Raw genomic sequence first — 92,004 nt, 5'->3', positions numbered from 1 at the left:
GACGACTCGTGCCCTCCTCACTCGGGACTCGTACCTCGCCCACTCGCTCGTCGGTTACTTCCCCGCCGCGCCCCTCACTGTGTCCATTGGCGCTCGCTGCGCTCACGCGGGCTCGCGGCGCCCTTGAGACGACTCGTGCCCTCCTCACTCGGGACTCGTACCTCGCCCACTCGCTCGTCGGTTACTTCCCCGCCGCGCCCCTCACTGTGTCCATTGGCGCTCGCTCCGCTCACGCGGGCTCGCGGCCGTCCACGTTGTGGGACATACCACCTCATTGCTTGCATATTGTCTGTTACTGGCGGGTAGCATTCCTCTAGAGTTACTGACCGGTACGTAACCCCGACGGCCTTGGTTTCTAGGAGCGCACGAGATGGGCCACTACAAGAGCAACATCCGCGATCTCGAGTTCAACCTGTTCGAGGTGTTCGGACGCGGGGAGATCCTCGGCGGCGGCCCGTTCCAGGACATCGACCAGGACACCGCACGCAGCATCCTCGACGAGGTGAACCGCCTGGCCACCGGCCCGCTGGCGGAGTCCTTCGAGGACGCCGACCGGCACCCGCCGGTGTTCGACCCGGCCACGCACACCGTCACGATGCCGGAGAGCTTCAAGAAGTCCTACCAGGCCTGGGTGGACGCCGAGTGGTGGCGGATGGAGCTGCAGCCGGAACTCGGCGGCACCCCCGCCCCGCGCAGCCTCGTGTGGTCGGTGGCCGAGCTCGTGCTGGGCGCCAACCCCGCCGTCTGGATGTTCGGCAGCGGCCCGGCGTTCGCCCGGCTCCTGTTCGAGCTCGGCACCGACGACCAGAAGCGGTTCGCCGAGCTCGCCGTCGAGCGCAACTGGGGCTCGACGATGGTGCTGACCGAGCCGGACGCCGGTTCCGACGTGGGCGCGGGCCGGGCCAAGGCCGTACGGCAGGAGGACGGCACCTGGCACATCGAGGGCGTCAAGCGCTTCATCACCAGCGCCGAGCACGACATGGTGGAGAACATCTTCCACCTCGTGCTGGCCCGTCCCGAGGGTCACGGCCCCGGTACCAAGGGCCTGTCGATGTTCCTCGTGCCCAAGTTCCTGGTCGATCTCCCGACAGGCGAGCTGCGCGAGCGCAACGGCGTCTACGTCACCAACGTCGAGAAGAAGATGGGCCTCAAGGTGTCCACCACCTGCGAGCTCACCTTCGGCGAGAAGCACCCGGCCATCGGCTACCTCGTCGGCGACGTGCACGACGGCATCCGCCAGATGTTCATGGTCATCGAGCACGCCCGCATGATGGTCGGCACCAAGGCCATCGCGACGCTGTCCACGGGCTACCTCAACGCGCTGGACTACGCAAAGAACCGCGTCCAGGGCGCCGACCTGACCAGGTCGGGCGACAAGAGCGCCCCGCGCGTGACCATCACCCACCACCCCGACGTGCGCCGCGAGCTGATGCTCCAGAAGTCGTACGCGGAGGCCATGCGCGCGCTGGTGATCTACACGGCCACCTTCCAGGACGCCGTCCAGATCGCCGAGGCCGAGGGCCGCAGGGACCACGCCTCCGAGGCGATGAACGACCTGCTGCTCCCCCTGGTCAAGGGCGTCGGCTCCGAGCGGTCGTACGAGCTGCTGGCCCGGTCGCTCCAGACGCTGGGCGGCTCCGGGTTCCTGCAGGACTACCCGATCGAGCAGTACATCCGGGACTCCAAGATCGACTCCCTGTACGAGGGCACGACGGCGATCCAGGGCCAGGACCTGTTCTTCCGCAAGGTCCTCAAGAACCAGGGCGCCGCGCTGGGGTCGCTGCTCGGCGACATCGTCACGTTCGCCGGCTCCGAGGCGGGCAACGGCCGGCTCAAGACCGAGCGCACGCTGCTCGGCGAGGCGGCGGCCGACGTCAAGGCCATGGCCGACACGATGGCGGGCTGGGCCATCGCGTCGCTGGAGTCGCCGCAGGAGGTCTACAAGGTCGGCCTCAACACGACCCGCTTCCTGATGGCGCTGGGCGACCTGGTCCTGTCCTGGCTCCTGCTGCGCCAGGCGGAGGTGGCCCTTGCGGCCCTCGGCACTCCGGAGGCCCCCGACCAGGCCGACACCGCCTTCTACACCGGCAAGGTGGCCGCCGCGTCGTTCTTCGCGCAGACCGTCCTGCCCCGGCTGGCCGCCGAGCGCCGCGTGCTCGACGCCACCGCCCAGGACCTCATGGACCTGCCAGAACAGGCCTTCTGAGCCCGTACGGCCGCGCACCCGCGGCCGGTGAGACAGCCGATCGCGCGTCACCTCTCCGAGAGGAGGCGCGCGATCGTCGTGTATCCGCCGACGGGCGTGGTGAGATCACCCGGAGCCGGGTATGACGGATGGCATACGCGTTGTTTACCGTCCGGAGGTCTGCGATGGGCATCGGGGTCAGCCTCTTCTTCCTCACCCTCGGGGCGATCCTGAAGTTCGCCATCGACCCCGATGTGCTCGGGCGATCCGTGCACATCGACGTGATCGGCGTGATCTTCATGGTTGTCGGAGGCGTGGGCCTGCTCCTCAGCATCGTCCTCGGCTCCCGCAGGGGCGCCACGTCCGAGAACCACCTGATGGAGCACGAGAACCACCCGCCGAACCCCTGAGGCCGGCCCGCGGTCAGACCTCGTACTGCACGGCGGCGCGGGAGGCGAGGATCGGCTTGATGTGCTCGGCGATGATCGCCAGATGCGCCGGGTGGTCGCGGTAGGCCAGATAGTCGTCGACGGAGTCGAAGTCCGCGACCACGGCGAACTCGTGGTTGCCCGCGTTGATGCCCGCGTCCGGGCCGACAGCGTAGCTTCGGATCTGGGAGATGATCCCGGGCAGGGTGTTCAGCCGCGCGGCGACCTCCGCCTTCTGCTCGCCGGTGGCGTTCTCGGTCCAGGTGAACAGCACGACGTGCCGAATCATGATCTCCCCTTCGCGGTGTGACTGCCCGTCAGCCTAGACCGCCACGCCACGACCGGTTCATCCGGTCACAACCAGTGCCACTCGATCGACGCCGCCCGCCGGCGCGCGGCCAGCCAGTCGGCGAACGCCGCCGCGCCGGCCTCGGCCATGGTCGCCGCGTCGTCCCCGGCCGGCCGGCGTTCCACGACCATGCCGGTGAGATAGCCGTCTCCGTGGCGTACCGGCCCGATCATCGTCTCCTCCGGCGCGTCACGCAGCGGGCCGGGCAGGTCCCTGGCCCGGCGCTCGCCCAGCGTCACCTGGGCCTCGCCGTACCCGAGCAGGCCGCCGAGGCCGCGCAGCAACTCGCCGTTCACCGGCTGGGCGCCGGTCGCCCAGAACGCGCGCACCAGGTCGAAGTCGGGCCGGTGCGTGTCGAGGTAGGCGGGGGCCAGCTCGGCCTCCTTGCGGCGCCGGAACCGCCGCCGCCGGGCGGCCCCGGCGATGAACGCCTCGAACTGGGGTCCCGACATGCCCATCTCGGCGAGCCAGGCGAGCGTGGCCGCGCGGTCGTGGAGCCGCCACGCCCGCCTGATCTCCTCGGCGGCCTCCGCGAGCTCCTCGTCGCCCACCGGTTCGTGGTCGGTGAGCACCTCGTTGTGGACGAGGCACTGGTCGATGATCTCGTCGTGCACCGTCTGGTCGCGCCGCGCGAGCGTACGCGTCATGGCCAGCGCCTCGGCCACGGGGACGTGCACCCGGTCGACGCTGAGCAGGTAACCGGCGGCCCAGTGGGTGGAGTGGTCGATCAACCAGGGGACGCCGTCGTCCACGGGGACGCTGACCGCGACAGTGCCGCCGCGCGGATGGTTCACCAGGAGGTCGTAGTCCACGACCGGGCTCCCGGGACGTACGTCGACGACGAGCTGCGCCTGCGCGGCGGGGTACCGGGCCGACCATTCGGCCACGGCGTTCCGGGCCTCCTGTACGGCGGTGCGGCGCCGGTGCAACCCGCGCAGCAGTTCCACGCCTTCGGAGAGGACCTGAGCGAAGTCGTCGACACCTGCTCCCAGCATCAGGGGTAGGGGGATGCTCACGTCTCTCCTCGGATGAGCCGGTGCCGCGCGGCGAGGCCGTCCAAAGGGGGCTGGGTGAAGCCCCGCCGCGCGAGTCCGCGTGGCACTCAGGTGGGCGGGCTCTGATCCGCACCGATCCCGTCCACCTGAGCACCTGGCAGAACGCTAGGCCGTCGTGCTTGAGACTCACTGGTTGCGATCTTGGAGGCGACTTGGGGTGCTGGGCGCCCGCTGGACGTCGCCTCCTCACGCACCCGGCGTCAGGCCCAGGCGAGCATGCGCAGCGGGTCCTCCAGCATGGCGCCCACATCGCGCAGCACGTACGACCCCTGCTCACCGTCGATCACGCGATGGTCGAAGGACAACGCCAGCGTCGTGACCTTACGTACGGCGAGCTGCCCGTCGACCACCCACGGCATGTCCCTGATCTGGCCGATCGCCAGGATCGCGGCCTCGCCGGGGTTGAGGATCGGCGTGCCCGCGTCCACCCCGAACACGCCGATGTTGGTGATCGTGATCGTGCCGCCGGTCAGCTCGGCGGGCGGGCACTTCCCCGCGCGCGCCCGCTCGGTCAGCTCTGTCAGAGCCCGGGCCAGCTCGGGCAGCGACATGGCGTGCGCGTCCTTGACGTTGGGCACGATCAGCCCGCGCTCGGTCGCGGCGGCGATGCCCAGGTTCACGTACCGCTTGACGATGATCGCGTCGTCGGTCCAGGTGGCGTTGGCCATCGGGTGCCGCTTCACAGCGGTGAGGAGGGCCTTCGCGACCAGCAGCAGGGGCGAGACCTTCACCCCGGCGAAGTCCGGCAACTCGCGCAGCCGGCGGACCGTCGCCATCGTCTCGGTCACGTCCACCTGGAGCCACTCGGTGACGTGGGGGGCGGTGAACGCGCTGGCGACCATGGCCTGCGCGGTCGCCTTCCGCACCCCCTTGACCGGGATGCGCTCCTCCCCGCCGGCCGGTACGGCCGCCGCCTGGTACGGCACCGCCGCCGGGGCGGCGACGGCGGCCTGGACGTCCTCACGGGTGATCGATCCCTGGGGGCCGGTGCCCGCCACGGTCGACAGGTCCACGCCGAGGTCCTTGGCCAGCTTGCGTACCGGCGGCTTGGCCAGCACCGACACCCGGCCGACCTGCGGAGGAACCGCGACGGGGGCGGGGGCGGCCACGGGCGCCGGGGTCGGAGCCGGTAGGGACGCCGGTACGGACGCGGGGACAGGCGCCGGAGGCTGCTTTCGGGGGCGGCGCGTGGTCGTGCCGGGCTTCACGCCGTATCCGACCAGCACCGGTTTGCGCTCCTCCTTGGGAGCAGGCCCGCCGTGCATGCCCGGCTCCACCGCGCCCTCGGGGGGCGGGATGGGCGCCTGGTCCTCGGCCGATCCCTCCTCCGCGGGAACGTCCACGGAGATGATGGGAGTGCCGACGTCGACGGTCTCTCCCTCGGCCACCATCAGCGCGGAGACGGTGCCCTCGTAGGGAGAGGGCAGCTCCACCACGGCCTTGGCCGTCTCGATCTCGACGATCGTCTGGTTGATCGTGACGGTGTCACCGGCCGCGACGTGCCACTTGACGACCTCGGCCTCGGTCAGTCCCTCGCCCACGTCGGGAAGCCTGAACTCACGCAGCATGAGAATCCTCCCTCTCTAGTAGGCGAAGACGCGGTCGATCGCGTCGAGGACACGATCGAGGTCGGGCAGGTAGTGCTCCTCCAGCCGGGAGGGCGGGTAGGGCGTGGAGAATCCGCCGACGCGCAGCACCGGCGCCTCCAGGTTGTAGAAGCAGTGCTCGCTGACGCGGGCCGCCAACTCGGCGCCGAAGCCGCTGAACACCGGGGCCTCGTGGACGACCACGCAGCGGCCGGTACGCCGGACCGACTCGGTGATCACGCCCATGTCGAGCGGGTTGAGCGAGCGCAGGTCGATGACCTCGGCGTTCCGCCCGTCCTCCTCGGCCGCGGTCGCGGCGGCGAGGCAGGTCTTCACCATCGGACCGTAGGCGAGCAGGGTCACGTCGGCGCCCTGCCTGACCGTCCTGGCCTTGTCGAGGGGCAGACCGGGAGCGGCGAGATCCACCTCGGCCTTGTCCCAGTACCGGCGCTTGGGCTCGAAGAAGATGATCGGGTCGTCGCAGCGGACCGCGTCCTGGATCATCGTGTACGCGTCGGCGGGGTTGGAGCAGGCCATCACGCGCAGCCCCGCGGTGTGCGTGAAGTACGCCTCGGGCGACTCGGAGTGGTGCTCCACCGCGCCGATACCGCCGCCGCAGGGGATGCGCACGACGACGGGCAGCTTGATCGCGCCGAGCGAGCGGAGCGGCATCTTGGCGAGCTGCGTGATGATCTGGTCGGCGGCCGGGAACACGAACCCGTCGAACTGGATCTCGCACACCGGGCGGTAGCCGCGCAGCGCCAGCCCGATGGCGGTGCCGATGATGCCGGACTCGGCCAGTGGGGTGTCGATCACCCGGTCCTCGCCGAAGTCCTTCTGCAGGCCGTCGGTCACACGGAAGACGCCGCCGAGCTTGCCGACGTCCTCTCCCATCACGATGACCTTGGCGTCCGCCTCCATCGCACGGCGCAGGCCCTCGTTGATCGCCTTGCCCAGGGTCAGTGTGGTCATCGCTCGGCTCCCGTCTCGAAGCCCGCGAGGTAGGCGAGGTACTGCTCGCGCTCCTCGTCCACGAGCGCGTGCGGCGCACCGTACACGTGATCGAACAACGCCTCCGGGCCGGGATCGGGCAGTTCGAGGCAGCGTCTGCGCACGTCCTTGCCGAGGGCGTCGGCCTCGGCGTCGACCTTGTCGAAGAACTCCTGGTCGGCGAGCTGGTTCTTGAAGAGGTACGCCTTGACCCGCTCGATCGGGTCCTTCAGCTTCCACGCCTCCAGCTCGCCCGCGACGCGGTAGCGGGTGGGGTCGTCGGAGGTGGTGTGCGCGCCCATGCGGTAGGTGAACGCCTCGATCAAGGTGGGCCCCTGGCCGCTGCGCGCGTCCGCCAGCGCCTTGCGGGTCACCGCCAGGCAGGCGAACACGTCGTTGCCATCCACCCGGATGCCGGGGAAACCGAACCCGGAGGCGCGCTTGTACAGCGGGATGCGCGTCTGCTTCTCCAGCGGCTCGGAGATCGCCCACTGGTTGTTCTGGCAGAAGAACACCACCGGCGCGTTGAACACCGACGCCCAGATGAACGACTCGTTCACGTCGCCCTGGGAGGTGGCGCCGTCACCGAAGTAGACGATCGCGGCGGCCTCCGCCCCGTCCCGCTGGATGCCCATGGCATAGCCGACCGCGTGCAGCGTCTGGGAGCCGATGACGATCGTGTACAGGTGGAAGTTGTGCTCGTACGGATCCCATCCACCGTGGTTGACCCCGCGGAACATGCCGAGCAGCTTCACCGGGTCGACGTCGCGGCACCAGGCCACGCCGTGCTCGCGGTAGGTGGGGAACGCCATGTCGGCGTCGGTAAGCGCGCGGCCGGAGCCGACCTGCGCGGCCTCCTGCCCGAGCAGGGAGGCCCATAGTCCGAGCTCGCCCTGCCTCTGGAGGGCGACCGCCTCCAGGTCGACGCGCCGCACCAGGACGAGGTCCCGGTAGAGCGAGCGCACCTCCTCGGCGGTCAGGTCGATGTCGTAGTCGGGGTGCTCGACCCGCTCGCCCTCGGGGGTGAGCAGTTGGATGAGCTCCGGGGGTGCGTCGGCACCGCGAGGGGCTTCGGCTGTCACGTGCCACTCCTGTGCGTCTAGGGCCATACGCGTGTGGGGTCACCACCCGTCCACGGCCGGGTCCTCACGCGGTCGGCGTCCATGGTGTGGATACCGCTCGCGTATGCGGACATCGTGGCAGAGGCCACTCCCCGCCGCGCAAGCCCCTTCTCGACGCCCACCCTTCCACGTTCCCCGAACCCCTGGGGCGAACCATGGTCATCAGGTGGGCGCGAGAGGACTCCCGGCAGGTCTCAGCCGGCGCGGTACACCACCCGGCCGTCGATCATAGTCAGCCACGCGTCCACACCTGCCAGGTCGTCCGCACCGAGTGAGTCGACGACCCGGCCGAGGACGACCACGTCAGCCAGCCTTCCAGGCGTGAGGGAGCCGATCCGCCGTCCAGGTCGTCCAGCATGTGCGAGGGGGGCATGCAGATCGTGCGGACCGGCAGGGTGCCCGCCGCGCGGTAGGTCTTCAGCTCGCGCCGGGAGACCTGGGGATCGCGCACGGTGGTCACCCCTGCGGACAGGTAGGTCTCCCCCGCCGAGGTGAGCCACGAGAGGAGCCGCTCGGTCGGCAGGTCCGTGTGGAAGTTGGGCCCGTGGCAGCCGATGTCCACCGCGAGCGGCAGCAGCAGTTCCATGGCGGAGCCGAGGACCACGCCGGTGAGCTGCCCGCCCTCGTCGCGGAGGAAGGTGCCGCCCGCCGGGGCGCCGGGGGTGAGACCACGCGCCTGCGGATACGCTTGACCGCGACACCGGACACCAGGCCAGGAGGACATCAGTGGCGCGCGTCATCGTCGACGTCATGCTCAAGCCGGAGATTCTCGACCCGCAGGGCCAGGCCATCGCCGGCGCACTGCCCCGGCTGGGCTTCTCCGGGGTCCGGGACGTACGTCAAGGCAAGCGGTTCGAGGTGGAGATCGAGGGCGAGGCCGACGAGGCCGCCCTCTCCGAGGTCCGAAAGATGGCCGAAACCCTTTTGGCCAACACCGTGATCGAGGATTTCACCGTTCGCGTGGAGCGGTAAAACAGCACATTTCACACATCAAAAGACCGACAAAGCACCTAAGACGTAACATTGGCGCGACCACTGAATAACAGGCGCGTCATTTTGCGGTTAGCCCGGATTCCTCGGGGAAGCCTTTCACGGTGACCTTCAACACCGGGAGGGGTCCGGTGGACATCGAGTTCTCGCTGGCTTTACCCAGGGATGCGATCGGCATACCCCTGGTCCGCCGCGTGCTCGGCGAGGCGCTGCGGTCGCTGGGCGTGACCGAGAGCTGTGTGTCCGATGTCCTCCTGGCGACCTCGGAGGCGTGCGCAAACGCCGTACGGCACGGGGGGCCCGCGGAGCGTTACCGCGTGACGGTCGCCATCGGCGAGGGCCGTTGCGAGGTGCGGATCATCGACTGCGGCCACGGGCTCAACACCATTCCCCGGCAGTACCCTCCCGGAGACGCGGAGCACGGCCGGGGCATCCTCATCATGCAGTCGGTCGTGGACGAGATCTCCTTCGACATCACGCCGGGCCGCGGCACCACCGTCAGGCTCAGCAAGGAGCTCTCCTGGGATGAGGACGCCGTCGCGCGCTTCCTGACCCTGGACCGCCAGCTCGCCGCCGTCTGACCCTGGACCGCTGACCCTGGACCGCCGGTTCGCCGCCGTCCGATCGGGCCGTCCGCCCCCGGCAGGGGCCACTCGCGCGGAGATCGCCCGCCTCAGCTAGGGCGGTTTTGGCTTCACCCGATAACCTGAGGCGTACCGCCACAGACCGCCGCCCGTGAAGAGGCGGTGGCGTGCGCGCGCCCATGCCTTGGAGGGGAACCGTGGGGGACCTGTCATGAACGCTGCCCGAGTGGGCGTCGTCACCTTTCCCGGAACACTCGACGACCAGGACGCGGCCCGTGCCGTACGGCTCGCGGGAGCCGAGGCGGTGCCGCTCTGGCACGCCGACCACGACCTCAAGGGGGTGGACGCGGTCTTCCTTCCCGGCGGGTTCTCCTATGGCGACTACCTCCGCTGCGGGGCGATCTCCCGCTTCGCCCCGCTGATGGACGAGCTGATCCCGGCCGCCCGCGCGGGCCTGCCGGTCCTCGGCACCTGCAACGGCTTCCAGATCCTCTGCGAGGCGCACCTGCTGCCCGGCGCGCTCACCCGCAACGAGGGCCTGCACTACATCTGCCGTGACCAGGGCATCCGCGTGGAGAACACCTCCACCGCCTGGACGTCCGACTTCGAGGCCGGCCAGGAGATCGTGCTGCCGGTCAAGCACGGCGAGGGACGTTACGTCGCCGACGCGGACACCGTCTCGGCCCTGGAGAGCTCCGGGCGGGTCGTGTTCCGGTACGTCGGCGGCAATCCCAACGGTTCCCTCAACGACATCGCGGGGATCGCCAACGAGGCGGGGAACGTCGTGGGCCTCATGCCCCACCCCGAGCACGCGGTCGAGGACCTGACCGGCGCGCCGAGCGTGGACGGCCGGGGCTTCTTCACCTCCATCCTCAAGAAGCTGGTGAACGCGTGACTTCACTCCCCACAGCTGAAGCCCGGGGTCTCCACGCTGGAGGTATTCGATGACAGACTCCGTGAAGCGGGCCGCCGAGACGCCCGACGAGCCCATGCCGTACGCCGAGCTGGGTATGAAGCAGGACGAGTACCAGCGGGTGTGCGAGATCCTCGGCCGCCGGCCGACCGGCTCGGAGCTCGCGATCTACTCCGTCATGTGGAGCGAGCACTGCTCGTACAAGTCGTCCAAGGTGCACCTGCGCCAATTCGGCACCAAGGCCCCGAAGTCGGACGCCCTGCTGGTCGGCATGGGCGAGAACGCGGGCGTCGTCGACGTCGGCGACGGCTGGGCCGCCACCTTCAAGATCGAGTCGCACAACCACCCGTCGTACGTCGAGCCGCACCAGGGCGCGGCCACCGGCGTCGGCGGCATCGTCCGCGACATCATGTCGATGGGCGCCCGGCCGATCGCGGTCATGGACGCGCTGCGTTTCGGCGGCGCGGACCAGCAGGACACACGGCGGGTGCTGCCGGGCGTCGTCGAGGGCATCAGCCACTACGGCAACTGCCTCGGCCTGCCCAACATCGGCGGCGAGGTCGTCTTCGACCCCTGCTACATCGGCAATCCCCTCGTGAACGCGCTCTGCGTGGGCCTGCTGCGCAAGGACCAGATCAAGCTCGCCACCGCTCCCGGCCCCGGGAACAAGGTCGTGCTGTTCGGCGCGCGTACCGGCGCCGACGGCATCGGCGGCGCGTCCGTGCTGGCGTCCGCGACCTTCGAGGACGAGTCGCAGGCCAAGCGGCCCGCCGTCCAGGTCGGCGACCCGTTCATGGAGAAGCTGCTCATCGAGTGCTGCCTCGAGCTCTACCAGGCCGACGTGGTCGTCGGCATCCAGGACCTCGGCGCGGCCGGCGTGTCCTGCGCGACGACCGAGCTGGCCGCCAAGGGCACCGGCGGCATGACCGTCGACCTCAACCTCGTCCCGCTGCGCGACCCGACGCTGCGGCCCGAGGAGATCCTGATGAGCGAGTCGCAGGAACGCATGATGGCCGTCGTCACGCCCGAGGACATCCCGGCGTTCATGGCGATCTGCCAGAAGTGGGACGTGCCCGCGACGGTCATCGGCGAGGTCACCGACACCGGCAGGCTCGTGATGACGTGGGACGGCGAGACGATCGTCGACATTCCCCCGGGCACCGCCGCCGACGAGGGCCCGGTCTACGAGCGCCCCTTCCACGAGCCCGAGGGCCAGGCCGCGCTCAACGCCGACGGCCCGGAGCGGCTCCCGCGTCCCGAGGACCTGCGCGAGACCCTGCTCCGGCTGCTCGGCTCGCCGAACCTCGGGTCCAAGGAGTGGGTGACCTCCCAGTACGACCGGTACGTCCGGGGCAACACCGTCCTCGCCCAGCCCGCCGACGCCGGCATGCTGCGGATCTCCGAGGTCATGCCCGGCGCCGAGGAGACGACCCGGGGCATCGCGCTGGCGACGGACGGGAACGGCCGCTACGCCAGGCTCGACCCCTACGCCGGGGCCCAGCTCGCCCTCGCCGAGGCGTACCGGAACGTGGCCGTCACCGGTGCGGCGCCGCTCGCGGTCACGAACTGCCTCAACTTCGGCTCGCCCGAGGACCCCGAGGTGATGTGGCAGTTCGCGGAGGCCGTGCGCGGCCTCGCGGACGCGTGCAAGACCCTCGGCGTGCCGGTGACCGGTGGGAACGTCTCGTTCTACAACCAGACGGGTTCCACCGCGATCCACCCCACGCCCGTGGTGGGCGTGCTCGGCGTGATCGACGACGTCGCCAAGCGGGTCAGGTCCGGATTCCCGGCCGGGGACCTGCGCGTGGTTCTGCTCGGAGACACGCGCGACGAGTTCGGCGGCTCCGAGTGGGCCCACGTGACACACGGCCACCTGGGCGGGCTTCCGCCCGCCGTGGACCTGGAGGCCGAACGCGGGCTCGCGTCGGTCCTGGTCGCGGCGGCCGAGCAGGGGCTGCTCGAAGGCTCCCATGACCTGTCCGACGGCGGTCTCGCCATCGCCCTCGCCGAGGCGTGCCTCGCGCGGGGCGTCGGCGCCACGGTCTCGCTGCCCGGCGACGACGCGTTCGTCGACCTGTTCAGCGAGTCCGCGTCCCGTGCGCTCGTCTGCGTACGGCCGGAGGCGTTCGAGGCGCTGGCCGAGCTGTGCGGCCGGCACGAGGTCCCCTGCTACGGCCTCGGCACGACCGGCGGCACCTCGCTGGTCGTCGAGGGCACTCTGGAGATCCCGGTCGCGGAGCTGCGCGAGACCCACGCCGGAGCGCTGCCCGCGATCTTCGGCTGATCTCGGCCACAACGGCGAAAGGCCCTTCCGGACACGAGATCCGGAAGGGCCTTCTTCTCAGAGGGTCGTGATTTCCGCTACTGGCCGTTGGCGTGGCAGATGGCGGTCATCGTCTTGGTCGGGTCGCTCTCGGAGGTGGCGGTGAGCTTGACGGTGGCGTGCTTGCTGCCCCCGTCGGCCCGCTGGGCGAACACGGTGACGGTCTTGTGCTCTCCGGAGTCGATGGTCGCGAGCGCGTTGGGCGTGATGGTGGTCCAGCCCGCCCCCTCGACCTCGGCCTTGAGCCGGTAGACGTCGCTGTTCAGGTACGCGCTGACGTCCTCGGGGTGCTGCCCCTGGGCGGGCGCCGCCTTACCGGTGTTGAACAGCGGGAACCGGCACATCGACGTGCCCTTCTCGGCGGCGGGGACGCCGGCGCCCGGAAGAAGCTTGACGCCGCGCTGCTGCGGGCCCGCGCCGTCCAGCGAGCGGATGGCGACCGTGTAGGACAGGATCCCCTTGGCGTCGCGCCGCACGTCGATCACGTAGAAGTGCAGGCGGTTGGCCTGGTCCACATACTCGTACTGGCTGCCCGAGTCGGTGCCCGCGTGGAAGAGCGCGTCGGAGAGCTGGCGGTAGTCGCCGATGGTGATCGGGACCTTGGTGCCGTCCGGCAGCACGTAGTCCGTCATCCCGATGTCCTGCGGGTTGGCGTCGATCACCCACTCGAACGGGGCGCTGTCCTGGTTCTTCGTCTTGGTCAGGAGCACGCCGGAGTCGGGGGTGAAGGAGTCGGTCCCCATGCGGTCGACGACTTCGACCGTGTAGTTGTTGTAGTTGCCGCCGTCGCAGAGCGGGTCGGTCCGCGTGTCGCACGAGCCGGTGGACTTGTCGCCGGTGTCGAAGGAGATGTTGACGCCCATCAGGCCGTTCTTGCCCGGTTCGGCGGCACGGGCCGTCACCGTGGCGACGACGAGACCGGAGTCGTCGAGCGCGTCGCGAGACAGGCGCAGCACGTTCCGCTCGTCCACCATCTGCAGCTTGATCTTGTTGCGCAGCATGTGCTGGGCGCCCATCGACGCGCCTGCCGTGGGCGGGATCAGCCAGCGGCTGTGCGGGCCACCGGGCCCGTTGAAGCTACCGCGGCTGAGCATCTCCCAGATGCCGGTGTACGCCCGGCGCATCGGGGTGCCATAGGGGTTGTTGTAGTTGTCGGCGATGCCCATGATGTGGCTCAGCTCGTGGGCGTAGACCCCCATGCCGGAGCTCTCGGTCTGGACCGAGTCGACGCCGAAGCGGGCGTTGGGCCAGAACGTGGAGCCCGAGGCCCAGGAGGTCCAGTCCACGTAGCGGGTCTTCGACCAGTTGGGCAGGTTCGGATCCGGCGGGCCGAACTCGTCGGTGACGTCCTCCTTGGTGGGGAACTTCATCATGCCGAACTCCTGCCAGGTGGACGACTCGTCCTGCCCGGCGCTGACGTAGAAGACGAAGTCGAAGCCGTCGGCCACCTCCTGGCCGACGTCGGCGAGCCAGGCGGCGTTGCCGTCCGTGCGCAGGTTCTTGGTGCAGGTGTCCCCCGCCGGGCAGGCGTCGCGCTGGTACTCCATGGCGTACTCGTGCGACTTGCCCGGCATGGTGTACGGCCCGAATCCGGTCAGCTCGACGCCGTAACGGCCGCCGGAGTCCTCCATCCAGTATTCGTGGATGGTGTGTCCCTTGTTGAGCTGGTTGGGAGTGTTCAGGAAGTCCTGGTAGAACCGGGCCACCTGGTCACGGGGGATGTTGTTGGCCTCGGCACTGGGGTTGCCGAAGACCGTCGAGCCCTGGGGCCGGGTGACGACGAACGACTGGTTGGGGTAGTCGAGCAGCACCAGCGCGCCCTTGAAGGTGCGCGCGGACCCCTTGACGGCCGGGTCGGCCCAGTTCGTGCCGGGAATCTTCGTGTAATCCGCCCACGTCATGTGGTCGGGGTTCTTCCAGTTCTGCGGGTCGATGGGCGCGACGACCCGCGAGGGGCGGCCGCGTAGCGCCTGCGACTCGTCGGGCTGGTCCCGCTGCCAGGGCTGGGTCTGGGGCCAGTGGTCACGCCGCCACGGATGCTCGGGATCTTGGGAGGGATCTGCGGACGCGGGCGTCGCCGCCAGGGCCGCCGGGGCCAGCACGATGGCCGCCAGCAGGCACTGGAGCAGCTTCTTGGGGGCTTTCACGATTCAAGACGCTATATACCGCCTTGACGCAGATCATCGGTCACATGTAGGGAAGACCGACGGACATTCCTCCTACAGATGTTGAAATGTCCAGATGGAGGCCAGGTGGCGGATCTGCAGCGCATCGTGGACGAGCTCGCCCTGCGCCTCGGCCGGCCGCTGCTGCTCGAGGACGGCCACCAGCGCGTGATCGCCTACAGCGTGCAGGACGGGCCGATGGACGACGTCCGCCGCGACTCGATCCTGCGCCGCCACACCACCCCGGAGGTGCGCGCCTTCCTGCGGGCGGCAGGCATCCACGAGGCGACCGGCCCACTGCGCACACCCGGCGCCGCCGAGCTGGGGCTGCTGCCGCGGATCTGCGTCCCCGTACGGCACGACGGCCGGCCGCTGGGCTTCCTCTGGTTCGTCGACGTCGGCCCCGCCATGACGGAGGCGGAGATCGCCGTCACCACGGCGGCCGTGCCCGCGCTGGCCCTCGCCCTCTTCCACGAGAGCCTGGCCTCCGGTCTGGCCTCGCGCCGGGAACTCGAAGCCGTCACGGGCCTGCTGCGCGGGGAGGCCGAGGCCGCCCGGACCCTCGTCGAGGCGGGCGCCTTCCCTCCCGCCGCCCCGGTCACGGTGGCGGTCGCCAGGCCCCTGTCCGCCGAAGCCGACGAGGCGCTGCGGCTGACGCTGGAGCGCGGGCTGCTTGCCGTACGGCGGCGCCTGTCCGGGCACCATCCCCTGCACCTGGTGCGCTACGACCACGGTGTCCTGCTCACCGCGGGCACCACCGCCTTCCCCGAGGAGATGCGCGCGGCTCTGGGGGCGCCGATCCTGATCGGGATCGGCGGGCCGCGCCCCTCGCTCTCGCGTGCGTCCGAGTCGTACGAGGAGGCGTTGCACGCCGCCGAGGTCGCGGCGAAGGTGCCGGAACTCGGGCGCTCGGCGGAGTGGACCCGGCTCGGTGTCTACCGCATGCTCACCGGGATTCCCGGTGGCAACCTTCACCCGGGCCTGGAGAAGCTGCTGGACGACGCCCAGCACCGGCCGCTGCTGGAGACGCTGGAGATCTACCTCGATCTCGCCGGCAACGCGCAGGCCACCTCGCGCCGCCTGCGCCTGCACCGTACGTCGCTCTACTACCGGCTCCAGCGGGTCGAGGAGCTGGCGGAGACCGATTTGAGGGACGGCGTGGAGCGGCTGAGCCTGCATCTCAGCCTCAAGCTGGCCCGGCTGTCCGGCCGTTACCACCCCTCGTCCGTGCTCTCACCGGAAGGGACCGGGTGATCCGGCCGGCGGCAGCGCCCTCCACGCGCGAGAACCCGATCCGGGCCCGCGGCCCGAAACCGTCGCCCATGAATGAAGGCCCTCCCGGCACCCGATGTCCGGAAGGGCCTTCACTCGTTTCTTCGCTGTGGCGGCGGGCCGCCACCCGCGCACGTCCGCGGGCATGAGCGGCGGCGGGCCTCGTGGTGTCCGCCGCGCTCACTCGCTCCGACGCGGCTCAGGCTAGACGCAGATGGCGTACGCGGTGCCCTCGGCGTTCTTACCGGAGACCTTCCAGCCGCCCGGCGAGCTGCCGAAGGGAGCGCTCTCGTAGATCTGTCCGGAGGCGCTGCCTTCCTTGATCGTGAAGCCGCCACCCGTGGCGACCTTCCCCGTGGGGCAGTAAACGATCTTGGATTCGCGCTGTCCGCCGAAGTTAAAGTGATCGGTCACGACCGTCGGCTTGACCGATCCGCCCGTGCCGGGGTCGCCCTTCTCGCCCTTGGGGCCCTGCGGGCCGGCGGGGCCGGTGTCGCCCTTGGGGCCCTGCGGGCCCTGCTTGCCGGGCTCGCCCTGCTTGCCGGGCTCGCCCTGCTTGCCGGGCGCACCGTCCTTGCCGTCCTGCCCCTTCGGACCGGTGGCGCCGGTGTCACCCTTCGGACCCTGGGCGCCGTTCTGGCCGTCCTTGCCGTCCTGGCCCTTCAGGCCCTGGGGACCCTGCGGGCCGGTCGCGCCGGTGTCGCCCTTCGGCCCCTGGAGGCCGCGCGGACCCTGCGGGCCGGTCGCGCCGGTGCCGCCGACGCCGACCGGACCCTCCGGACCCGTCTGGTTCCACCAGGTCTTGTACTCGGTCGGCTTGCAGGTGGTCGTCGCGTTGACGATCCGCACGTAGCCCGTCTTCTTGTTCACACAGCCGTAGATGACCTTGGAGGCCGAGGACGCGGAGGAGGCGCTGGCCATGCCGCCCACCACGAACAACGATCCGGCGAGTGCGCCGACCGTCAGAACACCGATCGTGCGTCCACCCGGCAACTTGATAGCCACGGAGGCATCCCTTCTGAAAGCAAGAGTGAGTGCTCGAAAACTCTTGGTGCTAAAGGGACGTTTCGACCGTTCCACAGGATGACCGGCCAAACATCACAAGTTTATTTCAGTCTCTGCCGTACCGATGGATCCCGCGTCCGGGTCCCGCCATACGGGATCGCCCTGTCATCACACGTACGCCGTACATGAGAATCGCGGGCATGGTGAGCGTCCCGCTAGAGCCCGATATGCCGGATTACGCCCCTGCTCTTCGGTACGCCTGGCGCGTCTGCTCCGTCACCTCCCTCGGGATGCTGCTCATCGGCATGAGCGGCAGCACCCTGAACGTGGCCCTGCCCGCGGTCGTACGGCACTTCGACGCCGGTCCGCTGGCGTCGAACTGGATCCTGCTGGCGTACATGCTGACCAACACCGCGACGCTGGTGTTCTTCGGCCGGGTTTCCGACCTGCTCGGCAAGCGAGAGGTCTACCTCGTGGGGTTCGCCCTGTTCACGGCCGGCTCGCTGCTGTCCGGTCTCGCGCCCGACGTGGGTCTGCTGATCGCGTTGCGCGCGGTGCAGGGCCTCGGAGCGGCGATGATCATCGCCAACGGGACCCTCATCCTGACCGACGCCTTCCCTCCGGACCGGCTGAGTCAGGGCATGGGCTTCTACTTCGGCGTCCTTTCGGTGGCCCAGCTCGCGGGGCCGACACTCGGCGGGCTCATCGCCGACACCCTCGGCTGGCGATGGATCTTCTGGATCAACGTGCCCGCCGGGCTGTTCGCCCTGCTCTGGGGGATGTTCACCCTGCGCAGGCTGCCCGTGTCCGGCCCCCGCCAGTCGCTCGACGGCGCGGGCAACCTGATCGTGTTCGCCGCGCTGTCGGCGACGCTGTTCGCGGTCAGCGAGGGCAGCCTGATAGCCGGGCTGATCGCGCTGGCACTGGTGCCGGTGCTCGTGGCGGCCGAGCGCCGGGCCGTCAACCCGGTGTTGAACTTCCGCCTGCTCAGCGAGCGGGTGCTCCTCATGGCCAACCTCGCGACACTCTGCAACGCCGTGGCGCGGGCGTCGCTCATCCTGCTCGCCGGACTGTATTTCCAGACCGCGCGGGGAGCCGACGCGCTGGCCGCCGGTCTCGGCGTGCTCCCCGTGGCGCTCGGGATGGGCCTCGGCTCGCCGGTGTCGGGCACGCTCGGCCGCCGGGTCGGCCCGTACGCCCTGGCCCTCGGCGGCAGCGTGCTCTGCGTCGCCGGGCTGCTGATCCTGCTTCTCGGGTCCGGCCCCGCCACGCCGTACTGGATCCTGGCGGCGGGGCTGTTCATGACCGGCTGCGGCAGCGGAACGTTCCTCACCGGCAACACCACCCAGGTCATGAGCGGGCTGCCGGCGGAGAACATGGGCGTGGTCAACGCCTTCCGCCTGATGGCCATGAACACGGGGGTCGCGGTCAGCGTCGCGCTCACGCTCGGGATCCTGACCAGCGCGGTCAGCCCGGAGCTCCGCTCCCAGGTGTACGCGGGGACGCTCTCACGGCTGAGTCCCGTGGCGCTGGACCAGCTCATGACGGGCTTCTGGCGCACCTACGCCGTGCTGTTCGGGCTGGCGGTGCTCGGCACGGTGTTCTCCGCGCTCGCCCGCGCACCCCGCCGCGGCGGGACAGTCGTGCCGGACGTCTCCTGACCCTCCCGCCCGGCCCGATGGCTCAACGCCGCGCGGCGGCCAGCGCCTCGACGCCGCCCAGCAGCAGATCGAGGCCGAACGTGTAGTAACGCTCGACGTCGATCTCCTCCTCGACGGTCTTGGCGTACTCGACGATTCGCGGGTACCGGTCGGCGGGCATGGACTCCAGGGCCAGCCGCTTCTGCCGCCGCCACTCGGCCGCCTGCTCCTGCGGCACGCTGGGTGGGCAACCGGGCTCGTGGTCGACGAGCATCATCGCCCCGTGCAGCAGGTACGTGGCGACCAGGTACCCCTCCTGGAGGGTGAACCCCGCCTGGCGGAGCAGGTCGAGCGCCGTGTCAGTGGCCCGGGAGAAGCTGGCCAGCTCGTCCTTCACGACCATCCCGAGCAGGCCGGGCATGAAGCGGTGCCGCCGCATCACCGCGACCAGCGCCTCGACCATCGCCCGTACGCGCACGTTCCACGGCGCCGCCGGGTCGAACTCCGGCGTGACCTCCGCGAGCAGGTGGTCGGCCAGGCAGTTGAGGAGCTGGTCCTTGTTCTTGACGTGCCAGTACAGCGCCATCGGTGTGACGCCGAGCTCCTGGGCCAGGCGCCTGACGGTGACGGCTTCGAGCCCCTCGGCGTCGGCGAGCAGGACGGCCCGCTCGACGAGGGTCTCCCTGGACAGCTTCTCGGATCCCACTTGACAACTATACGACGTACAAGTTCTCCTATGCAATGTACATGTACGCCGTACAGGTACGCCGTATAGGAGAGACAGCATGCAGAGAAGATGGTGGGCATTGGTCACGGTCGCGCTCGCGACCTTCATGACCTACCTCGACAACAACGTGGTCAACGTGGCGCTACCGACGATCCAGCGCGACCTGGGGCTCACGATCTCCGGACTGGAATGGATCGTCAGCGCGTACATTCTGGTGTTCGCGGGGCTGCTGCTGGTCGGAGGCCGGCTCGCCGACGTCCTGGGCGTGCGGACCACCTTCTTCGCCGGTCTCGGCGTGTTCACCGTGGCGTCCGTGACGGCCGGTCTGGCGGGCAGCCAGGAAACGCTGATCGCGGCCCGCGCGTTCCAGGGGGTGGGCGCGGCCATGCTCGCCCCGACCGCGCTCGCCATCCTCCGTGCGATCTTCCCCGATCCGCGCGAGCGCGCCACGGCCGTCGGCATCTGGAGCGCGGTGGGCGCCCTCGCGCTGGCCGTCGGCCCGCTCACCGGCGGCCTGCTCAGCGAGAACGCCCAGTGGGGCTGGATCTTCCTGATCAACGCGCCGATCGGCGCCCTAACCGCGATCCTCGGCTTCCTGACGATCCGCGTGCCGCGGGCGGAGCGTCGCCGTACCGGCCTGGACCTGCCCGGCCTCGTGTCCTCGGCGGTCGCCCTCTTCGCGCTGACCTACGCGCTCATCGAGGGCGAGTCGCGCGGATGGGGTTCGGCGCCGATTCTCGGGGCGTTCGGCCTCGCGGCGGCCGGTGCGGTCGCCTTCGTGGTCGCGGAGTCCCGTACCGGCCAGCCCATGATCGACCTTTCGCTGTTCCGCGTACGTGTCTTCGTCGGAGGCATGCTGTCCCAGGGACTGTGGTCGTTCGGGGTGTTCGGCATCTACTTCTTCACCGCGCTCTACCTGCAGAGCGCCCTCGGATTCAGCCCCATCGAGGCGGGCGCGGCGTTCGTGCCGATGGCCCTGCTCACGGCGGCCGTCGCGGCCACCTCGCCCCGGATCGCCGGGCGGTTCGGCACCGCGCCCACCGTGGCCACCGGGCTCGGCGTGATGGCCGTCGCGATCGCTTGGTTGTCCAGCGCGGGCGAGAACAGCGGCTACCTCGACCTGCTGCCCTGGTTCCTGCTGTACGGCGCGGGCGCGGGGCTGCTCGTGCCGCTGACCAACGTCGTCCTGAACGTCATGCCCGCCGACCGGGCCGGAGTGGCCTCAGGCGTGCTGAACGTCTCCCGCGAGGTGTTCGGGCTGCTCGGCATCACAATCCTCGGGGCGATCATGAGCAACCGGCAGAGCTCCCTGACCGGGGCGCCCATGCACACCTTCCTGGAGGCGTACCGTTTCACCCTGCTCATCGCCGCGGCGATCATCCTGGTCGGCGTGCCGGTCAGCCTCTACTCCCTGCGCACCCGCCGTACCGCGCCGGCGTCGGCGGCGGCGGCGGTCGAGGCTCCCGTCGCCGAGCCCGTCGGCTGACCCCGTACGAGCGAGCCCGGAAGCCCGTACGGCCGGCGCCGCGCCGCGCCGGCCGTACGGAGGACCGCCGTCAGGAACCGATCTTCTTGCCCTGCTTGTGCCAGCTCACCACGACGGACGGACGCGGCTGCGTCCCGTCGGGCCACCTGCTGGACGGGTTGTCCGGAGTCGCGCCGTTGATCTCACCGGGGTGCTGCACGGCGACGAAGACGCTGCGCTGGTCGGGGCTGATCAGCGGGCCGCAGGTCTCCGCGCCGAACGGAACCGTGAGGAACTGCCGCACGTGGCCGCGGTCCGACCCGCGCAGCGGCATCGCGAACAGACCGTCGTTCGCGGCCAGCGCGTTGCCGTCGGTGGAGATCCAGAGGTTGCCCTCCGCATCGAAGGTGATGTTGTCCGGGCACGAGATCGGCGAGACCTGCGTCTTGTCGAACCCGGCGAAGTACGTCCCCGGGTCCTTGGGGTCGCCGCAGACCAGGGGGATCGACCAGGCGAACGTGGTACGCCCCGCGTCGTCACCCGCCTCCACGATCTCGATGATGTGCCCGTGCTTGTTGCCGATCCGGGGGTTGGCCTCGTCGACGTTGGCCGCCGCGCGGTTGCTGTTGTTGGTCAGCACGACGTAGACCGCCCCGGTCACCGGGCTGCGCTCGACGTCCTCCGGCCGGTCCATCTTGGTCGCGCCGACCTTGTCGGCCGCGAGCCTCGTGTGGACGAGCACCTCCTCGGCCGTCATGCCCGGCACGTGCGACTTCGAGCCGGTCACCAGCGGGATCCACGTGCCCGAGCCGTCGAAGGCGCCGTCGGACGGCAGCTTGCCGGAGCCGTCGATCTCGGCCGCGGGGCTGTCCCCGGTGAACTTCGCGACGTAGAGTGTCCCCTCGTCGAGCAGACTCCGGTTGTGCCGGTCGAAGCCGTGGATGTACCGCTTCGTGGACACGAACTTGTAGAGGTACTCGAAGCGGCCGTCGTCGCCCATGTAGACGACCAGCCGGCCGTCCTTGGCCAGGGTCGTGGTCGCGGCCTCGTGCGCGAAACGTCCGAGGGCGGTCCGCTTCACCGGGGTCGAGGTCGGGTCGAACGGGTCGATCTCCACGACCCAGCCGAACCTGTTGACCTCGTGCGGGTGCTTGGCCAGGTCGAAGCGCTCCTCGACGCGGTCGAACCGCCGGCTGCCGCTGGGGATCGCGCTGGTGGTGCTCAGCCCGTACCTCGTCAGGTATGGCTTCTGCTCCTCGGGCACGCCGTTGGCACCGACGAAGTACTGGTTCCAGTTCTCCTCGCAGGTGAGAACGGTGCCCCACGGCGTCGTGCCGCCCGAGCAGTTGTTGAGCATGCCGTACACGGTCCGGCCGGACGGGTCGGCCGCGGTCTTCAGCAGGTCGCCTCCGGCGGCGGGGCCGCTGATGGTGAAGCGCGTCTGGGCGGTGATCCGCCGGTTGTAGCGACGGCGGCCCTTGGTGACCAGTTCCCAGCGTCCGGAGGAGCCGTTCTTGCGGATCTCCACGACCGATCCGCCGTGGGCGGCCAGCGCGATCTTGATCTGCTCGACCGGCGCGGCGCCACCGTCGGTGTAGCCGCGGAACATCAACGCCTCGTTGGTGTACTCGTGGTTCACCCACAGCAGGCCCCGGTTCGGGCCGAGCGGGAAGAACGTCACGTAGTCACAGTTGTAACCGAACTGCCTGGCCTGCGCCTCGGCGGTCTGGTTGTCGAAGTCGAACGCGGGCGCGTCCTCCGTCACCGGGTCTCCCCAGCGCACGACCACGGAGGACTCGTAACCGTCGGCCACGACAAGGGCGTCCTGGGTGTTCGGGGCGACGGGCGTGAACGCCAGCCCGCCCTTCCCCGGCTTGCCGTGCTTCCCGGAGGCCGCCGCCGAGGCGTCGGGCTCCGCCGCGGCCGGTACGGCCGCCGCCATGCCGGCCGCGCCCGCCGTGACGACCAGGGCGCCGAGCGCGCCCGCCCTCAGCGCGCCACGGCGCGAGACGGCGGCCGCGGCGAGGTCGCCGAAATATTCGTTGTCGGTGGTGTTCGGCACGCCGTGATCACAGGCGTTGCCACAACGGAAACGGCAGGTCATCGCACTGCGGCCACCCTTGTGCGGGGCGTCGAGCAGCGGAAGGACCCGGCGCGGCGACGGATTCGCCACAGCTCCTCCATGGGGGTTTCGAGCGGTAGTCGAGCACTCGGGATGGCTCTCCGTCGGAAGGTACGGCTGCCGCTCGAACCCGAGGTGAACCCCAGTTACCCAGCTGATGAACCCCTACGCGCGCCCCCATCCGACGACCGACCCAGGGAGGCGGTCACGACCGGTACGGGAGGACCGGTCGTTGCCAGCGTGGGAAGAGCGGTCACGACCGGCGCAAGGAGGCCGGTCACAGCCGGTGCGGGGAGAATGGGTGCAGCCGGTGCGAGGAGAACGGGTGCAGCCGGTGCGGGGAGAATGGGTGCAACTGGTGCGGGGAGAATGGGCGGATGCCGCCGCGCAAACTCGACCCAGCGAAGGTCCGTGCCGCCCTCGACGCCCAGCTCACGGCCCTGGGGGAACCGCCGTTCGCCGGACCCGACTCGGCCGCTCCCGGAGCCTGCGTGGCGAGCGTGCTCGGGGCGTACGCGGGCGGCCTCACCCCTCTTCGGGACGCCGCGCGCTTCGCCGTACGGCACCTGCTCGACGAGTTGGCCGCGCTCGCTCCGGGCCGGACGGTGGAGGTGCGGGTTCCGCCGTACGCGGCGGTGCAGTGCGTCGAGGGGCCGCGCCACACGCGGGGCACCCCTCCGAACGTCATCGAGACCGATCCGCGCACCTGGCTGGAGCTCGCCACCGGTCGCGTCTCCTGGGACACCGCGCTGGCCTCGGGCCGGATCGCCGCCAGCGGGTCGCGCGCCGACCTGTCGGCCTACCTCCCGCTTCCCTGATCCGGGGGCTCCCCCAGCCCGTGATCGCCCCGGCCCCGCCCGCGATCGACGCCAGGCGGGGTCTTCCATGTGTCAGGGCGCGTCAGCCGGTGAGGCCGGAGAGGGCGGACCCGCTCAGCTTCTCCTCGATGCAGCGCTGGGTCGACGCCTGGGTGGGATGCGTCCTGATGTCGAAACACTCGCCGAGCCCCTTGGCCTGGAACCAGTTGTAGAACACGACCCCGATCACGGCGGCGAGGACGAGCGTCACGACGCTGAGAACGATGCCCGTGACGGCGCGGCTCTTGCTGGAGCCGGTCGCGAGCGCGACGATGCCGAGGATCACGCCCACGACCGCGGTGACCGTACCGATGCCGCAGACGAACAGCAGGACGATGCTGACGATGCCGAGCACCATCGCGGCCGTGCCCAGCCCGCCGCCCCGCTTCGGCGGCTGCTGGTAGTACCCGGGGCCGCCGCCGTACCTTCCCGGCTCGCCGGGATAGACCGGCCGGTCGCCCGAGGGCGGCTGCCCGCCCCCGTCGGCCGCGAGGTTCCCGCCGTTGCCGGGAGGGATCCGGTCGCCGAAGCGTTCCGAAGAGGGCCGGCCCTCCTCGGGCCGTCGCGGAGCGCCCGGAACTCCCTCGCCGGGCTCGCCCGGACGGCCCTGCGGCTCTTCCGGGCCCTGAGTGCCCGAGTCCTTTCCGTAGACCCGGACGTAGTCCTCCCCGCCGCCTCCCCAGTTGACCGGCTCGTCCTGGGTGCTCGTCCTGAGCACCTGTACGTGGCCTCCGCCGTTGGAGCCGGCGCCGTTGCCGGTGGCCCGGTCCTCTCCGGCGGACAGCCCCAGTTGGGCGAGGGGCCCGGTCGTCGCGGCGACCCCGGCTGCCCCGGGAGTGACTCCTGGGGACCGCGTGGTCCCTTGCGGCATTCCGCAGTGTTCGCAGATCGCGGAGTCCGCCCCGGTGACGGGGCTCGTCGTCGGCGGCCGCCCCTGGGCGACGCTCTGGAAGGCGTCCGTGTCACGGAGCACCCCGGAGCCGCCCGCGGAGACGATCGGCGACTCCGAGCGCGGCGGAGCCGGTGGTGTCGGCGGCGTCGGCGGCGTGGGAGGCGCCGGGGGCGCTGGGAGCGGCGGGGTGAACGGGCCCGGCGGGACGGGTGGAGCCCATCCGCTCAGAGGCACCGGCGTCGGGATGTCGGACGGATAGGCCACCGTGTAATCGTCGGAGCCGGTGGGGGAAACCCGCGGAGCGTCCATGGGCGGGCTCGCGTACGAACCTGTCTGGGGGCCCGAGTGAGCTCCCGGATAGTGAGTCGTGTGCGCACCGGTCTGGGGTCCCGCGTACGGGTCGCTCCACGATCCCGTGGAGGAGTCGGCCGAGGACTCGGGGTACGCCCCCGGTCCCTGCGGGCCGGCCTGCGACGGAATGTGCGAAGGCGCCTGCGGCAACCCCGGAGACGCCGCCGGGGACGGGGACGGCGGAGCCTGCGGCGGCGGAACGTGCGAGGGCGGGACCTGGGACGGCGGAATGTGCGAGGGCGGGATCTGGGACGGGATGGCCGTCGGTGGCACGCTTGCCGCCCCTCCCTCCCCGCCGGGGTCCGTCACCGGACGCTCAGAAGACGGGGTCGTGCGGGCGACAGGAGGGTAATCGCTCGCCAGTGGATCCTGTGCCGCCCACGCCTTGAGGCTCTCCCAGGTGGTCTCCGGCTCCGCCCACGACCGGTAGCCGGGGTCCGTCGCCGCGAGATCGTCGGAGAATCCGCAGTCGGTCCACTCGCCGAGGTCCGGCTCGCCCGGCTCGGCGCGGCGCCGGTCACTCCGGTCTCCCCAGCCAGAGGTGCCACTCAGATCACCCGCGCCCGGGGTGGAGACCGGCCGGTCGTCCGTACGCGACGCTTCGCCGGCGATTTCGCCGAAGGCTGACGGCCGGTTTTCGCCGGGCTGGGCCGGGGTGGGCTCCCGGTATCCGGAGGGCTCCCACCAGGAGCCTTCAAGATCGGGTTCGTCCCATGAGTTCACCGGAAGGACCAGTCTCTGCTCGTCCGGGCGGGTCTCGTTTTCGGGCCGCTGGTCGCGCGCGGGCTCCCACGCGGGGTTCTCAGGTGTCGTCACGGTCGCTCTCTCCCGGACCAGAGTTGGGCATGCCGGAGACCCAAGGCTCTCCCGGAGGGCGGCGGCGCAACCCGGGCGACACGGCAAAGCCCAGTCGATCGTTTCCCCGAGACTTTCCGTACCCGGGTGCGCGAGCAGGGAGAAGGCCGAAATAGACTCAAGCATGTGCTGAAAGGCGACGGCCGACTGAGCCATGACCTCGATTCCCTGGATCGCGCACCCAAGGACGCCTGTGGCGTGTTCGGCGTGTGGGCCCCCGGGGAAGATGTCTCCAAACTCACCTATTACGGGCTGTACGCGCTGCAGCACCGCGGGCAGGAGTCCGCGGGCATCGCGGTCAGCGAGGGCAGCCGCATCCTCGTCTACAAGGACATGGGCCTGGTGTCCCAGGTCTTCGACGAGTCCATCCTCGGAACCCTCCGCGGTCACGTGGCGATCGGGCACTGCCGTTACTCCACGACCGGATCGAGCGTCTGGGAGAACGCCCAGCCCACGCTGAGCTCGACCGAGCAGGGCGGCCTCGCGCTCGCCCACAACGGCAACCTGATCAACACCGGGGAGCTCTCGCTGCGGCTCCCGCCGGACGTCATCAGAGCGACGACCGACACCGAGGTGCTGACGGCGCTGCTGGCGCAGGACCGCGCGCAGTCGATCGAGGAGGCGGCCGCCGAGCTGCTTCCCCAGGTCAAGGGCGCCTACTCCCTGGTCTGGATGAACGAGACGACCCTGTTCGCCGCCCGCGATCCGCAGGGCATCAGGCCGCTGGTCCTCGGCCGGCTTGAGCGCGGATGGGTGGTCGCGTCCGAGACCGCCGCGCTGGACATCGTCGGCGCCACGTTCGTCCGCGAGATCGAGCCCGGTGAGCTGCTGACGATCGACGAGCGGGGGGTCCGTTCCCGCCGCTTCGCCGCCGCCGCGCCGAAGGGCTGCCTGTTCGAGTACGTCTACCTCGCCCGGCCGGACACCACGATCGCCGGCCGTGGCGTACAGGCGACCCGGGTCGAGGTGGGCCGCCAGCTGGCCCGCGAGCACCCGGTCGACGCCGACCTCGTCATTCCCACACCGGAGTCCGGCACCCCCGCGGCCATCGGTTACGCCGAGCAGAGCGGCATCCCGTACGGCCAGGGCCTGGTGAAGAACTCCTACGTCGGCCGGACCTTCATCCAGCCGTCGCAGACCATCCGCCAGCTCGGCATCCGCCTCAAGCTGAACCCGCTGCGCGAGGTCATCCAGGGCAAGCGGCTGATCGTGGTCGACGACTCGATCGTGCGCGGCAACACCCAGCGGGCCATCGTCAAGATGCTGCGCGAGGCGGGCGCCACGGAGGTCCACGTGCGGATCTCCTCGCCGCCGGTCGCATGGCCGTGCTTCTACGGCATCGACTTCGCCACCCGGGCGGAGCTGATCGCCGGGTCGCTGTCCGTGGAGGAGATCCGCGCCTCCCTGGGCGCCGACTCTCTCGGCTACATCTCCCTTGAGGGGCTGACCCAGGCGACCACGATCCCGGCTGAGCGGCTCTGCCGTGCCTGCTTCACCGGCGAGTACCCCATCGCGATCGACCAGGACCAGGTCGGCAAGTACGTCCTGGAAGGGCAGCTGTGACCGGTCGCCGGAAGAACGGCCGGGCACGATTGACGAAGGGGAACACATGACCAGCTACGCCGCCGCGGGTGTGGACATCGAGGCGGGTGACCGGGCCGTCGAGCTGATGAAGTCCCGGGTCGCCCGGTCCCGGCGTCCCGAGGTGGTGGACGACGCCAGCGGGTTCGCCGGGTTGTTCGACGCCTCGGCCTTCCTGCGCTACCGCCGTCCGCTCCTGGCGACGTCCACGGACGGCGTCGGCACCAAGGTCATGCTGGCGCAGCGCCTCGGCAAGCACGACACGATCGGCATCGACCTCGTCGGCATGGTCGTCGACGACCTGGTCGTGTGCGGCGCCGAGCCGCTGTTCATGACCGACTACATCGCCTGCGGCAAGGTGGTGCCCGAGCGCATCGCCGACATCGTGGGCGGCGTGGCGGAGGGGTGCCGGCTCGCCGGCTGCGCGCTCGTCGGCGGCGAGACGGCCGAGCACCCGGGAGCCATGGGCCCCGACGAGTACGACCTGGCCGGTGCGGGCACAGGCGTCGTCGAGGCGGACGAGCTGCTCGGCCCGGACCGTGTACGGCCCGGCGACGTGGTGCTCGCCCTGGCGTCGAGCGGAGTGCACTCCAACGGATACTCCCTGGTCAGGCATGTCATCAAGACCGCCGGCCTGGACCTTGAGCGGCAGCTTCCCGAGCTGTCCCGCACGCTCGGCGAGGAGCTGCTCGAACCCACCCGCATCTACTCCCTGGACTGCCTCGCGCTGATCCGGGAGGTCGAGGTGCACGCCTTCGCGCACATCACCGGCGGCGGCCTGGAGGCCAATCTCGCCCGGTCCCTGCCCGGTACGGCCGACGCCGTGCTGGACCGGGGTTCGTGGACCCCGCCCGCGATCTTCGAGGTACTCGCCGGACACGGCGGCGTGGCTCAGGCCGAGATGGACCGGACGTTCAACCTCGGCGTGGGGATGTGCGCCGTCGTTCCCGCCGATCAGGCCGACCGGGCGGTGGCCGTGCTCACCGAGCGGGGCGTGCCCGCCTGGGTGCTCGGAGAGGTCGTCCCCGGCACCGGCGCCGCGCGGTACCGCTGAAGCCGCCGAGCCCTGAAACAGCCGAACCCGGTGAAGCCCGTTCCTGGTCAGGCGTCGCGCCTGGCCAGGCGGTCCTTCGCGCACCGGCGACGTGCCGTACACGCCAAAAGGCGCCCCGGCATCACCGGGGCGCTCGATCGGACCCTTGACAACGTGAAGTCACCCGGCGTGGTCTGGCCATCGCCGGGTGGTGTCACCTCGCCCGCTGTCAGGAACGGCTAACGGCGTCGGGACGAGTCTTTGCCGTCGCCCTCGTCATCGTCGACGGCGTAATCGGCGTACCGATCAGCCAGCTCGTCGTAAGGGTCTTGCTCGTCACTGTGGCCGGAATCGCCCTCGTCCACGACTCCGAGCTCCGCGCGCAGACGCTCAAGATCAGTGCCGCCGCTGTTGTACTTCAGCTGGCGGGCGACCTTGACCTGCTTGGCCTTGGCTCGGCCGCGCCCCATTGGCTCGACCCCCTCATGCGGGGTCGCACCGGACCCCTCGTCGCTAACGCACCGCGCACTGGCGCCACCTGACTTTAGGCGCCAGTCTCTCGTTCGCCTATAACCGTACCTGTTTTGCGCGCCGCTCGGTACGTCGTATGGGCGTCGATGGTCAGCGGCGGAGCCAGATGCCCCTAAGCCGCCCGACTTCCGACATTCTGCGCTCGGCCAGCCTATCGGCTGCCGCCGCCGGCGGAACGCCTTCGTCGGCGGCCAGGGCGAAGATTTTCGCGGTCGTGTCGAAGATCTGAGCCGCCCTTGCCCTGGCCCGCTCCATGTTGAAACCCTCGATTTCGTCGGCTACCTGGATGACTCCGCCGGAGTTCACCACATAGTCCGGGGCGTAGAGGACGCCGCGTTCCACCAGCTGCTTCCCGACCCCGGCGTGGGCGAGCTGGTTGTTGGCACCGCCGCAGACGATCCCCGCGCGCAGGAGCGGGACCGTCGCGTCGTTCAGCGCGCCACCGAGCGCGCACGGCGCGTAGACGTCGATGTCGGACGCGATCAGCGTCGCGGCGTCCGCGACCACGTCGGCGGAGGGATGGCGCCGCCGTACGAGGTCGACGGCCTCCTCGTTGACGTCGCAGATCACCACCTCGGCGCCGTCCTCGATCAGGTGGTCGACGAGCCGGCGGCCCACCTTGCCGACTCCCTCGACGCCGACCCGCCGGCCGCGCAGCGTGGGCGTGCCGTAGGTGTGCTCGGCGGCGGCGCGCATGCCCTGGAAGACACCGAACGCGGTGAGGATCGAGGAGTCGCCCGCCCCGCCGTGCGCCGGGGTCCGGCCGGTCACGTACGACGACTCGCGTGCGACGACGTCCATGTCCTCGCTGTAGGTGCCCACGTCACAGGCGGTGTAGTAGCGGCCGCCGAGCGACTCGACGAACCGCCCGTACGCCCGAAGGAGCGCCTCGGTCTTGTCCGTGGACGGGTCACCGATGATCACGGCCTTGCCGCCGCCGTGGTCGAGCCCGGCGAGGGCGTTCTTGTATGCCATGGCGCGGGAGAGGTTGAGCACGTCGACGAGCGCCGCCTGCTCGCTCTCGTAGGGGTAGAACCGGGTGCCGCCCAGCCCGGGCCCGAGGGCGGTGCTGTAGATGGCGATGATCGCGTAGAGGCCGCTGCGCTCGTCCGAGCAGAACACGACCTGCTCGTGTCGCGGGCCTCGCCTGGTGGGGGATTCCGTCGTGGACTCGTTCCGGTCCGCGCCGGTCGTGACGTTGATGGGCCTGCTGTCCTTGTGGGAGAGCCCGAAGACGTCGATCACGGTGGTGACTCCTGACCGCCTCTGTCCGCCGCCTCGTCGCGGCGGATCCGCAGGCCCGCTCAGGGGGCTCGGCGTCGCGCCGGGTAAGGCGGCGCCGGAGTTCGCGAGCGGGCCGCTCTCAGCCTAACCACGCCGAGCTGTACGATCATGAAAAGCCGAGACGGCTCTCCCATGTTCCCCGGCCTCATGGCACGATTCAGGTGTGCTGCCCTATGCCGCCTACCTCCGCGTCTATGAGCCGCTGGCCGCTTTCTCCCCCCGGGATCAGAGAATCTGGGCCGCATACGCCGAGTCCCGGGACCGGCCGCGCCGGGCGGGGGCCTTGCGCGTCGAGCACGGCGAGGCCGTACACAGGCTCCTCCGGGTTCCCCCGTCGCCCGCTCCGGAGCAGGAGAGCCCCAACGCCTACCTGCGCAGAGTGGAGGACGTCCTCTACGTCTGCCCCTGGCAGACCAGGCTGCGGTCCTGGCTGGCGTTCGCCTCGTTCCGCGGCGGCACGCCGGTGAAACTGGCCGACCGGTTCGTGCCGCGGGCGATCGCCGAGCGGACCGCCGACGACTTCGACCGTTTCAAGCGGGACGGCACGTCGTTGCGCACGTACATCCAGACCAGCACCTGGCACGTGCCGACGGCGTGGTTCGTCCCCTTCGACTCGACGGAGCGGTGGCTCGTGCTCGGCGGAGAGACGCCCGAGAGCGGCGACCCGGGCGCGCAGGCCGTGGCCGCCCCCGCGCGCAACATGCTGTACGTCACGTCGATGGCGCAGGCCCGCCGGCGGGTGGCCAGGGCTCTCGGGGTGATCAAACGGCACGCCCCGGACACGGCCGCCCTCGGCGAGTTCGAAGAGGTCGGCAGGTGGCTGGAGGAGTTCCACCCCCACTCGCTGGTGGAGTTGGACTACGGCGGGCTGGTCCACCTCATGGACGACGAGACGCTGGAGGCCGACCAGTCGGTCGCCGAGTTGGCCGCCGCGCTCACCGGTTTGGACAACGGTCAGGAAGAACTTGCTTTCGCGATGTACCAGCGTGTCGTCCTCCGCTGGAGGTCGATCCAGGCTCTCCAGTCTGCCAACTAAAGCCCATATCGCCACCCCCGACCTGCACTATTAGGTCATGGGATGTTCGATCTCACATCTGCGAACTGAGTAGTTTGCCGTTTTCACTGCGATACCACGAAGCGTGTCGCTAGAATCACCGAGCGTGACATCACCACGTGGTCGGGGCGTTGCTCCCTAAGGGCTCGCCAATCGCATTACGTGGCTGTATGGTCACATCGGGTGATACCGAAAATGATCCACGAAACCGCACTTATGGATCATTGGGGGACATCCGTGACAAGCGCCAGGATTAGTCGCAGGATCGCTGTCGCCGGTCCACACGGAGGAGAGGCCGCACACATGTCAGCTCGTACACCCGAGGCCGAGCCACTGCTCACCCCGGCGGAGGTCGCCACCATGTTCCGCGTCGACCCTAAGACCGTCACTCGGTGGGCGAAGGCGGGCAAGTTGACGTCCATCCGCACCCTCGGGGGGCACCGCCGCTACCGGGAGACCGAGGTCCGGGCGCTGCTGGCGGGGATTCCGCAGCAGCGCTCCGAGTAGGGGTCGGGCGTCGTCCGCCAGTCGAGGGGGGAGACGGCGCGCTCGCGTCAGACACGCCAGCGATGTGAGCGCGTCCATCACGGCACCACTCACCCGTGGCCGATACGGGTCACGGGAGGTGCCGTATCGGCGCCGCCCGCCCGGCGCCACCGTCCCCGGCAGATACTCACCGGCACCACCTAGGACGCCGGCCCCATCTCGATGAGCTCCCGTACGCGGTGGTCGTGCCGCCCGGCGACTTCCAGCAGGGCGACCATGTGGTCCACCAGCATGCGTTCCAGCTCGGCCCGCTCCATGTCGCGGTGCTCCAGCCAGTCGAGTCCCGCGGTCTCCACCGAGGCGATCCACGACCGGAGCGTGATCCGCAGCACCGGGCCCGGGTCGGCGACCCGCATCTCGTCCGTGATCAGTCGGAGCAGGCGCCGCCGTACGCTCTCGACGATCTCACCGACCTCACCCGCTCTGTTGGCGGGACCCCCCTTGAGCAACGCCGCGAAGCCGGCCGCGTGCTCCTCGACGAAGTCGAAGTATCGGCTCAGTCCCCGAGACAGCCGTTCCAGGGGCCGTTCCGCGCCCTCGGGGCGGAGCCGGGCCTCCAGTTCCTCCGCCGCGCTGCGCAGCGACGCGACGTAGAGCTCCTGTTTGCCGCCGAAGTAGTGGTACACCAGCGCTCGCGAGGCCCCCGCGGCGGTGGCCACATCGTCGATCGAGACGTCTTCGGCCTCGTGCCTGCTGAACAACTCCAGCGCGGCGGTGATGAGCTCCTCACGGCGCCGATCGACGCTGAGCCGGCGACGCGCCGGTCGTGTACCCACCCTGTCCGGGACTTTCTGGTTCTTTTCGGCCTGGGAAATCACGCCCACACTCCGCAGACTAGCGGAGCACGGCGGTGACGATCACTCGATTTGATCATGAATGGCAGGCCGTCGTGACAGCGCGCCCGTTCCGCCCGCGGGGCCGGAGCAAAAGGGAAGTACGCGCGTTACAGCGAGAAACCCGTACCCTTCCGGCCTCTCGATCGTTTGGTCTGTCAGGTGCACGTCCGCGCATCGTGGGGAGAACCATGTCAGGACCGTCCATACAGACCACCGCCCGGCACGACATCGAGGTGTCCGAACCCGACCCCGGACTGCCCGATGGCTTCAGCCCGCGGCCACGGCCGACGATCCGAAACGTGGCCGAGCGTGCCGGCGTCTCGAAGTCGCTGGTCTCGCTCGTGCTCCGGGGATCGCCGCACGTCAGCGAACATCGCAGGGAAGCGGTGTTACAGGCCGCCCGGGAGCTCGGCTACCGCCCGAACGCCGTGGCGCGCAGCCTCGTCGAGGGCCGTACCCATCTTGTCGGCGCCCTGGTCGCCGATCTGCACAACCCGTTCTACGCCGAGTTCCTCGACGGCCTGCAGGAGAGCCTGCACGGCGACGGCCTCCGACTGCTGATCGGCAGCGGGCGCTGGGATCCGGCGTTCGAGGACGAGGCCGTGGAGGCCTTCCTGGAGCTGCGCGTGGACGGCCTCGTCCTGCTGGGCGTGGCCCCGTCCAGCAACACCCTCGCCGAGGCCGCCGCCTACACGCCGACCGTGGTGGTGGGCGAGCGCGACGTCGAACTCGACGGCGTGGACATCGTCGTCGACGACGACCAGCTCGGCGCCAGGCTCGCGGTCGACCACCTGGTCGAACTGGGACACCGGCGCATCGCGCACATCGAGGGCACGCCCTCCTCGGCGGCCAGATGCCGCTGCGAGGGCTACCTGGTGGCCATGCGCCGCCACGCGCTCGCGCCGTACATCATGGTGGAGCACGGTGACTTCACCGAGGAGGGCGGACGGCGGGCGGCGAGGGCTCTGCTGGAGCGCGAACCTCGGCCCACCGCCGTCTTCGCCGCCAACGACATCGTCGCCATGGGCGTGCTCACGGCCGCCAGCGAGCTCGGCCTGCGGGTTCCGGAGGACCTGTCCGTCGTCGGATACGACAACACCCATCTGGCCGCGGTGAACCACGTGTCGCTGACCAGCGTCGACCAGCCGCGCCGGGCCATGGGCCGGTCCGCGGCTGCCCTGCTGAGCGAGCGCATCACCGAACCGGGCAAGGTCGGCCGGCTGCGCGAGGTCACGCCGCAGATCGTCGTACGGCACAGCACCGGGCCCGCTCCAAGCGATGTCCAAAGCTAGGTCAACCGGCGTGGCGCCGGCGCGCGGAGGGTGTTGACTCTGCGCATGACGCCGACCCCCGGCGGGTCGCTCGGTGGGCGGCCGGAAAGGCGACAACGGGGGGATTCATGCGTGATCCGGAACTGGTCTCCTGCGCGCAGCGGGCCGCTGCCGAGCTGGAACGGGCCTGGGCGCACTGGCTGGAGACACGAGGGCGGAGCGGCGACGTGGGCGGCGAGTCCGTGGCCAGCTACGTCGCCCACTCGATCGACCATCCGTGGGGGCGTCCCCGGGTGGTCCTCGGGCTGGACGCGGAGGACGCCCGCGAGCTGGCCGCCCTCTTGGAGAAGCAGGAGGTCGCCGAGCCCGCCTGGTGATCCCTTTCACGGCCTATCACCGACATAACGGTCTCGTCACGCCGGCGCTCGCGTAAGTTGGTGAGCTGACTTCTGCGAAGGGATCCGAGCGTGATCAGACGACCACTTACCGCAACGATTCTGGCCTTGTGCGGGCTGGGAGTCGCCGCGTGCGGTGGCACGGCGGGCTCGACCGTCGCCGACCAGGCCGGTGTGGCCCCCGCCGGCGCGCCGCAGAGCCGTACGGCCGGTGCCGCCGTCACCGCCGGGCAGGTCTCCGAGCCGGTTGCCGCGGCGCCCAGCCCGCCGGGAAAACCTCTCGCGGGCAAGGTCATTGTGATCGATCCCGGTCACAACGGCGGCAACTACAAGCATCCTGAGATCATCAACAAGCAGGTGAACGTCCTCACCAAGCGCAAGCCCTGCGACACGACGGGCACCGCGACCAACGACGGGTACAGCGAGGCGGCCTTCACGTGGGACGTCTCGACCCGGCTGGCCAAGGTGCTGCGGGCCGAAGGTGCGACGGTCAAGCTGACCCGTAAGAACAACACCAGCGTCGGCCCGTGCATCACCCAGCGCGCGGCGATCGGCAACCAGGCCAAGGCCGACGCGGCGATCTCGATTCACGGCGACGGGGCGCCCGCGAGCGGCCACGGGTTCCACATCATCATGCCCAAGAAGATCGACGGGCCGGTGGATCCCGTGGTGAACGACTCGCGGAAGCTCGGCATCGCGGTCCGGAACGCGTTCCACGCGGGGACCGGCCAGGCGTACTCGACCTACATCGGGAAGAACGCGCTGGACTTCAGGAACGACCTCGGCGGGCTGAACCTCTCGAGCGTTCCGAAGATCTTCATCGAGGTCGGCAACATGCGCAACGCGGGCGACGCGGCCCGGATGAAGAGCGCCACGTTCCGCCAGCAGGCGGCGGACTCGCTGGCCAAGGGCGTCACGAACTACCTGTCCTGATCCTGTCACTCCCGGCTCATGGGCGCGGGATGGGTGATTTGGCATGATCTAGGCATGGATCAGCTTCTTCCTCGCCCACGGCTGGCCGAGACCGCGCCCGGATCGTTCGCGTTCGCTCCCGGGGCCGCCGTGTCGGGTCCCGCCGACCTGGTCGATCCCGTACGGCTCGCGCTCGCCGTCCTCGATCTCGGGCGTGGGGACGCGTCGGGGGCGGTGCGGGTGACGCGGGACCCGGGCCTGGGCGCCGAGGCGTACGCGCTCGCGATCACGCCCGATGAGGTGCGGATCGTGGCCGCCGACCCGGCGGGGGCGTTCTACGCGGGGCAGACCCTGCGGCAACTGCTGCCCGTGGAGGCGTTCCGGTCGGTCCCGCTTCCGGGAACGGAGTGGCGGGTACCCTGCGGGCGGATCGAGGACTCCCCCGCCTTCTCCTGGCGCGGGGCGCATCTCGACGTGTCCCGAAATTTCCTGCCGAAGCGGGAAGTGCTGCGGATGATCGATCTGCTCGCCCTGCACAAGCTGAATCGACTCCACCTGCACCTGGTGGACGACCAGGGGTGGCGGCTGGAGAGCCGGGCCTTCCCGCTGCTGCACGAAGTGGGCGCGCACCGGTCCCAGACGGTCACCAGCTTCTACGGGGAGGAGCCCACCTACGACGGCGTGCCGCACGGCGGCTACTACACGCTGCGGGACCTGTCCGAGATCGGCGCGTACGCGCGGGCCAGGGCGGTCACCGTGGTCCCCGAGATCGACGTGCCGGGGCACGCGTCGGCCATCCTGGCGGCGTACCCGTCGCTGGGGGCGACGCCGGGCGAGGCGCACCGGGTGCTGGACCGCTGGGGCATCTCCCCCGCGATCCTCTCGCCGCTCCCTGCCACCGTGGACTTCCTGGCCACGGTCTTCGACGAGATCATCGACGCCCTGGGCACCGTGCCGTACCTGCACATCGGCGGGGACGAGTGCGTGCTGGACGCCTGGGCGGCGTCGGCCGAGATCACGGCCTACCAGGCGGAACTGGGCCTCGGCTCGCCCGCCGACCTGCACGCCTGGTTCCTGCGCCGGTTGGCCGACCTGCTGGCCGAGCGCGGCAGTCGGGCCGTCGTCTGGGACGAGGCGTTCGTCAGCGGGATGCTGCGCGAGGACACGCTGGTCATGCCGTGGCGGGGCGCCGGGGTGGGCCGCCGCGCGGCGGCCGCCGGGCACGAGGTGGTCGCGACGCCGGTCTTCCCGATGTACTTCGACTACGCCGAGGCGGCCTCGGCCGAGGAGCCGCTGGCCATCGGCGAGACCATCACGGTCGCGGACGTGGCGGCGTTCGAGCCCGCCCCCGCGACGTGGGACGACGCGGAGCGCGCCCGGGTCGCCGGCTTGCAGTTCCAGCTCTGGAGCGAGCGCATCCCCGACGGCCGGACGCTCGACTATCGCGCCTGGCCGCGGGGCTGCGCCGCCGCCGAGATCGGGTGGACCGGGGGGCCGGCGCCGTCGTCGTTCCCGGACCGCCTGGCCCGCCATCTGGAGCGGCTGGACGCCTTCGGCGTGGAGTACCGCCCGCTGGAGGGGCCCCGGCCGTGGCAGCGCGGCGGCGGGGCGCGGCGCCATCGGCCGGGCGCCATCGAGATCCACGACGTCATGCGGCACCTGGACGAGTTGACGCTCACCGCGGACTCCACCCGGCCGAGCATGTGACAGGTGGCCCCGGGGCCGGCGACGCGGCCGGCCGCCCGGTGGCCTCAGTGGATCGCGGTGGCCTGGCCTCAGGTGACCCGAGGGCCTCAACCGCGCGTGACGCGAGGGCCTCAGGTGACGCGGTCGGCCGCCCCGACGGCCTCGGAGATCGAGCGGTAGCCGTGGCGGCGAAGCCGCCGGGAGAGCCCTCGGTGGATCCGCGACGCCCACAGCGGGCCCTCGTAGATCATGCCGGTGTATCCCTGGACGAGGGTCGCCCCGGCCAGGATGCGCTCCCACACGTCGTCGAGGTCCTCGACGCCGCCGACGGAGACCAGCGTCAGCCGGTCTCCCACCCGGGCGTGCAGCCGGCGCAGCACCTCCAGTGACCGCGCCTTGAGCGGGCGCCCGGACAGACCGCCCGCCTCGTCGCTGACGACGCCGGGCCGCCCGATCGTGGTGTTGGTGGCGATGATGCCGGACAGGCCGAGCTCGACCGCCAGATCGGCCACGGCGTCGACGTCCTCGTCCGCCAGATCGGGAGCGATCTTCACGAGCAGCGGGGTACGGCCCGCCACGCTCTTGACGCTCTCCAGGAGGGGCCGGAGCAGCTCGACGGCCTGGAGGTTGCGCAGGCCGGGAGTGTTGGGCGAGCTGACGTTGACGACGAGGTAGTCGGCGAGGGGGGCGAGTTCCTTGGCGCTGGCCATGTAGTCCTCGGCGGCCCGCTCCTCGGGCACCACCTTGGTCTTGCCGATGTTCACGCCGACGACCGCGGGGAGGCCCCGCGGTCGGCGCAGCCGTGCCGCGGCGGCGCGGGCTCCGGCGTTGTTGAAGCCCATCCTGTTGATGATCGCGCGGTTCCCGACCAGCCGGAACAGGCGCGGGCGAGGGTTCCCCGGCTGGGGCCGCGCGGTGATGGTCCCCACTTCGACGTGGCTGAATCCCAAAGCCGCGAGCGCCTCGAACGCCTCGGCGTTCTTGTCGAATCCGGCGGCCAGGCCGAAGGGGCCGGGGAAGTGCACTCCGAACGCGCGGACGCGGAGTGCCTCGTCACGGGGGGCCAGCCGCCGGTGCAACACCCGCTTGGCGATGGGAAGGACCGCCAGGAGGTGGAGCGCCCTGACGGTCAGATGGTGGATGTCCTCCGCGTCGAAGCGGCTCAGGACCTGCGTGAACACGAATCGATACATCACCGGTCAGGGTAGCGGTTCGACCCTGGTCGCTGGTCCGCGGGCGGGCCCGCGGCGCCGACCCAACACGGCCAGGGCGATTCCGCAGAGCTCGCCGCCCGGGCCGGTGAGCCCGGGGCGACGAGTGATCCGGCCGTACGGCCGATCCGGTGACGCGTGAAGCCGGAACCTCGGAACCGAGGTCACCGGCTCTAGCCCACCTTCTTGCCGTCCGGGCTCACCGCGAACCACTCGGCGCCGAAGTCCTTGAGCTTCTGGCCCTTGGTGTCGCCGGGCTTCTCGTCCTTGACGAAGTAGTACAGCGGGTGGTTGTTGTAGGTCACCTGCATCTTGCCGTCGGCGCGCTTGTGCGTGCCGAGCAGGTTCGCCTTGACGCCCTCGCCGGCCTCGGGCTTGCCCTGCGAGACCACCGGAGGCCAGGCCTCCGCGCAGGCGCCCGTGCAGGACGACTTGCCGTTCTTGTCCTTCTCGAAGAGGTAGACCGTGTGCTCGTTGGTGCCGACGACGATCTTTCCGAGGCCCGAGGTCATGACCGCGAGCTTGGCCGGGCCCGTCTCCGCGGGCATCGGCGTCATCATCTCCGAGGGAGACATTCCGGGCGACGTCTCCTCACCGGCGACCGGGCTGGCTCCGCTGGTGTTGTCCGTGCCGGCACCGCAGCCGGTCGCCAGAACGCCGAGCGCGAGCGCACCCACGTACAGCAGTTTCTTCATGTTCGGCCTCCAAGGCAGTAGGCGAATACGGCTATCTAGGAGACACGCCGCCGGGCCTTTTCACCGGCTAGACACGAAGTACTGAGAGATGCCTTTACAAGTCTTTTGATTTGCGGCTCGTGGCCGTTCCATACGGAGCACCGAAACGTTGCGGCTTGCGCGTACGGGACGGATATGTCGGAAAACTCATGTTCACCGGCGGCGAGAAATCGCGACGCCGACCAGACAGACGAGGCCCCCGGCGAAGGTCAGCGGGCCCGGAACCTCTCCGAGGAACGCCCAAGCCATCAGGACGACCAGGGCGGGCACCACGTAGGTCGTCGCCCCCATGTTCCCCGCCGTCGTACGGGCGAGCGCGTACGCCCACGTGGTGAAGGCGAGCGCGGTCGGGAACACGCCGAGGTACACGACGTTCAGTACGGCGGGCAGTGGGGCGTCTCCCACCTGGGACACGAACTGCCCGGCGAACGGCAGGCAGCCCAGGGCCCCGACGAGGCAGCCGAAGGTCGTCACCTGGAGCGCGGAGGCGTGCCGCAGGGCGGGCTTCTGGGAGACGACTCCCCCGGCGTACGTCACGGCGGCGACCAGGCAGAGCAGGACGCCGAGGACGGAGGAGCGGCCTCCGCCGGACATGGAGACGCCCACCACGACGGCCCCGGCGAACGACACCGCCATGCCGGCCATGAGGCGCGGCGGGAACCCCTCCTTGAGCAGCCAGCCGCCGAGGAGGGCGATCAGGATGGGGCCGACGTTGACCACCATGGCGGCGGTGCCCGCGTCCACCTCCTGCTCGCCCCAGTTCAGTACGACCATGTAGAGCCCGAACCACAGGATCCCGGAGGCCAGGATGCCGGGCCAGGCGGCCCTGGGCGGCCACCCCTCGCGGCGGGCCAGCAGGATGACGAGGAGGGTCACGGAGCCCGCGGCCAGCCGTCCGAGAGCCAGCGCGCCGGGAGCGAAATGCTGCGCCGCGCTCCTGATCGCGACGAAGGCGGACGCCCACAGGAGCACGGTGACGATCACTGCCGCGAGCGTGCGGTGATCGATGTTCCGATCCCTCATGATGTGGTTCATATGCGGACCCTAGGGGACCGACATTTCGGGCTGCACCGATTTATTCGGGCGTCGGTCACCGTCACAGGAGGACGACGCATCCCCGATCGCGCAGATCCCCGAGCCAGGCGGGAATCCGGTCGAGCTTGGTCCAGCGCAGGTCGAGCTTCTCCAGGCACGGCAGGTCGGCCAGGCTCTCGGGCAGCTCTCGCGGCCGGGTGGCGCGCAGGTCGAGATGGGTGAGACGGGTCAGCTTCCCGATCGTGCCGGGCAGCCTCCGGATCGGGTTGTTCCGCAGGTCCAGGTGACGCAGCGCGCTCAGGTCGCCGACGGACTCGGGCAACTCCGTGAGGCGGTTGTTCATGGCGTGCAGCTCGCGCAGGCGGCCCAGCCGCCCGATCGTGTCCGGCAGCCTGGTGATCTGGTTGTTGTAGATCCGCAGCTCGCGCAGCGCCGCCATGTCCCCGATGGCGTCCGGCAGCTCCGTGAGCCGGTTGTCGGTGAGGTTGAGGTAGTCCAACCGGTCCAGCCGTCCGAGCCACCGCGGGGCCGTCGTGAACCCGTTGTCGCTCAGGTAGAGGTAGTCCGTGAGGTTCGGCAGGTCGCCGATGTTGTCGGGCAGGCCGCCGAGCCGGTTGTGACCGAGGTCGAGCATCCGCAGCTCCACGAGGTCACCGACGGCCTCGGGGATCTCGGTGAGCAGGTTCTCCGCGAGGTTGAGGGACCGCAGGCGGGTCAACCCCCAGATCGTGCCGGGCACCGACGTGAGGGCGTTGCCGCCGACGCTGAGATGCTCCAGCGAGCCGAGCCGGCCGAGCTCCTGCGGGATCGCGTCGAGGCGGTTGCCGTAGAGCGTCAGGACCTCCAGGCGGGGCAGCTCCGCGAGGGCGGCGGGCAGGACGGTCAGCGCGTTGCCGTCCAGGTCGATGCGGCGCAGCGAGGTCAGCTCCCCGACGGAGGGCGGCAACGCGGTCAGCCCGCTGCTCGGGGCGTGCAGGGCGACAGGCACGCCGTCCTCGAATCGGAGGGCGCCTTCGGGCAGCGACGCGAGATCCTTCACGCTGTGCGACTCCTCACCGAAATGTAACGATGATCCCTGTTTTATCTGCGTAAATCATGATCTATCGGCTAGCGTGTGGGATCACGACGAGCAGGTGCGGGATGGAACAGATGAGCACGGAACAGGCGCCCCCAGGGATCAACCCGAACATTCCGAGTGTGGCCCGGATCTATGACTATCTCCTCGGCGGCAAGGACAACTTCGCCGCCGACCGGGCGGCCGCCGAGAAGGTCATCGAGCTCACGCCCAACGTCAGGGAGGGCGTCCAGGCCAACCGGCGATTCCTGAGCCGTGCCGTACGCTTCCTGGCCGGGACCGGGATCCGCCAGTTCCTCGACATCGGCGCGGGCCTGCCCACGCAGGAGAACGTGCACCAGGTGGCGCTGCGCGCCGCCCCCGAGTCCCGCGTCGTGTACGTCGACAACGACCCGATCGTGCTCGCTCACGGGCGTGCCCTCCTGGAGGACAACGCGCAGACCATCGTCGTGGACGGCGATCTCCGCGATCCCGGGGCCGTCCTCGACGACCCGCGGGTCGTGGGGCACCTCGACTTCGACCGGCCGGTCGGGTTGCTCATGCTCGCCGTGCTGCACTTCATTCCCGAGGACGAAATCGCCGAGCGGGTGGTCACGACCCTGCGCGACCGGCTCGCTCCCGGGAGCGCCATGGTGATCAGCCACCTCTCCTACGGAGACCTCGACGAGGAGGCGCTGCGCGAGGGCCGCGAGCTGTACGCCACGACCTCGGCCGGCAACGCGACGCCCCGGACCCGCACCCAGATCCTGCGGTTCTTCGACGGATTCGAACTCGTGGAGCCCGGCCTGGTCTCGACCGGCGACTGGCGCCCCGAGGAGGGCGAGCCCGCGCTGCCCAAGCTGCCGGGCGTCGACGGGTTCAGCGGGGTCGGGCTGCTCCGATAGTGCACCCATACTGGGTGGATGCTGAGCAGCCACCGCCTGCGGGTGCTTCTCGAGGTCTACCGGACGGGGAGCATCGCCGGAGCCGCGCGTAATCTGCGGCTCTCCCCTTCCGCCGTGTCCCACCAGCTCTCCCGGCTGGAGGAGGAGGCGGGCGTCGGCCTGGTCGAGCGCGCCGCGCACAGTCTGCGGCTCACCGCGGCCGGGCGGCGGCTCGCCACCCGGGCGCACGAGGTGCTCGACCTCATCGAGGCCGCGGAGAAGGACCTGCTCGCCCAGGCGAGGGCGGACGCGGGACAGCTCCGCATCGGGTTCTTCGCCTCGGCGGGCTACCGGCTGCTGCCGCTCGCGCTGTCCACCTTCACCGCCCGGCATCCCGCCGTCGAGCTGGACCTCGTGCTCGGTCAGCCGCACGACCTGCTGCCCGACGTGGAGCGGGGCGCGCTGGACGTGCTGGTCGTCTTCGAGCACGCGCTCGACCCGTGGAAGCCGCCCAAGGGCGTGGAGGTCACCCACCTGTTCGACGAGCCCCAGTTGCTCGTGCTGCCGCTCGGCCACCCGGCGGGACAGCGGCCCCGGGTGCGCCTCGCCGACCTGGCCGACGAGCCGTGGATCACCACGTACGGCACGGACACTCCCGTCTCGGTGCTGGAACGTGCCAGCGCGCTTGAGGGGTTCAGCCCGACGATCCGGTGCCGCAGCGACCACTACGAGGTGACGCTCGGCCTGGTGCGCGCGGGGCTGGGGGTGGCGCTGGTGCCGAGCCTCGGCGCGCACGGCGCCAGCGGCATCCAGGTCTGCCAGGTGGACGCGCCCAAGCTCTACCGGAGGATCGGCGCGGCGGCGCGGCCGACGAATCCCAACCCCGCGCTCCGGTCCTTCCTGGACTATCTCCGCGACGCCTCGTCCCGGTTGCGCATCGCGCTCCGCTGACGGCCGCCGCCGGTGGTCGGCGCCGACAGCACCGACAGCACCGACAGCACCGACGGTCAGTGCGCGAATCCGGCGATGACGCGGCCGGCCTCACGGACGGCAAGGACCAGGTCGTGCTCGCGCCCCGCGGGACCGTGGGCGAGCACGGCGTAGCCGACCCGCCGGGTCCCGACGAGAAGGCCGACGTCGGCTCGGGTCCCGGCGTCGGTGCCCGTCTTGTTGGCCACCCACACCCCGGGGTACGGCACGGCCTCCGGGATCTCGCGGTCCTCGGGCTCATGCGGGAGCAGCGCGGGCACCAGGCTCCGGTCGGTGTTGTGCGCCATCCAGCCCAGCATCAGCCGCTTCCACGGATCGTCGCCGTCCAGGCCGACGGCGAGCGCGGCCAGATCACGGGCGGTGCCGAGGGCGAAGGCCGGCGGGTGGACGGGCAGCCGGGGCTCCCGGATCCGGTCCAGGATCCGGGTCCTGCCCAGTCCGAGCCCGGCCGCGACCGCGTCCACCCGGTCCAGGCCGAGCCTGCGCAGCAGCGCGTTGGTCGCGGTGTTGTCGCTGACCGACGCGGTGAGCAGGGCCAGGTCCGCGATCGTCCACCGCCGTGCGGACAGCCCGATCAGCAGCCCGGATCCCCGGGCGTAGTCGTCCTCGGTCAGCTCGACCGGCTCGTGCGGGTCGAGCTGACCGGCGGTCAGCCCCTGGGCGACCGCCGCGAGCAGCAGCAGCTTGCCGGTGCTGGCGAGCGGGAGCTCGACGTCCTCGTTCACACCGAGCAGGCCGGGCACGCATACGGCGAGCGTCCCCGGGCAGGACGCGGCGATCTCCTCGATCATCACAGTTCCTTCCAGGCCGTCACAGGGCCAGCACCCTTCCCGGCCGCGCGCCGGTCTCCACGCCCGCACGGACGACGATCTCCCCGCCGACGACGACCGCGTCCACACCGGCCGGAGGCAGCAGCGGGTCGGCGAACGTGGCACCGTCCGCCACGGTGTCCGGGTCGAAGACCACGAGGTCGGCGTGCGCGCCGTCGCGGATCACGCCGCGCCCGGTCAGGCCGAACCTGGCCGCCGCCATCCCGGTCATCTTGTGCACCGCGCTCTCCAGCGTGAGCAGGCCCAGCTCCCGGACGTAGTGCCCGAGCACGCGGGGGAACGTCCCCGCCCAGCGCGGGTGCGGCCGGCCGCCCGGCTTGGGCACGCCGTCCGAACCGATCATCGCGTACGGCGCGGCCAGCACCCGCCGGACGTCATCCTCGATCATGGAGTGGCTGATGATCGTCACCTCGCCGCCCTCCGCGAGGAGAAGCTCCGCGACCATGTCGAGGGGCTCGGCCGACGCGGTCGCGGCCAGGTCGGCGATGGTCCTGCCCTCGGTCTCCGGGTGGCGGGGCGCGCAGGCGACCGAGATCCGGTCCCAGCCGCCGTTGCCGACGGTGTTCTCCCAGCCGGGCACGCCCTCGGCGATGGCGCGGCGCATCCGGTCGCGCTCCTCCGGGCTGCCCAGCCTGCGGGTGAGCCCGGCCATGCCGCCGTCGTTCGCCCACGGAGGGAGCATCGCGGCCAGCGCCGTGCTCCCCGCCGTGTACGGGTAGACGTCGCAGGTCACGTCCATTCCGGCGGCCCGCAGTTCGGCGATCCTCGGCAGGGTCCGTTCCGTGCGGCCCCAGGCGTACCGGCCGGCGGTCTTGTGGTGCGAGACGTGCAGCGCGGCGCCGCTGCGGCGGCCGATCTCGACCGCCTCCTCCAGCGCCTCCTCCACCCGGGCCATCTCGTCGCGCAGGTGGGTGACGTACGGCTTGCCGTGCCGGGCGGCGACGGCGGCCAGCGCCACCACCTCGTCGGTGCTCGCGTACGTCCCGGGGGTGTAGATCAGGCCGGTGGAGAGCCCGGCGGCGCCCTGGGACAGGGCACGGTCGAGGAGGTCGCACATCGCGGCCAGCTCGGCGGGCGTGGCGGGCCGGTCCACGGGGCCGAGCACTCCGGCGCGCAGCGTGCCGTGGCCGACGAGTGAGGAGAGGTGGTTGGCCCTGGGAACCCGGGCATGCGCCTCGGCGAATCCCTCGAAGTCCTCATATATGCCGACGTCGCCGCCGAAGGACACGCGGGCGTCCGCCCGCATGGCGGCCAGCCGCTCCGGCAGCGCCGGGAACAGGCTCGATCCGCAGTTGCCGCAGATCTCCGTGGTCACGCCCTGGAGCACCGAGGCGCGTACCAGCTCCCGGTCGCCCTGGCCGAGCAGGCTGACGCCGTCGGAGTGCGTGTGCACGTCGATGAATCCGGGGGCGACGGCCCGCCCGCGAGCGTCGATCACCTCCGCGGCGTCGACCGCGGCGCCCGGAGGGAGCACGGTCAGCCGGCCGCCGTCCGCGGCGACGTCCGCCTCCCTGCCCGGCCGGGCCGTACCGTCGAACAGGACGCCTCCGCGGACCAGCAGGTCGAAGCGGCTCACAACACCTGCCCGAGGAAGGCGCGGAAACGGTCGTTCCGGGGATTGGCCAGGACCTCGCGGGGGTTGCCCCGCTCCACGATCACACCGCCGTCGACGAAGACGAGCTGGTCGCCGACCTCCCGGGCGAAGCCCATCTCGTGCGTCACCACCATCATCGTCATGCCGGTCGCGGCGAGGTCGCGCATGACCGCGAGCACTTCCTGGACCAACTCGGGGTCGAGCGCGCTGGTCGGCTCGTCGAACAGCATCAGCTTGGGCCGCATGGCCAGGCTGCGGGCGATCGCGACGCGTTGCTGCTGGCCGCCCGAGAGCTGGGCGGGATAGTGGTCGGCGCGGTCGGCCAGGCCGACCCGCTCCAGCAGCTCCTCGGCCTGCCGCCGGGCCTCGGCCCGCGACGTGCGCAGCACGGTGATCGGCCCCTCCATCACGTTCTCGATCGCGGTGCGGTGCGGGAACAGGTGGAACCGCTGGAAGACCATGCCGATGGGACGGCGCTGCCGGCACAGGTCCGCCGGAGGCAGCAGGTGCAACCGGTCACCGCGCTCGGCGTACCCCATCAGGTCGCCGTCCACCCAGATCCGGCCGGAGTCGATGGTCTCCATCCGGTTGACGCAGCGCAGCAGCGTCGACTTGCCCGAGCCGGACGGGCCGACCACGCACACCACCTGGCCGTGCGGGACGTCGAGGTCGATGCCCTTGAGCACCTCGACCGCGCCGAACCGCTTGCGCAGGGAGCGGATCTTGACCATCGGCTCGGCCTGCCCCGCCGTCATGCCGGCTCCTTCGCGAACGGCCGCAGGTTGCGGCGGACCCGCGCCCCCAGCGCGGCGTGACCGCGCTCGAACCGCTTCTCGATGAAGTGCTGGCCGACGCTGGCGATCGTGGTGAGCACGATGTACCAGATCGACGCCACGATGAGCATCGCGATGACCTCGAAGTTGCCCAGGTAGATGCGCTGGGCGACGGTGAGCAGCTCGGCCCCGGCGATGACCGAGACCATCGACGTGGTCTTCAGCATGGAGATGAACTGGTTGCCGGTCGGCGGGATGATCACACGCATGGCCTGCGGCAGCACCACCCGGCGCAGCACCTGCCGATGCGACATGCCGAGCGCCTCGGCGGCCTCGCGCTGGCCCGGATCGACCGAGCGGATGCCGGCTCGCACGATCTCGGCCATGTACGCGCCCTCGTTGATCGCGAGGCCGAGCAGCGCCGCGGTGAACGGCGTGATCAGCTCGTTCGCCTGCCACTCGACCAGCTTCGGTCCGCCGAACGGCACACCGATCCCGAAGGACGGGAAGACCAGGCCGATGTTGAACCAGAAGATCAGCTGCACCAGCAGGGGCGTGCCGCGGAAGAACCACGTGTAGAGGGCCGAGGTACCGCGGAACACGGGGCTGTCGGACAGCTGCATGACCGCGGCCAGCACACCGAGGACCAGGCCGATCGCCATGGAGAGCACGGTGAGCTGGATCGTCACCCACAGGCCGCCGAGGATCCTGCCGTCACCGAGGAACGAGACGATCACGTCCCAGTGGAGATTCTCGTTGACGATGACCGTGTACGCGAGCCAGGCCAGGAAGAGGAGGGCGACCGCCGCCCCGATCAGCCGACCGGGGCGCGGGGGCCGCACCGCGTCGATCGGCAGTTCGACCGGCGGCTCGACCGCCGGCCCCTCCTGCGATCCGGGAGCGCCCCCGGCCGGTGTCACTTCCATGGCGTCGTGTTGACCAGGACCTCGGACACCGCGTTGGCGCCGACGCCGTACTCGTCCAGCACGGACTTGTAGCCACCGTCGGCCTGGAGCTCGGCCATGGCCTTGGCCACGGCGTCACGCAGCCCGGTGTTGCGCTTGTCGATCGCGATGCCCCACGGGCCGGCGTCGTACTGCTCGGAGAGCACGTCGTACTTGCCGGTGTCCTTGGCGTACATGTGGGCGACGGGAGAGTCCACGATGGTGGCGACCGCGCGGCCGGAGTCGAGCGAGAGCAGGCCGGTGGGGGCGTCCTCGCTCTGCATGATCTTCATCTTGGTGGTGCACTTCTCGTTCTGCTTCTCGCCGATGGCGAGGTTGGAGCTGCCCTTGGCGAGCACCACCGTCTTGCCGCAGAGGTCGTCGAGCGTCTTGATGCCCTCGGGGTTGCCCTTCTTGACCATGATGGCGCCGCCGGCGTTGAAGTAGTCGACGAAGTCGACCGCGCCGCGCCGCGCCTCGGTGTCGCTCATCGAGGACATCACGATGTCCCAGCGGCCGCCCTGCAGGCCGGGGATGAGGCCGTCGAAGGCGGCGTTGGTGATCGTGAACTTGAGCCCCAGCTTCTCCGCGATGGCGGCGCCGAGGTCGGGGTCCACACCGGTGAGCTCCTGGGTGCCCTTCTTGTACATCTCCATCGGCGGGTAACCCTCGGACGTGGCCACCCGCAGCTCGCCGGTCTTGCGCACGGCCTCGGGCACCAGATCCTTGGCGGACTTGTCCGCCGTCGCCGCCGCGCCCTCGCCCGCGGTGTCTCCCGACGACGAACGCCCGCAGCCGCCCGCGAGCGCGGACACCACCAGCGCGCCAGCAATGGCAACAAATAGGCGATTTGCCATGGATCCTCCTGATTTGCGAACGATTGAGCATATGCTGGCGATACCATGTCACAGGCCCAAGAGTCCTGAACGCTTGCGGGTCTGAGCGCCGAATTCTTCGTTGCTTCCTCCCCGCACCGGAACGGCTCCGGGTGCGTCCTCCGGGCCCCGACGCGTGATCAGACGGGACGGCCCTTGTAACGTCCTCCTGCGCGCGGCGAAGGAGGGATCGATGGCGGAGGCGACGTCGGTCGTTCTGCTTCTCCTGGCGCTCGGCTTCGCCATCGTCCGGCCGAAGGGGCTCCCGGAGATCGTGGTCGCGGCCCCGGCCGCCGGCCTCGCGATCGCGCTCGGCCTGGTATCCCCGCAGACCGCCTGGGCGGAGGCGCTGCGCCTGCTTCCGGTGGTCGGCTTCCTGGCCGCCGTGCTCGCGCTGGCTTACCTGTGCGACCGGGAAGGGTTGTTCGAGGCCGCCGGCGCGCTGATGGCCCGCGGGCGAGGCGGCCTGCTGCTCCGGGTGTTCGTGGTGGCCTCCCTGGTCACGGCGGTGCTCAGCCTGGACGCCACCGTCGTGCTCCTGACCCCCGTGGTCCTCGCCACCACGTCCCGCCTGCGGGTACGGCCCGCTCCGCACCTCTACGCGTGCGGTCACCTGGCCAACACGGCGTCGCTGCTGCTCCCGGTCTCCAACCTGACGAACCTGCTGGCGTTCACGGCCAGCGGGTTGTCGTTCGCCCGCTTCGCCGCGCTCATGGCGTTGCCGTGGCTGGGCGCGATCGCGGTGGAGTACGCCGTCTTCCGCCGTTTCTTCGCCGCCGAACTGCGGCCGCCGGAACACCGGCCGCGAAACGACGGGCCCGGTGTCCCGATCTTCGCCCTCACCACGGTCGCGCTGACGCTCGCGGGCTTCGTCGTAGCGTCCGCCGTGGGCGTCAACCCCGCCTGGGCCGCGCTCGCCGGTGGGCTCGTGCTGGCCGCGCGGGCCCTCGGACAACGCCGGGTGACCGTCCGCTCGGTGCTCCGCTCGGCCGATCTCCCGTTCTGCGGATTCGTTCTCGCGCTCGGAGTCGTCGTACGCGCCGTGGTGGACGGCGGGCTGGGCCGTGCCGTACGCCCTCTGGTGCCCGGGGGCGACTCGCTGCTCGGGCTGCTGGCCGTCGCCGCCATCGCCGCCGTGCTCGCGAATCTGTTCAACAATCTGCCCGCCGTGCTCGTCCTGCTGCCGATCACGGCGGCGAGCGGCGCGGGTCCCGTGCTCGCGACGCTGATCGGGGTGAACATCGGCCCGAACCTCACCTACGTGGGATCGCTCGCGACCCTGCTGTGGCGGCGGGTGCTCCACGCCCATGCCCACGAGCCCGATCTCGGTCGGTTTCTGCGGCTCGGCCTCCTCACTGTTCCCGCGGCGCTGGTGGTGGCGGTGGGCGGGCTGTGGGCGGGACTCCGCCTGATCGGCCCCTGAGCGCGGGCGGCGGGCGGGCGGTCGCTCAGATGCCGCGGAGCGCGGGCAGCAGTTCCCGGTGCGACCAGTCGAAGAACTCGTTCTGGTGCTCGTGGCCGATCTGGACCAGGGCGACGTGGGTGAACCCGGCGTCGGTGTACTGGCGCACCGCCTCCACCACGGCGTCGACGTCCGCGCCGCACGGGACCTTCTCCGCGACGTCCTCGGGCCGTACGGTCGCGGCGCAGGCGTCGAAGTTCACCGGCGCGGGGAGCTCGGCCATGACCTTCCAGCCCGCCATCGCCCAGCGCCAGAGCCGGTGGGCCCGCTCCACCGCCGCTCCCCGGTCCGGGTCGTAGGCGATGGCCAGCTGGCCGTAGACCGGCTTGTCCCTGCCGCCCTCGGCGACGAACTTCGCGACCAGGTCGGCGTCCGGATCCGTCGCGACCAGGCCGTCGCCGTACTCGGCGGCGATCTCGCAGGACTGGTCCCCCGAGGCGGCGACCGCGATGGGCACCGGCTCGTCCGGAAGGTCGAAAAGGCGGGCCGAGTCGACGTCGAAGTGCGCGCCGCGATAGCTCGTGTACCCGCCCTCGAACAACTCCTGGATGATCTCGATGGCCTCGCGGAACATGTCGTGCCGCGTGTTGACCGGCGGCCAGCCGTGGCCGATCACGTGCTCGTTGAGGTTCTCCCCCGCTCCCAGGCCGAGGGTGAACCGTCCCTCGGACAGGGCGCCGACGGTGGCCGCCTTCTGCGCGACCACCGCCGGGTGGTACCGCATGATCGGGCAGGTGACGTACGTCATGAGCGGCAGACGCCGGGTCGAGACGGCCGCCGCGCCCAGCACCGACCACGCGTACGGCGCGTGCCCCATCTCCTCCAGCCAGGGGAAGTAGTGGTCGGAGATCACCGCGTAGTCGAACCCCACGCGCTCGGCGATGACGACGTCGTCGACCAGCTGCCTGGGGGGTGTCTGCTCGGTCATCATGGTGTACCCGATCTGAGCCATACGCCGACGACTACCCACCTCCGGCCGGGGCTCGCCGAGGCGGAAGGTCTCTTTGCCGGGCGTCCTCTCACGGAAGTCGTGAATTTTTCACTGCCGCCGTCTTGTGGCGATCCGAAGAATCGGACCCATGGAAGCGATCCAGGTGGACGGGCTCAGGAAGAGCTACGCGGACTTCGAGGCGGTCAGGGAGATCTCCTTCAGCGTGGCCAAGGGCGAGATCTTCGCCCTGCTCGGCAGGAACGGCGCGGGCAAGAGCACGACGATGGAGATCCTCGCCGGGTTCCAGCGCCCCGACGGCGGCACCGTACGGGTGCTCGGGCTCGACCCGGTCAAGGACCGCGCCAAGGTGCGCAAGAGCATCGGCATCATGCTGCAGGAGGCGGGGTTCTTCCCCGACCTGACCGTGGCGCAGACCGTCGACTCCTGGAGGGAGTTCGTCCCGGTCGCCCGGCCCCGCGCGGAGGCCCTGGAGCTGGTCGGTCTGACCGGCAAGGCGGGGACCAAGGTGCGCCAGCTCTCCGGCGGTGAGAAGCGCCGGTTGGACCTCGCGCTGGCCACGCTCGGCCGTCCCGACCTGCTCTTCCTCGACGAGCCCACGACGGGCATGGACCCCGAGGCGCGCAAGGCCACCTGGGACGTCGTCACCGACCTGGCCGCGCGGGGCACCACGGTCCTGCTCACCACGCACTATCTGGAGGAGGCCCAGCGGCTCGCGACCACCATGGCGATCATGGACAAGGGTGCGATCGTGGCGAGCGGCGGCATGGCGGAGACCCTGGCGGCCCAGACCGGGCGGGTGGCGTTCGAGCTGCCTTCGGGGGTGGAGGCGCGGGACCTGCCCGTGGACGTCACGGCCGTCGAGGGCACCACGGTCGTCTGCCGTGTCCCCGATCCCGACGTGGCCGCGCAGACGCTGCTCGGCTGGGCCGGGGAGCGCGGGCTGCGGCTACGCGGCCTGGAGGTCCGTACGGCGACGCTCGAAGACCTGTTCCTCGACCTGGCGAGCAAGGAGAAGGCGTGAGGACCACAGTGCGCGAGACCCTCGCGAGCAAGGACCGGACGCGATGACGACCGTAGGCGGGACCCTGACAGGCAAGGAGCGGACGCGATGACGACGGTACGCGAGACCCTGGCGGTCGCCCGCCTCGGCGGCCGGATCTACTGGCGGGACAAGCAGGCGCTGACCGCGACGGTGCTGACCTCGGTGGGGCTCGGCATCGGCCTGCCGGTCATGATGGACCGGCTGCGCCCGGGTGAAACCTCGGTGATCGTCGCCCAGTTGCTCGGCATGCTGGCGGTGTCCCTCACGCTCAGCGGGTTCAACCAGAGCGCGGTCTCGCTGACCGCCCGGCGCGACCAGCTCATCCTCAAGCGGCTGCGGGCCTCCGGGCTGGGCGACGGTGCGGTTCTCGGCGGCGAACTGCTCAACATCATGGCCCAGAGCGTGCTGATCGCACTGGTCACCACGGTCGCGGTGGTGAACCTCACCTCGGCCACCGCGCCGCGCGATCCGGTCCTGTTCACGGTCTTCGTGGTGCTCGGCGCGGCCGTGATCACGTCGCTCGGCGCCGCCTGGACCGTGGTGATCCCCCGGGCGGAGGTGGCCGCGCCGCTGAGCATCCCGTTCTTCATGATCGCGGGATTGGGCGCCGGCGCCTTCGGGCCGATGAACCAGCTCCTTCCCGGCTGGCTGTCGACCGTACTCGACCTGCTGCCCACGGCCGCGGTGGTCAAGGTGGGCGGGGCGACGTTCGCCGACGGCACGTTCGCCGGTGACCTGCAGGCCGCGGTGGTACCGCTGCTGAACCTGAGCGTCTGGGCCGCCATCGCGCTGCTGGTCATCAGCCGCCGGTTCCGCTGGGAGCCGCGCCGCTCATAGTCGAGCCGGCCCAAATCGAGCCAGACCAAATCGGGTCGGCCATAGTCGATCCAGCCATAATCGGGACGTCATGCGTATGAGTTCGCAAACCCTGGCCATCGCCGTGGTCGGCACGATCTCGGTGGGATTCACGATCACCATGATCGCCTCGGTCCTGATGTTCGGCTCCTTGCTGTACGACGGGATCATGGTGGCGGCGATGGCCGGGTTCTTCGTCCCCCACTACCTTCAGATACGCGCGGCCCTGCGGGAACGAGCCTTCCGGGGGTTCCCGGTCGCTCTCCTCGTGCAGGCGGTGGCCACCTACGCGCCGATGCTCGCGTTCGGCCACTACTGGATCGCCCCGATGGTTCCGATCCTCATGGGGGCGGTGCTGCTCCGCCTGCGGTTCGCCGTGGCCCTGCCGATCGTGGCCTGCGCCATGGCCGTGCACGCCTGGGTGTTCACCGTCACGCCGGGCGGCACCGTGGGAAGCGGCTTCTACTACGCGATCACGGTTTTCGTGACCGGATTCGTGATCTACGCGGTGACCCGGCTCGTGGTCGTGACCAGGGAACTCGAACGGGCCCGTGCCGATCTCGCCGAGGCCGCGGTGCTGAAGGAACGGCTGCGCATCTCCCGCGATCTCCACGACGGGCTCGGACACAGCCTGTCCGCCATCGCGCTCAAGGGCGACCTGGCCAGAAGGCTCGTCGAACGTGACCCCGTCATGGCCTCCGGCGAGCTCGACGAGCTGGTCCGGGTCGCCAGGGACGCCGCGCAGGACGTACGGCAGGTGGCCCGCGGGTTCAGGGAGATGTCCCTGACGCAGGAGGTGCACCGGGCCACGGCGCTGCTTGAGGCCTCCGGCGTCGACTGCCACGTCAACCTCGCCGAGATCGAGCTTCCGAAAGCCGCCGGCGAGACCCTCGCCTGGGGTGTGCGCGAAGGCGTCACCAACGTCGTACGGCACAGCCGCGCGACCACCTGCTCGATCAGCACCTCCCGCCGGGGCCGTGCCGTACGCCTTGAGGTGGTGAACGACGGCGCTTCGGGAACCGGCGCTTCGGGAACCGGCGCCTCGGGAACCGGCGCCTCGGGAACCGGCGCCTCGGCAGGCGGCGCCAAACAGGACAGTGCCATGCAGGGCAGTGCCAAGCAGGGCAGTGCCAAGCAGACCGGCGTTCCGGGGGAAGGCGGCCCCGCCGGTAGTGGCGGCGGCAACGGGCTGGCGGGGCTGCGTGAGCGGGCCGCCCAGATCGGCGGATCCTTGCTCGCGGAGCGCGTCGGCGACAGCGGGTTCCGCCTGGTCATGGAGGTGCCCCTGGCCGTACCGGCTCCCGGAGCGGCGGGAACGGAGGTGCCGGCGTGATCAAGGTGCTGCTCGCCGAGGACATGCATATGATCAGAGCGGCGCTGACGGCGCTGCTGCGTCTCGAATCCGACATCGACGTGGTCGCCGAGGTGACCAGAGGGGACGAGATCGTCCCCGAGGCCCTCCGCGCGCGACCGGACGTGGCGGTCGTCGACATCGACCTCCCCGTCGTGGACGGCATCACCGCCGCGGCCGAGCTGCGCGACCGCCTGCCCTCCTGCCGGATCCTGGTGCTCACCGCGATGGGCCAGCCCGGACAGGTACGGCGCGCCCTGTCGGTCGGCATCGAGGCGTTCCTCGTCAAGGACGCCCCCGGCGACCGGCTCGCCGACGCCATTCGCCGTACCGCGCAGGGCCTGCGCGTCCTGGATCCCGAACTGGTCGCGTCCGCGATGGAGTACGGCGCGAGCCCGCTGACGCCCCGGGAGACGACCGTGCTCAAGGAGGCCGCCCACGGCTCGGCGGCGGAAGAGATCGCGGGGCGCCTGCACCTCTCCGCCGGCACTGTTCGGAACTACCTGACCAGCGCGATCGCCAAGACCGGCGCACGCAACAAGATCGACGCCATCCGGGTGGCCCAGGACGCGGGCTGGCTCTGACCCGAGTCCGCGTACAGGAGGGGGCACATGCCGATCCGATCGGAGAACTTCGTCGTTGTGGCAGGAGGGCCGTGATCCGCTGACCCCTTCGGATCGATCTCGCCGGCCCTTCGGGTCGCTCAGTCGCGGCGGCCGAGCTCCTCGCAGAGAAGGCTGGCGCCGATGCCCACGAGCCAGGTGTCCTTGGCGATCGCGATCCCCTCCCGCGTGGGCCGCAGGCTGCCCTCCTCCCGCAGACCGGGCGTCTTGAGGTACAGGCCCACCAGTCCACCGGCGAACGCGGTGAGCGCGGCTCCCGCGAGAACCGACGGGACGACCGGGACCAGCAACGCCACCCCGAGCGCGATCTCCGCCTTGGACAGCAGGTTGACGAAGGACATGGGGTCCATGTCCTTGAGGAAGGGATAGGTCCCCGAGGCCATCCCGTGCAGACCGGCGGCGGTCTCCTCGTCCGCGGACGCCTTACTGAGTCCCGAGTTCAGCATGAACAGCCCGGTGGCCAGCCGTACGGGAATCTGGTGTGGCCGGACAAGAAACCTCATGTCGTCCCCCGAAGAGCGATTCATCCGGTCTGTCCGCCCTACCCGGTGGCGTCCCCGGTATCCCCCGCTTGAACTTTTATTGATCGCCGCGAGGGCGGGGCTGTGCCACCGGAACGCGCCTGGAACAGCGGCTCGCGGGAACAGCGAGCCGGGAGACAGCAGGTGGTGGTGACAGGGATCGTGGGACAGCGGTGCCGCCGAGCGCCGACCCGGGGTGACGACGGATCATAATGACCGCTCATGAGGACGCTATATCCACCGATCGAACCCCACGATTCCGGCCTGCTCGACGTCGGCGACGGCAACCAGGTCTATTGGGAAGTGTGCGGCAACCCCCGGGGCAAGCCCGTCGTCATGGTCCACGGAGGTCCCGGAGGCGGCTGCACCGCGGAGCACCGCCGCCAGTTCGATCCGGAGGCGTACCGCATCGTGCTGTTCGACCAGCGCAACTGCGGGCGCAGCCGGCCGCACGCGTCCGATCCCGCGGTGTCCCTTGAGCACAACACGACCTGGCATCTGGTCGCCGACATGGAGCGGCTCCGCGAGCATCTCGGGATCGACCGGTGGCAGGTGTACGGCGGGTCCTGGGGCAGCGCGCTCTCCCTGGCGTACGCGCAGAGCCATCCCGACCGGGTGTCCGAGCTCGTGCTGCGCGGCGTCTTCACGCTGCGGCCGGTCGAGCTGCGCTGGTTCTACCAGGAGGGGGCCTCGATGGTCTATCCCGACCTGTGGGAGAGCTACGTCGCGCCGATCCCGGAGGACGAGCGGCATGACCTCATCGCCGCCTTCCACGCGCGGCTGAACGATCCCGATCCCGCCGTACGGGTTCCCGCGGCGCGGGCCTGGAGCGTGTGGGAGGGCTCGACCATCACGCTGCACCGCGATCCCGGGATCATCGCCAAGCACGCCGACGACGACTACGCGGTCTCGTTCGCCAGGATCGAGAGCCACTATTTCGTGAACGGCGGCTTCTTCTCGGAGGAGCAGTTGCTCCGCGGCATCGACCGGATCAGGCACATTCCCTGCGTCATCGTGCAGGGGCGGTACGACATGTGCACTCCGGCGGCGACCGCGTGGGACCTGCACCGGGCCTGGCCGGAGGCCGAGTTCCACATCGTCGACGACGCGGGACACGCCTACTCGGAACCCGGCATCCTGGACCGCCTCATCGAGGCGACCGATCGATTCGCCCGGCGCCGCTGAACGGAGCACCGGCGTTCGCGGGGACCGTGAGGTCCAGGCTGCGGGGACCTCGCCAAGCGCCTCTCGCAAACAGGGGCTTTACACCGCTACGTCCGATTTACCAGACAGCCCCTAAAATCGAGGCATGTATCGGGGAACCGTCGACGGCCTGTACCGCTGGCCGGTCAAGTCCTTGCGCGGGGAGCGCGTTGCCGCCGCGCTGCTGGATCACCGGGGGCTGGCCGGCGACCGGGCGTACGCGCTCATCGACGAGCGTCCCGCGCACGCGGGCAGGCGGCTCACGGTACGGCAGTCGCCCGGGATGCTGGCCTGGGAGGCCGCGTACCCGGCGACCTGCGACGGCTCTCCCGAGCCGCCGGGGCCTCCGGTGCTCTACTCGCCCGGCGGAGTGCCGTGGGCGTGGGACGATCCCGAGCTGCCCGCCGAGCTGACCGGCTCGTACGGCGTACCGCTCTCGCTCCGGGCGGCGGACGGCCAGCAGGACCGGGGCCCGACGGTGCTGGTGACCTTCGAGGCGTCCCTGCGCGGCCTGGAGGAGGAGATGGGCGCGGAGGTGGAGCTGGACAGGTTCCGCCCCAACGTCCACCTGGTCACCGACGCGCCCGCGTTCGCGGAGGAGTCGTTCACGGAGGGCACCGTGATCTCGGTGGGCGGGGCCGTCCTGGAGGTGACGGGCGACCACACGGGGCCCTGCATCCGCTGTGCCGTACCGAGTTGGGATCCGCAGGGGCGGGAACGCTGGCCGGAGCTGCAGAAGCATCTCATCACGGCCCATGAGAACAAGTTCGGCGTGATCATGCGGGTGACCGATCCGGGAACGGTGCGCGTCGGCGCGGCCGCCGAAGTCCGGCGACAGCCGCACCGATAGCCCACAAGGGATATTCAGTGGCGTTCCGGGCGCAGCATAGGAAAAGGTCTGCGGATGGAACGTGATCTGATCAGCCACATCGCGCACGACGACCACCCCATCGCGTCGCCCATCAGCGAAGCCCATATCGACCGCCTGCTCACCCGTGCCCGGCTGCCCAAGGGGGCGCGGATCCTCGATCTGGGCTGCGGCGGGGCCCAGTGGACGCTACGGGCACTCGCGCTCTATCCGGACGCGACGGCCGACGGTGTGGACATCTCCGCCCACGCCCTCGCCTCCGCCGCCGAGGCCGCCGAGGAGGGGCGGGTGGCCGACCGGATCCGCCTGCACCAGGCGTCCGCCACGGAGTTCACCGGCGACGACGGCCCGTACGACCTCGTGTTCTGCGCGGGAGCGACGCACGCCTTCGGCGGACTCGTCCCGACCATGGAGGCGATCGCCCGCCACCTGCGTCCCGGCGGCCTCGCCCTGGTCGGTGAAGGATTCTGGGAGCGGACGCCCACCCCCGAGGCGCTCGCGCTGGTCGACGATCCGGATGACTACGCCGATCTCGCCGGGACCGTGGCGCGGGCCGAGAGCGCGGGCTACGTCACCGTCTACGCCCACACCAGCGAGCTCGGGGAGTGGGACGACTACGAGTGGTCCTGGACCGGAACCCTGCTCCGCTGGGCCGAGGAGAACCCCGGCCCCGACGGCACGGCGGCGCGCGAGGCCGCGCTCGACCACCGGGACATGTGGCTGAAGGGATACCGGGGCGTCCTCGGCTTCGTCTCGCTCCTGCTGCGCCGTACCCGCTAGCCGGGTCGTCTCCGGCCGGTCACGCCCTGCCGCGCACGGACCCGGTCCGCCACGACTCCCGCGTTTCGTGGATCTTCCTGGCCGGTCGCCGCCTGTCGCCCTGGCGGCCGAGATCCACGAAACCCTCCCCGGAGGGGGATCACATCCGGTCGAACCTGGCACTCCCTCTGCGCGCACATTGCGCATCCTTTAATGTGACATGAGTGCCGATTGACGACCAGCCGCCCATAACCCGATATAGGTGGCTCGATGCGTTGCGCGGGCTGGGCGCGACCGCGGTGCTCCTCGAACACATGACGTACCGTTTCCTGCCCGATGTCCGACCGACCTGGTTCAACCTGGGCAACTACGGCGTACTGGTGTTCTTCCTGGTCAGCGGGTACATCATCCCCGCATCGCTGGAGCGCAGGGGCGACGTGCGGGCGTTCTGGATCGGCCGGGTCTTCCGCCTCTATCCGCTGTACGTCCTGACCATCGTGATCGTCCTCGCGATGGCCTCGATCGCGCCGTTGCGCAAGAACATCGACCTCGTCGGGCACATCACGATGCTGATGGAGGTCACCGGCTCCTGGGCGTTCACCGAGCCGATGTGGACGCTGTCCTACGAGATGGTCTTCTACATCCTCGTCACCGCCCTGTTCGTGGCGGGCGTGCACCGGCGCAGCGGGTTGTTCGCCCTGGCGTTCGGGCTGCTGTCGGTCCTGGTGGCCTTCGCCATGCCGACCCGGGGCCTGCTCGGCGGTCCGGTGGTGCCCGTCGTCGTGCTGGCGGTGCTCCTGGCCGGCCTGGGCGGCGTCCTGTTCGGCTCCGGGAGGGTCCGTACGGCGGGAGCGGTGATCCTGGGCACGCTCGCCATCGCGCTCGTCGTGGTGGGCAGCCGTGTGCCCTGGCAGGGGGCGATGGTCCTGGCGGTCATGTTCACCGGCACGGTGATCCACCGATGGGAGCGCGGTCAGGGATCGGGGATCTGGCCCGTACTGGGGGTGGCGTTCCTGATCTGCCTGACCCCTTTCATGAAGCCGGTGACCGTGAACGGGATGGCCAACCTGATGACGGTCGCCCTGGCCGGGGGCACGTTCTGCCTCTTCTACGCCCTGCGCGGCCGGCACCTCCCGTACGGCCTGGCCTGGCTGGGGTTGATCAGCTATTCGGTCTACATGTTGCACATGCCGTTGCTGCGGCTCTTCTTCTTCGTCGCGGGCGATCCGCTCAGGTTCCCCGTGGTGGTCCAACTCGGGCTCGGCCTCGGCGTCCTCGCCGCCGTGTGCGGTGTGAGCTGGCTGACCTACCGGTTCGTCGAGCTGCCGATGCAGCGGGTCGGCCGCCGCCTGGCGAAGGGACGCCCCGCGGTCCCCTCCCCTCCCCGGGACCGCATTACCATTGGTTAGCGCGAGTGGGTAGCGGAGAATACGTACCCATATGGGGGTTTATCCCCTCACGACGTGGTCGCTCCCTTGGGCATCCTGATGGTGGAAGAAAACCACCACGACCAGCGAGGATCTCCCGAAGGACGACATGATGTGCAAGCACCGGCCTTCCTGCCCTCCCGCCTCCGCCTCCGACCACGAGGCGGCCATCCTGGTGGCCTACCACCCGGAGCAGGGCTGGGGCCTGCTTTGCAACGGCGTGGTGGTCTTCGACGACAGCGGTGAGCTGCTGCCCGACGGGCGCAGTGTCCCGGCCGACCGGAAGCTTTCGGGGTGTGCGGCATGACCATCGACATCGCGGCCGCGGGCGTGCGGAATGCCCCGGCCACTTCGGCGTTCTCGGCACGGCGGACCTGGGCCGTCGACTGGGACCGCGCGTGGGTCAAGGCCGAGACCGAGGCCGTCCGGCCCTCCCGCGAGTCTGAGCGTGCGCCCGAGGAGCTCACCGCCACCTGGGAGCTGCCGCAGCGCCTGGCCTCCACCTGCATGGCGAGGCGCGTGACCCGCGCCCGCCTCAGCACGTGGGGCCTGCCGCAGGACACGATCGACGTCGCCGAACTGCTCGTCAGCGAGCTGGCCGGCAACGCGCTGCGCCACACCCACGGCCCCGTCCAGCTCTCCCTCTTCTTCACGGAGGGCCTGCTGCGCTGCGAGGTCGAGGACGCCGACCGGAACCCGCCGCGCATCCGCGAGGCGGACGACGACGACGAGCGGGGTCGCGGGCTGGGCATGCTCGACCTGCTCTCCTGCTGCTGGGGTAGCGACCCCACGCCCACCGGCAAGATCGTGTGGTTCGAGCTGTCGGCACGCTCAGACGTCGGCCTCCGGTAGGAGGCCGAGCTGGGCCAGCAGCTCAAGCTGGTCGAAATAGAAGCGCATGCTGACCATGAGGCCGTCCTCGACCGTGCACATGGCGCAACAGCGGAGCTGGATGGGCCGTCCCGTTCCGGGGACCGCGCGGCCGCCGGGCATCAGATAGGTGCCCTCGTGGGTGCCGACCATCATCAGCTCCTCGGCCGCGAGGTCGCCGTGGTCGACCGTCTCCCACACGATCGCGCGGACGTCCGGGAACGCGGCGAAGAACTGCCCGATGTACGAGGCGATCTCCTCGTGTCCCTCCGCCGGGCCCTCGGGGCTGATCCACACCGCGGCCGGGCTGACATTGCGCAGCAGCGCGTCGATGTCGTGGTCGTTGAACGCGGCCGTATGCCTGTCCAGAACCTCCCGGGCCTGGGTCATGGCGCCCCCTTCCCGCCGGTGGTCGTCGTACCGTTCCCCCTGCGCGCCCCCCTACGCGAAATGGTACGACGCACCGGCGGGACCCCCCGGCCCCAGCTACGAGACCCAGCGACGGGACAGCTACGGGACGCTGCGTCAGGCCGCTGCGGCGACCCATAGCTGGTGAACTCCTGAAGAGCGCGAAATCACGGAGCGACCTCGACCAGGTCCACGCCGAGAAGGTCGGCCACGGCGCGCAGCTCGGCCGCGCGGTGCCCGACGCCGAGCGCCCAATGGTGGGAGATCCCGGTGGCGCTCCACTGGTCGACCCACTCCCCGGGGTCGCAGCCGAAGTCGACCCGCGAGGTGGTGTTGCCGATCCGCAGCAGCGGGCCGTCCACGACCTCGCCCTCGGACACGACGAAACCGAACCTGCCGTCGGGCTTGTGCAGCAGCCCGAACGCGGTGACCGGACCGTGCGCCACGTCGAACTCGACCGACACGCCCCAACCGCGCTTCCCGTGGTAGACGCCGAGCCCGCGCAGCAGCGGGCGCCGGGCGCTGATGGCCAGGTGGGCCGGCCCGTCGTGGCCCATCTCGACGTGTCCACGGGTGAAGTCGAGCGCCTGCAGTTCGGTGAACGAGCCGCCGCCGCCCAGCCGGTCCATGATCATCATCGCCAGCGAGGTGCGCAGCTCGTACTCGCCGGCCGTGGGCACACCCCGGGCCGTGAGCAGCGAGGCGCCGAGGATCATCCCGGCGCCCAGCCGCTCGTGGATCTCGCCGTCCAGACCGCGGTGGTAGTACGCGAGGCTGTCCAGCGAGAAGTCGTCCACCAGCCGGTCGAGGCCGACGGACACGCGTGCCGCCCAGGAGAAGTCGTCCTCGTTGACCGTGTCGGCCAGCTCGAAGACGTCCCTGGCCAGGTCCATCCGCTGCGTGACCTCGGAGTCGGTGACCTTCTCCACCCGTACGCGGAGGTCGTCGAACTCCAGGACCTCGACGTGACCGCCGAGGTTGGCGGTGACGAGGGTGAGGTCGGTCGCGACGTCGAGCATGCCCGGGTAGAGGTGGCCCATCAGGCCGTGCCGTCCGCGGCGAAGCGCCGCCCGCACCCCCGCCGCCCTGACCCAGCGGCCGATCTTCGACCAGGCCCGCTCGTCCTCCAGGTAGCCGGAGACCGAGCGGAACGGGATGCCGCAGCGGGTGAAGGCGTTCGCCATCTCCGGCAGCGGGCAGGCGCCGCAGTACGCGAGCCACTGCCCGGTGTCGAAGGTGGCGTGCTCCATCGACTCGGTCGGCTGCAGGTTGATCAGCAGCACCGGAGCGCCGCTGCGCTGCGCGACGGGGACGAGCATCGTCGCCGTCATGTACGTGGTGAGGAAGCCGACGATGATGTCGCAGCCCGCCTCGCGCAGCCGCTCCGCCGCCGCCGCGCCCTCCTGGGCGTCGGAGATGAAGCCCACGTCCACGACGTCGCAGCCGAGATCGCGCATCCGTTCCGACACGCGGTCGGCGGAGCGCCGCAGCTGCGGCAGCAGGTCGGGGAACTGCGGCCAGTACGCGCCGAGTCCCCCGGCGACCAGCCCTACCCGCGTGCGCGGAGGGCTGATCCGATCCAGTTCGATGGTCATGGCACGTCCTCTCGGGGGATGGCGTCGGAACGTCGAGGAACGATCGCCGGCACGCCGAGGACCGGCGCGGAGAACGCCCGGTCCTCGGCGCGAAGAACGCCGTTGCTCAACGAAGGAAGGCCGCCGCCACTCCGGCGTCGACCGGGATGTGCAGTCCGGTGGTCAGCGACAGGTCACCGCCGGTGACGGCGAACACCGCCGCCGCGATGTGCTCGGGCAGCACCTCGCGCTTGAGCAGGGTCCGCTGGGCGTAGAACTCGCCGAGCTTCTCCTCCGGCACGCCGTACACGGCGGCGCGGTTGGCACCCCAGCCCGAGGAGAAGATGCCCGAGCCGCGGACCACGCCGTCGGGGTTGATCCCGTTGACGCGGATGCCGTACTCGCCCAGCTCGGCCGCGAGCAGCCGTACCTGGTGCGCCTGGTCGGCCTTCGCCGCGCCGTACGCGACGTTGTTGGGGCCGGCGAAGACCGAGTTCTTGGACGAGATGTAGACGATGTCTCCGCCCATGCCCTGGTCGATCATGATCCGGGCGCCCTCCCTGGAGACCAGGAAGGATCCGCGCGCCATCACGTCGTGCTGCAGGTCCCAGTCCTGGACCGTGGTCTCCAGCAGCGAGCGCGAGAGTGACAGGCCGGCGTTGTTGACGATCAGGTCGACGCCGCCGAAGGCCAGCGCGGCCTGCCCGAACGCGGCGGCGATCTGTTCCTCGCCGCTCACGTCCACGCCCACGGCCACCGCGACGTCCGCGGCCCGGTACGCGCGGGCGCCGAGCTCGGCGGCGACCTTCTCCGCCGCGGCGAGGTCGCGGTCGGCGACGACCACGCAGGCCCCCTCGGCGGCGAGGCGGCGCGCGGTGGCGGCCCCAATGCCGGACCCGCCGCCGGTGACCAGGGCCACCCGCCCGGCCAGCGGCTTGGGCGCGGGCAGGCGGCGCAGCTTGGCCTCCTCCAGCTCCCAGTACTCGATCCGGAACTTCTCCGCCTCGGGGATCGGCGCGTAGGAGGAGACGGCCTCGGCGCCGCGCATCACGTTGACGGCGTTGAGGTAGAACTCGCCGGCCACCCGGGCGGTCTGCTTGTCCTTGCCGAAGGAGAACATGCCGACGCCGGGGACCAGCACGATCGCCGGGTCGGCGCCGCGCATGGCCGGGGAGTCGGGCGACGCGTTCCGGTCGTAGTACGCGCGATACTCCTCGCGGTAGACCGCGTGCAGCTCGCGGAGCCGGGCCGCGGCCTCCTCCGGCGACGCGGTCGCGGGGAGGTCGAGCACGAGCGGGGCGACCTTGGTACGGAGGAAGTGGTCCGGGCAGGACGTGCCGAGCGCGGCCAGGCGGGGGTGCTCGGCCCGGGACAGGAACTCCAGCAGCTCCGGGGTGTCGGTGAAGTGGCCGACCTGCCGCGCGTCGGTGCTCGCCAGGCCGCGGATGAGCGGGAACAGCGCGGCGGCCCGCGCGTGCCTGTCCTCCTCCGCCAGCGGTTCGTAACCGGGCAGGACCGGCCCGAACGGCTCCGGCCTGCCGTGCTCGGCGATGTACGCCTCGGCGGTACGGATGATCTCAAGCGAGTTCGCCTGGCACGCGTCGGAGGTGTCGGCCCACGCGGTGATGCCGTGGCCGCCCAGGATGCACCCGATGGCCTGCGGGTGCTCCCTCCTGATCGCGGCGATGTCCAGGCCGAGCTGGAAACCGGGCCGCCGCCAGGGCACCCAGACCACCCGGTCACCGAAGATCCGCCGGGTCAGCTCCTCGCCGTCGGCGGCGGTCGCGATCGCGATGCCCGCGTCCGGGTGGAGGTGGTCCACGTGCGCGGCCTCCACCAGGCCGTGCATGGCGGTGTCGATGGACGGCGCCGCGCCACGCTGTGTCCGTCCCGGCTCCGCCACCCCGCCCAGGCCGAACGCGCAGAAGTCGAACGCGGCGACCATCTCGTCCTCGCGCTCGACGCCCGGGTAGACGCCGGTCAGCGCGCGCAGCCGGTCGAGCCGGAGTACGGCGAGGCCGGACTCGGCCAGCGTGCCGAGGTCGCCGCCGGACCCCTTGACCCACATCAACTCGACGTCGGAGCCGGTCACCGGGTCCACGGCCACACCCTTGGCCGAGGTGTTACCCCCGGCGAAGTTGGTGTTCCGGGGGTCGGCCCCGAGTGCGTGCGACCGGTTCAGCAGCTCTTCAACCGGCGAAGTCATGAAATATCCCCCAAAGTGTTCTCAGGCGTCACGGTTGCGCGGTGCCTCGGTGTTCTCAGGCACCCCAGCCGGCCTGCCGGCCGCCCACTCGTTCGGTGCGGATCTTCTCGAAGTAACCCGAGCGGGCGTACGCCGCCATCGGGTCGCGGTCCAGGCCCTGCTCCTCGCGGAGCTCGGCGAGCAGCGGGCGGACGTCGGTGTTGTAGGCGTCCATCAGGACCGCGTTCGCGCCGAGCACGTCGCCCGCCGCCTGCGCCGCGGCCAGCGCGTCGCCGTCCACGAGCAGTGCCTTGGCGGTGGCCTCCTGCACGTTCATCACCGACCGGATCTGGCCGGGGATCTTCGGCTCGATGTTGTGGCACTGGTCCAACATGAACGCCACGCCGGAGTCCGGGCCGTACCCGCCGCCGCGCACGACCTCGTACATGATGCGGAAGAGCTGGAACGGGTCGGCCGCGCCCACCATCAGGTCGTCGTCGGCGTAGAAGCGGGAGTTGAAGTCGAACCCGCCGAGTTTCCCCTCGCGCAGCAGGAACGCCACGATGAACTCGATGTTCGTCCCCGGCGCGTGGTGCCCGGTGTCCACCACGACCTGGGCCTTGGGCCCGAGTCGCAGGCAGTGCGCGTACGCCGTGCCCCAGTCGGGCACGTCGGTGACGTAGAACGCGGGCTCGAAGAACTTGTACTCCAGCAGGAAGCGCTGCCCCTCACCCAGCCGGTCGTACACGGCGGAGAGCGCCTCCGCGAGCCGGTCCTGGCGGGCGCGGATGTCGTCCTGGCCGGGATAGTTCGTCCCGTCGGAGAACCACAGCTTCAGCGTGTCGGACCCGGTGAGGTCCATGATGTCCACGCACTCCAGCAGGTGGTCCAGGGCCTTGCGGCGCACCGCCGGGTCCGGGTTGGTGACGCTGCCCAGCCGGTAGTCGTCGTCCTGGAAGACGTTGGAGTTGATCGCGCCGATCCGCACGCCCAGCTCGGACGCGTGCCTGGCCAGATCGCCGTAGTCGTCCACCTTGTCCCACGGGATGTGCAGCGAGACCCGCGGCGCCACTCCCGTGAACGCGTGCACCTGGGCGGCGTCCGCCAGCTTCTCGTACGGGTCGCGCGGCACGCCCTCCTGCGCGAACACCTTGAACCGGGTGCCGCTGTTGCCGTACGCCCACGACGGCGTCTCGATGGACTGCTGCCGCAGCGCCGCCTTGATGTCGCTCATCGAACCCCCGGTTCAGTCGAGATGGAAAACTTCGCGGAGGGCGACCATGCCCTCGTCCGGAGCGCCGTCGAGCTCCTCGAAGAACGGCGCCATCTCGGCCTGCCAGCGGGCGTTGACGTCCCGCTCGGCCATCGCTGCCCGCGCCGCCTCGAAGTCGTCGGTCTCCAGATAGCCCACGAGGAGGCCGTCCTCGCGGAGGAACAGCGAGTAGTTGTGCCAGCCGGTCTCGCTCAGGGCCTCCCGCATCTCCGGCCACACCGCCTGGTGGCGCTCGCGGTACTCCTCCAGCCGGTCCGGCCGGACCCTGAGCAGGAAGCAGACGCGCTGCATGATCACGTTCCTCGCTGTTCCGTACGCGGGATCAGAAGTCGAACTCGTCGATGTTCTCGGCGTTGAAGGTGAAGGGCGGGCCGAGGATGATCTCGCCGTCCTTGCCGATGGTGAACTCGCCGAGCTTGCCGGCCGTGAACTTCTCGCCCTCGGCGCCGGTGATCCGGCCCGAGGCCAGCGCGGCGGCGCTGAAGCTCGCCAGGTACCCCAGGTCCTTCGGGTTCCAGAGTGCGAACTCCTTGACGGTGCCGTTCTTGACGTACTCCCGCATCTGGTTCGGCGTGCCGAGCCCGGTCACCGCGACCTTGCCCTTGTACTTCGAGCCGGAGATGTAGCGGGAGGCGGCCGAGATGCCCACCGTGGTCGGGGAGATGATGCCCTTCAGGTCGGGGTACGCCTGGAGCAGACCCTGGGTCTCCTGGAAGGACTTCTGGTCGTCGTCGTCACCGTAGGCGACCTTGACCAGCTTGAGGTCCTTGTACTCCGGCTTGCCGAGCTCGTCCTTCATGAACTCGATCCAGGCGTTCTGGTTCGTCGCGTTCGCGGTCGCGGACAGGATCGCGATCTCACCCTTGCCGCCGATCTGGTCGGACAGCATCTTCACCTGGGACCGGCCGATCTCCTCGGAGCTGGCCTGGTTGATGAACAGGTTCCGGCAGTCCTTCGCGGCGTCGGAGTCGTACGCGACGACCTTGATGCCCTTGGACATGGCCTGCTTGAGCGGGCCGCAGACGGCGTTGGCGTCGTTGGCCGCGATCAGGATCGCGTCCTGCTTCTGCTGGATCAGCGTGTTGATGTAGGAGACCTGCGAGGAGGCGGAGGCGTCGGACGGGCCGACCTCCTTGGCCTCGCCCTTGTACTCGCCGGCCGCCTCGATGCCCGCCTTGTCGACGATCGTCTCGTACGGGTTGTTGATCTGCTTGGGCAGGAAGGCGATCTTCAGGCCCTCCTTGATGGGGGCGTTCGGATCGGCCGACGCCGGAGCCGAGCCGGTGGTCTGGCCACCCCCGCCCTGCGCGGCGGTGGAGTCCTTGGTGGTTCCGCCTCCGCAGGCGGACAGACCGAGCGAGAGCAGGCCGACCAGGGCGGCGGCCGAGGCGACCCTTCGCGAAGAAGTGAACATGCGTCTATCCCTCAGGAGTTGGCTGGGTTGTGAGCGTCGGAGTGCGCCGTCGTTGCCGCACGGCGGCCACGAGACGAGGGGTGATCACGGAGATCACCAGGAGCAGACCGGTGACGATGGACTGGATCTCGGTCGACACGTCGTTGAGCATCAGCAGGTTGCGGAGCAGCCCGATCAGCAGCACGCCGGCGATGACGCCCCCGAGCGTCCCCTTGCCGCCGTCGAAGTCGACGCCGCCGAGCAGCACGGCCGCGATCACGGCCATCTCCAGGCCGCTGCCGTTGTCGGCACGCGCGCTGCCGTACCGGAAGGTGTAGATGACACCGGCGAACGCGGCGACCACGCTCGCCACCACGAACAGGATGAGCTTGATCCGCTTGACCCGGATGCCGGCGAAGTGCGCGGCCTCCACCTGCGCCCCGATGGCGAACAGCGACCGGCCGAAGCCCGTGGCGTGCAGCACCACCCCCGTCACCGCCGCGAGGACGACGAACAGCATGACGGGGTACGGGATGAACGTTCCGGGCACGTCGTTCACGGCGAGATCGGTGAACTGCTGGGGGAACCCGGCCACCGCGCGGTCGCCGAGCACGACGTAGGCGAGGCCGCGGTAGAGCGCCATCGTGCCGATCGTCACCGCGAGCGACGGCAGCCCGAGGCGGGTCACCAGCAGCCCGTTGACGAGGCCGCACAGCGCGCCCACCACGACGACCAGCGGGATGATCGTCTCGATCGCCCATCCCGCGTCCCAGAGGTTGCCCACCAGCGCGCTGGACAGGCCGAGCACCGAGGCGACCGACAGGTCCACCTCCGCGGCGACCACCAGCAGGGTCATCGCCAGTGCGATCAGCGCGATCTCGCCGAGGTCGCCCAGGGCGAAGGACAGGTTGTCGATGTTGCCGAACTGCGGCGATCCGGTCAGGCCGCCGGCGAACACGAGCACGAGCAGCACGCCGACCAGCACGTCCCAGCGGAGGAAACGCTGGAGCGAGCCTCCGAGTGCGCCTGTCGTCACGTCAGGAGCCATGCCGGGCGTTCCTCCTCCGTAGAATCCGCGCGACGCGCAGGGCGAGCAGCCGGTCCACGCTGATCGCCAGGAGCAGCAGCGCTCCGGTGATGGCCTGCTGCCAGAACGGATCGACCTTGAGCACGACCAGCGCGCTCGTGATGGTGGTGAGCAGCAGCGCTCCGAGCGCCGCGCCGTACACGCTGCCGACGCCTCCGGTGATCGCCACGCCGCCGACCACGACGGCGCTGACCACCTGGAGCTCCCAGCCGCCCGCCGCGTCGGCGACGACCGTGCCGAACCTGGCCAGCCAGAGCACCCCGGCCAGTCCCGCCAGTCCCCCGCTCAGCAGGTAGGCCGTCATCACGCGGCGCCGTACGGGCAGGCCCGCCAGCCGCGCCGCCTCCGGGCTGGAGCCGATGGCGTAGAAGTCCCGGCCCGAGGCGTACGAGCGCAGGTAGTAGCCGGCCGCGACCATCACCAGCACCGCGATCAGCGGGAGGTACGGGATGCCCAGCACGCCGCCGTTGCCCATCGACAGCAGCGCGGGGGGCAGGTCCACGGCGTTGATCTGCCGGCCGTGGGCGATGAAGTGGTCCAGCCCCTGGATGACGTACAGCGTGCCGAGGGTCACCACGAGGGCGGGCACCCGGCCGAAGCTGACCAGCAGCCCGTTGGCCAGGCCGCAGACCGCGCCGATCGCGACGCCGAGGACGACCGCGAACACGATCCCCCGGCCGTGGTCGGCGGCGAGGAAGTCGCCGACGGTGAAGGCGACCAGGCCGACGACCGACCCGACGGACAGGTCGATGTTCTTGGTGATGATCACGAAGGACTGGCCGACGGCCAGTAGCACCAGGATCGACGCGTTGAGGAAGATGTCCTTGACGCCCTGGCCGGAGAGGAAGTTGCCGTTCACTCCGGTGGTCACCGCGACCAGCAGGACCAGTGCCGCCACGATGCTCAGTTCGCGTGCCCGGAACACCAGGTCGACCAGGCTGCGGCCGCCGCGCCCGGCGGTGACGGCGGTCATGCGCGCTCCCCCGTCCCGCCGCTGCAGTGCTCGTTCACGAAGCCCTCCCGGTCGCCGCTGCCATCACGCTCTCCTCTGTCGCCGCGTCCCGCGGGATCTCGGCGACCAGCCGCCCCTCCTGCATGACCAGCACCCGGTCGGCCATGCCGAGCACCTCGGGCAGGTCGGAGGAGATCATCAGTACGGCGAGGCCGTCGGCGGCCAGCTCGGACAGCAGCCGGTGCACCTCGGCCTTGGTGCCGACGTCGATGCCGCGGGTGGGCTCGTCGATGATGAGCACCCCCGGCCGGGTCGACAGCCACTTGCCGAGCACGACCTTCTGCTGATTGCCGCCGGACAGCACGTTGACCGCGTCCGACAGCCGGTTGAACTTGAGCTGGAGCCTGATCGCCCAGTCGCGGGCCCGGTCCCGCTCGGCGGCCCGCGAGATCACCGGACCGCGGCGGAGGTTCTTCAGACCGGTGAGGCCGATGTTGCGCTCGATCGACTGCTCCATCACCAGGCCCTGCTGCCGCCGGTCCTCGGGGACCAGGGCGAGGCCCGCCGACATCGCGGCGGTCGGCGACGCGGCCGGAAGCCCGCGCCCGTTCACCTCGACCGACCCGGCGTCCCAACGGTCGACGCCGAAGATCGCGCGGGCGACCTCGCTGCGTCCCGCGCCGACGAGCCCGGCGAGCGCGACGATCTCGCCGCGCCGTACCTCGAAGGAGACGTCGGTGAAGACGCCCTCCCGGGTGAGCCGGTGAACCTTGAGCGCCACCTCGCCGGGGACGGTGTCCAGCTTGGGATAGAGGGCGTCGAGGTCGCGGCCGACCATGCGCCGGATCAGGTCGTCGTGGGTCATCCCGGCCACCGGCTCGCTGGCGATCCAGGTGCCGTCGCGGAGGGTCGTGACCCGCTGGCAGAGCTCGAAGATCTCGTCCAGGCGGTGCGAGATGAACAGGACCGCGCATCCCTGCTCGCGCAGGGCCTTGACCACGTTGAAGAGACGGGCGACCTCGGCGCCGGACAGCGCCGCGGTGGGCTCGTCCATGATCAGCACCCGGGCGTCCCTGGAGAGTGCCTTGGCGATCTCGACGAGCTGCTGGTCGGCGATGGACAGGCCGCGGGCGGGCTGCTCGGGGTCGAGTGCCACGCCGAGCCGCTTGAACAGCTCGGCGGCGCGGCCGTGCATGGCCCCGCGGTCGATACGGCGGAGCGCGGCGCGCGGCTGGCGGCCGATGAAGATGTTCTCCGCGACCGACAGGTCGGGGAACATCGTCGGCTCCTGGTAGATCACGGCGACGCCCGCGTTCTGGGCGTCGGCCGGGCTGTGGAACTCGACCGGCTCCCCGTCGAGCAGAAGCTGTCCGGTGTCCGGCCGGTACACCCCGGTCAGGGTCTTCACCAGCGTGGACTTCCCGGCGCCGTTCTCACCCGCGAGGGCGTGCGCCTCCCCGGCGAACAGCTCTAGGGAGACGTCGCGGAGCGCCTGCACGGCACCGAACGCCTTGCTCACCCCGCGCAGCGCCAGGACGGGCGGCGCGTCTCCTCCGGGCGGCTCGGTCACCGCGCCCACCCCTTCCCAGAAAAACGTTTTAGCGAACTGCACCCGGACGGTAATCGCCCTGCTAGAAGCTTGTCAATGGGAGATGAAGCGCTCGTTTCCAGAGCGTTACCCAGCTCCCGATGCAGGATACGTGCAACCATGCTGACCTGCATGTTCAGGTAAGGTCTTGCCAAATCCGGCTAACACGTTTTAATAGATCACGATCGGAGGAGGGCAGTTGGGCACCGTGACCATCAAGGAGGTCGCCCAGCGCGCGGGGGTGTCTCCAGGCACGATCTCCAACGTGCTCAACCGGCCGGAGCGGGTGGCCCCGGCCACCCGGAAACGCGTCGAGGAGGCGATCCGCGAGCTGGGGTTCGTCCGGCACGGCTCGGCGTCGACGCTGCGCGCCGGTCACAGCCGGATCATCGGCCTGTCCGTGATGGACATCGGCAACCCGTTCTTCACCGACGTCGCGGCGGGTGTCGAGGAGACCGCGAGCGCGCTCGGCTACGCCGTGATCCTGGGCAACTCGGCCGGCTCGCTGGCCAAGGAGGAGCGCAACCTGCGCGTCCTGGCCGAGCAGCGCGTGCGCGGCGTCCTCATCACGCCGTCGGACGACGATCCGGCCCGGTTCGACCAGCTGCGCGAGCGGGACATCAGCGTCGTCCTCGTCGATCACCCGGCGCACCGCCCGGACCAGTGCTCGGTCACGGTCAACGACGTGGGTGGCGGCCAGATGGCCGTGGCGCACCTGCTCGGCCGGGGTGCCCGGCGGATCTGCCACCTCACCGGCCCGCTGACCATCCGGCAGTGCCGCGAGCGAAAGCTCGGCGCCGAGCAGGCCGTGATCGCCGCCGGCCTCGATCCCGCCACCACGCTCGAACTCGTCGAGGCGCCCGCGATGACGGCCCGCGCCGGACAGCAGGCGGCCGAGCGCATGCTCGACACCGGCCTGCTCCCCGAGGCGGTGTTCTGTGCCAACGACCTGCTCGCCGTCGGCGTACTGCGCGGCCTGCTCCTCGCCGGCGTGAACGTCCCCGACGACGTCGCCCTGATCGGCTACGACGACATCGACTTCGCCGCCGCCTCCACGGTGTCGCTCAGTTCGATCAGACAGCCCACGTACCGGCTCGGCCAGATCGCCACCGAACTGCTGCTCGACGAGTGCGACAACCCCGGCACGCACGCCCACCAGCAGATCATGTTCCAACCCGAGCTCGTCCTGCGCGAGTCCACCGGCTCCCCCCGCTGAGAGGTACGAAATGAGCGTTCACGCGGCTGTCGATCTCGGCGCGTCCAGCGGCCGGGTGATGACCGTACGGATCGACGGCGACCGGCTCGACCTCACCGAGACGCACCGCTTCGCCAACCGGCCGGTCCGCGTCGGCGGGACCCTCCACTGGGACGTCCTGGCGCTGTACCGGGGCGTGCTGGACGGGCTCGGCCGGGCCGGGCGGGTCGACTCGATCGGCATCGACTCCTGGGCGGTCGACTACGGCCTGCTCGACGCCTCAGGACGGCTGATCGGCAACCCGGTGCACTACCGCGACGAGCGGACCGCCGGGATCATGGAACGCGTCTCCGCCGAGCTGGGGGCGGGCACGCTCTACCAGGTCGGCGGCCTCCAGTTCCTGCCGTTCAACACGATCTACCAGCTGCTCGCCGATCCGCTGCTCGACCGGGCGGAGACGCTGCTGCTGATCCCCGACCTGCTGGCGTACTGGCTGACCGGCTCCGTCGGGGCCGAGGTCACCAACGCCTCCACCACCGGCCTGTACGACGTGCGCGCCGGGTCCTGGGCGCACGATCTGGCCGACCGGCTGGGCCTCCCGTCCCGGATCCTGCCCGCGCTGCGGCCGCCCGGCGCCCCCGCGGGGACGCTGCGCGCCGACGTCGCCGCCGAGGCCGGACTGCCCGGCGCCACCCCGGTCACCGCGGTCGCCTCGCACGACACCGCGTCGGCCGTGGCCGCGGTCCCGGCGACCGGCGGGCGGTTCGCCTACATCTCCTCGGGCACCTGGTCGCTGGTCGGCCTCGAACTGCCCCGGCCCGTGCTCACCGAGGAGAGCCGGCTGGCCAACTTCACCAACGAGGGCGGTCTGGACGGGACCATCCGCTACCTCCGCAACGTGATGGGGCTGTGGATCCTCCAGGAATGCCTGCGCGCGTGGGGTGAGAGCGACCTTCCCGCGCTGCTGGCCGCCGCCGGGCGGGCCCGGCCGTTCGAGGCCGTCATCGATCCGGACGACCCGGCCTTCCTGCCGCCGGGTGACATGCCCGCCAGGATCGCGGACTTCTGCGCGCGCACCGGCCAGCGCCCGCCCACCGGCAGGGCGGAAGCCGTACGCACCGTGCTGGAGGGCCTGGCCCTCGCCTACCGCAGGACACTCCGCGACGCCGTACGGCTCAGCGGGCAACAGGTGGACGTCGTCCACGTCGTCGGCGGCGGTGCCCGGAACGCGCCGCTCTGCCAGATGACCGCCGACGCCACCGGCCTTCCCGTGGTCGCCGGTCCGGTGGAGGCCGCCGCGCTCGGCAACGCGCTGGTCCAGGCCCGCGCCCAGGGCGTGGTCTCCGACATCCGCGCCCTCGTCCGCCACAGCGAGCGGCTCGTGACGTACGAGCCGCGGGGAGACCGCGCGGCCTGGGACGCCGCCGAAATGCGCCTCGCCGAGCTCACGGCCGAGCTTCCCCCGGACCTCACCGCCAGGCGCTGACCAGGTCATCCGGCCCGTACGCGGTCACGCCGGAGCAGGACACCCCGCTCCTCGACACCGCGACCAGCGGGAGTTGCCCGCGCGGCGAGCTCCGCGTCCCGCCCGATGAAGTCGGCCATGCTGAATGGCACTTCGAGGGATGCTATCGCCGGCGAAACTATCGTCGATCGAAGTATTCACGCCTGGCCGAGGCGGCGGAGCAGCTGCTCACGTCTGAGTTCGAGGTCCTCGATCAACGCTTCCTGCTGTTCGACCTGGGTGATCACGGCCGACATCTCGGCGGCGTCCGTGGGGCCGGCCCCACGCTCCCCGATCTCCCTGCGCATGTCCACCACCTCCTGGCGCAACCGCACCAGATCGGCGTCCACCCGCTCCAACTGCTCCCTGTACTTCAGTTCGTTCATCGATTCCCGCCCGTCGTCGTAGGCCGTCCTTCAACGACATTCCCCTACACACCGGACTAATCGGGCTCAGGGCGCCAGGTAGACGACGGTTCCGTCCGTACGGGCGGTCTGCGCGGCCCTGAACCGGGCGACGAGGAAGGACGGCATCAGCGCGTCGGCCTCCTCGGCGGTGAAGAACCCGAAGTCGTCGAGCTCCTCGTCCTGCAGGACGATGCCGTCGCCGCCGTCCAGCGTGCCGCAGTCGAAGAGGAAGTGCACCAGCGGGACCGGACGGTCGTCCAACGGCTCCACCCAGTTGACGACGAGCAGCGGCCCGACCGGCAGCGTCAGGCTCAGCTCCTCGCGCACCTCCCTGCCGCAGGCCGCCTCGGGCGACTCGCCCTCGTCGACGTGCCCGCCGGGCCAGCCCCAGTGATCGCGATAGTTCGGCTTGACCAGCAGCACGCGGCCGGCGGGGTCCGTGATGAACCCGCCGGCGGCCACGATCACCTTGTGCAACCCGGCGTAGAACACGTCAGCGGGGATCACGGGCGGGCCCTCCAGTGGAATGGACGCATGCCCCCGAGCATAGATCGTCACCCTCTCGGGGTGGCAGATCACTGGTGAGCTGCGGATTCGGGGCGTCACCCCGGCTCCCGGCAGGTCGTCCCCTACGCGGCCCCCAGGGATGTCCAGTAGCTCTCGAGGCGGACCCGGGTGTCGTCCGCTCCGTCGACGGCAGGAGCACGGGTTGGTCTTCCGGCCGGAGGTTTCCGGCCTTATCGATTCCTACGGTTTCCCTGTGACAGGGAAGACGCCGACGCGCCGCCGTAGAAACCTCGCCGCCTCGATCGGAGGCTGGAGCGCCCGCCACAGATGGTGGGCGTTGCTCATCTGGACCGCCTTCGTGATCGTCTCGGTGTTCGCCGGGAACGCCGTCGGCGTCGCGAAGATGAAGTCGTACGAGAACGCGAACGGCGATTCCCGTGAAGCCGCGCGGATCCTGGACGGAGCCGGGTTCGAGGACGTGGCGAGCGAGGTCGTCCTCCTCCAGAGCGGCACCCTGACCATCAAGGACCGGCGGTTCCGCGACGCCGTCGCCGATGTGAAGAAGGCCGTCGAGGCCACCGGCCAGGTCGAACACGTGCGCACGCCGTACGACAAGGAGCCGTCGCCGGTCACCGAGGACGGGAAGACGGCGCTGGTCCAGTTCGACATGAAGGGCGAGGGCGCGACCGCCAAGGATCGGGTCCGGCCGGTACTCGACGCGGTGGCCGGGGTCGCGGCCGCGCATCCCGGCGTGCGGATCGAGCAGGCGGGAGGAGCAAGCTCGGCCAAGCTGATCGGCGAGGCGATCGACGAGGACTTCGTCCGCGCGGAGCGGCTCTCGCTGCCGATCACCATCGGCATCCTGCTCGCCGCCTTCGGCGCGTTGCTGGCCGCGGTGGTCCCGGTCGCGCTGGCGATGACGGCGATCTTCTCCGCCACCGGCCTGCTGGCCCTGACCAGCCACCTCCTCCACGTGGACGACGCGACGAGCAACGTGATGCTGCTGATCGGCCTCGCGGTCGGCGTGGACTATTCGCTCTTCTACATCATGCGCGAGCGGGAGGAGAGGGCGAAGGGCCGGGGCAAACGGAGGGCCATGGAGATCGCGGCGGCCACGTCGGGCCGGGCCGTCCTGGTCTCCGGCGTCACCGTGATCGTGGCGATGGCGGGGATGTTCCTGACCGGCAACGGCATCTTCATGGGCTTCGCCGAGGGAACGATCCTCGTGGTGCTGACGGCCGTGGTCGGCTCGCTGACCGTGCTCCCCGCGCTGCTCTCACTGATCGGCGACAAGATCGACGCCCGGGTGATCCACGGCACGGTACGCGCCGTCACCCGCGGCCGGGTCACCTGGCGGCGCGTCCTCGGCGTGCGTGGCGGCGAGAGCCGCTTCTGGGGCGCGGTCCTCGGCCCGGTGCTGCGCCGCCCGGCGATCTCCGCCGTCCTCGCCGGCGGACTGCTCGTCGCGCTGGCGATCCCCGCGGTGGGCCTGAAGACCGGCCCGCAGACCATCGACGACCTCCAGGGCGACTACGCGATCGCGGAGACCTTCAAGCGGATCGACAAGGCGTTCCCCGGCGGCAACGAGCCGGCCGTGGTCGTGCTCAAGGCGGCCGACGCGACCTCCCCCGAGGTCACCTCGGCGATCGAGGAGTTCCGGAAGCGGGCGCTGGCCACCGGCGAGGCGAACGAACCATTCAACGTCTCGATAAATCCGGACAAGACGGTGGCGCGGATCGCCATCGGAATCAAGGGAACCGGCACCGACGCCGTGTCCGAGCACGCCATCCACACGCTGCGCGAGAAGGTCATCCCCGCCACCATCCCCGGCGCCCATGTCACCGGCGCCACCGCGGGCTCGATGGACTTCAACGAGCAGCTGGCCCGGAGCCTGCCGCTCGTGTTCGGGTTCGTGCTGCTGTTCGCGTTCCTCCTGCTGCTGGCCTCGTTCCGCTCCCTGGTGGTCGCGGTCAAGGCCATCGTGCTCAACCTGCTGTCCGTCGCGGCGGCGTACGGCGTGCTCGTGCTGGTCTTCCAGAAGGGGTACGGCGAGAGCCTGCTGGGCTTCGAGTCCACCGGGACGATCACCGACTGGTTGCCGCTGTTCCTGTTCGTGATCCTCTTCGGGCTCTCGATGGACTACCACGTCTTCATCCTGAGCCGGGTGCGTGAGGCGTACGACAGGGGCATGCGGACCGAGGACGCGGTCGCGTACGGCATCAGGAGCACGGCGGCCGTGGTGACCAGCGCGGCGCTCATCATGGTGGCGGTGTTCGCGACGTTCGCCACGCTGTCGCTGCTGACCTTCATGCAGCTCGGGGTCGGCCTGGCGGTGGCGGTCCTGATCGACGCCACGATCGTGCGGGCGGTGCTGCTGCCCGCGACCATGAAGCTGCTCGGCGACTGGAACTGGTACCTGCCCCGCTGGCTCCGGTGGCTGCCCCAGCTCTCCCATGGCGAGGAAAGCGAGGAGGAGGAGGAGGAGCGGCCCGCCGATCGGGACCGCGTCCCGGTCCCGGTCGGCTGACGCCTCGGGCGGGCTACGGCATCAGACCGAGGAGGGCGAACTTGCGTGCCTGCGCGGGCTCGGCCATCCGCTGGACCTCCTTCAGGTTCGTCCCGAGTACGACGATCGTGTTGTTGGGCGTGCCCTTCACCCGGACCGCGAGCCTGCCGTCCGTGAGGTAGGTGGCGCCGATCAGGCTGCCCTTGACCGGCAGCTTGATGGTGCTCCCTGTCACGGTGTCGACCAGCGTGGGACGGAACCACAGCGGCCAGGAGCCGTCGCCGCCGGGGGAACTCGCACCGATCTTGTTGACGATCACCCGGCGGCCGTCGGGCGACAGGCTCTGGACGTGGTTCGCGAGCTTGATCCCCGCCGCCCGCCGGGTCTTCCCGGTGGTGGTGTCGAGGAGGAAGACGCCGTCGGTGGTTCCGGCGTAGCCGGCCAGGTAGCGGCCCCCCGCCGACCAGGCGAGGTGGCACACCCCGTACGACTTGCCGATCTTGCGGCGGTTCTTGCCGTCGGCGCCGACGATCCCGATGGGAGCCATGGACTCCGCAGCGGTCATCGCGTACGCGATGCGGGTGGAGTCGGCGGACCAGACAGGGGTGGCGCACGGAACGCCGGAGACCGCGCCCTTGGCGACGACGGTGTCGCTCGTTCCCTGGGTCACGTGCAGGCGCCCGTTGTCGTCGACCCAGGCGACCTTCTTCCCGTCGGGCGCGGCCGAGATCTGGATCATGGTGCCGACCTTGGTCTTCGTGAAGCCCCTGCCCGGCAGGTACGTGTGGACGATGGCCGCGGTCCCCTCGTATCCGAGGAAGGTCGCCCCGCTCACCTGCCGCGCCGCCGCCTGGGCCGGGGCCGGAACGGCGAGGAGGGGGAGGGCGAGCACCGGCAGAGCCGTCATGATTCGCATAGCCGTAACGATTATCGGATCATCGCCACAAACGGCAATCCAACCCCCAATTTGTCCGGAAAAATCATGTTTAGGTAAAGTTTGCGGCATGGGGGCCTTCGGAATCGTTCGACGGCCCCTGACCTTCTGGATCGTGGGCGTGCTCGCCTACATCGTCGCCGTCTTCCACCGCCAGTCGCTCGGCGTGAGCGCGATCGACGCGACGGCCAGGTTCGGCATCGGCGCGACGGGCCTCTCCCTCCTCGCGATGCTCCAACTGCTCGTCTACGCGACCATGCAGATCCCGGTCGGCGTCCTGGTCGACCGGCTGGGATCCAGAAAGATGATCATCATCGGCGCGGCCGTCATGGCCGCGGGGCAGGTCGTCTTCGCGCTCGCGGACGGCCTGCTCGGAGCCGTCGCCGGCCGGGTCCTGATCGGTTCCGGCGACGCGCTGACCTTCATCAGCGTGATCCGCATCGTGAACCTCTGGTTCCCGGCCCGCAGGAACCCCCTGATCGTGCAGATCACCGCCCAACTCGGCCAGGTGGGCGCGATCGTGTCGGCGGTGCCGCTGATCAGCTCACTGCACTCGTACGGCTGGACCCCCACCTTCCTCGGCGCAGCCGCCCTCAGCGTGCTCGTGCTCGTCTCGGCGGTGATCCTCCTGCGCGACCGGAGACCGGACGCGACCACCGCGGGGATGGGAGTGCGCGCCGCGTGGGCTCACCCGGGCACCCGGCTGGGCATGTGGACCCACGCCGCGACCCAGTGCTCCTCGGCCGCGTTCACGATGTTGTGGGGATATCCGTACCTGGTCGAGAGCCAGGGGCTGTCCCCGCACGCCGCCGGCCTGCTGATCACCATGCTGACCGTGCTGTCGATGACGGCCGGGCCGCTGCTCGGCTACCTCGCCGGGCGGTTCCCGTTCCACCGTTCCCGGATGGTGCTGATCGTCATCGGCGCGACGGCGGCGGCGTGGACCGCGGTGCTGCTGTGGCCTGGCCACGCCCCGCAGTGGGTGCTCGTGCTGCTCGTGGTCGTGCTCGCGACGAACGGCCCCGGCTCGGCCATCGGCTTCGACTACGCGCGGACGTTCAATCCCACCGAGCGCATCGGCGTGGCCACCGGCATCGTCAACAGCGGCGGCTTCGCGGCGTCGATGACGGTGATCGCCACGGTCGGCGTCCTCGTCGACCTGGTCGGGGACTACCGCTGGGCGTTCGCCGTGCAGTACCCCATCTGGCTGCTCGGCGCGGTGCAGGTCGTCCGCTACCGCGTGCGCGCCCGGCGCCTCCAGCCGGCCCCGACCCTAAACCCCAACCCCGGCACCGCCTCAGCCTGAGACTGGGGCACCGGTCGGTACGAAGGGGTCGGCGAAGTGCCCGGTGCCCAGGACGGCGACGCGGCCGAGGAGAGCGACCCGGCTGCGCACCGCCAGTTCCGGATCCTCGTCGTAGACATAGGTGATCGTGGGATCACGCAGCTGCTCCGGATGGAGCACCACGTCCCCGCTGAGCGCGAGATCGCCCACCTCGACCGTCTGGTGCCCAGGGGTGTGGCCGGGGCTGTGGACGGCGGTGATCCCGGGCAGCAGCTCGGCCGTGCCGTCCAGGATCTGGATCGAGTCGCCGAGCGGGACGACGACCTGGTCGCGCATCGGACCACGCACCCAGTCGAGCTCGGCCCGCTGTACGGCATAGCGCGCGTTGGGGAACGCGGGACCGTCACCGGTGGCGCTGCCGCTCGCGTGGTCGCTGTGCAGGTGCGTCAGGACGACCAGGTCCACATCCGCCGCGGCGACGCCGTGGGCGGACAGCTCCTCGAACAGGCGTCCCGGCACGGGTGCCCAGCTCGCCGCGGGAGACCCGGCTCCGCCGATCCCCGTGTCGACCAGGACGGTACGGCCGGCCGCCCGCAACAGATAGCAGTGGAAGTGGAGGATCCACTCCTCGCCGTCCGCGAACGATCCTCCGGGGAACATCTCGGGCAGCGGCTTGCGGATGTGCGAGCCCATCGGCCCCACCGCATCACACAACGGGATGACCTCGACACCGGACACGATCCTCGCTTCATGCGCCATGGCCCACACGATAGGAGAATCAGGGCGCTCCCATATCTCGCTCATCTATCTCGCTCCACGCCGACTTCGGCACGAAGGCCCACAGATCGCCCCGGGCGTAGCGTCACCCCGCACCGGGGCACGCCATGATGGAACGCATGCTCGCCGACGTGATCGATCACCTGACCTGCCCGGTCTGCCGGGAACGGCTGGCACTGGCCGGAGGCACCGTCAGGTGCGAGCGCGGGCACAGCTTCGACGTCGCGCGGCAGGGATACGTCAGCATGCTGACGGGATCGGCGGTCCCCGGCACGGCCGACACCCCGGCGATGGTGGCGGCCCGCGCGGACTTCCTCGCCGCCGGCCACTACGCGCCGCTCGCCGGCCGTCTCGCCCGGCTCTGCGCGGACGCGTCCGTGGTCGCGGACGCGGGCGCGGGAACCGGCTACTACCTCGCGCACGCCCTTCCCGGCCGTGCCGTCGGCATCGCGCTCGACGTCTCCAGGCACGCGATCAAGCGGGCGGCGCGGGCGCACCCCCGGATCGGCGCCCTGGTCGCGGACGTGTGGCGGCCGCTCCCCGTCCGGGACGCGAGCGTGGACGTGCTGCTCAACGTGTTCGCGCCGCGCAACCCCTCCGAGTTCGCGCGCGTCCTGCGGCCCGAGGGGACGCTCGTGGTGGTCACGCCGGCCGCCGGCCACCTGCGCCCACTGGTGGAGCGCCTCGGCCTGTTGTCGGTGGACGAGGACAAGGAGCGGCGACTGGAGGCGGCGTTCGGCGACCGGTTCACGAAGGCGGGACGCGAGGACGTGGAGATCACGCTCGACCTCTCCCATCCGGCGGTCGAGGCCGTGGTGGGGATGGGCCCGAGCGCCTGGCACACCGACCCGGGCACGCTGGCCGAGGGCGTCCGCGCACTGCCCGATCCGGTACGCGTGACCGCGTCGTTCCAGATCACCACATGGACGCGAAAGCTCTCCTGATACTCCAGTGACTAAAGGGGCATTTCGCCAGAAATTCCGCTTTAAGATCCTCCGGTTCTCCGGCCATTCCGCAGATTCGCGGGACATACTTGACGCGACCCCGCCGGCACCGATTCCAGGGGAGGCTGCTTGAAAGCCGAGGAGCGCTGGCAGGCCAGGTTCCGCGCGCCACGCATGACCCTGCCGACATGGGCCCGCCAAGCACCACATCACGCCGTGTACCGCGGCGACGCCTCCGGCACCTGGGAGATCCACGCCTGGGACCGCTCGACCGGCCGTACCCGCCAGGTGACCGACCGGCCCGGCGGCACCACGCACGCGGCCATCGACCCCACCGGCCAGTGGATCTGGTGGTTCGCCGACACCGACGGCGACGAGTACGGCGGGTGGATGCGCCAACGGTTCTCCGGCGGCCCCGACATCCCGGTGGACACGCCCCCCGGTCACCCCGGCGGGCTCGGCCTGTCCGTCGCGGGCGGCGCGGCGGTCGGGCGGTCCGGCCGCGACGGCTTCCAGGTCCTGCTCGTCCGCGACCAGGAGGACCCGGTCACGATCTACGAGCACGGCGAGCGCGCCTCCGTGGCCGCGATGTCCCTCGACGGGTCGCTCATCGCGATCGACCACAGCGAGCACGGCGACTCCCGTCATCCCGCCCTGCGGGTCGTCAGGGCGAACGGCCGCACCGTCGGCGAGCTGGACGACGGCACCGGCAAGGGCGTGACCGGCGTCCGGTTCGCCCCCGCGCTCGGCGACCGGCGACTGCTCGTCCTGCACGAACGGCGCGGCCGGCACGAGCCGCTGATCTGGGACCCCGCCACCGGCGAGCAGCGGGAGATCTGGCTCCGGGTGCCCGGGGAGATCGACGCGGACTGGTACCACGACGGCCGCGCCCTGCTCATCGTGCACAACCACCGAGGCCGTACGGAGCTCCTGAAGTACGACCTCACCGGCGGCGGGCTCACCCCGATCGACAGCCCGCGCGGCGTCATCGACGCGGCGGCCCCACGCCCGGACGGCACCGTGGAGTACTCCTGGTCGAGCGCCTCCCAGCCGCCCGTGATCAGGTCGAGCAACGGCCACGTGGTGATGAACCCCGGGCGGGCCGCGCCGGCCTCGGTGCCCGTCGAGGACGTCGACGTCGAGGGCCCCGGCGGCCGGATCCACGCGCTGATCTCCCGGCCGGAGGCCGGTGCCCCGCCGTACCCCACGGTGTTCCTCCTGCACGGCGGGCCGGCCGCGCAGGACGGCGACGCGTTCCTGCCCGGTGTCGCGGCCTGGGTGGCCAGCGGGTTCGCCGTGGTCCGGGTCAACTACCGCGGCTCCATCGGATACGGCTCCGCCTGGCGCGACGCCCTGCACGGGGACGTCGGGCACATCGAGCTCGCCGACGTGACGGCGGTGCGCGAATGGGTGGTCGGCCGGGGCGTCGCCGATCCCGAACGGCTCGTCCTCGCCGGCGGATCGTGGGGCGGCTACCTCACGCTCCTCGGCCTGGGCACCCAGCCGAAGATCTGGGCCGCCGGCATCGCCGCCGCGCCCATCGCCGACCACGCCGCCGCGTACGAGGACGAGGCGGAGCGGCTGCGGGCCTACCATCGGGCGCTGCTCGGGGGGTCACCCGACGAGATGCCCGAGCGGTACGCCGCGTCCTCCCCCATCACCTACGCCGACCTGGTCCAGGCGCCGCTGCTGGTCCTCGTCGGCGAGAACGACCCCCGGTGCCCGATCCGGCAGATGGAGGACTATCTCGAGGCCCTGGCCCGGCGAGGGCACGACGCGCACACCTACCGGTACGACGCGGGGCACGGCACGCTCGTGGTGGAGGAGCGCATCCGGCAGATGTCCCTCCAGATCGACTTCGCGATCAGGGCGCTCGCAGAACGAGAATAGCCAGGTCGTCGGCGCTCGGCTCGGGGGCGAAGTCCTGGCAGGCACGGCGGATCCGCTCGGCCACCGCCCGCGCGGACAGGTCCACGCACTCCGCCAGCAGCTTGGCCAGCCCGCCGTCGTCGTCGAGCAGCCGCGAGCCGCACCGCCTCTCGGTCACCCCGTCGGTGACCCCGAGCAGCACGTCGCCGGACTCCAGCCGGACGCTCTCCTCGTGGAACTCCGCCTCCGGGAAGACGCCGAGCAGGGACTGCGGGGACGCGACGGCCTCCACGACGCCGCTCGGCCGGAGCCGGAGCGCCTCGGGATGCCCGGCGGACACCAGGTTGATGTCGAGGCCGCCCTCCGTACGCGTGATCTCGCCGTGCAGCAGGGTCAGGAACCTGGCCCTGTCGCCCTCCTCAAGGATCGCCTGGTTGAGCCGGGCGACCACGGCGGCGACGCCGTACCCCTCCCGGGCGAGCAGGCGGAGCGCGTGCCGGGCGAGGCCGGTGACCGCCGCCGCGACCGGGCCGGTGCCGCAGACGTCGCCGATGGCGAACCGCCAGACGCCGTCTCCGACGGGGAACAGGTCGTAGAAGTCCCCGCCGACCTCGTTGGTCTCCCCGGCGGGCTCGTAGATGACGTGGGAGTCCAGGCCGGGTGTGTGCGGCTCCTCCGGAGGCAGCAGGCTGCGCTGGAGCGCCAGGTTCGCCGCCGCCTGCTGGGCGTACAGCCGGGCGTTGTCCATCGCCAGGGCGGCCCGCCGGCAGAGGTCCTCGGCGAGTTGCATGACCTCGTCGGGGAAACGGTCGCTGCGGCCGACGCACATGATGCCGAGCCGCCGCCCGCGCGCGGTCAGCGGGAACGCCAGCGCCTGCCACTCACCCACGTGCAGCACGGCGGGTCCGTCGCCCGGCGGCATGGCGATGTCCGCGAGCTCGTCACGAAGCGCGTCCATCTGCGTCTCGTCGGCGTGCCAGAGGTAGGCGGGCACCACGTCGCCGGAGCCGTGTTCCACGGTGTAGACGGCACACCAGGTCGCGAGCCTCGGCACCACGATCTGGGCGATGATCGCCGGGACCATGTCGGGGTCGAGCGTCCCCGCGAGCAGGTCGCTGGCGTCCGCGAGGAAGCCGAGCCAGCCCGGCCCGTGCATCGCCTCGCCCACCCACTCCTCGCTGGTACGGCCGACGCCTCCGGGCAGGTCGATCCGCGCCCAGCGAGTGCGGGCGGATCCGCTGAACGTGACGCCCCAGGAGACGGCGTTCGTGGGCGGATGGACCGCATCCGCCTCACCCTTCTCGCGCACCTCCACCTGGACGGAGTCACCGTGGTGCACCCACATGACCTCGAAAGGACCGTCTCCGGCCTCCTCGACGAGGTCGCCGGCGAGACGCTCGGCGTCGACGCTCACGGACATGGCGGCCCACGCGGTCATCACTTCACGCGTGAACCGCCTCGCGGCTGGTACGGCCTCATCACCCGGCGCGAAGGACGCGGCGAGCACGGCACGTGGGGTAGTTGTCACCGGTTCCGTGTTATCACACTTCGACCTGACCCTCGTCAAACAAGCAGACGACTACATGCCACGGAACGTGACAGACTGGCATGAGGTTCGTGCTCGGCACGGCTGCGGTTCCACCGTGCTCGTTGGACCTGAAAATCCCGCAGGGGAAGGAGGCTCGATGTCGCGTGCCAACGGTGAGGCCGCAGATTCGGAGCGGTGCTACACCGAGTCCGACCTGAAGCCGCTGCTCGACACGCTCGTCACATGGCGGGACGGCGACTTCCGCCGTCGTGTGCCGCACGCGCCTCCCGGCATCCTCAGCGAGATACGTCTCCTTCTCAACGAGGTCGCCGACCGACGCGAGCACCTGGCGAACGAGTTGGTACGCGTCCGGCGTGAGGTCGTACGCGAGGGCCGGTTCGCCGAGCGTCTCATGCCCGGCCCCGGAGTCGGCCTGTGGGCGGAGAACGTCGAGTCCGTCAACGACCTGCTCGACGCGCTGGTCACCCCGGTCAGCAGCGCGGCCGACGTGATCGACGCCGTCGCCAAGGGCGACCTCTCCCGCCGCATCGACATCTCACGGAGTGCCCGCGGCGAGGTGCGGCGGCTCGGTAAGGCCGTCAACGGCATGGTGGACCAGCTCGCCCTCTTCACCTCCGAGGTGACGAGGGTCACCAAGGACGTCGGCACCGAGGGCAAGCTCGGCGGCCGGGCCAACGTGCGCGGCATGTCGGGCAGCTGGCGCGACCTCACCGAGGCCGTCAACACGATGTCCGGCCGCGTCTCGGCGCAGGTCCGCGACATCGCCGTCGTCACGACCGCGGTGGCCCGCGGCGACCTGAGCCGCAAGGTCACGGTCGACGCGGTCGGTGAGATGTTCGAGCTGAAGAACACCGTGAACACGATGGTGGACCAGCTCTCGGCCTTCGCCGAGGAGGTCACCCGCGTGGCCCGCGAGGTCGGCACCGAAGGCCGCCTCGGCGGCCAGGCCCAGGTCCGCGGCGTCTCCGGCGTCTGGAAGGACCTCACCGACAACGTCAACTTCATGGCGAACAACCTCACCTCACAGGTCCGCCAGATCGCCGCCGTCTCCACCGCCGTCGCACAGGGCAACCTCTCCAAGAAGATCACCGTCGACGCCCAGGGCGAGATCCTTGAGCTCAAGGACACCCTCAACACGATGGTGGACCAGCTCTCCGCCTTCGCCGACGAGGTCACCCGCGTCGCCCGCGAGGTCGGCACCGAAGGCCGCCTCGGCGGCCGCGCCGAGGTCAAGGGCGTGTCCGGCGTCTGGAAGGACCTCACCGACAACGTCAACTCGATGGCCAAGAACCTCACCTACCAGGTGCGGAACATCGCCCAGGTGACCACGGCCGTCGCGAACGGCGACCTGACCCGCAAGATCGACGTGGACGCCCAGGGCGAGATCCTTGAGCTGAAGAGCACCATGAACACGATGGTGGACCAGCTCTCCTCGTTCGCCGACGAGGTCACCCGCGTCGCCCGCGAGGTCGGCACCGAAGGCCGCCTCGGCGGCCAGGCCCAGGTCCGCGGCGTCTCCGGCGTCTGGAAGGACCTCACCGACAACGTCAACTTCATGGCGAACAACCTCACCTCACAGGTCCGCCAGATCGCCGCCGTCTCCACCGCCGTCGCACAGGGCAACCTCTCCAAGAAGATCACCGTCGACGCCCAGGGCGAGATCCTTGAGCTCAAGGACACCATGAACACGATGGTGGACCAGCTCTCCGCCTTCGCCGACGAGGTCACCCGCGTCGCCCGCGAGGTCGGCACCGAAGGCCGCCTCGGCGGCCAGGCCCGCGTCCTCGGCGTCTCCGGCGTCTGGAAGGACCTCACCGACAACGTCAACTCGATGGCGAACAACCTGACCTACCAGGTGCGCGACATCGCCGAGGTGACCACCGCCGTCGCGAACGGCGACCTGACCCGCAAGATCGACGTGGACGCCCAGGGCGAGATCCTGGCGCTGAAGACGACGATCAACACGATGGTGGACCAGCTCTCCTCGTTCGCGTCCGAGGTCACCCGCGTCGCCCGGGAGGTCGGCTCCGAGGGCCGCCTCGGCGGCCAGGCGCGCGTCGAGGGCGTCGAGGGCATCTGGAAGGGCCTCACCGAGAACGTGAACGAGCTGGCCGGTCGCCTCACCACTCAGGTGCGCGCCATCGCCGCCGTGACCAGCGCGGTCGCCCGCGGCGACCTCACCCAGTCGATCACCGCGGAGGCCGAGGGCGAGCTGGCCGACCTCAAGGACAACATCAACACGATGGTGGGCAACCTGCGGCTCACCACCAAGGCCAACCAGGAGCAGGACTGGCTCAAGTCCAACCTGGCCAGGATCTCCCGCCTCATGCAGGGCCACCGCGACCTGATCGAGGTCGCCCGGCTGATCATGAGCGAGCTCACGCCGCTCGTGTCCGCCAGCCACGGCGCGTGCTACCTGGTCGTGGACGGCGAGCTCACCCTGATCGCGGGGTACGGCATCCAGCCCGGGTCGAGCCCCCGCCAGCGTTTCGCCCTCGGCGAGGGGATCGTCGGCCAGGCGGCCCTGGAGACCCAGCAGATCATCCTGGAGAACGTCCCGGCCGAGTACATCACGATCGAGACCGGCCTCAGCACGTCCACCCCGGCCCAGATCGTGGTCCTGCCGATCCTGTTCGAGAGCCAGGTGCTCGGCGTCCTGGAGATGGCCTCGTTCAACCAGTTCAGCGAGGTGCACCTCGCCTTCCTGACCCAGCTCGTGGAGACCATCGGCGTCACGATCAACACGATCATCGCCAACTCCCGCACCGAGGACCTGCTCAAGGAGTCCCAGCGCCTCGCGATCGAGCTGCAGGAGCGCTCCGACGAGCTCCAGCGCCAGCAGGAGGAGCTGCGCCGGTCCAACGCCGAGCTGGAGGACAAGGCCGCGCTGCTGGCCAAGCAGAACCGCGCGATCGAGATCCAGAACTTCCAGATCGAGCAGGCCAGGCGCACCCTGGAGGAGCGGGCCGAGCAGCTCGCGGTCTCCTCGCGCTACAAGTCCGAGTTCCTCGCCAACATGTCCCACGAGCTGCGCACCCCGCTGAACAGCCTGCTCGTGCTGGCCAAACTGCTCACGGAGAACGCCGAGGGCAACCTCACTCCGCAGCAGGTCGAGTTCGCCAGGACCATCCACGGCGCAGGCTCGGCCCTGCTCCAGCTGATCAACGACATCCTCGACCTGTCCAAGGTCGAGGCCGGCCGCATGGACGTCCACCCGCAGCAGCTCTCACTGCCCAAGCTGGTCGACTACATGGACGCCACGTTCGCCCCCGTCGCGCAGGACAAGGGACTGTCCTTCTCGGTCGAGGTCGATCCGAGCGTGCCCGGCGAGCTGCGCACCGACGAGCAGCGGATGCAGCAGGTCCTGCGCAACCTGCTCTCCAACGCGATCAAGTTCACGCCCAAGGGCGAGGTCCGGCTCAAGGTCAGCCACGCTCCGGCGCACGTGCCGTACGTCGACGAGACGCTCCAGGCGTCGGACAACATCCTCGCCTTCTCGGTGATCGACTCCGGCATCGGCATAGCGCCGGACAAGCTTGAAGTCATCTTCGAGGCGTTCCGTCAGGCCGACGGCACGACCAGCCGCAAGTACGGCGGCACCGGCCTCGGACTGTCCATCTGCCGGGAGATCGCCCGCCTCCTCGGAGGCGAGATCCACGTCGACAGCGAGCCGGGCAAGGGCAGCACGTTCACCCTCTACCTGCCCATGGCGTACTCCGGACCGCTCGCGGCACGAGACGGCGGCGCCACGACCAGCGGCGCGTACAACGCGGGCGACGAGCTCATCGAGCGGGAGAGGGACGAGATCCTCCCGGAGATCCCGCTGCCGACCGACCTGCCGGTGCCCCAGCTCGCGCCGGTGCTCAACGGCCAGGACTGGCAGGGCGACGACCCGCTCAACGGCGCCAAGATCCTGATCGTGGACGACGACATCCGGAACGTCTTCGCGCTCACCAGCGTCCTGGAGCGGCACGGCTCCACCGTCGTGTACGCCGAGAACGGCCGCGAGGGCATCGAGCAGCTCGAACGCAACGAGGACGTCGCCCTCGTCCTGATGGACATCATGATGCCGGAGATGGACGGCTGGGCCACCACCACGGCGATCCGGCAGATGCCCCAGTTCGCCGACCTGCCGATCATCGCGCTGACCGCCAAGGTGATGCGCGGCGACCGGGAGAAGAGCATCGCCTCCGGAGCCTCCGACTACGTGCCCAAGCCGGTCGACGTCGACCGGCTGCTCGAGCGCCTTCGCGGCTGGCTTCTGCGCGGCCGTGAGGCCACCTCCGAGACCCGCGAAGGAACCTGATCGATGCCGGACCGCGCCAAGATCCTCCTTGTCGACGACCGCGAAGAGAACCTGATCGCCCTGGAGGCGATCCTCAGCTCGCTCGACCTGATCCCCGTCCGGGCCCGCTCGGGTGAGGAAGCGCTGAAGGCCCTGCTGGGCACCGAGTTCGCGCTCATCCTCCTCGACGTACGCATGCCCGGAATGGATGGGTTCGAGACCGCCGCCCACATCAAGCGGCGGGAGCGCACCCGCAACATCCCGATCATCTTCCTGACCGTCGTCGACAGCGCCCCCGACTACGCCTTCCGCGGGTACGCCGCCGGAGCGGTGGACTACCTGACCAAGCCCTTCGACCCGTGGGTGCTGCGCGCGAAGGTCGCCGTCTTCGTCGAGCTCTACAACATGAACCGGCGGCTCGCCGAGCAGGCCACCCTCCTCCGCGAGCGGCTGACCTCCGAACTTCCCGAAGGAAACGGCGCCGACCAGGCCGAGGTGCTGCCCGAGCTGTCCCGCCGGCTCAGCGCCGTCGAGGACGAACTGGCCCGGGTACGTGAACTGGTCGGCAAGACCGGCGAAACCCCCCTCATCGGCCACATGAGCGACCTCGCCGAACGCGTCGGCCGCCTCAGAGCCGGTTTCGACGCCCTCGCCTGACCTCAGCGTCCCACCCGCTCGTCGGTCAGCTCAGCGTCGCGCCCGCTCAGCATCAAAGGCCTCGCTCCGCTCGGCGGGAGCAGGCGCCCTCAGCCGCTGGCTTCCGTCCTCACTCGGGGCTCCTTCGTCGCCCACTCGCTCGTCGGTCAGCTCAGCGTCGCGCCCGCTCCAGGGCATCCCAGAAGCCGCGGCGCAGGGCCTGGCGGACCTCCTCGTGGAGGAGGAAGTCGATCGGGAGCGACGAGCCCTGGAGGAGCCGGGCCTCCAGGTCGGACGGCATCCGGGGCTTGCGGGCGAGCACCGCCTCCAGCCACAGGACGGGAGCGTCGCGAGCGACCGACTCCCCGAAGTCGAAGCCCTCCTTGTGCGCCGCCTGCACCGACTCGGCGAGCGTGGTCGTGCCGCCCGCGCTGTGCGCCGCCGGCTGGGTGGGCTGCGGTCCGGTGTACGGCCCCAGCGGCACTGGACCGGGCGAGGAATAGGCGTTCTCGGAGCTCCCGGAATAGTTCGAGGAGTTCGTGTAGTTCCCCGCGTAATGGTTCTGGGTCGCCGGAGCGCTCGGCGCGGGCGGCGACCCGAGGGGCGCCGGCAGCGGCGACGAGACCGGCGCGAGGGAAGAGATCTGGGCCACCGGTGAGACCTGCGCGGGCGGCGACGCCGGTGGCGATGTCGGTGCGGGCAGCTGGGCCGGCGGAGACACCTGGGGCGACGGCTGCGCGGGCGGCGTGGCGGCCAGCGGTGCCGGGGCCGGCGCGGGAAGCTGCGCGGGCTGCGGCTCCGGAGAGTAACCGGTGTACGCGGGAAGGGCCGGCTGGACCGGACGGGCGTGCGCGGCACCTGAGGAGGGAGTCGCGGCGGGCGCGGCGTGACCACCACCCACGGCACCACCGCCTGCTGCTCCACCGCCTGTTGCCCCGCCACCCAACGCGCCGCCGCCCAGCAGGCCGTTGTTCGGTGTGCCGCCCGGCAGCAGGCCGTTGGTGGAGGCGCCGTTGGTTGCCAGCAGGCCGTTGGTGGACGCGCCGCCGCCCACCGGCAGTCCGTTGGTGGACGCGCCGTTGGTCGAGCCGCCGCCCGACCCGCCGACACCGAACGTGGCGTTAGCGGGCTGCCCGGCGCCGTTCTGCCGGGACTGGCCGTTCAGGGCGGGCTGCTGACCGCCCGCGTGGGCGGGAGCCGGATCGGCGTTCGCGCTCGAAGTGGCGTACGGGCGGAGGTGGCCGCCACCGATCTCGATGAGGTCGTCGCACTCTTGGCGCAGCGTGCGGGAGGCCGACCAACCGCCGTCAACGGCGATGTGGATGACGGTCACCCGGATGCCGAGGTCCTGCGCGTCGCTGACGACCTCGACGAGGTCCTCGTCGCCGGTGACCACCACGGCGTCGCAGATCGCGTTGTTGCGTGCCAGCGTCATCATGTCGCGGTGCACCTGGGCGTCGACGCCCTCACGCCGGCCGGGGCGGATGCGGGCCAGGCGGAGCTTGAGTCCGGGAAGATCGGCCAGCGCGTCGTGCTCCGCCGTCCGGCGGCCTTCGACCGTCGCCTCGTACCAGTAGCACCGGAGCAGCGGAAGGCCGGTGCGTTCCTTGCACAAACCGGCCAGCAACTGGAGCAGCCCGGGGTAGTCCCAGGAGACGGCCTCTCGGTGGCGGGTTCCGTGCGCGGCCAGGGCGCCGTCCGCCAGCAGGTAGCCGGCGTCAACGAACAACGCGCAGCGATCCACGCGACACCGCCCTTCCTACGTGGCCATCTCAGGGTAATCAAGCGGGTGAAGCGGCGAGGGTGAATCGGCACGATTCAGGCCTCGCCGACACGATGGGGGTCTCGTGTGCCCCGGCCCCGATGCCGTAGCGTTCACGGAGACCGTACCAGTTTGTCCTGGTCTTGCCTTCCCCCCAATTCGGTATAAGACAGGGTCATGGCAGGGCCGGAACGCTGATCGCGGCGACACCGAATAGCAGCACGTCCTTCCTGGTCAGGATGTTGAGCACCGGACTCTGACCACGCAGCGTGACCGAGTCGCGCCGGGGCCCGGCCTTCCCCGGCCAGGTCAGAACGTCCAGCTTCGCCTGCCGTCCCCCGGCCGCCAGACCGCCGAGCGTGACGTTCAGCGGCCCGCCTCCCCGGAGCAGCGACGCCGTCTCGAGCACCGCCGCCTGCCCGTACGGCTGTCGCGGGTCGGAGGCGACCACGACCAGCGTCCACCCGGCCCGCCCGGCGGAACCGGCGGAACCCTTCGCGCCGTCGGACGCCCTGCTGTCCGACGCCCTGCTGTCCGACGCCCTGCTGTCCCTGCCGCCGGAGGCCCTGCCGCTGGAGGCGGACACACGCGAAGGACCGGTTCGGATCGACGCGTCCGCGACCCACCACACGCCGGCCGGCCCGCCGGCTCGTACGAGCCCCGTCACGTCGGCGAAGGCGAGATAGCCGGTCCCGGTGGGAAGGGTGCGCCGGGACACCTCGGCGGCGTGCACCGTCACATAGTGCCGTGAACGTGGCGCCCGGACCCGGACGTCACCGGCGGGAGCGGTCCCCTCGCCACCGGCCGACCAGTAGAGCCCGGCCCAGAGCACCCGGCTCCGGCTCGGCAGCGTGAGACGGGCGGGGCTGGAACTGCGCGTCGCCGGGTCCTTGTCGAGATCCACCAGGACCTTCTCCGTACACGTGGTCCGCTTCGGCGGACAGCCCGACAGGGCGTTGCCGACGGCCTGGCCGGTCACGTGACCGTCGGTCGCGAAGCGTGCCGTGGCACCGGAGGCGCGGACCCCCTTGGCCGACGTCGCGGCCGCCCGCAGCGCGCCCGCCCGGACCCGTACGGTCGGGCCGCGGTCCTCCGGAGCGTCACCGGACACGTTCACCGGCAGGAAGAGCGAGGTAGCTTGGCCCGCCGCGAGCGCGTCGTGCGCGCACCGCACCCCCTTCCCGCTCGTACGGCACGCCCAGCCATCCGCCGTCTCCGCCGACGCCGCGTGTCCTCTGCGTCCTCCGACGGTGGCGGGGACGACTCCCTTGGGCAGGTCAACGGCGGCTTCGACCTCCTGCGAGGCGGCGTTCCCCGTGTTGCGCAGCCGTACGGCGACGATGCCCCGGCGAGCCCGCACGAGCCCGCCGACCGGTTCGACGGTCGCGGCGAGCCGGGCCACCCGGGGCACGGGAGCCTGGGCCTGTTCCTTGGACATGAAGGGCCGCTCGACGACCGGCGGTTCCGGTGTCGTCTCTCCGGGATCCCGCGCCCCACCTGACGGTGCCGGTGAGGCCGAGGAC

81 protein-coding genes (1 of these 81 only partly in view) are annotated in these 92,004 nt (G+C 70.6%); 39 read left to right on the top strand and 42 right to left on the bottom strand.

The window, feature by feature from the left end; translation table 11 throughout:
- The first annotated feature begins 370 nt into the window (after window positions 1-370).
- Window positions 371-2,206 carry an acyl-CoA dehydrogenase gene (locus tag AB0I59_RS30030; RefSeq protein ID WP_061260017.1) on the top strand — a complete coding sequence of 612 codons (1,836 nt, stop codon included), beginning with the start codon at window positions 371-373 and terminating at the stop codon, window positions 2,204-2,206.
- A 164-nt stretch (window positions 2,207-2,370) separates the two neighbouring features.
- On the top strand, window positions 2,371-2,595 hold the full coding sequence (locus AB0I59_RS30025) for a hypothetical protein (RefSeq protein WP_061260018.1): 225 nt from the start codon (window positions 2,371-2,373) through the stop codon (window positions 2,593-2,595).
- Window positions 2,596-2,608: 13 nt separating this feature from the next.
- Here AB0I59_RS30025 and AB0I59_RS30020 read toward each other — a convergent pair whose 3' ends face one another.
- The 6 genes from AB0I59_RS30020 to AB0I59_RS29995 form a co-directional block, all read right to left on the bottom strand.
- Window positions 2,609-2,902: a Dabb family protein gene (locus tag AB0I59_RS30020; protein WP_061260019.1), complete on the bottom strand. Its 294-nt coding sequence runs from the start codon at window positions 2,900-2,902 to the stop codon at window positions 2,609-2,611.
- A 65-nt stretch (window positions 2,903-2,967) separates the two neighbouring features.
- A complete protein-coding gene (locus tag AB0I59_RS30015; RefSeq protein ID WP_358138248.1) occupies window positions 2,968-3,978 on the bottom strand; it encodes a TIGR04500 family putative peptide maturation system protein in 1,011 nt (336 codons plus the stop codon).
- Between the two features lie 239 nt (window positions 3,979-4,217).
- Window positions 4,218-5,585, bottom strand: coding sequence for a dihydrolipoamide acetyltransferase family protein (locus AB0I59_RS30010; protein ID WP_358138246.1), 1,368 nt, complete (start codon window positions 5,583-5,585; stop codon window positions 4,218-4,220).
- 15 nt (window positions 5,586-5,600) lie between these two features.
- On the bottom strand, window positions 5,601-6,575 hold the full coding sequence (locus AB0I59_RS30005) for an alpha-ketoacid dehydrogenase subunit beta (RefSeq protein ID WP_061260022.1): 975 nt from the start codon (window positions 6,573-6,575) through the stop codon (window positions 5,601-5,603).
- The gene (gene pdhA, locus AB0I59_RS30000) at window positions 6,572-7,675 is read right to left on the bottom strand and encodes a pyruvate dehydrogenase (acetyl-transferring) E1 component subunit alpha (RefSeq protein WP_082777483.1); all 1,104 of its coding nucleotides are present in this window, start codon (window positions 7,673-7,675) and stop codon (window positions 6,572-6,574) included. The genes AB0I59_RS30005 and pdhA overlap by 4 nt, the downstream gene beginning before the upstream one ends.
- Window positions 7,676-7,946: 271 nt before the next feature.
- Complete coding sequence (locus tag AB0I59_RS29995) at window positions 7,947-8,438, bottom strand: hypothetical protein (protein ID WP_358138244.1); 492 nt, start codon at window positions 8,436-8,438, stop codon at window positions 7,947-7,949.
- Between the two features lie 2 nt (window positions 8,439-8,440).
- Here AB0I59_RS29995 and purS point away from each other — a divergent pair, with 2 nt between their 5' ends.
- The 4 genes from purS to purL all read left to right on the top strand — a co-directional run bounded on the left by purS (window position 8,441) and on the right by purL (window position 12,485).
- Window positions 8,441-8,686 carry a phosphoribosylformylglycinamidine synthase subunit PurS gene (gene purS, locus AB0I59_RS29990; protein WP_061260026.1) on the top strand — a complete coding sequence of 82 codons (246 nt, stop codon included), beginning with the start codon at window positions 8,441-8,443 and terminating at the stop codon, window positions 8,684-8,686.
- A 122-nt stretch (window positions 8,687-8,808) separates the two neighbouring features.
- Complete coding sequence (locus AB0I59_RS29985) at window positions 8,809-9,285, top strand: ATP-binding protein (protein WP_228645867.1); 477 nt, start codon at window positions 8,809-8,811, stop codon at window positions 9,283-9,285.
- A 214-nt stretch (window positions 9,286-9,499) separates the two neighbouring features.
- Entirely contained in the window at window positions 9,500-10,183 is a 684-nt protein-coding gene (gene purQ / locus AB0I59_RS29980) for a phosphoribosylformylglycinamidine synthase subunit PurQ (RefSeq protein WP_061260027.1), read from the top strand.
- Window positions 10,184-10,232: 49 nt separating this feature from the next.
- Window positions 10,233-12,485: a phosphoribosylformylglycinamidine synthase subunit PurL gene (purL, locus tag AB0I59_RS29975; protein ID WP_061260028.1), complete on the top strand. Its 2,253-nt coding sequence runs from the start codon at window positions 10,233-10,235 to the stop codon at window positions 12,483-12,485.
- A gap of 77 nt (window positions 12,486-12,562) precedes the next feature.
- On the opposite strand, the gene AB0I59_RS29970 is transcribed toward purL, so the two are convergent.
- Complete coding sequence (locus AB0I59_RS29970; RefSeq protein WP_358138241.1) at window positions 12,563-14,671, bottom strand: M6 family metalloprotease domain-containing protein; 2,109 nt, start codon at window positions 14,669-14,671, stop codon at window positions 12,563-12,565.
- A 105-nt stretch (window positions 14,672-14,776) separates the two neighbouring features.
- Here AB0I59_RS29970 and AB0I59_RS29965 point away from each other — a divergent pair, with 105 nt between their 5' ends.
- Window positions 14,777-15,943, top strand: coding sequence for a PucR family transcriptional regulator (locus tag AB0I59_RS29965; RefSeq protein WP_061260030.1), 1,167 nt, complete (start codon window positions 14,777-14,779; stop codon window positions 15,941-15,943).
- Window positions 15,944-16,165: 222 nt separating this feature from the next.
- Here the strand turns inward: AB0I59_RS29965 and AB0I59_RS29960 are convergent, their stop codons facing one another.
- Entirely contained in the window at window positions 16,166-16,966 is an 801-nt protein-coding gene (locus tag AB0I59_RS29960; protein ID WP_358138239.1) for a collagen-like domain-containing protein, read from the bottom strand.
- Window positions 16,967-17,166: 200 nt separating this feature from the next.
- Here AB0I59_RS29960 and AB0I59_RS29955 point away from each other — a divergent pair, with 200 nt between their 5' ends.
- Window positions 17,167-18,627 (top strand): MFS transporter, encoded by a 1,461-nt coding sequence (locus tag AB0I59_RS29955; RefSeq protein WP_061260032.1) that lies wholly within the window; start codon window positions 17,167-17,169, stop codon window positions 18,625-18,627.
- Between the two features lie 22 nt (window positions 18,628-18,649).
- Here the strand turns inward: AB0I59_RS29955 and AB0I59_RS29950 are convergent, their stop codons facing one another.
- On the bottom strand, window positions 18,650-19,312 hold the full coding sequence (locus AB0I59_RS29950) for a TetR family transcriptional regulator (protein WP_061260033.1): 663 nt from the start codon (window positions 19,310-19,312) through the stop codon (window positions 18,650-18,652).
- A gap of 79 nt (window positions 19,313-19,391) precedes the next feature.
- Here AB0I59_RS29950 and AB0I59_RS29945 point away from each other — a divergent pair, with 79 nt between their 5' ends.
- The gene (locus AB0I59_RS29945; RefSeq protein WP_358138236.1) at window positions 19,392-20,819 is read left to right on the top strand and encodes an MFS transporter; all 1,428 of its coding nucleotides are present in this window, start codon (window positions 19,392-19,394) and stop codon (window positions 20,817-20,819) included.
- 70 nt (window positions 20,820-20,889) lie between these two features.
- On the opposite strand, the gene AB0I59_RS29940 is transcribed toward AB0I59_RS29945, so the two are convergent.
- Window positions 20,890-22,971, bottom strand: coding sequence for a PhoX family protein (locus AB0I59_RS29940; RefSeq protein ID WP_358138234.1), 2,082 nt, complete (start codon window positions 22,969-22,971; stop codon window positions 20,890-20,892).
- A 326-nt stretch (window positions 22,972-23,297) separates the two neighbouring features.
- Here AB0I59_RS29940 and AB0I59_RS29935 point away from each other — a divergent pair, with 326 nt between their 5' ends.
- Window positions 23,298-23,738 carry a sterol carrier family protein gene (locus tag AB0I59_RS29935; RefSeq protein ID WP_061260035.1) on the top strand — a complete coding sequence of 147 codons (441 nt, stop codon included), beginning with the start codon at window positions 23,298-23,300 and terminating at the stop codon, window positions 23,736-23,738.
- A gap of 82 nt (window positions 23,739-23,820) precedes the next feature.
- Here the strand turns inward: AB0I59_RS29935 and AB0I59_RS29930 are convergent, their stop codons facing one another.
- A complete protein-coding gene (locus AB0I59_RS29930) occupies window positions 23,821-25,836 on the bottom strand; it encodes a hypothetical protein (RefSeq protein WP_358138232.1) in 2,016 nt (671 codons plus the stop codon).
- 165 nt (window positions 25,837-26,001) lie between these two features.
- On the opposite strand from AB0I59_RS29930, the gene purF reads away from it, so the two are divergent.
- Window positions 26,002-27,438 (top strand): amidophosphoribosyltransferase, encoded by a 1,437-nt coding sequence (purF, locus tag AB0I59_RS29925; protein WP_061260037.1) that lies wholly within the window; start codon window positions 26,002-26,004, stop codon window positions 27,436-27,438.
- A 46-nt stretch (window positions 27,439-27,484) separates the two neighbouring features.
- Entirely contained in the window at window positions 27,485-28,510 is a 1,026-nt protein-coding gene (gene purM, locus AB0I59_RS29920; protein WP_228645853.1) for a phosphoribosylformylglycinamidine cyclo-ligase, read from the top strand.
- Between the two features lie 218 nt (window positions 28,511-28,728).
- Here the strand turns inward: purM and AB0I59_RS29915 are convergent, their stop codons facing one another.
- Together AB0I59_RS29915 and AB0I59_RS29910 are read right to left on the bottom strand one after the other, a co-directional pair.
- Window positions 28,729-28,959, bottom strand: coding sequence for a DUF3073 domain-containing protein (locus AB0I59_RS29915; protein WP_061260039.1), 231 nt, complete (start codon window positions 28,957-28,959; stop codon window positions 28,729-28,731).
- A 151-nt stretch (window positions 28,960-29,110) separates the two neighbouring features.
- Window positions 29,111-30,265: a Leu/Phe/Val dehydrogenase gene (locus AB0I59_RS29910; RefSeq protein WP_358138229.1), complete on the bottom strand. Its 1,155-nt coding sequence runs from the start codon at window positions 30,263-30,265 to the stop codon at window positions 29,111-29,113.
- A 202-nt stretch (window positions 30,266-30,467) separates the two neighbouring features.
- Here AB0I59_RS29910 and AB0I59_RS29905 point away from each other — a divergent pair, with 202 nt between their 5' ends.
- Entirely contained in the window at window positions 30,468-31,340 is an 873-nt protein-coding gene (locus tag AB0I59_RS29905) for a DUF8083 family protein (RefSeq protein ID WP_061260040.1), read from the top strand.
- Window positions 31,341-31,661: 321 nt separating this feature from the next.
- Window positions 31,662-31,865, top strand: coding sequence for a developmental transcriptional regulator BldC (bldC, locus tag AB0I59_RS29900; protein ID WP_013133571.1), 204 nt, complete (start codon window positions 31,662-31,664; stop codon window positions 31,863-31,865).
- Window positions 31,866-32,044: 179 nt separating this feature from the next.
- On the opposite strand, the gene AB0I59_RS29895 is transcribed toward bldC, so the two are convergent.
- Window positions 32,045-32,680, bottom strand: coding sequence for a TetR/AcrR family transcriptional regulator (locus AB0I59_RS29895; protein WP_061260041.1), 636 nt, complete (start codon window positions 32,678-32,680; stop codon window positions 32,045-32,047).
- Window positions 32,681-32,928: 248 nt separating this feature from the next.
- Here AB0I59_RS29895 and AB0I59_RS29890 point away from each other — a divergent pair, with 248 nt between their 5' ends.
- From AB0I59_RS29890 to AB0I59_RS29875, 4 genes are all read left to right on the top strand, one after another.
- The gene (locus AB0I59_RS29890; RefSeq protein ID WP_358138224.1) at window positions 32,929-34,032 is read left to right on the top strand and encodes a LacI family DNA-binding transcriptional regulator; all 1,104 of its coding nucleotides are present in this window, start codon (window positions 32,929-32,931) and stop codon (window positions 34,030-34,032) included.
- A gap of 107 nt (window positions 34,033-34,139) precedes the next feature.
- A complete protein-coding gene (locus AB0I59_RS29885) occupies window positions 34,140-34,388 on the top strand; it encodes a hypothetical protein (RefSeq protein ID WP_061260042.1) in 249 nt (82 codons plus the stop codon).
- Window positions 34,389-34,514: 126 nt separating this feature from the next.
- Window positions 34,515-35,339, top strand: a complete 825-nt coding sequence (locus tag AB0I59_RS29880) for an N-acetylmuramoyl-L-alanine amidase (protein WP_358138222.1) — start codon at window positions 34,515-34,517, stop codon at window positions 35,337-35,339.
- A gap of 54 nt (window positions 35,340-35,393) precedes the next feature.
- Window positions 35,394-37,025 (top strand): beta-N-acetylhexosaminidase, encoded by a 1,632-nt coding sequence (locus AB0I59_RS29875; protein ID WP_358138220.1) that lies wholly within the window; start codon window positions 35,394-35,396, stop codon window positions 37,023-37,025.
- A gap of 110 nt (window positions 37,026-37,135) precedes the next feature.
- On the opposite strand, the gene AB0I59_RS29870 is transcribed toward AB0I59_RS29875, so the two are convergent.
- The 4 genes from AB0I59_RS29870 to AB0I59_RS29855 all read right to left on the bottom strand — a co-directional run bounded on the left by AB0I59_RS29870 (window position 37,136) and on the right by AB0I59_RS29855 (window position 41,023).
- Window positions 37,136-38,197 carry a quinone-dependent dihydroorotate dehydrogenase gene (locus tag AB0I59_RS29870; RefSeq protein ID WP_358138218.1) on the bottom strand — a complete coding sequence of 354 codons (1,062 nt, stop codon included), beginning with the start codon at window positions 38,195-38,197 and terminating at the stop codon, window positions 37,136-37,138.
- Between the two features lie 191 nt (window positions 38,198-38,388).
- Entirely contained in the window at window positions 38,389-38,910 is a 522-nt protein-coding gene (locus AB0I59_RS29865; protein ID WP_063818956.1) for a COG4315 family predicted lipoprotein, read from the bottom strand.
- 192 nt (window positions 38,911-39,102) lie between these two features.
- Complete coding sequence (locus AB0I59_RS29860; RefSeq protein WP_358138215.1) at window positions 39,103-39,972, bottom strand: DMT family transporter; 870 nt, start codon at window positions 39,970-39,972, stop codon at window positions 39,103-39,105.
- Between the two features lie 73 nt (window positions 39,973-40,045).
- Window positions 40,046-41,023, bottom strand: coding sequence for a leucine-rich repeat domain-containing protein (locus tag AB0I59_RS29855; protein WP_358138213.1), 978 nt, complete (start codon window positions 41,021-41,023; stop codon window positions 40,046-40,048).
- 110 nt (window positions 41,024-41,133) lie between these two features.
- Here AB0I59_RS29855 and AB0I59_RS29850 point away from each other — a divergent pair, with 110 nt between their 5' ends.
- Complete coding sequence (locus tag AB0I59_RS29850; RefSeq protein ID WP_061260163.1) at window positions 41,134-41,943, top strand: SAM-dependent methyltransferase; 810 nt, start codon at window positions 41,134-41,136, stop codon at window positions 41,941-41,943.
- Between the two features lie 18 nt (window positions 41,944-41,961).
- Entirely contained in the window at window positions 41,962-42,873 is a 912-nt protein-coding gene (locus tag AB0I59_RS29845) for a LysR family transcriptional regulator (protein ID WP_061260046.1), read from the top strand.
- A 56-nt stretch (window positions 42,874-42,929) separates the two neighbouring features.
- On the opposite strand, the gene AB0I59_RS29840 is transcribed toward AB0I59_RS29845, so the two are convergent.
- From AB0I59_RS29840 to AB0I59_RS29820, 5 genes are read right to left on the bottom strand one after another with little or no spacing between them, the layout of a single operon-like run.
- A complete protein-coding gene (locus AB0I59_RS29840) occupies window positions 42,930-43,703 on the bottom strand; it encodes a serine hydrolase (protein ID WP_358138211.1) in 774 nt (257 codons plus the stop codon).
- A gap of 19 nt (window positions 43,704-43,722) precedes the next feature.
- Complete coding sequence (locus AB0I59_RS29835; protein WP_358138209.1) at window positions 43,723-45,318, bottom strand: N-acyl-D-amino-acid deacylase family protein; 1,596 nt, start codon at window positions 45,316-45,318, stop codon at window positions 43,723-43,725.
- On the bottom strand, window positions 45,315-46,091 hold the full coding sequence (locus AB0I59_RS29830) for an amino acid ABC transporter ATP-binding protein (protein ID WP_061260049.1): 777 nt from the start codon (window positions 46,089-46,091) through the stop codon (window positions 45,315-45,317). The genes AB0I59_RS29835 and AB0I59_RS29830 overlap by 4 nt, the downstream gene beginning before the upstream one ends.
- Window positions 46,088-47,035, bottom strand: coding sequence for an amino acid ABC transporter permease (locus AB0I59_RS29825; RefSeq protein WP_358138206.1), 948 nt, complete (start codon window positions 47,033-47,035; stop codon window positions 46,088-46,090). Before AB0I59_RS29825 ends, AB0I59_RS29830 begins: the two co-directional genes overlap by 4 nt.
- A complete protein-coding gene (locus AB0I59_RS29820; RefSeq protein ID WP_061260050.1) occupies window positions 47,026-47,910 on the bottom strand; it encodes an ABC transporter substrate-binding protein in 885 nt (294 codons plus the stop codon). Before AB0I59_RS29820 ends, AB0I59_RS29825 begins: the two co-directional genes overlap by 10 nt.
- Before the next feature lie 211 nt (window positions 47,911-48,121).
- On the opposite strand from AB0I59_RS29820, the gene AB0I59_RS29815 reads away from it, so the two are divergent.
- Window positions 48,122-49,351, top strand: a complete 1,230-nt coding sequence (locus AB0I59_RS29815; protein WP_358138203.1) for an SLC13 family permease — start codon at window positions 48,122-48,124, stop codon at window positions 49,349-49,351.
- A 25-nt stretch (window positions 49,352-49,376) separates the two neighbouring features.
- On the opposite strand, the gene AB0I59_RS29810 is transcribed toward AB0I59_RS29815, so the two are convergent.
- On the bottom strand, window positions 49,377-50,342 hold the full coding sequence (locus AB0I59_RS29810) for a TIGR03557 family F420-dependent LLM class oxidoreductase (protein ID WP_358138201.1): 966 nt from the start codon (window positions 50,340-50,342) through the stop codon (window positions 49,377-49,379).
- A 127-nt stretch (window positions 50,343-50,469) separates the two neighbouring features.
- Between AB0I59_RS29810 and AB0I59_RS29805 the strand changes: the two genes are divergently transcribed.
- The 4 genes from AB0I59_RS29805 (at window position 50,470) to AB0I59_RS29790 (ending at window position 54,174) form a co-directional block, all read left to right on the top strand.
- Window positions 50,470-51,363 (top strand): ABC transporter ATP-binding protein, encoded by an 894-nt coding sequence (locus AB0I59_RS29805; RefSeq protein ID WP_061260053.1) that lies wholly within the window; start codon window positions 50,470-50,472, stop codon window positions 51,361-51,363.
- A gap of 87 nt (window positions 51,364-51,450) precedes the next feature.
- Window positions 51,451-52,221 (top strand): ABC transporter permease, encoded by a 771-nt coding sequence (locus AB0I59_RS29800; RefSeq protein ID WP_061260054.1) that lies wholly within the window; start codon window positions 51,451-51,453, stop codon window positions 52,219-52,221.
- Between the two features lie 76 nt (window positions 52,222-52,297).
- Window positions 52,298-53,572 carry a sensor histidine kinase gene (locus tag AB0I59_RS29795; protein ID WP_358138199.1) on the top strand — a complete coding sequence of 425 codons (1,275 nt, stop codon included), beginning with the start codon at window positions 52,298-52,300 and terminating at the stop codon, window positions 53,570-53,572.
- Entirely contained in the window at window positions 53,569-54,174 is a 606-nt protein-coding gene (locus AB0I59_RS29790; protein ID WP_358138197.1) for a response regulator transcription factor, read from the top strand. The genes AB0I59_RS29795 and AB0I59_RS29790 overlap by 4 nt, the downstream gene beginning before the upstream one ends.
- A 119-nt stretch (window positions 54,175-54,293) precedes the next feature.
- Here AB0I59_RS29790 and AB0I59_RS29785 read toward each other — a convergent pair whose 3' ends face one another.
- Window positions 54,294-54,716, bottom strand: coding sequence for a hypothetical protein (locus AB0I59_RS29785; protein ID WP_061260057.1), 423 nt, complete (start codon window positions 54,714-54,716; stop codon window positions 54,294-54,296).
- A gap of 240 nt (window positions 54,717-54,956) precedes the next feature.
- Here AB0I59_RS29785 and pip point away from each other — a divergent pair, with 240 nt between their 5' ends.
- The 6 genes from pip to AB0I59_RS29755 all read left to right on the top strand — a co-directional run bounded on the left by pip (window position 54,957) and on the right by AB0I59_RS29755 (window position 59,843).
- Complete coding sequence (gene pip / locus AB0I59_RS29780) at window positions 54,957-55,919, top strand: prolyl aminopeptidase (protein ID WP_061260058.1); 963 nt, start codon at window positions 54,957-54,959, stop codon at window positions 55,917-55,919.
- A gap of 124 nt (window positions 55,920-56,043) precedes the next feature.
- Complete coding sequence (locus AB0I59_RS29775; protein WP_061260059.1) at window positions 56,044-56,787, top strand: MOSC domain-containing protein; 744 nt, start codon at window positions 56,044-56,046, stop codon at window positions 56,785-56,787.
- 54 nt (window positions 56,788-56,841) lie between these two features.
- On the top strand, window positions 56,842-57,585 hold the full coding sequence (locus AB0I59_RS29770) for an SAM-dependent methyltransferase (protein ID WP_358138194.1): 744 nt from the start codon (window positions 56,842-56,844) through the stop codon (window positions 57,583-57,585).
- 203 nt (window positions 57,586-57,788) lie between these two features.
- Window positions 57,789-58,973 carry an acyltransferase family protein gene (locus tag AB0I59_RS29765; protein ID WP_061260061.1) on the top strand — a complete coding sequence of 395 codons (1,185 nt, stop codon included), beginning with the start codon at window positions 57,789-57,791 and terminating at the stop codon, window positions 58,971-58,973.
- Between the two features lie 130 nt (window positions 58,974-59,103).
- Complete coding sequence (locus tag AB0I59_RS29760; protein ID WP_061260165.1) at window positions 59,104-59,298, top strand: DUF5999 family protein; 195 nt, start codon at window positions 59,104-59,106, stop codon at window positions 59,296-59,298.
- Complete coding sequence (locus tag AB0I59_RS29755; protein WP_061260062.1) at window positions 59,295-59,843, top strand: ATP-binding protein; 549 nt, start codon at window positions 59,295-59,297, stop codon at window positions 59,841-59,843. Before AB0I59_RS29760 ends, AB0I59_RS29755 begins: the two co-directional genes overlap by 4 nt.
- Here AB0I59_RS29755 and AB0I59_RS29750 read toward each other — a convergent pair.
- The 9 genes from AB0I59_RS29750 to AB0I59_RS29710 all read right to left on the bottom strand — a co-directional run bounded on the left by AB0I59_RS29750 (window position 59,823) and on the right by AB0I59_RS29710 (window position 70,303).
- Window positions 59,823-60,251, bottom strand: a complete 429-nt coding sequence (locus tag AB0I59_RS29750) for a nuclear transport factor 2 family protein (RefSeq protein WP_061260063.1) — start codon at window positions 60,249-60,251, stop codon at window positions 59,823-59,825. The genes AB0I59_RS29755 and AB0I59_RS29750 overlap by 21 nt on opposite strands.
- Before the next feature lie 185 nt (window positions 60,252-60,436).
- Entirely contained in the window at window positions 60,437-61,864 is a 1,428-nt protein-coding gene (locus tag AB0I59_RS29745; RefSeq protein ID WP_358138191.1) for an L-fucose/L-arabinose isomerase family protein, read from the bottom strand.
- Window positions 61,865-61,970: 106 nt separating this feature from the next.
- Entirely contained in the window at window positions 61,971-64,049 is a 2,079-nt protein-coding gene (locus AB0I59_RS29740) for a bifunctional rhamnulose-1-phosphate aldolase/short-chain dehydrogenase (protein WP_061260064.1), read from the bottom strand.
- 55 nt (window positions 64,050-64,104) lie between these two features.
- A complete protein-coding gene (rhaI, locus tag AB0I59_RS29735; RefSeq protein ID WP_061260065.1) occupies window positions 64,105-65,262 on the bottom strand; it encodes an L-rhamnose isomerase in 1,158 nt (385 codons plus the stop codon).
- Window positions 65,263-65,274: 12 nt separating this feature from the next.
- A complete protein-coding gene (locus AB0I59_RS29730; protein ID WP_061260066.1) occupies window positions 65,275-65,592 on the bottom strand; it encodes an L-rhamnose mutarotase in 318 nt (105 codons plus the stop codon).
- Window positions 65,593-65,623: 31 nt separating this feature from the next.
- Window positions 65,624-66,715 carry a rhamnose ABC transporter substrate-binding protein gene (rhaS, locus tag AB0I59_RS29725; RefSeq protein WP_061260067.1) on the bottom strand — a complete coding sequence of 364 codons (1,092 nt, stop codon included), beginning with the start codon at window positions 66,713-66,715 and terminating at the stop codon, window positions 65,624-65,626.
- A 4-nt stretch (window positions 66,716-66,719) separates the two neighbouring features.
- Complete coding sequence (locus AB0I59_RS29720) at window positions 66,720-67,742, bottom strand: ABC transporter permease (RefSeq protein WP_228642270.1); 1,023 nt, start codon at window positions 67,740-67,742, stop codon at window positions 66,720-66,722.
- Window positions 67,732-68,754: an ABC transporter permease gene (locus AB0I59_RS29715; RefSeq protein WP_358138187.1), complete on the bottom strand. Its 1,023-nt coding sequence runs from the start codon at window positions 68,752-68,754 to the stop codon at window positions 67,732-67,734. Before AB0I59_RS29715 ends, AB0I59_RS29720 begins: the two co-directional genes overlap by 11 nt.
- Window positions 68,755-68,788: 34 nt before the next feature.
- Window positions 68,789-70,303 carry a sugar ABC transporter ATP-binding protein gene (locus tag AB0I59_RS29710; protein ID WP_358138185.1) on the bottom strand — a complete coding sequence of 505 codons (1,515 nt, stop codon included), beginning with the start codon at window positions 70,301-70,303 and terminating at the stop codon, window positions 68,789-68,791.
- Window positions 70,304-70,529: 226 nt separating this feature from the next.
- Here AB0I59_RS29710 and AB0I59_RS29705 point away from each other — a divergent pair, with 226 nt between their 5' ends.
- Window positions 70,530-71,537, top strand: a complete 1,008-nt coding sequence (locus AB0I59_RS29705; RefSeq protein WP_358138267.1) for a LacI family DNA-binding transcriptional regulator — start codon at window positions 70,530-70,532, stop codon at window positions 71,535-71,537.
- A 10-nt stretch (window positions 71,538-71,547) separates the two neighbouring features.
- Window positions 71,548-73,002: a rhamnulokinase gene (locus AB0I59_RS29700; protein ID WP_358138183.1), complete on the top strand. Its 1,455-nt coding sequence runs from the start codon at window positions 71,548-71,550 to the stop codon at window positions 73,000-73,002.
- A gap of 5 nt (window positions 73,003-73,007) precedes the next feature.
- Here the strand turns inward: AB0I59_RS29700 and AB0I59_RS29695 are convergent, their stop codons facing one another.
- From AB0I59_RS29695 to AB0I59_RS29685, 3 genes are all read right to left on the bottom strand, one after another.
- On the bottom strand, window positions 73,008-73,133 hold the full coding sequence (locus AB0I59_RS29695; RefSeq protein ID WP_358138181.1) for a hypothetical protein: 126 nt from the start codon (window positions 73,131-73,133) through the stop codon (window positions 73,008-73,010).
- A 45-nt stretch (window positions 73,134-73,178) separates the two neighbouring features.
- Complete coding sequence (locus AB0I59_RS29690) at window positions 73,179-73,406, bottom strand: hypothetical protein (RefSeq protein ID WP_061260072.1); 228 nt, start codon at window positions 73,404-73,406, stop codon at window positions 73,179-73,181.
- Window positions 73,407-73,472: 66 nt separating this feature from the next.
- Entirely contained in the window at window positions 73,473-73,934 is a 462-nt protein-coding gene (locus AB0I59_RS29685) for an NUDIX domain-containing protein (RefSeq protein WP_228642280.1), read from the bottom strand.
- A 253-nt stretch (window positions 73,935-74,187) separates the two neighbouring features.
- Between AB0I59_RS29685 and AB0I59_RS29680 the strand changes: the two genes are divergently transcribed.
- Entirely contained in the window at window positions 74,188-76,461 is a 2,274-nt protein-coding gene (locus AB0I59_RS29680) for an MMPL family transporter (RefSeq protein WP_358138178.1), read from the top strand.
- A 13-nt stretch (window positions 76,462-76,474) separates the two neighbouring features.
- Here AB0I59_RS29680 and AB0I59_RS29675 read toward each other — a convergent pair whose 3' ends face one another.
- Window positions 76,475-77,356, bottom strand: a complete 882-nt coding sequence (locus tag AB0I59_RS29675) for a hypothetical protein (RefSeq protein ID WP_358138176.1) — start codon at window positions 77,354-77,356, stop codon at window positions 76,475-76,477.
- Between the two features lie 88 nt (window positions 77,357-77,444).
- Between AB0I59_RS29675 and AB0I59_RS29670 the strand changes: the two genes are divergently transcribed.
- Window positions 77,445-78,680 carry an MFS transporter gene (locus tag AB0I59_RS29670; protein WP_358138174.1) on the top strand — a complete coding sequence of 412 codons (1,236 nt, stop codon included), beginning with the start codon at window positions 77,445-77,447 and terminating at the stop codon, window positions 78,678-78,680.
- Here AB0I59_RS29670 and AB0I59_RS29665 read toward each other — a convergent pair.
- Window positions 78,672-79,418, bottom strand: a complete 747-nt coding sequence (locus tag AB0I59_RS29665; protein WP_358138172.1) for an MBL fold metallo-hydrolase — start codon at window positions 79,416-79,418, stop codon at window positions 78,672-78,674. The two genes, AB0I59_RS29670 and AB0I59_RS29665, sit on opposite strands and share 9 nt — an antisense overlap.
- A gap of 137 nt (window positions 79,419-79,555) precedes the next feature.
- Between AB0I59_RS29665 and AB0I59_RS29660 the strand changes: the two genes are divergently transcribed.
- A complete protein-coding gene (locus AB0I59_RS29660; RefSeq protein ID WP_358138170.1) occupies window positions 79,556-80,380 on the top strand; it encodes a putative RNA methyltransferase in 825 nt (274 codons plus the stop codon).
- Window positions 80,381-80,554: 174 nt separating this feature from the next.
- Complete coding sequence (locus tag AB0I59_RS29655; protein ID WP_435831118.1) at window positions 80,555-82,270, top strand: S9 family peptidase; 1,716 nt, start codon at window positions 80,555-80,557, stop codon at window positions 82,268-82,270.
- Here AB0I59_RS29655 and AB0I59_RS29650 read toward each other — a convergent pair.
- Window positions 82,245-83,777: a PP2C family protein-serine/threonine phosphatase gene (locus AB0I59_RS29650; protein ID WP_061260078.1), complete on the bottom strand. Its 1,533-nt coding sequence runs from the start codon at window positions 83,775-83,777 to the stop codon at window positions 82,245-82,247. The two genes, AB0I59_RS29655 and AB0I59_RS29650, sit on opposite strands and share 26 nt — an antisense overlap.
- Window positions 83,778-83,934: 157 nt before the next feature.
- Between AB0I59_RS29650 and AB0I59_RS29645 the strand changes: the two genes are divergently transcribed.
- Window positions 83,935-88,104 (top strand): HAMP domain-containing protein, encoded by a 4,170-nt coding sequence (locus tag AB0I59_RS29645; RefSeq protein WP_061260079.1) that lies wholly within the window; start codon window positions 83,935-83,937, stop codon window positions 88,102-88,104.
- Between the two features lie 3 nt (window positions 88,105-88,107).
- The gene (locus AB0I59_RS29640; RefSeq protein WP_061260080.1) at window positions 88,108-88,740 is read left to right on the top strand and encodes a response regulator; all 633 of its coding nucleotides are present in this window, start codon (window positions 88,108-88,110) and stop codon (window positions 88,738-88,740) included.
- Window positions 88,741-88,891: 151 nt separating this feature from the next.
- On the opposite strand, the gene AB0I59_RS29635 is transcribed toward AB0I59_RS29640, so the two are convergent.
- The gene (locus AB0I59_RS29635; RefSeq protein WP_358138165.1) at window positions 88,892-90,448 is read right to left on the bottom strand and encodes an NYN domain-containing protein; all 1,557 of its coding nucleotides are present in this window, start codon (window positions 90,446-90,448) and stop codon (window positions 88,892-88,894) included.
- 208 nt (window positions 90,449-90,656) lie between these two features.
- Window positions 90,657-92,004, bottom strand: partial view of a sigma factor gene (locus AB0I59_RS29630; RefSeq protein ID WP_358138163.1) — the 3' portion only. 1,268 nt of this gene lie beyond the right edge of the window; the window shows 1,348 of its 2,616 coding nt (coding positions 1,269-2,616); its start codon lies off the right edge, out of view — the gene reads right to left on this strand; it ends in the stop codon at window positions 90,657-90,659.

Source organism: Microtetraspora glauca, from assembly GCF_040656155.1.
Lineage (GTDB): Bacteria > Actinomycetota > Actinomycetes > Streptosporangiales > Streptosporangiaceae > Microtetraspora > Microtetraspora glauca.
Note: the sequence above shows the minus strand (reverse complement) of the source record. Positions and strands in the feature narration are given on the sequence as shown.

Bases quoted from the DNA above. Each gene is read 5' to 3' on its own strand.
- AB0I59_RS30030 (WP_061260017.1), top strand. From the start codon at position 371: ATGGGCCACTACAAGAGCAACATCCGCGATCTCGAGTTCAACCTGTTC.
- AB0I59_RS30025 (WP_061260018.1), top strand. From the start codon at position 2,371: ATGGGCATCGGGGTCAGCCTCTTCTTCCTCACCCTCGGGGCGATCCTG.
- AB0I59_RS30020 (WP_061260019.1), bottom strand. From the start codon at position 2,902: ATGATTCGGCACGTCGTGCTGTTCACCTGGACCGAGAACGCCACCGGC.
- AB0I59_RS30010 (WP_358138246.1), bottom strand. From the start codon at position 5,585: ATGCTGCGTGAGTTCAGGCTTCCCGACGTGGGCGAGGGACTGACCGAG.
- AB0I59_RS30005 (WP_061260022.1), bottom strand. From the start codon at position 6,575: ATGACCACACTGACCCTGGGCAAGGCGATCAACGAGGGCCTGCGCCGT.
- AB0I59_RS29995 (WP_358138244.1), bottom strand. From the start codon at position 8,438: ATGTCCTCCTGGCCTGGTGTCCGGTGTCGCGGTCAAGCGTATCCGCAG.
- purQ (WP_061260027.1), top strand. From the start codon at position 9,500: ATGAACGCTGCCCGAGTGGGCGTCGTCACCTTTCCCGGAACACTCGAC.
- purL (WP_061260028.1), top strand. From the start codon at position 10,233: ATGACAGACTCCGTGAAGCGGGCCGCCGAGACGCCCGACGAGCCCATG.
- AB0I59_RS29955 (WP_061260032.1), top strand. From the start codon at position 17,167: ATGGTGAGCGTCCCGCTAGAGCCCGATATGCCGGATTACGCCCCTGCT.
- AB0I59_RS29945 (WP_358138236.1), top strand. From the start codon at position 19,392: ATGCAGAGAAGATGGTGGGCATTGGTCACGGTCGCGCTCGCGACCTTC.
- AB0I59_RS29935 (WP_061260035.1), top strand. From the start codon at position 23,298: ATGCCGCCGCGCAAACTCGACCCAGCGAAGGTCCGTGCCGCCCTCGAC.
- purM (WP_228645853.1), top strand. From the start codon at position 27,485: ATGACCAGCTACGCCGCCGCGGGTGTGGACATCGAGGCGGGTGACCGG.
- AB0I59_RS29915 (WP_061260039.1), bottom strand. From the start codon at position 28,959: ATGGGGCGCGGCCGAGCCAAGGCCAAGCAGGTCAAGGTCGCCCGCCAG.
- bldC (WP_013133571.1), top strand. From the start codon at position 31,662: ATGTCAGCTCGTACACCCGAGGCCGAGCCACTGCTCACCCCGGCGGAG.
- AB0I59_RS29890 (WP_358138224.1), top strand. From the start codon at position 32,929: ATGTCAGGACCGTCCATACAGACCACCGCCCGGCACGACATCGAGGTG.
- AB0I59_RS29885 (WP_061260042.1), top strand. From the start codon at position 34,140: ATGCGTGATCCGGAACTGGTCTCCTGCGCGCAGCGGGCCGCTGCCGAG.
- AB0I59_RS29875 (WP_358138220.1), top strand. From the start codon at position 35,394: ATGGATCAGCTTCTTCCTCGCCCACGGCTGGCCGAGACCGCGCCCGGA.
- AB0I59_RS29870 (WP_358138218.1), bottom strand. From the start codon at position 38,197: ATGTATCGATTCGTGTTCACGCAGGTCCTGAGCCGCTTCGACGCGGAG.
- AB0I59_RS29865 (WP_063818956.1), bottom strand. From the start codon at position 38,910: ATGAAGAAACTGCTGTACGTGGGTGCGCTCGCGCTCGGCGTTCTGGCG.
- AB0I59_RS29860 (WP_358138215.1), bottom strand. From the start codon at position 39,972: ATGAGGGATCGGAACATCGATCACCGCACGCTCGCGGCAGTGATCGTC.
- AB0I59_RS29850 (WP_061260163.1), top strand. From the start codon at position 41,134: ATGAGCACGGAACAGGCGCCCCCAGGGATCAACCCGAACATTCCGAGT.
- AB0I59_RS29845 (WP_061260046.1), top strand. From the start codon at position 41,962: ATGCTGAGCAGCCACCGCCTGCGGGTGCTTCTCGAGGTCTACCGGACG.
- AB0I59_RS29840 (WP_358138211.1), bottom strand. From the start codon at position 43,703: ATGATCGAGGAGATCGCCGCGTCCTGCCCGGGGACGCTCGCCGTATGC.
- AB0I59_RS29830 (WP_061260049.1), bottom strand. From the start codon at position 46,091: ATGACGGCGGGGCAGGCCGAGCCGATGGTCAAGATCCGCTCCCTGCGC.
- AB0I59_RS29825 (WP_358138206.1), bottom strand. From the start codon at position 47,035: ATGGAAGTGACACCGGCCGGGGGCGCTCCCGGATCGCAGGAGGGGCCG.
- AB0I59_RS29820 (WP_061260050.1), bottom strand. From the start codon at position 47,910: ATGGCAAATCGCCTATTTGTTGCCATTGCTGGCGCGCTGGTGGTGTCC.
- AB0I59_RS29815 (WP_358138203.1), top strand. From the start codon at position 48,122: ATGGCGGAGGCGACGTCGGTCGTTCTGCTTCTCCTGGCGCTCGGCTTC.
- AB0I59_RS29810 (WP_358138201.1), bottom strand. From the start codon at position 50,342: ATGGCTCAGATCGGGTACACCATGATGACCGAGCAGACACCCCCCAGG.
- AB0I59_RS29805 (WP_061260053.1), top strand. From the start codon at position 50,470: ATGGAAGCGATCCAGGTGGACGGGCTCAGGAAGAGCTACGCGGACTTC.
- AB0I59_RS29800 (WP_061260054.1), top strand. From the start codon at position 51,451: ATGACGACGGTACGCGAGACCCTGGCGGTCGCCCGCCTCGGCGGCCGG.
- AB0I59_RS29795 (WP_358138199.1), top strand. From the start codon at position 52,298: ATGAGTTCGCAAACCCTGGCCATCGCCGTGGTCGGCACGATCTCGGTG.
- AB0I59_RS29785 (WP_061260057.1), bottom strand. From the start codon at position 54,716: ATGAGGTTTCTTGTCCGGCCACACCAGATTCCCGTACGGCTGGCCACC.
- pip (WP_061260058.1), top strand. From the start codon at position 54,957: ATGAGGACGCTATATCCACCGATCGAACCCCACGATTCCGGCCTGCTC.
- AB0I59_RS29775 (WP_061260059.1), top strand. From the start codon at position 56,044: ATGTATCGGGGAACCGTCGACGGCCTGTACCGCTGGCCGGTCAAGTCC.
- AB0I59_RS29770 (WP_358138194.1), top strand. From the start codon at position 56,842: ATGGAACGTGATCTGATCAGCCACATCGCGCACGACGACCACCCCATC.
- AB0I59_RS29760 (WP_061260165.1), top strand. From the start codon at position 59,104: ATGTGCAAGCACCGGCCTTCCTGCCCTCCCGCCTCCGCCTCCGACCAC.
- AB0I59_RS29755 (WP_061260062.1), top strand. From the start codon at position 59,295: ATGACCATCGACATCGCGGCCGCGGGCGTGCGGAATGCCCCGGCCACT.
- AB0I59_RS29750 (WP_061260063.1), bottom strand. From the start codon at position 60,251: ATGACCCAGGCCCGGGAGGTTCTGGACAGGCATACGGCCGCGTTCAAC.
- AB0I59_RS29745 (WP_358138191.1), bottom strand. From the start codon at position 61,864: ATGACCATCGAACTGGATCGGATCAGCCCTCCGCGCACGCGGGTAGGG.
- AB0I59_RS29740 (WP_061260064.1), bottom strand. From the start codon at position 64,049: ATGACTTCGCCGGTTGAAGAGCTGCTGAACCGGTCGCACGCACTCGGG.
- rhaI (WP_061260065.1), bottom strand. From the start codon at position 65,262: ATGAGCGACATCAAGGCGGCGCTGCGGCAGCAGTCCATCGAGACGCCG.
- AB0I59_RS29730 (WP_061260066.1), bottom strand. From the start codon at position 65,592: ATGCAGCGCGTCTGCTTCCTGCTCAGGGTCCGGCCGGACCGGCTGGAG.
- rhaS (WP_061260067.1), bottom strand. From the start codon at position 66,715: ATGTTCACTTCTTCGCGAAGGGTCGCCTCGGCCGCCGCCCTGGTCGGC.
- AB0I59_RS29720 (WP_228642270.1), bottom strand. From the start codon at position 67,742: ATGGCTCCTGACGTGACGACAGGCGCACTCGGAGGCTCGCTCCAGCGT.
- AB0I59_RS29715 (WP_358138187.1), bottom strand. From the start codon at position 68,754: ATGACCGCCGTCACCGCCGGGCGCGGCGGCCGCAGCCTGGTCGACCTG.
- AB0I59_RS29700 (WP_358138183.1), top strand. From the start codon at position 71,548: ATGAGCGTTCACGCGGCTGTCGATCTCGGCGCGTCCAGCGGCCGGGTG.
- AB0I59_RS29690 (WP_061260072.1), bottom strand. From the start codon at position 73,406: ATGAACGAACTGAAGTACAGGGAGCAGTTGGAGCGGGTGGACGCCGAT.
- AB0I59_RS29675 (WP_358138176.1), bottom strand. From the start codon at position 77,356: ATGCGAATCATGACGGCTCTGCCGGTGCTCGCCCTCCCCCTCCTCGCC.
- AB0I59_RS29670 (WP_358138174.1), top strand. From the start codon at position 77,445: ATGGGGGCCTTCGGAATCGTTCGACGGCCCCTGACCTTCTGGATCGTG.
- AB0I59_RS29665 (WP_358138172.1), bottom strand. From the start codon at position 79,418: ATGGCGCATGAAGCGAGGATCGTGTCCGGTGTCGAGGTCATCCCGTTG.
- AB0I59_RS29660 (WP_358138170.1), top strand. From the start codon at position 79,556: ATGCTCGCCGACGTGATCGATCACCTGACCTGCCCGGTCTGCCGGGAA.
- AB0I59_RS29655 (WP_435831118.1), top strand. From the start codon at position 80,555: ATGACCCTGCCGACATGGGCCCGCCAAGCACCACATCACGCCGTGTAC.
- AB0I59_RS29645 (WP_061260079.1), top strand. From the start codon at position 83,935: ATGTCGCGTGCCAACGGTGAGGCCGCAGATTCGGAGCGGTGCTACACC.
- AB0I59_RS29640 (WP_061260080.1), top strand. From the start codon at position 88,108: ATGCCGGACCGCGCCAAGATCCTCCTTGTCGACGACCGCGAAGAGAAC.